Origin of the sequence: Pseudomonas sp. KD5, from assembly GCF_012932895.1 — a bacterium.
Lineage (GTDB): Bacteria > Pseudomonadota > Gammaproteobacteria > Pseudomonadales > Pseudomonadaceae > Aquipseudomonas.
This window is the reverse complement of sequence record NZ_JDWJ01000004.1, coordinates 373,195-485,680: the sequence shown is the minus strand read 5'-3', so window position 1 is coordinate 485,680 and position 112,486 is coordinate 373,195. Positions and strand designations below refer to the sequence as shown.

The 112,486-nt window shown below is 58.3% G+C and carries 113 protein-coding genes and 9 pseudogenes (1 of these 122 cut by a window edge); 47 read left to right on the top strand and 75 right to left on the bottom strand.

Annotated elements, in window-relative coordinates; translation table 11 throughout:
* Positions 1-349: 349 nt before the first annotated feature.
* On the top strand, positions 350-511 hold the full coding sequence (locus AF70_RS12065) for a hypothetical protein (protein WP_019578443.1): 162 nt from the start codon (positions 350-352) through the stop codon (positions 509-511).
* A gap of 184 nt (positions 512-695) precedes the next feature.
* On the opposite strand, the gene AF70_RS12060 is transcribed toward AF70_RS12065, so the two are convergent.
* On the bottom strand, positions 696-1,910 hold the full coding sequence (locus AF70_RS12060) for an MFS transporter (protein ID WP_028940979.1): 1,215 nt from the start codon (positions 1,908-1,910) through the stop codon (positions 696-698).
* Between the two features lie 98 nt (positions 1,911-2,008).
* Between AF70_RS12060 and AF70_RS12055 the strand changes: the two genes are divergently transcribed.
* Entirely contained in the window at positions 2,009-2,950 is a 942-nt protein-coding gene (locus AF70_RS12055) for a LysR family transcriptional regulator (RefSeq protein ID WP_028940980.1), read from the top strand.
* A gap of 394 nt (positions 2,951-3,344) precedes the next feature.
* Here AF70_RS12055 and AF70_RS12050 read toward each other — a convergent pair whose 3' ends face one another.
* From AF70_RS12050 to AF70_RS12040, 3 genes are all read right to left on the bottom strand, one after another.
* The gene (locus AF70_RS12050; protein WP_019578440.1) at positions 3,345-3,914 is read right to left on the bottom strand and encodes a DJ-1/PfpI family protein; all 570 of its coding nucleotides are present in this window, start codon (positions 3,912-3,914) and stop codon (positions 3,345-3,347) included.
* A 153-nt stretch (positions 3,915-4,067) separates the two neighbouring features.
* Complete coding sequence (locus tag AF70_RS12045; RefSeq protein WP_019578439.1) at positions 4,068-4,724, bottom strand: HAD hydrolase-like protein; 657 nt, start codon at positions 4,722-4,724, stop codon at positions 4,068-4,070.
* 130 nt (positions 4,725-4,854) lie between these two features.
* A complete protein-coding gene (locus AF70_RS12040) occupies positions 4,855-5,079 on the bottom strand; it encodes a hypothetical protein (protein WP_032831163.1) in 225 nt (74 codons plus the stop codon).
* A 2-nt stretch (positions 5,080-5,081) separates the two neighbouring features.
* Here AF70_RS12040 and AF70_RS12035 point away from each other — a divergent pair, with 2 nt between their 5' ends.
* On the top strand, positions 5,082-5,981 hold the full coding sequence (locus tag AF70_RS12035; protein ID WP_018930051.1) for a DMT family transporter: 900 nt from the start codon (positions 5,082-5,084) through the stop codon (positions 5,979-5,981).
* Positions 5,982-6,240: 259 nt separating this feature from the next.
* On the opposite strand, the gene AF70_RS12030 is transcribed toward AF70_RS12035, so the two are convergent.
* The 5 genes from AF70_RS12030 to AF70_RS12010 form a co-directional block, all read right to left on the bottom strand.
* Positions 6,241-7,851 carry a gamma-glutamyltransferase family protein gene (locus AF70_RS12030; RefSeq protein WP_028940981.1) on the bottom strand — a complete coding sequence of 537 codons (1,611 nt, stop codon included), beginning with the start codon at positions 7,849-7,851 and terminating at the stop codon, positions 6,241-6,243.
* An 81-nt stretch (positions 7,852-7,932) separates the two neighbouring features.
* A complete protein-coding gene (locus AF70_RS12025; RefSeq protein WP_028940982.1) occupies positions 7,933-8,712 on the bottom strand; it encodes an amino acid ABC transporter ATP-binding protein in 780 nt (259 codons plus the stop codon).
* Between the two features lie 2 nt (positions 8,713-8,714).
* A complete protein-coding gene (locus tag AF70_RS12020) occupies positions 8,715-9,488 on the bottom strand; it encodes an amino acid ABC transporter permease (RefSeq protein ID WP_007941905.1) in 774 nt (257 codons plus the stop codon).
* Positions 9,489-9,500: 12 nt separating this feature from the next.
* Positions 9,501-10,307, bottom strand: coding sequence for an ABC transporter substrate-binding protein (locus AF70_RS12015; protein WP_007941906.1), 807 nt, complete (start codon positions 10,305-10,307; stop codon positions 9,501-9,503).
* 72 nt (positions 10,308-10,379) lie between these two features.
* Positions 10,380-11,048 carry a GntR family transcriptional regulator gene (locus tag AF70_RS12010; protein ID WP_019578433.1) on the bottom strand — a complete coding sequence of 223 codons (669 nt, stop codon included), beginning with the start codon at positions 11,046-11,048 and terminating at the stop codon, positions 10,380-10,382.
* 574 nt (positions 11,049-11,622) lie between these two features.
* On the opposite strand from AF70_RS12010, the gene AF70_RS12005 reads away from it, so the two are divergent.
* The 4 genes and pseudogenes from AF70_RS12005 to AF70_RS11990 form a co-directional block, all read left to right on the top strand.
* Positions 11,623-12,336 carry a class I SAM-dependent methyltransferase gene (locus AF70_RS12005; RefSeq protein ID WP_028940983.1) on the top strand — a complete coding sequence of 238 codons (714 nt, stop codon included), beginning with the start codon at positions 11,623-11,625 and terminating at the stop codon, positions 12,334-12,336.
* A gap of 125 nt (positions 12,337-12,461) precedes the next feature.
* Positions 12,462-12,791 carry a DHCW motif cupin fold protein gene (locus tag AF70_RS12000; protein WP_026331589.1) on the top strand — a complete coding sequence of 110 codons (330 nt, stop codon included), beginning with the start codon at positions 12,462-12,464 and terminating at the stop codon, positions 12,789-12,791.
* Between the two features lie 133 nt (positions 12,792-12,924).
* Positions 12,925-13,725, top strand: a complete 801-nt coding sequence (locus AF70_RS11995; protein ID WP_019578430.1) for a GNAT family N-acetyltransferase — start codon at positions 12,925-12,927, stop codon at positions 13,723-13,725.
* 531 nt (positions 13,726-14,256) lie between these two features.
* A pseudogene (locus AF70_RS11990) lies at positions 14,257-14,595 on the top strand (hypothetical protein); the annotation flags it as partial.
* 33 nt (positions 14,596-14,628) lie between these two features.
* On the opposite strand, the gene AF70_RS11985 reads toward AF70_RS11990, so the two are convergent.
* Positions 14,629-16,128 (bottom strand): PLP-dependent aminotransferase family protein, encoded by a 1,500-nt coding sequence (locus AF70_RS11985; RefSeq protein WP_019582756.1) that lies wholly within the window; start codon positions 16,126-16,128, stop codon positions 14,629-14,631.
* 222 nt (positions 16,129-16,350) lie between these two features.
* Between AF70_RS11985 and AF70_RS11980 the strand changes: the two are divergent.
* Positions 16,351-17,544 (top strand): annotated as a pseudogene (locus AF70_RS11980) (benzoate/H(+) symporter BenE family transporter); the annotation flags it as partial.
* Positions 17,537-17,705 (top strand): annotated as a pseudogene (locus AF70_RS29815) (IS5/IS1182 family transposase); the annotation flags it as partial. The pseudogenes AF70_RS11980 and AF70_RS29815, both read left to right, overlap by 8 nt.
* A gap of 238 nt (positions 17,706-17,943) precedes the next feature.
* On the opposite strand, the gene AF70_RS11975 reads toward AF70_RS29815, so the two are convergent.
* Positions 17,944-18,900: a threonine dehydratase gene (locus AF70_RS11975; protein ID WP_028940985.1), complete on the bottom strand. Its 957-nt coding sequence runs from the start codon at positions 18,898-18,900 to the stop codon at positions 17,944-17,946.
* A gap of 105 nt (positions 18,901-19,005) precedes the next feature.
* Between AF70_RS11975 and AF70_RS11970 the strand changes: the two genes are divergently transcribed.
* From AF70_RS11970 to AF70_RS11960, 3 genes are all read left to right on the top strand, one after another.
* Positions 19,006-19,803, top strand: coding sequence for a helix-turn-helix transcriptional regulator (locus AF70_RS11970; RefSeq protein WP_371929197.1), 798 nt, complete (start codon positions 19,006-19,008; stop codon positions 19,801-19,803).
* 328 nt (positions 19,804-20,131) lie between these two features.
* Positions 20,132-20,275 carry a hypothetical protein gene (locus AF70_RS11965; RefSeq protein ID WP_019582758.1) on the top strand — a complete coding sequence of 48 codons (144 nt, stop codon included), beginning with the start codon at positions 20,132-20,134 and terminating at the stop codon, positions 20,273-20,275.
* 2 nt (positions 20,276-20,277) lie between these two features.
* Positions 20,278-21,105 (top strand): formyl transferase, encoded by an 828-nt coding sequence (locus AF70_RS11960; protein WP_028940987.1) that lies wholly within the window; start codon positions 20,278-20,280, stop codon positions 21,103-21,105.
* 138 nt (positions 21,106-21,243) lie between these two features.
* On the opposite strand, the gene AF70_RS11955 is transcribed toward AF70_RS11960, so the two are convergent.
* A complete protein-coding gene (locus AF70_RS11955; protein WP_026331971.1) occupies positions 21,244-22,344 on the bottom strand; it encodes a GlxA family transcriptional regulator in 1,101 nt (366 codons plus the stop codon).
* Between the two features lie 99 nt (positions 22,345-22,443).
* On the opposite strand from AF70_RS11955, the gene AF70_RS11950 reads away from it, so the two are divergent.
* The 6 genes and pseudogenes from AF70_RS11950 to AF70_RS11925 all read left to right on the top strand — a co-directional run.
* Positions 22,444-23,316: an ABC transporter substrate-binding protein gene (locus tag AF70_RS11950; protein ID WP_019582762.1), complete on the top strand. Its 873-nt coding sequence runs from the start codon at positions 22,444-22,446 to the stop codon at positions 23,314-23,316.
* A gap of 77 nt (positions 23,317-23,393) precedes the next feature.
* The gene (locus AF70_RS11945; RefSeq protein ID WP_028940988.1) at positions 23,394-24,182 is read left to right on the top strand and encodes an amino acid ABC transporter ATP-binding protein; all 789 of its coding nucleotides are present in this window, start codon (positions 23,394-23,396) and stop codon (positions 24,180-24,182) included.
* Positions 24,182-24,838: an amino acid ABC transporter permease gene (locus tag AF70_RS11940; RefSeq protein ID WP_019582764.1), complete on the top strand. Its 657-nt coding sequence runs from the start codon at positions 24,182-24,184 to the stop codon at positions 24,836-24,838. Before AF70_RS11945 ends, AF70_RS11940 begins: the two co-directional genes overlap by 1 nt.
* Positions 24,835-25,518: an amino acid ABC transporter permease gene (locus AF70_RS11935; protein ID WP_028940989.1), complete on the top strand. Its 684-nt coding sequence runs from the start codon at positions 24,835-24,837 to the stop codon at positions 25,516-25,518. Before AF70_RS11940 ends, AF70_RS11935 begins: the two co-directional genes overlap by 4 nt.
* Positions 25,519-25,522: 4 nt before the next feature.
* Positions 25,523-26,950, top strand: coding sequence for an amidase (locus AF70_RS11930; RefSeq protein ID WP_028940990.1), 1,428 nt, complete (start codon positions 25,523-25,525; stop codon positions 26,948-26,950).
* An 89-nt stretch (positions 26,951-27,039) separates the two neighbouring features.
* A pseudogene (locus AF70_RS11925) lies at positions 27,040-27,444 on the top strand (alanine racemase C-terminal domain-containing protein); the annotation flags it as partial.
* Between the two features lie 220 nt (positions 27,445-27,664).
* Here the strand turns inward: AF70_RS11925 and AF70_RS11920 are convergent.
* From AF70_RS11920 to AF70_RS11910, 3 genes and pseudogenes are all read right to left on the bottom strand, one after another.
* Positions 27,665-28,567: pseudogene (locus AF70_RS11920) on the bottom strand (transporter substrate-binding domain-containing protein).
* Positions 28,568-28,597: 30 nt separating this feature from the next.
* Complete coding sequence (locus tag AF70_RS11915; protein WP_028940992.1) at positions 28,598-28,948, bottom strand: RidA family protein; 351 nt, start codon at positions 28,946-28,948, stop codon at positions 28,598-28,600.
* Positions 28,949-28,975: 27 nt separating this feature from the next.
* Positions 28,976-30,217, bottom strand: a complete 1,242-nt coding sequence (locus AF70_RS11910; RefSeq protein WP_028940993.1) for a D-amino acid dehydrogenase — start codon at positions 30,215-30,217, stop codon at positions 28,976-28,978.
* A gap of 107 nt (positions 30,218-30,324) precedes the next feature.
* Here AF70_RS11910 and AF70_RS11905 point away from each other — a divergent pair, with 107 nt between their 5' ends.
* Positions 30,325-31,230, top strand: coding sequence for a LysR family transcriptional regulator (locus tag AF70_RS11905; RefSeq protein WP_019582771.1), 906 nt, complete (start codon positions 30,325-30,327; stop codon positions 31,228-31,230).
* Positions 31,231-31,657: 427 nt separating this feature from the next.
* On the opposite strand, the gene AF70_RS11900 is transcribed toward AF70_RS11905, so the two are convergent.
* Positions 31,658-32,035 (bottom strand): c-type cytochrome, encoded by a 378-nt coding sequence (locus AF70_RS11900; RefSeq protein ID WP_081791081.1) that lies wholly within the window; start codon positions 32,033-32,035, stop codon positions 31,658-31,660.
* On the opposite strand from AF70_RS11900, the gene AF70_RS11895 reads away from it, so the two are divergent.
* From AF70_RS11895 to AF70_RS11880, 4 genes are all read left to right on the top strand, one after another.
* Complete coding sequence (locus AF70_RS11895; protein ID WP_230172049.1) at positions 32,019-32,915, top strand: HD domain-containing protein; 897 nt, start codon at positions 32,019-32,021, stop codon at positions 32,913-32,915. The two genes, AF70_RS11900 and AF70_RS11895, sit on opposite strands and share 17 nt — an antisense overlap.
* A gap of 152 nt (positions 32,916-33,067) precedes the next feature.
* Complete coding sequence (locus tag AF70_RS11890) at positions 33,068-33,796, top strand: helix-turn-helix transcriptional regulator (RefSeq protein ID WP_019582773.1); 729 nt, start codon at positions 33,068-33,070, stop codon at positions 33,794-33,796.
* Between the two features lie 16 nt (positions 33,797-33,812).
* The gene (locus AF70_RS11885) at positions 33,813-34,151 is read left to right on the top strand and encodes a hypothetical protein (protein WP_019582774.1); all 339 of its coding nucleotides are present in this window, start codon (positions 33,813-33,815) and stop codon (positions 34,149-34,151) included.
* 295 nt (positions 34,152-34,446) lie between these two features.
* Entirely contained in the window at positions 34,447-35,121 is a 675-nt protein-coding gene (locus AF70_RS11880; protein WP_026286569.1) for a polysaccharide lyase family 7 protein, read from the top strand.
* Between the two features lie 299 nt (positions 35,122-35,420).
* On the opposite strand, the gene AF70_RS11875 is transcribed toward AF70_RS11880, so the two are convergent.
* Entirely contained in the window at positions 35,421-36,437 is a 1,017-nt protein-coding gene (locus AF70_RS11875) for an AraC family transcriptional regulator (protein ID WP_019582775.1), read from the bottom strand.
* 132 nt (positions 36,438-36,569) lie between these two features.
* Between AF70_RS11875 and AF70_RS11870 the strand changes: the two genes are divergently transcribed.
* Genes AF70_RS11870 through AF70_RS11860 form a run of 3 tightly spaced genes read left to right on the top strand, consistent with a single transcriptional unit; the run spans position 36,570 to position 39,253 of the window.
* The gene (locus tag AF70_RS11870) at positions 36,570-37,754 is read left to right on the top strand and encodes an acetyl-CoA C-acyltransferase family protein (RefSeq protein WP_028940994.1); all 1,185 of its coding nucleotides are present in this window, start codon (positions 36,570-36,572) and stop codon (positions 37,752-37,754) included.
* Between the two features lie 16 nt (positions 37,755-37,770).
* A complete protein-coding gene (locus tag AF70_RS11865; protein ID WP_028940995.1) occupies positions 37,771-38,622 on the top strand; it encodes a 3-hydroxybutyryl-CoA dehydrogenase in 852 nt (283 codons plus the stop codon).
* On the top strand, positions 38,609-39,253 hold the full coding sequence (locus AF70_RS11860) for a TetR/AcrR family transcriptional regulator (RefSeq protein WP_050438322.1): 645 nt from the start codon (positions 38,609-38,611) through the stop codon (positions 39,251-39,253). The genes AF70_RS11865 and AF70_RS11860 overlap by 14 nt, the downstream gene beginning before the upstream one ends.
* Before the next feature lie 154 nt (positions 39,254-39,407).
* On the opposite strand, the gene AF70_RS11855 is transcribed toward AF70_RS11860, so the two are convergent.
* Together AF70_RS11855 and AF70_RS11850 are read right to left on the bottom strand one after the other, a co-directional pair.
* Positions 39,408-39,716, bottom strand: a complete 309-nt coding sequence (locus tag AF70_RS11855; RefSeq protein ID WP_007941931.1) for a cupredoxin family copper-binding protein — start codon at positions 39,714-39,716, stop codon at positions 39,408-39,410.
* A 14-nt stretch (positions 39,717-39,730) separates the two neighbouring features.
* The gene (locus tag AF70_RS11850) at positions 39,731-40,699 is read right to left on the bottom strand and encodes a metallophosphoesterase (protein WP_028940996.1); all 969 of its coding nucleotides are present in this window, start codon (positions 40,697-40,699) and stop codon (positions 39,731-39,733) included.
* Between the two features lie 153 nt (positions 40,700-40,852).
* On the opposite strand from AF70_RS11850, the gene AF70_RS11845 reads away from it, so the two are divergent.
* Positions 40,853-41,365, top strand: a complete 513-nt coding sequence (locus tag AF70_RS11845; protein ID WP_007941935.1) for a sigma-70 family RNA polymerase sigma factor — start codon at positions 40,853-40,855, stop codon at positions 41,363-41,365.
* Positions 41,358-42,101, top strand: a complete 744-nt coding sequence (locus tag AF70_RS11840; protein ID WP_028940997.1) for an anti-sigma factor — start codon at positions 41,358-41,360, stop codon at positions 42,099-42,101. Before AF70_RS11845 ends, AF70_RS11840 begins: the two co-directional genes overlap by 8 nt.
* 204 nt (positions 42,102-42,305) lie before the next feature.
* Here AF70_RS11840 and AF70_RS11835 read toward each other — a convergent pair whose 3' ends face one another.
* From AF70_RS11835 to AF70_RS11825, 3 genes are all read right to left on the bottom strand, one after another.
* On the bottom strand, positions 42,306-42,881 hold the full coding sequence (locus AF70_RS11835; protein ID WP_019582781.1) for a hypothetical protein: 576 nt from the start codon (positions 42,879-42,881) through the stop codon (positions 42,306-42,308).
* A 237-nt stretch (positions 42,882-43,118) separates the two neighbouring features.
* Positions 43,119-43,304, bottom strand: coding sequence for a hypothetical protein (locus AF70_RS11830; RefSeq protein ID WP_169342478.1), 186 nt, complete (start codon positions 43,302-43,304; stop codon positions 43,119-43,121).
* Between the two features lie 288 nt (positions 43,305-43,592).
* Complete coding sequence (locus AF70_RS11825; protein WP_028940998.1) at positions 43,593-43,787, bottom strand: hypothetical protein; 195 nt, start codon at positions 43,785-43,787, stop codon at positions 43,593-43,595.
* 178 nt (positions 43,788-43,965) lie between these two features.
* Here AF70_RS11825 and AF70_RS29810 point away from each other — a divergent pair, with 178 nt between their 5' ends.
* Positions 43,966-44,160 (top strand): hypothetical protein, encoded by a 195-nt coding sequence (locus tag AF70_RS29810; RefSeq protein ID WP_081625797.1) that lies wholly within the window; start codon positions 43,966-43,968, stop codon positions 44,158-44,160.
* Positions 44,161-44,442: 282 nt separating this feature from the next.
* On the opposite strand, the gene AF70_RS11820 is transcribed toward AF70_RS29810, so the two are convergent.
* From AF70_RS11820 to AF70_RS11810, 3 genes are all read right to left on the bottom strand, one after another.
* On the bottom strand, positions 44,443-44,778 hold the full coding sequence (locus AF70_RS11820) for a hypothetical protein (RefSeq protein ID WP_018927983.1): 336 nt from the start codon (positions 44,776-44,778) through the stop codon (positions 44,443-44,445).
* 107 nt (positions 44,779-44,885) lie between these two features.
* Positions 44,886-45,122 (bottom strand): hypothetical protein, encoded by a 237-nt coding sequence (locus AF70_RS11815; RefSeq protein WP_028940999.1) that lies wholly within the window; start codon positions 45,120-45,122, stop codon positions 44,886-44,888.
* Positions 45,123-45,221: 99 nt separating this feature from the next.
* The gene (locus AF70_RS11810) at positions 45,222-46,448 is read right to left on the bottom strand and encodes an RtcB family protein (RefSeq protein ID WP_028941000.1); all 1,227 of its coding nucleotides are present in this window, start codon (positions 46,446-46,448) and stop codon (positions 45,222-45,224) included.
* Positions 46,449-46,539: 91 nt separating this feature from the next.
* Between AF70_RS11810 and AF70_RS11805 the strand changes: the two genes are divergently transcribed.
* Together AF70_RS11805 and osmE are read left to right on the top strand one after the other, a co-directional pair.
* Positions 46,540-46,779 carry a hypothetical protein gene (locus AF70_RS11805; RefSeq protein WP_019582784.1) on the top strand — a complete coding sequence of 80 codons (240 nt, stop codon included), beginning with the start codon at positions 46,540-46,542 and terminating at the stop codon, positions 46,777-46,779.
* An 11-nt stretch (positions 46,780-46,790) separates the two neighbouring features.
* The gene (gene osmE / locus AF70_RS11800; protein ID WP_019582785.1) at positions 46,791-47,150 is read left to right on the top strand and encodes an osmotically-inducible lipoprotein OsmE; all 360 of its coding nucleotides are present in this window, start codon (positions 46,791-46,793) and stop codon (positions 47,148-47,150) included.
* Between the two features lie 202 nt (positions 47,151-47,352).
* Here the strand turns inward: osmE and AF70_RS29805 are convergent, their stop codons facing one another.
* The gene (locus AF70_RS29805) at positions 47,353-47,556 is read right to left on the bottom strand and encodes a hypothetical protein (RefSeq protein ID WP_007941550.1); all 204 of its coding nucleotides are present in this window, start codon (positions 47,554-47,556) and stop codon (positions 47,353-47,355) included.
* Between the two features lie 221 nt (positions 47,557-47,777).
* Here AF70_RS29805 and AF70_RS11790 point away from each other — a divergent pair, with 221 nt between their 5' ends.
* Positions 47,778-48,140, top strand: coding sequence for an NUDIX hydrolase (locus AF70_RS11790; protein ID WP_019582786.1), 363 nt, complete (start codon positions 47,778-47,780; stop codon positions 48,138-48,140).
* A 30-nt stretch (positions 48,141-48,170) separates the two neighbouring features.
* Here the strand turns inward: AF70_RS11790 and AF70_RS11785 are convergent, their stop codons facing one another.
* From AF70_RS11785 to AF70_RS11750, 8 genes are all read right to left on the bottom strand, one after another.
* A complete protein-coding gene (locus AF70_RS11785) occupies positions 48,171-48,944 on the bottom strand; it encodes a 1,6-dihydroxycyclohexa-2,4-diene-1-carboxylate dehydrogenase (protein ID WP_028941001.1) in 774 nt (257 codons plus the stop codon).
* Between the two features lie 24 nt (positions 48,945-48,968).
* The gene (gene benC / locus AF70_RS11780) at positions 48,969-49,982 is read right to left on the bottom strand and encodes a benzoate 1,2-dioxygenase electron transfer component BenC (protein ID WP_028941002.1); all 1,014 of its coding nucleotides are present in this window, start codon (positions 49,980-49,982) and stop codon (positions 48,969-48,971) included.
* A gap of 10 nt (positions 49,983-49,992) precedes the next feature.
* Entirely contained in the window at positions 49,993-50,481 is a 489-nt protein-coding gene (gene benB, locus AF70_RS11775) for a benzoate 1,2-dioxygenase small subunit (RefSeq protein ID WP_028941003.1), read from the bottom strand.
* Positions 50,478-51,842, bottom strand: a complete 1,365-nt coding sequence (gene benA / locus AF70_RS11770; RefSeq protein WP_028941004.1) for a benzoate 1,2-dioxygenase large subunit — start codon at positions 51,840-51,842, stop codon at positions 50,478-50,480. Before benA ends, benB begins: the two co-directional genes overlap by 4 nt.
* Before the next feature lie 275 nt (positions 51,843-52,117).
* Positions 52,118-53,077 (bottom strand): AraC family transcriptional regulator, encoded by a 960-nt coding sequence (locus AF70_RS11765; RefSeq protein ID WP_028941005.1) that lies wholly within the window; start codon positions 53,075-53,077, stop codon positions 52,118-52,120.
* 119 nt (positions 53,078-53,196) lie between these two features.
* A complete protein-coding gene (catA, locus tag AF70_RS11760) occupies positions 53,197-54,126 on the bottom strand; it encodes a catechol 1,2-dioxygenase (RefSeq protein WP_018927994.1) in 930 nt (309 codons plus the stop codon).
* 51 nt (positions 54,127-54,177) lie between these two features.
* Positions 54,178-54,468: a muconolactone Delta-isomerase gene (catC, locus tag AF70_RS11755; protein ID WP_028941006.1), complete on the bottom strand. Its 291-nt coding sequence runs from the start codon at positions 54,466-54,468 to the stop codon at positions 54,178-54,180.
* Positions 54,469-54,478: 10 nt separating this feature from the next.
* Positions 54,479-55,627 (bottom strand): muconate cycloisomerase family protein, encoded by a 1,149-nt coding sequence (locus AF70_RS11750; protein ID WP_028941007.1) that lies wholly within the window; start codon positions 55,625-55,627, stop codon positions 54,479-54,481.
* A gap of 129 nt (positions 55,628-55,756) precedes the next feature.
* Here AF70_RS11750 and AF70_RS11745 point away from each other — a divergent pair, with 129 nt between their 5' ends.
* Entirely contained in the window at positions 55,757-56,653 is an 897-nt protein-coding gene (locus AF70_RS11745) for a LysR family transcriptional regulator (protein ID WP_028941008.1), read from the top strand.
* Here AF70_RS11745 and AF70_RS11740 read toward each other — a convergent pair.
* The 5 genes from AF70_RS11740 to AF70_RS11720 all read right to left on the bottom strand — a co-directional run bounded on the left by AF70_RS11740 (position 56,650) and on the right by AF70_RS11720 (position 59,327).
* Positions 56,650-56,901 carry a DUF1652 domain-containing protein gene (locus AF70_RS11740; protein ID WP_028941009.1) on the bottom strand — a complete coding sequence of 84 codons (252 nt, stop codon included), beginning with the start codon at positions 56,899-56,901 and terminating at the stop codon, positions 56,650-56,652. The genes AF70_RS11745 and AF70_RS11740 overlap by 4 nt on opposite strands.
* A 77-nt stretch (positions 56,902-56,978) precedes the next feature.
* A complete protein-coding gene (locus AF70_RS11735) occupies positions 56,979-57,878 on the bottom strand; it encodes a polysaccharide deacetylase family protein (protein WP_019582796.1) in 900 nt (299 codons plus the stop codon).
* 219 nt (positions 57,879-58,097) lie between these two features.
* Entirely contained in the window at positions 58,098-58,256 is a 159-nt protein-coding gene (locus tag AF70_RS11730; RefSeq protein ID WP_019582797.1) for a hypothetical protein, read from the bottom strand.
* Positions 58,257-58,317: 61 nt separating this feature from the next.
* Positions 58,318-58,629 (bottom strand): AzlD domain-containing protein, encoded by a 312-nt coding sequence (locus AF70_RS11725; protein ID WP_162830927.1) that lies wholly within the window; start codon positions 58,627-58,629, stop codon positions 58,318-58,320.
* The gene (locus AF70_RS11720) at positions 58,629-59,327 is read right to left on the bottom strand and encodes an AzlC family ABC transporter permease (RefSeq protein ID WP_018928001.1); all 699 of its coding nucleotides are present in this window, start codon (positions 59,325-59,327) and stop codon (positions 58,629-58,631) included. Before AF70_RS11720 ends, AF70_RS11725 begins: the two co-directional genes overlap by 1 nt.
* 379 nt (positions 59,328-59,706) lie before the next feature.
* Here AF70_RS11720 and dapA point away from each other — a divergent pair, with 379 nt between their 5' ends.
* Positions 59,707-60,582, top strand: a complete 876-nt coding sequence (gene dapA, locus AF70_RS11715) for a 4-hydroxy-tetrahydrodipicolinate synthase (protein ID WP_028941010.1) — start codon at positions 59,707-59,709, stop codon at positions 60,580-60,582.
* Between the two features lie 60 nt (positions 60,583-60,642).
* Positions 60,643-61,038: a DUF2784 domain-containing protein gene (locus AF70_RS11710; protein ID WP_028941011.1), complete on the top strand. Its 396-nt coding sequence runs from the start codon at positions 60,643-60,645 to the stop codon at positions 61,036-61,038.
* Between the two features lie 2 nt (positions 61,039-61,040).
* On the opposite strand, the gene AF70_RS11705 is transcribed toward AF70_RS11710, so the two are convergent.
* From AF70_RS11705 to AF70_RS11690, 4 genes and pseudogenes are all read right to left on the bottom strand, one after another.
* Positions 61,041-62,618 (bottom strand): sensor domain-containing diguanylate cyclase, encoded by a 1,578-nt coding sequence (locus AF70_RS11705; RefSeq protein WP_028941012.1) that lies wholly within the window; start codon positions 62,616-62,618, stop codon positions 61,041-61,043.
* Between the two features lie 165 nt (positions 62,619-62,783).
* A pseudogene (locus tag AF70_RS11700) lies at positions 62,784-62,879 on the bottom strand (histidine/lysine/arginine/ornithine ABC transporter ATP-binding protein); the annotation flags it as partial.
* 135 nt (positions 62,880-63,014) lie between these two features.
* Positions 63,015-63,794 carry an ABC transporter substrate-binding protein gene (locus tag AF70_RS11695; RefSeq protein WP_371929202.1) on the bottom strand — a complete coding sequence of 260 codons (780 nt, stop codon included), beginning with the start codon at positions 63,792-63,794 and terminating at the stop codon, positions 63,015-63,017.
* 90 nt (positions 63,795-63,884) lie between these two features.
* Complete coding sequence (locus AF70_RS11690; RefSeq protein WP_028941014.1) at positions 63,885-65,054, bottom strand: M20 aminoacylase family protein; 1,170 nt, start codon at positions 65,052-65,054, stop codon at positions 63,885-63,887.
* 84 nt (positions 65,055-65,138) lie between these two features.
* On the opposite strand from AF70_RS11690, the gene AF70_RS11685 reads away from it, so the two are divergent.
* Positions 65,139-66,128: a LysR family transcriptional regulator gene (locus AF70_RS11685; protein ID WP_169342477.1), complete on the top strand. Its 990-nt coding sequence runs from the start codon at positions 65,139-65,141 to the stop codon at positions 66,126-66,128.
* Positions 66,129-66,134: 6 nt separating this feature from the next.
* Here AF70_RS11685 and AF70_RS11680 read toward each other — a convergent pair whose 3' ends face one another.
* Positions 66,135-66,662, bottom strand: a complete 528-nt coding sequence (locus tag AF70_RS11680; protein WP_028941016.1) for a DUF3087 domain-containing protein — start codon at positions 66,660-66,662, stop codon at positions 66,135-66,137.
* Between the two features lie 228 nt (positions 66,663-66,890).
* Between AF70_RS11680 and ppnN the strand changes: the two genes are divergently transcribed.
* Positions 66,891-68,264, top strand: coding sequence for a nucleotide 5'-monophosphate nucleosidase PpnN (ppnN, locus tag AF70_RS11675; RefSeq protein ID WP_018928007.1), 1,374 nt, complete (start codon positions 66,891-66,893; stop codon positions 68,262-68,264).
* A 271-nt stretch (positions 68,265-68,535) separates the two neighbouring features.
* Here the strand turns inward: ppnN and AF70_RS11670 are convergent, their stop codons facing one another.
* The 15 genes and pseudogenes from AF70_RS11670 to AF70_RS11600 form a co-directional block, all read right to left on the bottom strand.
* On the bottom strand, positions 68,536-68,895 hold the full coding sequence (locus tag AF70_RS11670; protein ID WP_028941017.1) for a DUF6124 family protein: 360 nt from the start codon (positions 68,893-68,895) through the stop codon (positions 68,536-68,538).
* 611 nt (positions 68,896-69,506) lie between these two features.
* A complete protein-coding gene (comJ, locus tag AF70_RS11665; RefSeq protein WP_019582807.1) occupies positions 69,507-69,980 on the bottom strand; it encodes a competence protein ComJ in 474 nt (157 codons plus the stop codon).
* 357 nt (positions 69,981-70,337) lie between these two features.
* A complete protein-coding gene (locus tag AF70_RS11660) occupies positions 70,338-70,802 on the bottom strand; it encodes a hypothetical protein (protein WP_019582808.1) in 465 nt (154 codons plus the stop codon).
* A gap of 152 nt (positions 70,803-70,954) precedes the next feature.
* Complete coding sequence (locus AF70_RS11655; protein WP_019582809.1) at positions 70,955-71,137, bottom strand: hypothetical protein; 183 nt, start codon at positions 71,135-71,137, stop codon at positions 70,955-70,957.
* Between the two features lie 148 nt (positions 71,138-71,285).
* Positions 71,286-71,522, bottom strand: coding sequence for a hypothetical protein (locus tag AF70_RS11650; RefSeq protein ID WP_019582810.1), 237 nt, complete (start codon positions 71,520-71,522; stop codon positions 71,286-71,288).
* A 566-nt stretch (positions 71,523-72,088) separates the two neighbouring features.
* Positions 72,089-72,436: a hypothetical protein gene (locus tag AF70_RS11645; RefSeq protein ID WP_155954664.1), complete on the bottom strand. Its 348-nt coding sequence runs from the start codon at positions 72,434-72,436 to the stop codon at positions 72,089-72,091.
* On the bottom strand, positions 72,433-80,703 hold the full coding sequence (locus AF70_RS11640; protein WP_028941018.1) for a DUF637 domain-containing protein: 8,271 nt from the start codon (positions 80,701-80,703) through the stop codon (positions 72,433-72,435). Before AF70_RS11640 ends, AF70_RS11645 begins: the two co-directional genes overlap by 4 nt.
* 31 nt (positions 80,704-80,734) lie before the next feature.
* Complete coding sequence (locus AF70_RS11635; RefSeq protein WP_371929196.1) at positions 80,735-82,462, bottom strand: ShlB/FhaC/HecB family hemolysin secretion/activation protein; 1,728 nt, start codon at positions 82,460-82,462, stop codon at positions 80,735-80,737.
* A 382-nt stretch (positions 82,463-82,844) separates the two neighbouring features.
* Positions 82,845-84,257 (bottom strand): FAD/NAD(P)-binding protein, encoded by a 1,413-nt coding sequence (locus AF70_RS11630; RefSeq protein ID WP_019582671.1) that lies wholly within the window; start codon positions 84,255-84,257, stop codon positions 82,845-82,847.
* Positions 84,258-84,271: 14 nt separating this feature from the next.
* Positions 84,272-84,826 (bottom strand): annotated as a pseudogene (locus AF70_RS11625) (ABC transporter ATP-binding protein); the annotation flags it as partial.
* Between the two features lie 11 nt (positions 84,827-84,837).
* A pseudogene (locus tag AF70_RS11620) lies at positions 84,838-84,960 on the bottom strand (SfnB family sulfur acquisition oxidoreductase); the annotation flags it as partial.
* 299 nt (positions 84,961-85,259) lie between these two features.
* The gene (locus AF70_RS11615; protein ID WP_155954665.1) at positions 85,260-85,610 is read right to left on the bottom strand and encodes a hypothetical protein; all 351 of its coding nucleotides are present in this window, start codon (positions 85,608-85,610) and stop codon (positions 85,260-85,262) included.
* Between the two features lie 159 nt (positions 85,611-85,769).
* Positions 85,770-85,919 (bottom strand): annotated as a pseudogene (locus AF70_RS11610) (Cro/Cl family transcriptional regulator); the annotation flags it as partial.
* Between the two features lie 465 nt (positions 85,920-86,384).
* Positions 86,385-86,618 carry a hypothetical protein gene (locus AF70_RS11605; RefSeq protein WP_028941021.1) on the bottom strand — a complete coding sequence of 78 codons (234 nt, stop codon included), beginning with the start codon at positions 86,616-86,618 and terminating at the stop codon, positions 86,385-86,387.
* A gap of 283 nt (positions 86,619-86,901) precedes the next feature.
* Positions 86,902-87,465 carry a helix-turn-helix domain-containing protein gene (locus tag AF70_RS11600; protein WP_018928010.1) on the bottom strand — a complete coding sequence of 188 codons (564 nt, stop codon included), beginning with the start codon at positions 87,463-87,465 and terminating at the stop codon, positions 86,902-86,904.
* Here AF70_RS11600 and AF70_RS11595 point away from each other — a divergent pair.
* The 7 genes from AF70_RS11595 (at position 87,460) to AF70_RS11565 (ending at position 94,725) form a co-directional block, all read left to right on the top strand.
* Positions 87,460-88,488, top strand: coding sequence for a DMT family transporter (locus AF70_RS11595; RefSeq protein WP_019582676.1), 1,029 nt, complete (start codon positions 87,460-87,462; stop codon positions 88,486-88,488). The two genes, AF70_RS11600 and AF70_RS11595, sit on opposite strands and share 6 nt — an antisense overlap.
* Positions 88,489-88,649: 161 nt before the next feature.
* Positions 88,650-91,580 carry a monovalent cation/H+ antiporter subunit A gene (locus AF70_RS11590; RefSeq protein ID WP_028941022.1) on the top strand — a complete coding sequence of 977 codons (2,931 nt, stop codon included), beginning with the start codon at positions 88,650-88,652 and terminating at the stop codon, positions 91,578-91,580.
* Positions 91,580-91,924: a Na+/H+ antiporter subunit C gene (locus AF70_RS11585; protein ID WP_007935994.1), complete on the top strand. Its 345-nt coding sequence runs from the start codon at positions 91,580-91,582 to the stop codon at positions 91,922-91,924. The genes AF70_RS11590 and AF70_RS11585 overlap by 1 nt, the downstream gene beginning before the upstream one ends.
* Complete coding sequence (locus AF70_RS11580) at positions 91,921-93,606, top strand: monovalent cation/H+ antiporter subunit D (protein ID WP_028941023.1); 1,686 nt, start codon at positions 91,921-91,923, stop codon at positions 93,604-93,606. Before AF70_RS11585 ends, AF70_RS11580 begins: the two co-directional genes overlap by 4 nt.
* Positions 93,603-94,091 carry a Na+/H+ antiporter subunit E gene (locus AF70_RS11575; RefSeq protein WP_028941024.1) on the top strand — a complete coding sequence of 163 codons (489 nt, stop codon included), beginning with the start codon at positions 93,603-93,605 and terminating at the stop codon, positions 94,089-94,091. The genes AF70_RS11580 and AF70_RS11575 overlap by 4 nt, the downstream gene beginning before the upstream one ends.
* On the top strand, positions 94,088-94,366 hold the full coding sequence (locus AF70_RS11570; RefSeq protein ID WP_007935991.1) for a K+/H+ antiporter subunit F: 279 nt from the start codon (positions 94,088-94,090) through the stop codon (positions 94,364-94,366). Before AF70_RS11575 ends, AF70_RS11570 begins: the two co-directional genes overlap by 4 nt.
* Positions 94,363-94,725 carry a Na+/H+ antiporter subunit G gene (locus tag AF70_RS11565; RefSeq protein ID WP_028941025.1) on the top strand — a complete coding sequence of 121 codons (363 nt, stop codon included), beginning with the start codon at positions 94,363-94,365 and terminating at the stop codon, positions 94,723-94,725. The genes AF70_RS11570 and AF70_RS11565 overlap by 4 nt, the downstream gene beginning before the upstream one ends.
* 71 nt (positions 94,726-94,796) lie before the next feature.
* On the opposite strand, the gene AF70_RS11560 is transcribed toward AF70_RS11565, so the two are convergent.
* The 4 genes from AF70_RS11560 to AF70_RS11545 form a co-directional block, all read right to left on the bottom strand.
* Positions 94,797-95,234, bottom strand: a complete 438-nt coding sequence (locus AF70_RS11560; protein ID WP_028941026.1) for a DUF3995 domain-containing protein — start codon at positions 95,232-95,234, stop codon at positions 94,797-94,799.
* Between the two features lie 163 nt (positions 95,235-95,397).
* Positions 95,398-96,414 (bottom strand): ABC transporter substrate-binding protein, encoded by a 1,017-nt coding sequence (locus tag AF70_RS11555; RefSeq protein ID WP_019582682.1) that lies wholly within the window; start codon positions 96,412-96,414, stop codon positions 95,398-95,400.
* 119 nt (positions 96,415-96,533) lie between these two features.
* Entirely contained in the window at positions 96,534-96,737 is a 204-nt protein-coding gene (locus AF70_RS11550; RefSeq protein WP_007935975.1) for a hypothetical protein, read from the bottom strand.
* A complete protein-coding gene (locus AF70_RS11545) occupies positions 96,737-97,207 on the bottom strand; it encodes a hypothetical protein (protein WP_026286571.1) in 471 nt (156 codons plus the stop codon). Before AF70_RS11545 ends, AF70_RS11550 begins: the two co-directional genes overlap by 1 nt.
* Positions 97,208-97,617: 410 nt before the next feature.
* On the opposite strand from AF70_RS11545, the gene AF70_RS29800 reads away from it, so the two are divergent.
* The 3 genes from AF70_RS29800 to AF70_RS11530 all read left to right on the top strand — a co-directional run bounded on the left by AF70_RS29800 (position 97,618) and on the right by AF70_RS11530 (position 98,635).
* Entirely contained in the window at positions 97,618-97,866 is a 249-nt protein-coding gene (locus AF70_RS29800; protein ID WP_081625793.1) for a hypothetical protein, read from the top strand.
* A gap of 159 nt (positions 97,867-98,025) precedes the next feature.
* Positions 98,026-98,256: a hypothetical protein gene (locus AF70_RS11535; protein ID WP_018928020.1), complete on the top strand. Its 231-nt coding sequence runs from the start codon at positions 98,026-98,028 to the stop codon at positions 98,254-98,256.
* Positions 98,257-98,395: 139 nt separating this feature from the next.
* Entirely contained in the window at positions 98,396-98,635 is a 240-nt protein-coding gene (locus AF70_RS11530) for a DUF2789 domain-containing protein (protein WP_028941027.1), read from the top strand.
* A 9-nt stretch (positions 98,636-98,644) separates the two neighbouring features.
* Here the strand turns inward: AF70_RS11530 and AF70_RS11525 are convergent, their stop codons facing one another.
* From AF70_RS11525 to AF70_RS11470, 12 genes are all read right to left on the bottom strand, one after another.
* Complete coding sequence (locus tag AF70_RS11525; protein ID WP_018928022.1) at positions 98,645-98,848, bottom strand: hypothetical protein; 204 nt, start codon at positions 98,846-98,848, stop codon at positions 98,645-98,647.
* A gap of 121 nt (positions 98,849-98,969) precedes the next feature.
* On the bottom strand, positions 98,970-100,193 hold the full coding sequence (locus tag AF70_RS11520) for a methyl-accepting chemotaxis protein (protein ID WP_371929201.1): 1,224 nt from the start codon (positions 100,191-100,193) through the stop codon (positions 98,970-98,972).
* Positions 100,194-100,792: 599 nt separating this feature from the next.
* Positions 100,793-101,197 (bottom strand): TraR/DksA C4-type zinc finger protein, encoded by a 405-nt coding sequence (locus AF70_RS11515; RefSeq protein WP_007935965.1) that lies wholly within the window; start codon positions 101,195-101,197, stop codon positions 100,793-100,795.
* Between the two features lie 326 nt (positions 101,198-101,523).
* Positions 101,524-102,546, bottom strand: coding sequence for an ABC transporter permease (locus tag AF70_RS11510; RefSeq protein ID WP_028941029.1), 1,023 nt, complete (start codon positions 102,544-102,546; stop codon positions 101,524-101,526).
* 57 nt (positions 102,547-102,603) lie between these two features.
* Entirely contained in the window at positions 102,604-104,169 is a 1,566-nt protein-coding gene (locus tag AF70_RS11505) for a sugar ABC transporter ATP-binding protein (RefSeq protein ID WP_028941030.1), read from the bottom strand.
* A gap of 69 nt (positions 104,170-104,238) precedes the next feature.
* Positions 104,239-105,165, bottom strand: a complete 927-nt coding sequence (locus tag AF70_RS11500; RefSeq protein ID WP_019582686.1) for a sugar ABC transporter substrate-binding protein — start codon at positions 105,163-105,165, stop codon at positions 104,239-104,241.
* 366 nt (positions 105,166-105,531) lie between these two features.
* On the bottom strand, positions 105,532-106,584 hold the full coding sequence (locus tag AF70_RS11495) for a Gfo/Idh/MocA family oxidoreductase (protein ID WP_019582687.1): 1,053 nt from the start codon (positions 106,582-106,584) through the stop codon (positions 105,532-105,534).
* Positions 106,585-106,798: 214 nt separating this feature from the next.
* Positions 106,799-107,659 (bottom strand): sugar phosphate isomerase/epimerase family protein, encoded by an 861-nt coding sequence (locus AF70_RS11490; RefSeq protein ID WP_007939382.1) that lies wholly within the window; start codon positions 107,657-107,659, stop codon positions 106,799-106,801.
* Positions 107,660-107,793: 134 nt separating this feature from the next.
* A complete protein-coding gene (locus AF70_RS11485; protein WP_028941031.1) occupies positions 107,794-108,819 on the bottom strand; it encodes a Gfo/Idh/MocA family protein in 1,026 nt (341 codons plus the stop codon).
* A gap of 31 nt (positions 108,820-108,850) precedes the next feature.
* Positions 108,851-110,782: a 3D-(3,5/4)-trihydroxycyclohexane-1,2-dione acylhydrolase (decyclizing) gene (iolD, locus tag AF70_RS11480; RefSeq protein ID WP_028941032.1), complete on the bottom strand. Its 1,932-nt coding sequence runs from the start codon at positions 110,780-110,782 to the stop codon at positions 108,851-108,853.
* A 31-nt stretch (positions 110,783-110,813) separates the two neighbouring features.
* The gene (locus AF70_RS11475) at positions 110,814-111,635 is read right to left on the bottom strand and encodes a TIM barrel protein (protein WP_019582691.1); all 822 of its coding nucleotides are present in this window, start codon (positions 111,633-111,635) and stop codon (positions 110,814-110,816) included.
* 26 nt (positions 111,636-111,661) lie between these two features.
* Positions 111,662-112,486, bottom strand: the 3' portion of a protein-coding gene (locus AF70_RS11470) for a CoA-acylating methylmalonate-semialdehyde dehydrogenase (protein WP_019582692.1). The gene runs 678 nt beyond the window's last position; only the last 825 of its 1,503 coding nucleotides appear in the window; its start codon lies beyond the right edge, outside the window — the gene reads right to left on this strand; its stop codon occupies positions 111,662-111,664.

Genomic DNA, 112,486 nt, shown 5'->3' with positions numbered 1-112,486 from the left:
CTACGCCACCTATCGATGAGTCGACCGAAGAGCTCGAGCAACTTTTAGCACGCCAGCATTCTTCATCCGGGCTGAGCGAGTTGACGACACTAGAGTTGCCGAAACAGGAAGCGCAGCAAACGGACGTCGTGCCTGTTGCACCAACTGTGATCCTATGGCGCAGTTTGATGCTTAAGCAGTAGATCTCGGCCTCGCCACAGCCACCGTACAAAGCACATTCATAATCAGTTTGGCGACTCTCTCCGTAGCACAATTGACGCACCCGAGGATGAATATACGTTCATCAAAAACATTGTTCTATGCGTCTAGCCTGTGGGTTCCGACATAGTGAATACAGGAGTAACCCACCATGTTCTCGCACGAAAGCATCCCGCTGATCATCATTTTCATCATCCTGCTGCTTGGCGTGCTTACCGCCGTCCTCCATCCGGTACATGCGTTCTATAGCTGGCTTCAGAGACGCAGGGAAAAATCATCCGCCGAGATCGCGAAAGAGGTGGATTCGCGCTGAACTTTTTTTAACGAGCCCGGCTAAGTCCGGGCTTTTTTTGAAGCTTTCGGGCCAGAAGCAGCCACTCAACGCGACTCGATAATTCCCACCCGACCGTGCATCATCATGCTCGCCACGATCCCGTCGTGGCATCACCTCTGCCCACCCTCTTAGGGTTGATAAATCCTCAACGCCTCGGCAGTAGTTAACGCCTGAAAGCATGCCCCTTGGCTATCGAAACAATCAACAACGCTGGTAACAACAATGCCAGCGCTACCCAGGGAATAGCACCTGCCCCCCATGTTTCCAGGAAAATGCCGCCGATCACACCACTGCCTGCAAACGCCAGATTGAAGACGGTCACCAACATTGATTGCGCAATATCGGCGCCGTCACTGGCAACATCAGCCAAGGAGGTTTGCAATAAGGTTGGCGCACCACCGAAGCTCATCCCCCACAGGACGATGCCGATATAGATCGCACTGACGGGCAGGTCACCCAAGCCCAGGGCAAACGAAACCAGGATGAATGCTGTCAGGCTGAGCAGTACCAGACTCCGAAGCCTGTCATCAATCAGCGTGCCAATCATCCATAGACCGAACAAGGCCGCAATACCGAATGAAAGGAGGCCCCGATCTATCTGATCGGCCAATCCAACAGAAGCCAGGAACGCAGCAATATAGGTATAGAGGGTGTAGTGGGCCAGGATCCAGAGCATGACCACCGCCAGCACGGGCCGCACGCCTGGGGTTTGCAGGACCCTGCGTAGCGGCAAGCGTCGATCGGAGCGTTGTCCGGGATAATCAGGCACTTTCAGATATATCCAGGCCATCAGCAAAAGGCTGAGTCCTGAGAGAGTCCCGAACACACAACGCCATCCCAGCAGCTTGCCGAGCCAGGCACCTAGCGGTACGCCTAGGGCTAGTGCCAAAGGGATGCCGAGCATGGCCAGCGCCATTGCGCGACCGTGCTGCTGTGGGGCGACCAATCGTCTGGCATAGCCGGCCAGCAGGCTCCAGGCCAGACCGGTTGCGATACCCACCATGAAGCGGGCAGCCAGCGTCAATGAAAACCAGGGCGACAGAGCGGTCACCGCATTACAGGCGCAAAACACCCCGACAGCCAGTAATAGCACCAAGCGCCGACGCCAGCCCTGCAACGCGAGAGTCAATGGAATAGCCGCTAACCCTGAGCCCAGTGCACATAGGGTCACCATCTGACCAGCCCACGCTTGCGACACACCAAATGCCTCGGCGATTTGCGGCAAAAGTCCTGCTGGCACCGTTTCGTTGGCGGTGGCGATAAAGCTCCCCATTGTCAGCGCCAACAGGGCCGCCAATGGGAGACGCCCAGTAGTGAGGTATTTGGTATTGCCCGATGTCGTGAAAGAGCCATTTTCAAATTGCGATTTGCCGGTCATGACCTGTGCTCAGAGGAATGGGAGACGTGAGTGTGATGAATTGCTACGGATTTGATAATTGGTCTACCATTTGATGAACCATCAAATTTGAATTGAATATGGCTACTGACCGATTGGGCGACATGCGTTTGTTTGTCGAAGCGGCAGCACTCGGCAGCTTGTCTGCCGCAGGGCGCAAACTGGCGCTGTCGCCGGCCGCGGCCAGCGCGCGACTTATCAAGCTTGAGGCGGCGCTGCGCACCAAGTTGTTTGATCGCACAACGCGTCAGTTGCGCCTCACGGAAGAAGGTCGGTTTTATTTGCAGCAATGCTGGGTCGCATTGCGGGCTATCGATGAGGCGGAAGCGGGGCTTCAAGCCAGTCAAACAGAGGTGCGTGGCAAGGTACGGATATCCGCATCTGCCGATTTTGGCCGCAAGCTTTTAAATGACTGGCTTGAGACATTCAGTACATTGCACCCGGAACTGTACGTCGCGCTGACGTTGTCGGACTCGGTGTCAAATCTGGTGCAGGACGATGTCGATCTGGCAATCCGGTTTGGACAGCCGCATGACAGCTCGATGATCGCCAGGCAGTTGGCTCCCAACTGGCGAGTACTGTGCGCTTCGCCTGATTATCTGGCGCGATACGGTGAACCCCAAACCCCTACTGACTTGCCTAGCCACAAGTTCATCGTGCTGGTGACGTCTGCAGGTCCATTGAACACCTTTCACTTTGTGGTGGATGGTCAGGAATGGAACCACACCGTTCCCATGAGCCAGGCATGGGAAACCAACGACGGCGCCCTCGCGCGCGCATGGGCGTTGGCTGGACATGGCATCGCACGCAAGACCATTTGGGATGCGGCAGCCGATATCCGTGCTGGACGACTGAAGGTGCTGTTACCTGACTTTTGTGCCCGAGAGGCCGGCGTCTACGCGGTATTACACGGCAATCGTTACCGGATTCCCCGCGTGCGTGTATTGCTGGATTTCCTTACCGACCATTTTGATCGCGCAACCGATGAGCTGTTGTTCGACCTTAAAGTACCTAATGCCTGATGTTAGGAGGTTGTAAGCCACGCCATACCGGATAAGAGTTGCCGTCAAGTGCGCAATGAGGTTGCCTAGGTCGGGGGCAGACAATTTCCAGTAAGTTGAATAGCCCTCTGGTCTCGTAGACACATCTGACTGGCTGCTGGAGCGTCCGCTATGGGTCGATTCTGTTGAAAAAGTCGGTTCTTCCAGACGGCCTGCATACTGACCGCTGAAAACGCCTATTTTGCGCGCTGCTACGCGAAATCCGAGTCCTGAACCTTCTGCCCAAAACACAGACTTCAATCTCAGGCGCGTACTTTTCTGCCGTGGAAACCGAAGCCGACTTTTTCAACAGAATCGGCCAAGAGCGGACACTCGAGCACATCACCTGGTTGGCTGTTTTTTCAGGACGAAGCGGTCACCGATGTTCCGCTGCCAACATTGACCTGAACTGAGAAATGATCTCTGAAGTTAACCCGGCAGCTTCGAACACTGCGCAGGTAAAGCTAACGGGAGCAGGACCTGGCGCAGTTATGATGCGGTCAGCAACCACAGCTACTGGACTGCTTCGATAAAGCGAGGACCCTTCATAACCTGCGGCATTCTGTTGTAAAAAGTCAGCGCTGTTCGAGGTATGAGAAACCGTGTCGAGAAGCCCGGCTCTCGCAAGTGCCAGCGTTCCCCCACAGATACCGGCAATTGTCGCGCCACTTGAACGACTAGTATGAAGAAAGTCCCGAATATCCGGTGCATCTGCACGTTCCCAGATCATTCCACCGATGACGACAACAACGTCCGGTTTCCAGTCCAGGCATTGTTGCAAGCTGCAATTCACAGTTACTGCCAATCCACCCTGCGAGCGGAACTGCCCCGTAGTAGAGGCGAAAAACCTAACGTCGATCCCGTAGAACGGGGATGCGGTGCCTGCAATGAAAGCATATTCCCAGTCCGCAAAACCGGGTGTCAGTATCAATCCCACGCGTGCCATCAGTCAGAATCCTCCATGAAAACGAATAACATAAAGCGACAACACATAGATCTCAATGGCTGCCTTGGGTCGAAAGTTTCCCCTCACCGCTGACAGCTCTCGGCCAGAGGCTGATTGTTGGAATCGGCTGAAATCGCCACTCAATGGTCAAGCCTATAAACTTGCGGATGACTCAAGGTGCGTATCACTTCCTGCCAGTCGCCGTAATTCGCTCACATCGGCGAACCACTCATGGGACTGAAGACTGTGGAATGCATCATATGCTCCATATCCCCAGGCGACCGCACCAAAGGCGATACCGGCAGTCGCTGCTGCTTCACCATCCGTAGGTTGGTCGCCGATGTAGATAACGTCTTCTGGCGCCACGTCGAATTTGCGCATGACACGGCGCAAGCGAGACGCCTTGCCGAAAATGGAGACGCCGCACTCGAAGGCCCGGATATGTCGACAGCTGGAGCCCAAAATTTGCGTGATATTTTCTTGGGAATTAGAAGATACCACCGCCAGAATCAGTCCTCTCTCGTCAAGATGGGCAAGGGTATTTGCAATGTTATTGAACAGTGGGATCGAGCTTCGATGTTTCCTCATCAAGCTCATGAAGGTTCGCGCCACCAGAGGCAGCTTCCAGCGAGGCATTCCGATATGAGCCATGATCTCCCGAGCCCCCTGCTTGCGCAGACAGTCCAACTCTTGCGGGTGAATTCGACTGAATGCGTGTCTGTCAGCAACCTGGTTGAACACTGAAACAAAGAACGGAAAGGAATCAGCGAGCGTGCCGTCAAAGTCGAAAATGGCAAGCCGGTATGACATGTAAAAGCTCCTTCCTGTAGTGGTGGCAGCCGAGTCCAGGCGGCTGCTTGTGCTGGGCGATTAATTCACCCGATTGGTGGGAAAGGCGCATTATCCCTGCTCCGGAATCTGCCCGGAAGGAGTAAGTGGCTTAACGCTGTTGCCGTATCTGACTACCTTCAAGGCCTTGACTTGATTTATCGAACTCGCCGAGCATATTCCGATGATTGCCAAGGCCAGAGTCGTTTTTCTCGCCACCCGCAATCACCTCAACCATCCGCTTCAGCACTCCTTCACGGCGATGCATGGGAGTAAACGTCCCATCGATGTGGGGCGGCATTCTATCGAACGACAAATCAGCGACAGGGATCGTCATCAATGCAATCGACTTTCAGCAAAGGCATCATATTTGCCCTCTCCGCCGCGGCACTGAACGCAACGATCGGTGTACTCAGCAAAGTACTCATGAGTAATGGCTTCACCGCCAGCAGTGTCGCTGTCATCAAGACCGTACTGGGTTGCATGCTTCTCTCGATCTTACTGCTTTTCCTCAAGCGCCCGGCGTCGACGACCAAATGGACTCAGGCGGCTATCTGCGCATTCCTTGGCATCTTTGTGCTGTTCCACTTCGAAACGTCCGCCTATCGACATTACGCTGCAGCAGGTGTGGTGGTTGTGCTGATGGCCAGTGCCTCAATTTCCTCGATCATTCTCGGGCGAATTTTTCTCAAGGATGCCATCACCGCGAACGCTACCGTGGGCGCCGCACTGGCTATCGCTGGGATCGCGGTGATCTTCGGCGCCGACCTGCAGCAGGGCTTTACCTTACAAGGTGCTGCGCTAGCCTCCATGGCCGGCTGCGGCTATGGGGCCTTTTCGGTTGCCATGAAGCGGATGGGTGTGTCGGGGGGGCTGCACTTCACGCGGCAATTGTTGTTCTTTGGCAGCCTGTACCTGCTGATGCCGGCAGCGGCCGATGGTTTCGCGATCGGCGAGCTGTCGCCGCTGGCGATCGCCGCACTGCTGGCGCTGGCCGCGCTGCCGACAATCCTGGGCTTCTTCTGCACCACCAAGGCCATCGAATATCTCAAGCCATCCCAAGTGCAGGCGCTGGAGCTGACCGAGCCGTTGTTCGCCGCGCTGCTGGCGTTTGTGGTGCTCAATGAAGTACCGCGCGAAAGCCTGTACGCAGGGGCAGTACTGATCATCGTCGGCCTGTGTTTTTCCAATGAGCTGATCCGCTTAGGCAGCAAAGCATCCGTCCCTTCGACCGAGTGAGCTACTTTCGGATCCTGATTGCTTTAGCAATCAGTGGTTTTGAAGTGTTTTCAGGGCTTTGTCGTTTCTGGGGATGCGAGCGAGCAGCCCCTCTAAGCCCCAGCAATCTCCACTGAACCTACCGCGCCCCAACCACGTCCAGTCGAACAAAGCCGGACCACACGCGAGGCCACGCTGTGCATCAGTTCCGCGCACGGATGCACAGCGTATTTTTCACGCAGAAGAGACCGAGTCGTCTTCGTTTGTTTTCAGCTACCTGTTACCACACAGCAATATGGGAATCGGCCCGCGGCTCGGTGCCGCCGCACAACACACCGGTGTCCGGGTCGCGGATGATGATCTGCCCTCGGCCATAGTTGATCAGGTCGCAATCGACCTGAACCTTATGTCCGCGCCGGGCCAGCGAAGCGGCCAAGTCCCTCGACGCCCCCTGCTCGATGCCGACTTTCATGCCTCCCAGCCATTGCCATCGCGGTGCGTCCAGCGCAGCTTGAGGATTGAGACCAAAATCCACTAGGTTCAAGACCATCTGCACATGGCCTTGGGGCTGCATGTAGCCACCCATGACGCCGAACGGTCCCACCGGCGCGTCACCTTTACTGATGAAACCAGGAATGATGGTGTGGAAGGTCTTTTTGCCCGGTGCCAGGCAGTTGGCGTGGTCAGGGTCGAGACTGAATTCCTGCCCACGGTTCTGCAAGGCGATGCCGCTGTCTGGCAGCACCACGCCGGAACCGAAGCCGTGGTAGTTACTCTGGATGAAGGACACCATATTGCCCTGCGCATCTGCCGTGGCCAGGTACACCGTACCGCTGGCGTGAGGATCGCCGGGATCAGGTTGCTGAGCCTGATCAACGATCTGTTCACGGCGTTGGCTGCTATAGGTGTCGCTGAGAAGATCAGCCACCGCCACACGCATGTGCAGCGGATCGGTGATGTAATGCAGGCCATCGCTGTAGGCCAGCTTCATGGCTTCCAATTGACGATGCCAGGTCTGCTGGCTGTCTCGGTGATCGAAGTCGAAACCCTGAAGGATTTTCAGGGTCATCAGGGCCACCAATCCTTGTCCGCTTGGAGGGATTTCCCACACATCGTAGCCGCGGTAATTGATGCTGATCGGGTCCACCCATTGGGCGCGATAGTCCTGCAAGTCGCTGGCTCGCAGGTAGCCGCCGGTGGCGCGGGAATGGGCATCCAGCCGCTGAGCCAGAGCGCCGCGATAGAGGCTTTCGCAAGCACTGTTCGCCAGTTCTTCCAGCGTTCGGGCTTGCGCCGGGTTGCGGAATAATTCACCGGCCTTTGGCGCACGGCCATCAATCAGGAACGTGTCGAACCAGGCGTCGAGCACCGGGTCTCGATGGGGACTGAATTCATCCAGAGCAGTCTGCCATTGTCGGGCGACCACCGGCGACACTGGGAAGCCCTCCCGGGCCAAACTGATCGCGGGCTGCAGCAACTCGGCAAAGGGCAGCTTGCCGAACCGTCTGGACAACTCCGCCCAGGCCGAAGGACAACCGGGCACCGTGACCGGCGTCCAGCCATAAAGCGGCATCTGCTCGTGACCACACGCCTTGACTGCATCGATCGTCAGTGCCGCCGGCGCTTGGCCGTTGCCGTTCAGTCCGTGCAATTGGCCTTTGCTCCAGACCAGAGCAAAAGCGTCGCCGCCCAAGCCGCAGCCGGTGGGTTCAACTACCGTTAGCGCCGCCGCTGTAGCAATCGCGGCATCAATGGCATTGCCGCCGTTGCGCATGATTTCGATGCCGGCCTCGGCGGCCAGTGGCTGTGAAGCCGCGACCATGCCACGGCGGGCAAACACACTCTGACGTTGCGACGGATAGGGATATTCGTGGGCAGAAAATTTCAACATGGCAAAAGCTCTTCCAAACAAAGATTCATTGGCCGCAGGTATCCGGTTCCATTGCCGGGTAAAAAACCCTGACTGAGAAGGTCACAGCACGCGGCTGAGAAAGGCCCGAGTTCGCGGGTGTGTCGGTCGACTGAAGATCTGTTCCGGCGGCCCCTGCTCAATCAATTCGCCCTGATCGAGGACCACCACGCGATCAGCGACTTCTCTGGCAAAACCCATTTCATGGGTGACCACTACCATGGTCATGCCGTCATCGGCCAACTGCTTCATCACCTGCAGGACCTCGCCGACGGTTTCCGGATCCAGGGCGCTGGTAGGCTCGTCGAACAGCATGGCTAGAGGTTTCATCGCCAGCGCCCGGGCGATCGCCACGCGCTGCTGCTGTCCACCGGACAACATCGACGGGTAATGCATGGCCTTGTCCGCCAGACCGACCCGGGCGAGCAAGGCCCGGGCCTGTTCCAACGCTTCGGCGCGTGGCACACCGAGCACCTGGATCGGTGCCTCAATGATGTTTTCCAGCGCGGTCATGTGGGGGAACAGATTGAAACGTTGAAAGACCATGCCGATGTCCCGACGCTGGCGAGCGATATTGCGCTCGGAGTCGCGCACCAGGCTGCCGTCGGCGCGCTCGCGGTAGCCCATGGAGCGGCCGTTGACGCGTATGCGCCCTCCTTGAATGTCTTCCAGCAGATTGATGCAGCGAATGAAGGTGGTCTTGCCTGAACCCGATGCACCGATCAACACCACCACTTCACCGCGCCGCACCTGCAAGGAAATTCCCTTGAGAATCTCCAGGTCGCCGAAGGACTTATGAACGTCCAGGGCCTCGATTATCAGTTCTTCACTTTTGTGCGCCATGCTTAACGCCCCCTCAGCAATTTGAGCGTGCCGCGGCCAAACATGCGACTGCCGGCCGCTGGCGGTGCGGGTCGATCGGACTGTCCGAAACGCGCTTCCAGCCAACGCTGGAAGAAGCCCCAGAGGGTGGTCAGCAGCAGGAAATAAATCGCCACCACCAGGTACAGTTCAAATACCCGGAATGTCGCCGACGTGACCATTTGCGTACTCAGCAGCAACTCCTGCACGCCAATCACGCTGACCAGCGTCGTATTCTTGAGCATCACGTTGAATTCGTTGCCCAACGGCGGAACGATGACCCGGAACGCCTGAGGCAAAACGATACGCCGCATCAGTTTGGCGAAGGTCATGCCCAGCGAACGCCCAGCCTCATACTGCCCCTTGTCGACGGCACCGATCCCGGCACGAATGATCTCGGCCATGTAGGCACCTTCGTTCAGGCCCAGGGCGATGATCGCTGCCTGAATATTGCCCGGCACCACCAAACCAAACAGTTCCACGTCCTCGAAACGGAAGATGCCGCCGGCCGCCAATGCGGTATAGAGAAAAACGATTTGCACCAACAGCGGCGTGCCGCGCATCAGCCACACATAAAACCGTACCGGCAGGTTGAGCAACGGGTTGCGCGACAGACGCATCAGCGCCGCTGCCAGCCCAAGCACGCAGCCCAACGCCATTGCCAGCACACTGATCAGGCAGGTCAACCAGAGCCCAGTGAGGTACACCCCGCTGGGCTGCAAAAGGTATTGCCAGAACACATCCCAATTGAAATTCATCGAGCGCTCGCCTCAGTCGAGTGTGTCGCTGGAAACATGCCATTTGCTCAACAACTGCACGTAACTGCCGTCACTGCGCATGTCACTGATGATCTGCTGTACTGCGGTGGTGAGCTGGGAATCATCCTTGCGGGTCCCTAAACCCGTAAGAATCCGGCTGAAGGCTGGCACCCCCTCCTCGAATAAATCGGGCGCCATTGCGGCGTAGTAACCTGCTGTTTCTACGGTGGTGCCGTAAGCGTCCACCTGACTGATACGCAGCGCCTGGAAGGCGTCAGTGTCACTGTTGTAAACCACCAGTTTCATCGGTGTCTTGCCGGCCTTGGTGAGCTTTTCATTCTCGGCGTCCAACAAGGTTTTGATCGTGGAGCCATTGAGCACTGCCACTTTGTGCCCAGACAGTCCATCCAGGGTTTTGATGCCCTTGGGATTGCCTTTGGGAACGACCACTGACTGGCTGGAATACATGTAGTTGACGATGTCGATCACCTCCCGGCGTTCGGGCTTGTCGAACAGCTGATCAACGATCATGTCGCACTGCTGGGCGAGCAATGCCGGCAGCAACCCGGAGAATGGAATGACCCGCCACTGCACCGGTTTGTCTCCCAGCCGTTTGGCGATTTCCAGCCCCAGATCGACAGTCAGGCCCCTGGGTTTTTGCGCCTCATCGAAAGACACCAAGGGTGGCGAGTCCATGCCCGAGCAATACGTGAGTTTTTCGGCCTTTTGCAGTCGTTCCGGCACTTGGGGCGTGGCGAACGCCCACTGTGCGCAGAGTCCCAGGGATACAGCAGCAAGCAACACACGGCGTTTATGCATGACCAGACACTCCAGTTGTTTAGTAACGGGGCAGTACTCAAAGTCATCACACGGTCGGGCTCGAGCCCGATTCTATTTTTCCGATTGCAGGAACTGAATCAGCGCCGGCACTGTGCCTTCGATGTGCTGACGCACCACCGACTCGGCCTGGTCGGCATCGCCTGAGCGAATGGCATCAAGGATCACCGCGTGTTCCTGGCGGGCACTCAAGGGCTTTTCACCGTGTTGCAGCCACAGGCGCATGGGCGCCTCGATCAGCGAGTACAGGGCCGAGATTTGCTTCATCAAACGCGGACGGCCGCTGAGGCTGCACAGGTATTCATGGAAAGCCCGATGACGGCTGACCCACTCCGCGCTTTCGTCGCGGTAGTCATCCATCTCGTCCAGCATGCGTTCCAGAGTCGCCAGCTGACGCTCACCGATCTTGGCCACGGCGACGCGGATGGCCAGGCCTTCAAGGGCACTGCGCATCTCGAAGACTTCGTGCAGTTCGTCGATGTTCAGACCGCTGACTATCGCCCCGCGGTTAGGCCGCAAGGTCACCAGGCCTTGAGCATCGAGGCGTCGGAAGGCTTCGCGCACCGGCATGCGGCTCATGCCGATCTCAGTGGCGATGTCCTCGGCTATCAACCGGTCGCCTTTGCGGTAACGGCCGCCACAGATCGCTTCCAGCAGAAAGTTGTAAGCCTCCTCCTCGGCGGTCAGGGGCTGACGTTCAACGTAAGCGGGAGCGAATTGCATAAAGTCACCTTTTGCAGTTTTGTATCCAATTATCCATAGATTCAAAACAGCAGAAACCGTGCCAGGCTGCGTAGCACTGCTTCAAGCGCTTAATTGGAAAGGATTTTCGACTCAAGAGACGCTGATCTATAGATCAGCGTGGTACTCACCGTGCGCTACGAAATGGCCCAGCGCGCCCCAAATGGGTGAAAAATGGTACCCAGGTAACAAATCATTTCGCCGAATGCCCTCCGAAGTCTTTCGTTCCGTCACTTCAAGCGAATCCGCTTTTTTCAGCTCGGACACGCAAAGTGCAGCTCACGGCTCGGTGCATGGGAGAAATCGTCCTGGCTCAGGCTGGTGCAGGCGATCGGTTCTCAATCGGGGATTTGCAACGGATTTGACCAGCACGTTTCGTGGACATGACCGGCAGAGAACGACCCAAAGTTGACTGTCGACAAGAGGCTGAATCAGCTCAAGCAAACAGCAACTTTTTGAGCCATGCATTCCTTTCAGGAATGCGCCACATAAAATTAATGAATTTTTATTATTGCTGTGTCTGGCGTAGCTTGATTTCAGGACATGGAGAACCGCCTTGAAATCATCCCCTCTAAACTCAGAAAAATTTGATACCTCACGAGCCAATGAGTACGGACGACAGAGCCGTATTGCGCTAGCAGGATATGACGCCTGCCAAGACTTGGCTGCGTGCATGCTGGCGGCAAGCCTGGGCACTACAAGTTCGGCAAAAATACTTGTAGTTGGCGCTGGCGGTACGGCGCAGGAAATTGTTGCTATGGCCAAGCTTGAGCCGGGTTGGCGCTTCACCGCCGTTGATCCGTCCGAGCCGATGTTGGAGGCTGCAAAGCAGCAATTAGAGGCAAACAACTTGCTTGAAAGAACGGCCATGCATCTTGGGTATGTTGAAGACCTGGCAGCAGACTTGTCATACGACGCAGCGACCTTGATCGGAGTACTCCATCATCTCGATGGAGATGAAACCAAGCGACAAATTTTACGATCCATTCGGGCTCATCTAAAACCGGGTGCGCCGCTGATTGTCGCGGGGAATCAATACGCTTATGCCAGCCAGCCGCTACTGCTTGCGGCTTGGGGGCAGCGGTGGCGGCAGCATGGAGCCAGCCCGGATGAAGTGAAGGTCAAGCTTGGGAAAATCCTTCAAGGCGCTGATCCTCCACATTCCGAGGCGGCGGTTCAAAAACTCCTGCATGACGCCGGATTTGGAGACGCTACCCGTTTCTTCAGCAGCCTTTTCTGGGGGGCGTGGTTGACGTGCAAAGTGGTCTGAACATGGCCTCTGGCTTCCACGCTTGAGCGAGCGCCTGTATCTCATAAATGCGGGGCATCTGTGTCTATCGAAAAGATCACTGGATGGGTACGGTCCACAGATACCCTTTCATTGATGAGGCAACCATGTACCTAACCGTTGTTCCCTTTAGTACTACCGATTGGTCGACTGTCGAACCTCTGGAGTATGTTGGACAAACGGGTACCGCCTATTGGCGAACCTGCCAGTTTGGTTCGACGCGTGTGCGGATGGTTGAATACAGTCCTGGCTATCTGGCCGATCACTGGTGCTGGAGAGGTCATATCCTGTTGTGCCTGGAAGGCGAGTTGCACACGGAGTTGGAGGATGGTCGTCAGTTCACACTCACCGCGGGGATGAGCTATCAGGTGGGCAGCAACGCTGAGGGGCATCGATCTTCCAGCACGACGGGTGCCAAGTTGTTCATAGTGGATTAACGCTGGAATTCACTGCTATCCACAACCCTAAGCAGACAGTGAAGCAGAGCCAGCTACTGGTACGTACTTGAACGCAAACGTATTGTTCGATGCGCTTTACCTTCCTTGGAAATCTTCAAAAAGGACGACGTACATGGATGTTGAACTGGCTCATAAGATTGAGGCCGCAGAAAGCGAGTATTTACGTTCGCGTGTTGAGAGCTTGGCAGGGGTAAGTGGAAATCCTTATGGCGCACGTGTTTTTTACAACGGAGACTATCCGTGTTTTCAAGTGAACGCATCGCCTAGCCCAATGTTCAATCGCATCTACGGTGACATTGCCCGCGGTCCCCAAGCAGTGTTGAAATTGCTCAAAGATTCAGCGGAGCATTCGACCGTAATCCCTCTTATCGGAAAACCTTCAGCGTTGGAGCAATACGCTTTTGTGGGCGACGCACGGCTTGAGCGCTTGAGGGGGTGGACTCACTGGCAATTCGCTTGTGCCATCGAAAAGGTGGATTTGAGTCGCCACTCATTCGAAATTGAAGAAGTCACGTCAAAGACTCTTGCTCTATTCGCAGATGTGCACGCGGGTGGTTTTCATACCAAACCAGAGCACCGACTGTTGAATCAAGCTTCCTTCGCAGGGCAGACGTCAAACGGGCGTCTGAAAATCTACGTCCTGAACGCTGATGGGAAAGTAGTGGCAGGGGCTTCGATGTACTTGGCCAGCAATGGCATTGCCTACCTTGGAACGGCTGCAACCCGAAAGGATGCCCGGGGCTATGGCTACCATGGAGCATTGATATCTCACCGAATAGAGCAAGCAAAGAAGCATGGCTGCCACTTGGTCGCCGCGACCGCGCTGGCCAGCTCCCAAAGTTGCCGAAATCTGCAACGTGCCGGGTTAACGGCATCCCATGCCCAAGCACTATACCGCCTGGTAGATAACTGAGATAAACGGCTGAATATGACCGTCCTCTTCTGGCCCAGAGTGTGTAAAAACTCCAAAGCCAGCTCGGATGATTAAAAATCGCGTTCCATGTGAAATTCAGATCTGTCGATCTAGCCACAGGTTTTCAGAGTTGACGTAGGAGTACGCACTTCCATTTTTTTGGCGGTGTTTTCAAACCGCCTGGACCCAAAGCGGTCGGTCACGAATGCAGCAACGACTGCCTCGGCAAAACGCGCATTGCTGCGTCTGTCCGGCGTCAGTAGGATTCGGTCATCGCTGACATAAATGGATGTGTATATGGAAAGCATGCCAAGACTGGAAATTGAGCGCGTTGCGTATCAAGAGTTTTTAACTCTTTGGGAACGCGGAACATTCGATAATCAGCGCTTAGGACAAGCGTTCTATAACCATTTTCGGCTCAGCCTTGGGTCAATAGTCGCCTCTCATAAGAGATTGCATTGACTCAGTGTGTGTAAACGCTTTTGCGAACCCTTGCTATGATTTCTGAGGATTTCATCGCAGGGATCGCCCATGAAGCGCTTTATCCAAGGTGAACATCGAGGCCAAGGCACCTTACTTCCCGAGAGTCACTACGACTACGTCAGCGATACCAATCCGGTGCGCGTAGTCGACGTCTTTGTCGACGAACTCGACCTGGTCAGCCGTTACCTGGCGGTACTCGATGCTGCCGATCGGCAAGAACCCACAGCTACCGAGCCCAGCACCGTGCGGTTGGAAGAGAAAATCGCCAAGCTCAAAACTCAAATGAAGGAGCTTCAAGCGATTGAAATCCAACTCAACGAATCGCTGGATAAACAGGTCTCACTGACCCTTCCCGATGCCCGCTCCATGATGACGCGTGGCACGGGAAACCGTCATGAATGGACTCACAATGCCGTTGCCCTATTTGATTTTCAGCGCATTGGTCAGACGCACCATAGCCGCTTCGATTTCATAAGCGGTCAAGGACGAATAGCCCAACAGCCACCCTTGTTTCTTCTCATCGCCGGCGTACAACCGGCTGAGGCCGGGCAGTCGCACGCCCGCGCTGGCAGCTTGGTGGATGGTCTTTTCCTCCGACCAGCCATCGGCCAGTAAACAGGGAATCTGCAGCCCTCCTTGGGGGCGTAATGCTGTGGCAATGCCGTCCAGGTGCTTGCCGATTGCATCGAGCATAACTGCACGGCGTCCGGCGTAGAGTTTGCGCATAGCCCGGACGTGGGAGTTGTAGTGGCCGTCTTCCATGAAGCGCGCCAGGGTCAGTTGAAGGATCTGTGGCGTGTGGCCGTCCATGATGCTGCGCGCGTAGGTGAAAGCTTTGACCAGCTCGAAAGGCAGCACCATGTAGCCCATCCGCAACCCCGGATAGAGCGTCTTGCTGAAGGTACCGAGGTAGATCGTGCGCTGGTATTTGTCCAGGCCCTGCACGCACGCGGTCGGCAGCCCGTCGTAGTGGAACTCGCTATCGTAGTCGTCCTCGATAATCCACTTACCACACTCGGCCGCCCAACGGATTAGCTCAAGTCGACGCTCCAGCGGTAAGGTCGCCCCGGTGGGGTATTGATGAGAAGGCGTGACATAGACGCAATTGGCGCCGCTGCGGTCTGCCTGCAGCAGGTCCGTGCGTATGCCCTGTGCATCGACGTCAATGGGCACGACCTTGGTCTCGGCCGTTTCAAAGGCTTTCCTGGCACCGAAGTAGCCTGGGTTTTCCAGCAGGATCGGTTTGCCGGCGTCCACTAGCATCTGGGCACACAGGAACAGAGCTTGGCGAGTACTGCTCAGCACCAGGATCTGGTCGGGGGAGCACTTGGCACCGCGCTCAAGGTTCAAATAGGTGGCGATGGCCTTGCGCAGCGGCTCAGCGCCTTGCGGGTTGCCATGCAGCAGGACATTGCCCCGGTAGTCCTTCATGACCTGGCGTTGCAAGCGTTCCCAGACATCGGTGGGGAAGGTGCGGGTTTCCGGCAGACCAGTGGCAAACGCCTTGATCACCTGTTGATCGGTAACCCCACCACTGTCGAAAATCATCCGCCCACGCTGGCTCAAGCCAGGTTCTGGCGCCACCTCGCTGCGTTGGGTGTCTTTCGCTTTAATGCGCCGGCGCGCGGCTCCGAGCAATTCGGTGCCAACCGCATCGGATACATAGCTGCCAGAGCCCTCGCGCCGCACGATGAAACCATCACGGTGCAATTGCACATAGGCATTCTCGACCGTGTCGCGGGCAACGCCGAGCGTCTTGGCCAGAACCCTGGTCGCCGGTAGCTTCAGGCCAGAGTCAAGAACACCATCGAGGATCAAGGCACGCAGGGCGCGCTGAATCCGCTGGTGCAGATCCAACAGCTGAAACTCGGCATCGTTGAGTCGCATCTTCAGCGTTTCGAGTTCGAAGGCTTTCGCCATGTGGTCTGCCTAAGACTAACAAATTGGTCTACAAAGGCAGGCCAGTCTATCCGTAGACTTTGTTCATCGCTACTGCCTCTGTGCTCGGCGATCTATCGCCTGGGGGACAACTTTGAACGCCGCCGCGCAAAAAGTGCAGGGGCTAAACAGACCATTGCCGCCCTATAAATCACTTTCCAGTCGAGGCCAAGCACCTCGCTTTGCAAGGAGCAAAATAAAGCCATGTCTTCTTCAGCATCCAAGCCACCTATTCGCCTCATCGATCTCATCCATCCGATTGTCGCCGGTCTGATCTCGGTCATCGTCAACTATGGCGGCACCTTCATTCTGGTCTTCCAGGCCGCCAAGGTAGCCGGACTGAGCCCGGAGTTGACGGCTTCGTGGGTGTGGTCCGTGTCGATTGGCGTGGGCGTTACCGGGCTGTTCCTCAGTTGGGTTTCCCGTGAGCCGATCATCACCGCCTGGTCGACACCCGCAGCGGCATTCCTGGTCGTCGCCCTAGCCACCACGCCCTATGCTGAGGCGGTGGGCGCTTACATGCTCTCGGCTGCGGCCTTCGTGCTGCTGGGCCTGTCCGGTTACTTCGAAAAAGTCATCCGACTGATCCCGCCGGGTGTGGCCGCAGGACTACTGGCCGGTATCCTGCTGCAGTTCGGCATCGGTGCTTTTGGCGGTATGAGCATTGACCCTATGCTGGTCGGGTTGCTGATTGTCGCCTACGTCGTGCTCAAGCGCTTTACCGCACGCTACGCAGTGGTGGGCATTTTGGCACTGGGGCTGGCCTTCTTGTTGATTCAGGGACGTGTGGATTTGTCGGGGCTGGAACCGCAACTCGCGGCGCCGGTATTCACCCTGCCTGAGTTCTCGCTCAATGCCTTGCTCAGTGTCGCGATGCCGCTGTTTCTGATCACCCTGACCGGTCAGTACATGCCTGGCATGCTGGTGCTGCGCAATGATGGATTCAGCACCAGTGCCAATCCGATCGTGACCATCACCGGGTTGGGTTCCCTGCTCATGGCGCCCTATGGTTCCCACGCATTCAATATCGCGGCGATTACAGCAGCCATCTGCACCGGCAAGGGCGCCCACGAAGAGCCCTCCAAGCGCTGGATCGCCGGCATTGCTGCGGGCGTCTTCTACATCCTCGTCGGGGTCTTCGGCGTGACCCTCGCTGCGGTGTTCATGGCCTTCCCGGCAACCTTCATCACTACTCTGGCCGGGCTCGCCCTGCTGGGCACCATCGGCGCCAGCCTGGCCAGTGCCATGGCCGAAGCCAAATCCCGCGAAGCCTCGCTGATTACCTTCCTGGCAGCCGCCGCCAACATTACCTTGTTCGGGGTTGGCGGAGCGTTCTGGGGGCTACTGATTGGTCTGGTCGCGTACGCCGTGCTAAACGGCCGTTTGCCGCGCCATGGCCGCTACCAACCTCGGCTCCGACCAAGATCAACTCAGCTCGATGGCCAAGCAGGCCCGCAAGGCGATGATGCTGGAAACACTATTGGTAGTAGCTGACCGAGGTCACTTCAAAAAGCAAAGAAATCCTGACTTATCACCATGTAGGCATCACCGCCTACATGGCATTCGTGACAGGCAGGAGTCGGCCGATTCTGTTGAAAAAGTCGACTTCGATTTCCACGGTAGAAAAAGACGTGTCCGAGATTGAAATCCGTATTTTGCGCAGAAGGTTCAGTACTCAGATTTGACGTAGTAGCGTGCAAAAAAGGCGTTTTCACTGCTCAGTGCACGGCTATCTGAGCCGCGTCGACTTCTTCACCAGAATCGGCCAACAGCGGTCATTTACTCCATCGACTTACTTCACTCAATCACTCTCGCATACACCAATCGGTCCACATTCCCTCCGGACAGAATCACCCCCACCCTTCTTCCAGCCATTGCTTCACGCTCCTGAATGAGCGCCGCGAGGGCCGCCGCAGCCGCCCCTTCAGCAAGATTGTGGGTATCGGTGTAATACACGCACATGGCCTCGGCAATCTGCGCCTCACTGACTGATACGATTCGCTGCGCACCTTGCGCGTAGATGGCAAAGGCTTCTGGAATTGGCTTACGCACGGCAAGGCCGTCAGCAAAGGTATTCGCCGAGGCGGTTTCGCATATTGCTCCTGCATCAAACGACAACTTTGCAGCCTCAGCCTTAGTGGAAACCACACCCACTACCCGGGTGTTCAGGCCAAGTGCGTCGCGGGCGGCGATCACCCCACAAATCCCCGACCCACAGCCAATCGGCACGTAAACCGTATCAAGATCCGGTGCAGCCTTGAACAGCTCCAGCGCATAAGTGGCCACGCCCTTGACCAACTCGGCATGGAACGGCGGCACCAGATAGAGGTCATGCGCTTGCGCCAGGCGCCCGGCCTCTTCACAGGCTTCATCAAAATCGCGGCCACACTCGACCACTTCACCGCCAAAGGCGCGCATGGCATTGTTCTTTTCTACCGAGTTACCCTCCGGCACTACAATCAACGCCCTCAAACCCAGCGCGCCGGCTGCCAGCGCCAGGCTCTGCCCATGGTTGCCGCGGGTGGCGGTGACAATACCCTTGATGCCCGGGTGCTCACGCTTTAGCCAGTGCATGAAGGTAATGCCACCACGCACCTTGAAAGCACCTGTAGGTGTGTGGTTTTCGTGCTTGACCCAAACGGTGCAACCCAACCGCTCGGCCAACAAGGGCCAAGGGTATTGAGCTGTAGCGGGCATGACTTGGTACACGTGGTGAGCAGCTTGCTCGATATCGTCGCGAGTCAGTCTGTGCATGAGTCGTCTCCCTGAGGTTTTGCCCAGTCTAGACACGGGCGCATCACGCAGGCTTTCAAAAAACTGACCTGACTTTTGTGCCCCCGCTTCACTACTATGGCGTTCATGAGCCGTCGAAGCCGCCTTCAGCCAACGCCCCGCCCCGAACCGGTCCGTCGAGTCGAGGCAGGGCCATGGACGATTGAATTGCTACCCGGCGCCGCCTACGCGACCCGGTATGTAGCGCCTCAGGCAGCGATTGGCTTTGCCTTCGACAGCCAGCGAGGCCTTCACGCCATTGGCAGCGACCGAGTGCTGCCCTTCGATGCCATGCCCAACAGTCTGGCGTTCGTCCCCATTGGCTGTGACGTGCTGTCCGAGTCACTCTCGGGCGGTGAATACCTGCGGGTAATGCGCACCAACGGGAATATGTTGGTCGGGGATAGTGCATTCAACAATCGCATTGATCAGCAGGCCATTACCCTCGCCCTGCGAATGCGCCGCGCGTTGTTGCACGCCTCTGTGGAGGACGATTGGGAGGCCTGGGCACTCGCATTGGCTGAACGGGCGACGAGCGATCAAACATTTTCGGCTCCACCCCAAGGCTCTATCACCGGCAGCCGAATGCGTCTGCTCGATGAGTTCATTGACGCTGGCCTCGACGGGCCGCTGGGCATACCGGCATTGGCGGGCTTACTTGGATTGTCCGAAGGTTATTTCATGCGAGCGTTCAAGAGCGCGACGGGCAAGAGCCCGCACAGTTACCTGATCGACCGACGCCTTGCCAAGGCCCGCGCGCTAATGCGCGATTCGACAGCAAGCCTGGCAGAGATCGCCCACACCTGCGGCTTTAACTCCCAGGCGCACATGGCAACCACTTTCAGGCAACGCCTTGGATTAAGTCCGGTACAGCTGCGTGGATAATAGTAGTCAGGGAAAAGTAGAAGAACACTTTGATCAGCTGTATCGCCGTTTTCTTGAGTTGAACGACACGCTGCTCAATAGGTTTTCCACCTTAGACCGTAAATTGGACTGGAAGGAAAATTTGTCGGACGATTTTGGCCGATTGCTGCCCCTGACTAGATGCGCAATTGCACTCCACTTGACCACCCGTTTGCATTCGACCTGACCAGTCATTTGCATTCGTTCTGACCACCGATTGCATCGGATTTCACCAGCACGCTTTGTAACCATGATCGGCAGAGAACGGCCAGGAGCTGCTGGGGGACATAGCAATGACGAAAGAGCAACTATGCTAGGTCTGATGCCGGAATTGATCGAGCAGATCGGGCCTTCCGTCCATACGTCGTGGCAAAACAATGGGAATGGGATCGATCCGCTTGTGTTGAATTGGCCGTTGCTGCATCTCAAGGCAGGTCTGCTGAAGGAGGTCTGAAGTTGCGAATCGCTTTTCTGGTGAACCGGGACGTGGAGAGCAATCTCACTCTCAATTTCCTGTTGCCCGAAATTCACGAGAGCACAGTGGGAATATTCCTCTCGGAGAAAGTGGGATCGGGCAGGAAGGTGCCACGCATGCTCGGACAACTAGCATTGATCGAGCAGGACCTCTTCAATGCCTTGGCCCCTGGGTTAATCGGATCGAGCGACCAGGTCAGTAGCGGGCATCGATTCGGTTTTGCAGAACTGCAGCAACGCTTTGGGGTTCCTGTGCGCGTATTGCCCAGCTTGAGGGATCCTGCGGGCCTGCAAATGCTGCAGGATGCGGGAGCGGATCTGTTCATCTCAATCCGCTTTGGTCAAATCCTGAAGAATGAAGCGTTGGCAATTCCGCCACGCGGCGTCCTCAATCTTCACTCTGGCCTCTTGCCTCAATATCGAGGTGTTCTCGCGACCTTCCGGGCGTTGCTGAACGGGGACCCGGAGATCGGTTGTACTCTCCATTGGATCGACAGTCCCGGCATTGATGTTGGTCGCATCATTGAGACTGCGCGTGTGGCAGTCGAAAAGGAGCGCTCCTTGCTGTGGCACATCCTTTCACTTTATCAACCAGGCGCGCGTCTCATCATGAACGCAATCAGGCGCTTGGAGCGCGATGAGCCCATGACGGGGACGTCTCAAGATCCATCTGCCGGAGCCTACTACTCCTTTCCCGGCGAGGATGACCTGATGCGGTTCACGACACAGGGGTGGCGGCTCTTCGATCGCGAGGACGTTTGGGATCTTTTCGAATCGTACGGATTCCCGTTGCGGATAAGCGCTCCTTGAGAGCTGAACGGCGGCAAGGCCTACTGAGGCCTTGTTGCTGGAGCATTGAAAAGCTCAAAACAACGCCGCAAAAGGTTGGCGTCGCTCAACGTCCGTGTTGGGTCGCTCTCTGCCGGCCATGTCCACGAATCGTGCTGGTCAAATCCGATGCAAATGACTCGCTTTTTGCATCAACTCTTTGCGCAATTTTCCGGGGGACATGCCAAACATGTTCTGAAAATGTCGAATGAAATGGGGCGCATCGGCGAACCCGCATTCGAAAGCGATTTCCCCGATATGTCGATCCGAGCTGATGAGAAGCCATCGGCCAAACCTGAGTCGAACGTGGCGATAGAATTGGGCCGGAGTGTTACTGGTTTCAGCGACAAACAGCCGCTCCAGTTGCCGTTTACTGGTACCGACAAGGTTCGCGATTGTGTCGATATCCAAGGGCTCGGTCATGTGCTTTTCCATCAACATCACGGCTTCGTGCAGGCGCCTGTTCGAAGAGCTGGCGTAGCCAAGTGCCTTGCGCCGGTCGACGAAACTACCGGAGCTGCGTTTTGCGACCGTCATCTGATGAACCACTTTGCCGGCCCGATCCGGGCCGCAATGCACCCCAATAAGATGGATGGCCAACTCAATCACCGAGATACCGCCTGCGCAGGTGATCCGATCCTTGTCGATGAGGAAGTCACTGTTGCTGACAAAGCGCAATCTGGGGAACAGACGTTTCCAGTCGTCGCAATGGTAGGCATGCACGCAAGCAGTACGTCCCTCCATCAGGCCATGTCGAGCGAGCACGAAGCTGCCCGTGCATAGACCGATCAATGGCACGTCAGCGGCTGCCGCCTGATGCAGAAATGCCGGATAAGTCTTTGGTGCTGCCTCAAGGGAATCAAGCAGTCCACCAATCACCACGATGTAATCAAATTGATGAGGATGGGTGAGTTCACTGTCGATAGGTACATCCAGTCCGCAACTGGAAATGACTCTTTGCCCAGGGGTACCGAGTACTTTCCATTGGCATCGTATCGGGCGGCTCTGATCACCCGTATCGGCAGCATGTCGCAACGCATCGGTCAGCCCTGAGAGTGACAGCAAGGGGAAGCGCGGCCACAACACAATACCAATAGACAACTCGGTGGCGCCGCGTCGGCTTGGCGGATGTCGTGCCTGACCATTATCAAGCCCCTCCACGAGGCTGTCGCTGGAGGCCCTGGGCAGTACATCTCCGAAATGTCGCAAATGTTCAATCATTCATGCAAACCATCCAACAAGTTATGCCGCTGATCACCATACGATGAGCTCCTGCCTAACACCATGCTGTTCATAAAAAAAGCAATCGAGGAGCACGTGATGAAGAAGCCCAACGTTCAACGTTTTTCCGGTATTTATGCGGGTCTGCTGGTATCCATGCTGGCCTCGGCACCGGCACTCGCACTGGAAACAGTAGAGCCGGGAAGCCTGACTATCGCGTTCACTGGCGATATGCCGGGGACCGGTTATCAAGACAGCCGGATGGTCGGCTACGACGGTGAAATCCTTCAACAAATATCTGAGAAGCTGGGGTTGAAGGTTAAACCTGCCTTGATGGACTGGGCCGGCACCATCGCCTCAGTACAAGCTAAACGCGTGGATGTGATGGCCGGCACCATGGGCTGGACCGAGCAGCGCGCGAAGATCATGACCGTGAGCGACCCGATTCACTATTTCAAGAACGGGATCACCCAGACCGACAAGACCAACTGGAGCAGCCTCAAAGATTTGCAGGGCAAGAAGGTCGGCACCATCACGGGTTTTTCGTTCATCCCTGAGATGCGCAAGATCGAAGGGCTGCAAGTAGCGTTGTACGACACCTCCGATGCCGCGGTGCGCGATCTCCTCGCCGGGCGCATCGATGCAGTGATTGGCGATCCTCCGGTCATGCAATACGCCATTTTTCGCAACGAGCAGTGGCACCTGCACTTCAACGCTTTCACCGACAACGATCCGAATTTCCCACTGCTGACGGGTCTGGGTCAGGTGGTGTACGGCTTTAATAAAGGGGCCAGTCCACAGCTGGTGGCTGCCGTGAACGAGCAGATCCAGACCCTCTGGAAAAGCTGTGAAATGCGCAAGATCGGTGCCCGCTACGGTCTGACTCAGGATGTCTGGTATGTGCCGGAAGGCAAGGACCTGAGGCTGGGTGTCGACCGCCCGGCGGACTGGAAACTGCCCGGCTGCAAATAAGCGCTTGAGCGGATGAATCGGCCTGATGGCCCGTGCCGATTCATCGCCATGTCTATAACAAAAAGAGGTTAGCCAAGATGTCGACCCCGTCCGAACCTGCATTGCTGCGAGTGCATGACCTACACAAAAGTTATGGTGATCTGGAGGTGCTAAAGGGTATCAACCTGGAGTTGAAAGCCGGTGAAACCCTGTCATTGATCGGCCCCAGCGGGTCGGGAAAGTCCACTTGCCTGCGTTGCATCAATTACCTGGAAAAACCCACTCGAGGCGATATCTGGCTGGGTGACGAGTTGATCGGGCAGATCAAGGACGGTAAACGCATACGTCTGATGAGTGATCGGGAAATGGCTCCGCAGCGACGCGAGATCGCGATGGTGTTCCAGCTCTTCTACCTCTGGCCACATTTGAGCGTACGCGACAACGTCGCACTGGGGCCGATCAAGGCACAGGGTATGCCGCGCGAGCAGGCCTATGAGCTGGCTGATGCCATGTTGGAAAAAGTCCATCTGCGGCACAAGGCCGAGGTCTATCCCGAGCAGTTGTCCGGCGGACAGCAACAGCGGGTCGCTATCGCCCGCGCGTTGGCCCAACAACCTAAAGTCATCCTGTTCGACGAGCCGACCTCGGCGCTGGACCCCGAACTGGTGGGTGAAGTACTGGCCGTGATTCGTGAGCTGGCGCAAGAGGGCCGCACGATGATCATGGTGACCCATGAAGTGCGCTTCGCTCGGGATGTGGCGGATCGGGTGATCTTCATGGACGGCGGACACATTGTCGAGCAAGGGCCTTCGGCGCAGGTAATCGACAACCCAAGCCATGAGCGCACCCGCAGTTTTCTTGGGCGCATGACCATGGAGGGCGCTTGATGGCGAACTTCGAGGTCTTTCTCGGGCTACTGCCTCTGTTGTTGAAAGGCGCGCTCACCGCCCTGGAAATCGCGCTGTGTACCTTGCTGCTGGCGAGTGCCGGAGGGGTAGTACTGGCGGTGTTGCTGACGTTCAGTCGGTCACGGGTGTTGCATGGGGTGATCGGCTGTTTCATTGAGTGGATGCGCAATGTTCCCGCGCTGGCGCATCTGTTCCTGATCTATTTCGGTCTCTCCTACCTTGGCATCAACTTGCCCGCGTGGCTGGCCGCCATCGTTGGCTTGAGTCTGGTGGGCAGCGCGGTGTTGGCCGATATTTTCCGTAGCGGCCTGCAGTCGCTGCATGTCGGTCAGCATGAAGCCGGGTTGGCTGTCGGTTTGAGCCGGATGCAGATTTTGCACTGCATTCTCTTGCCCCAGGCCCTGCGCGTGACGTTGCCTGCGTTCGCCAACTACGTCACGCAATTGGTCAAGGACACGTCCATCGCCTCGGCCATCGCTGTGCCGGAAATAATGTTCCTGGCGCGCAATCTGGTGACCTCCACCTTCCAGACTTCACTGATCTATTTGGCTGTGATGTGCATCTATGCTGCGATGATTTTACCGATCGGAGTGGGATTCATTCGGCTCGAACGTCATTTTGGGAGCGCGCGATGATCAGTTTTTTTCAGCAATACCCGGTGTACTGGAGCGACTGGATCGCTCGCCTATTGCTCGGTGCACGGATCACTGCCGAATTGTCCCTGATGGGGTTCGCTCTGGCGGTCGTGCTGGGGGCGTTATTGGTCTGCGCGATGAGAAGTCCAAGTGTCATCCTAAAACGGTTGGCAACGTTCTTTATTCAGAGCATGCGCGCTGTACCTCTTCTGGCGTTGCTGCTGGCTCTGTATTTCGCGTTGCCCAGCCTGGGGTTGACGTTGTCCGGCTATTGGGCCGGGGCCATCGGTCTGGGTTTGCAGGGTGCCGCTTACGTTGCGGAAATCCTCCGTGGCGGCCTGGATTCGCTGCATCGCGGCCAGCGCGAAGCCGCCATCGCCATCGGACTGACACCACTGAAAGCGTTTACCACCGTCATCCTGCCGCAAGCGATTCGTGGCATGTTGCCGCCACTGCTTAACGCCTACGTGTCGATCCTCAAGGACAGCTCGTTGTGCGCTCTGATCGCCACCGATGAGTTGATGCTGGCGGCGCGAGCCATCGCTTCGGAAACCTTCCTGCCAATGCATGTCTTCCTGCTGGTAGGGCTGTTCTATTTTGTTATCGCTTTCCCTCTTTCAATGCTGTCGCGTGTGCTTGAAAAGCACTTTTCACGCGGGCGCAAAACCGTGCGAGGTTGAACATATGAGCACCATAGATCAAGCTACTTCCCACAGCATTGCCCAGTTGCAGCAGGCGCTGCAGGCTGGATCGCTGACTAGCGAGGCGTTGGTTCGTGCGCAACTGGCGCGCATCGAGCGCTTTGACGAGCAGCTCAATGCCTATGTCGAGGCCTATCCCTCGCGTGCTTTGAACGCGGCCATCGCCGCTGATTGCCAGCGTGCGTCCGGCATACACCTGGGACCGCTACATGGCATTCCTCTGGCGATCAAGGACTTGTTCGAGATCGATGGCCAGGCCATCACGGGTGGATCATTGGCACAGGCACCGCGTGTTTCGAGGTTGACCGCCACTGCAGTGCAACGCCTGGAGCGTGCCGGTGCAATCATTCTTGGCAAGACCCATACCGTCGAATTCGCTTTCGGTGGCTGGGGCACTAACGCGGTGATGGGCACGCCGTGGAACCCGTGGGACCGTAACGTGCATCACGCTCCGGGTGGCTCAAGCAGCGGCTCGGCAGTGGCCGTGGCCAGCGGGTTGGCGAGCGCTGCGTTGGGCACCGATACCGGCGGCTCGGTGCGGATTCCGGCGGGCATGTGCGGCTTGGTCGGGCTGAAAACCACGCGTGGGCTTATCAGTCGCCATGGCTTGATCGAACTGTGTCCTTCGCTGGATTCGGTAGGGCCTATCACCCACACCGTTGAAGATGCGGCGTGGATGTTGGATGCACTGCTGGGCCCGGACCCGCTGGATCCGGTTTCGGCCCAGGCACCTGTATTCAGCGCCGCTGCCGGTCTCAATCAGCCGGTAGCCGGTTTGCGCATCTGGGTGTTGCCACAGGCCGAACGAGCGCATGTCGCTCCCGGGGTGCTGAAGGCTTACGATTTGGGGCTCAAGCAGTTGGCCGCGTTGGGCATGCAACTGATCGAACAACCGCTACCCACGTCGTTGGAGCAGTGCATGCGCATCGCTGGTGGGCTGATGAGCGCAGAAGGTTATGCCAGCCTGGGTAGCTTGTTCGAGCGCGACGATCTGCGTTTCGACCCCCATGTTCAACGTCGCGTACTCAGTGGTCGCGACATCGACGCAGCGTCGTATATCCAGTTGCACAATCAGCGCCGCGCCGCTCGGCACGCCATGCAGGAGGCCATGACCAACATAGACGCATGCGCTTTCCCGACCAACGCTATTGGCAGTGTGCCGTTGGATGAGGTCGATGAATATGGCACGCCACTGGCCTTGTTGGGGCGGTTCGCCAACTTGCTGAACCTATGTTCGGTGGCGCTGCCCATCGGGCTCGATGAAAAGTGCATGCCGGTCTCGATGCAGATTGTGGGTCGGGCATTCGACGAACCGCTGATTCTGCGCATCGGCCATGCCTATCAACAGGTCAGCGATTGGCACACGCTACGGCCTGAGGGCTGGGAGCTGGCGGACAACGCGGTTGCATGATGGATACAACTGCTTGATATGTCCTTGGGTATCACCCTGCCAACGCTCCAAGTTAAAGTAGGATTAGAAAGTGTCAGCTATAAATCTTCATGCAGGTCAAGTCATATGTGGCGTCTGTTAATCAATACCCTAAAGGCAATACAGTGGGGTATGACCGAACAGTGACACTGAGTCGTGATTCAAAGCTTGCGAATATTCCAGTGGGCTACTCTGATGGCGATCGTCGAGCGTTTACCAATAAAGGCGTTGTCCTTATAGATGGGCAGCGTGCTCCAGTGGTAGGAAAGGTCTCCATGAATACACTCATGGTGGACGTGACAGATATCCCTGCTGCGCGCGCTGGCGATCAAGTGGTGCTCTTCGGTAAACAAGGCGACAGTGAGATTACCCAGAGTGAACTTGAAGAACTCTGTGGAACATTGCTGGTGGACCTTGCTACCGTTTGGGGGAGTAGCAATCCCAAAGCCCTGGTGGCGGATAAAGCCTGCGACTAACCAGTGAGGGTGCTAGTCGCTACTGCGGTGGTAACGCTCACACAGTAACGACTTTTGGCAGTGACGCTCGCTGGTCACTGCCGACCCGTGACGACTAAAACGGTGCTGACGTTCAAGGCTGTTTTATTCTCCAGAGCCTTGAAGCAGCCAAGGCGACCAAACAGGTCAATTTGATAGGGCTGCTCAACCCGACTTTACGGGGATGGACGCTCAGCTGAAGCTACTGCACCGGATCACTCACCGGCTTGGCAATAATGGCCTTGAGTTCGCTGGTCATCGGGAACTCCAGGTTCAAGCCTTTAGGCGGAATCGGCTGTTCGAACCAGCGCTGGTAGATCCCGTTGATTTCCCCGGAGCTGTACAGCTCGCCCAGCGACGAGTTCACCAGCGCGAGGAACTGCGGATCATCTTTGCGTACCATGCAGCTGTAGATTTCCCGCGACTACTCTTCCCCGACCACCACCCACTTGTGCGGATCGCGGGCCTTGGCGCGTTCGCCGTAGAGCAGCGCATCGTCCATGTAGAACGCCACCGCCCGACCGGACTGCAACATCTGGAAGGCTTCACCGTGGTCCTTGGCGCTGATCACGAACATGTCGATCTTGTGATCGACGTTGTAGCTTTTCAGATAGCGTTCGTTGGTGGTGCCGGCGGTGGTTACCACATTCTTGCCGCGCAGATCGGCGAAACTCTTGATCCCGCTGTCATTGGCCGTCAGCAATTGACCTTTGACATAGATAAACCCATAGGAAAACGCCACCTGCTTTTGTCGCTCTGCGGTAACGCCGGTCGAGCCGCACTCCAGGTCAACGGTACCGTTCTGCACCAGCGGAATGCGGGTTTGCGATGTCACCAGGTTGTACTTCACCTTGAGGTTTGGCAACGCCAGCTTCTGCTGCACCCGCTCGACGATCTTGCTCGCCAGGTCTACCGAGTAGCCCATGGGTTGTCCCGAGTGATCGCCCACGTAGGAGAACGGCACTGAAGCATCGCGATAGCCCAGGGTGATGCTATTGGCGCTGGCAATCTTGCTCAAGGTAGGACCCAGCGATGCTTCGTCAGCATGAGCCTGAGTACCTAGCAACAGGCCCAAGGTGCAGCCGATCAACGTGATTTTTTGCATTGTTATTCTCCGTTGTGGGTGAGGGTTGGTTTAGCGCCGTGCCGCGATAACGGTTATTTCCACCCGCACCTGCGGACGCGCCAGTTCGGCCTGCAAGGTGGTGCGACTTGGTGCCTGGCCGGGCGACAACCAGGCAGACCAGACGTCATTCATTGCTGCGAAATCTTCGCCGATGTCCTTCAGGTAAATGGTCGCGCTGAGCAGATGATTCTTGTCGCTGCCCGCCTCGGCCAACAATGCGTCGATTTTTTCCAGTACTTGGCTAGTTTGGCCGCCGACATCGGTGGCGTCGCCCGGCACCTGGCCGGAGAGAAACACCAGGTCGCCAAAGGTCACGGCACCGGACAAGCGTGGATTGGGCTGGATACGGTTAATGGTCATCGGGTGGTCCTTTTAAGGAGTAAGCGTTCAAGCCGCACGGGGCGTAAAACCCTGCAGGTCGATGGAGGGGCGGCGCTGGCCGATCAGTTCACTGAGCAATCGAGCACTGGCGCAGGCCAGGGTGAAGCCCAGCGCGCCATGGCCGAGGTTCAGCCACAAGTTGCGATACGCCGTTACGCCCAGCAGCGGCACGCCGCTGGGGGTCGCCGGACGCATGCCGGCCCATTCAATGGCCTGGTCGTAGTCGCCGGCATTGGCGAAAGTATCGCGCGCCTGGCGTTTGATCAGGGCCAGGCGCTTGGGGTCCAGCGACGGATCGAAACCGACAATGTCGACCATCGCCGCCACCCGCAACTGCTCACCGATCCGGGCGTAGACGATCTTGCGGTCGTAGTCGGTGATGCTCAGGTCCGGTGCCCGATGCTGGGCGCCGATCGGTACCGTCAGGCTATAACCCTTGAGGGGATACAGCGGCAGGTTGACTCCGGGCAGTGCCAACAACGGACTGCGATGGCCGGCCGCAATGACCAACTGCTCCACCGGCAGCACTTCGTCGCCCAGTTCAATCGCACTCACCGCGCCATGGGCATGGCGAATTCCGGTTACGGCCTGGCCCAGACGGAACTCGCAACGTCCCGACGCCTGCAAGCGCGCCGCCAGTTGCTGGCAAAAGCCGTGGCAATCACCGACTTCTTCATCCGGGGTATAAATGGCGCCGACAAAGGGCGCCTCCGCCAGCGCCGGGTCCAGACGGGCGCAGTCGGCGTGCGACAGCACCTGTTGCTGCCGGGGGGCGGCAAGGCTGTTGCGGGCATGTTCGAAGCTGCTGGCCTGGCGAAAGGTCACCAGCTTGCCGTTGCGCCGCCAGTGGAATCCGCCCAAGGCATCCTCTTCACGCCAGGTTTGCAAAGTGGACTGGCTCAACAGCGCGAGGCGCAATAGATGGGCCGCGTTGGCGCGGTTGACCGAGGAGCGGCAAGCACCAAGGAAAGATGCCATCCACCGCCACTGTGCAGGATCGAAGCGCGGGCGCAGTTTCAGCGGGGAGTCACCGCGCAGCATCCAGCCAATGGCCTGCAATGGCACACCGGCGTCGGCCAGGGGCGCTACGTAGCGATAGGACAACTGGCCGCCGTTGGCGAAGCTGGTTTCACTGCCCAGCGACTCGCGAGCCTCGACCAGCGTCACGTCAACGCCATCGCGCACCAGTGCGTAAGCCGTCGCCAGGCCAATGACGCCACCGCCGATGATGCATACATGCTGAGCCATGTCAGTCCTTAATCGTTGTAGAGACGAACCCGAGGTTAGAGCCAGGTGACAGGCGTCGAACAATGAATAAAGATGGCTAACCCATAAACAAAGGTTATGGACTTGCCATGCGCCTTCGCCATATCGAGATTTTCCAGGCCATCCGCCAGACCGGCTCGGTCAGCGGTGCCGCGCAGCTGCTGCACGTTTCCCAGCCTGCCGTGACCAAGGTGCTGCAACACGCCGAGCAGCAATTGGGCTTCCCGTTGTTTCTGCGGGTGCGCGGTAAACTGCAGGCCACGCCCGAAGCGCTGGAGCTGGAGCGCGAGGTCGACAAGGTCACGGAGAGCCTGCAAGGGGTGCGACGCCTGGCGCAAAGCCTGCGCCGTGAGCCGGGCCATAGCCTGCGGATCGGTGCGACCCCGGCACTGGCCCTGTCGCTGCTGCCGCCGACCATTCATGAGTGGACCCAGCGTTATCCGGACATCGCTTGCGAGCTGTCCAGCGCCCACAGTCGCGAACTGGTGCAGAACCTGCTGATGCGTGAAATTGATGTCGCCCTGACTCTGCAACAGCCTGATCACCCCGCGCTCAAGGCCCAGGCGCTGGCCAGCGGGGTGTTGGTGGCGTTGGCACCGGCAGGTTATTGGCCGCAGGAAGATGAAGGCAAGCCGCTGCCGTTGATGGCCCTGGCCGATGCGCCCTTGATCGGGCTGTCCAGCACCGACCCGCTTTCGGCCCGCCTCGACAGCTACCTCAAGGCGGTAGAGCCGCCGCCACGGGTGAGCATCGCGGTGCAAACCTATTCACTGGCCAGGGCGATGGTCGAATCCGGTGCAGGGCTGGCGGTGATCGACCCCTTCACCGCCCTTGGCGCGTCGCCTGGGGCTACCGCCATTCGTCCCCTGGCCCCAGCGCTGCCGATCACCCTGTACGCAGTGACCCGCACTGCCGAACCGCCGCCGCATACACTGAGCGAGCTGCTGATGATCTTCAGCAGTCGTGCGCAAGGACAATTGGATTGTTGGCGCTGATTGAGAACTGACCCAGAAACGGGTGAATCAAGCCTTCAGTGACGCTCCGTATCACAGGGTGGACGACGCTGCGACCGAGAGCTCGGCAGAGTGGCGGGCGAAGCCCCGGGAAGTCAGCGGAGGGTTCGGGGCAGGAGCGGGTGAGCACGCTGTACGCGATTTGGCCAGGGGGCCTAACTGCCTGAGTCTTTGAGGAAAAGGGCGTTTGGTAAAACGACAGGACGCTCGATCTCCCCTCTTGCAAATCGCGGGGGAATGTCGAGCGTTCGACGGGATACAAGCATCGCTGGAGGTTAGCTTGTATTAATCGGAGATTGTTCATTAGCGATGTGCCCGCGCGAGGCCGACTGGCTCACCGGCATTGCCCCACAAACCCTCAAACCTGAAATGGTTTTTAAATTTCTGTGCCTGCCTCTCATCTCTAAAATCATCGTTTTTTTGAAATCACACCACCCATGTATTCATTTAAATCGCGTAGATCTTTAATCCTCCAAGCGTACGGCGATAGCTTTACGCCATTCTCTCGCAAAGTTCTTGGAATCAAGTCTCCATTTGGACGAAGTATTATCGATGACACAATTACGCCCGGATAATCATTTAATCGTTTTTTGAAAGCGGATGTTGTTAGATCAGGTGTAGGAGGATTGCTTTTATTAGCCAATGGCCCTGTTGCTTTGAGATCTACTCCGTGGCACATGGTGCATCGCTGTAAATAGAGATTTTTTCCATTAACATTATCCGCGAAGGATAGTGATGTTTGAATCAGCGATACAATTCCTAGCGAAGCGATGAATAACACTTTCATTGTTTCTATCTTCCTTGATCGGATCAGCGTCGACTGGACGCGATTTGGTGCGCAGGAAAGATATCAGCCATCGTGTCCGCACGCACCGTCATTTCTGATGCCCATTGAATCAACTCGTCTTCCAGGCGCATCCGCTGACCGCTTCTGGCCGTTTTCTGCCGAACATGGTTGCAAAGCGTGCTGCTCAAATCCGATGCAATCGGTGGTCAGAACGAATGCAAATGACTGGTCAGGTCGATGCAAACGGGTGTTCAAGTGGAGTGCAATTTCGCATTCTCCACTGGGCGCCTTTATGCAAGGCATCCAAGCCTATAAAGTAGCCCCTCCAAACAAGGAGGATGGAACAGTGCTCACCAACATTGAGCTGCTGGACGAACTGCTTCAGCGCTATGCCGGACACCTCGGCAATGACTTCACCGGATACCGAAATCATGTGTACCGAGTCATCAACTTTTGTTGCTCGCTTAGTACGCTGGACGCTGTGAATCTAGAAAAGATAGTTTTGGCCGGGGTATTTCATGATCTTGGTATATGGACGGCCAAGACGTTTGATTATTTGCCCCCGTCAGAGCAATTGGCAGAAGATTTCCTTCAGGAAATCGACAAGCTGGATTGGGCGCAAGAAATTATCTTGATCATTCGCAACCACCATAAAATAACTCGGTCCCATAGCGATCCACAGAACCTTGCAGAGGTATTTCGCAAAGCCGATTGGATCGACGTCTCCCGCGGTGCGGTTGCTTTTGGACTCTCACGACAGAAGCGACGTGAGATATTCTCGGCCTTTCCAGATGCAGGATTTCACATTCGCTTAGTTCAGCTTTCGCTCAAACGACTGCTAACAAACCCACTGAGCCCACTGCCAATGATACGGCTCTGAATTTAGTGAGCCCACCCAGGCTGTGGTGATCACAATGCTTCCAGACATTGAGCGCTTTTTTTGGGGGGGCCGCCCATACAGGAGCACCCATACCACATAAATATAGGAATACCGACTTGCAAGAGTATGGGAGCGCCCGTAATACTTCGCGGATGGAATTTAAAGAAAGACTCAAAATCGCCCGTCGCCATGCCGGTCTGAACCAGACCGAGCTTGCCGAGCGCGCCGGCCTCACGCAGACATCAATATCCGACCTTGAGCGCGGCAAATCGAAGGCGACGGCCTTTGCTGCTCAGATTGCTTCGGTCTGTGGTGTCTCCCCTATGTGGCTCGCTGAAGGCAGTGGCGACATGCTTAAAGGTGTTGCAGTAGCCGCTGAGCGCACTCAACCAAACGTGGCAATGTCAGACATTGAGGCATGGGATGACGAAACCCCGCTCGATGACGACGAGGTTTACGTGCCATTTCTCCAGGAAGTGGAGTTAGCAGCGGGCTCCGGCCGATTCGCGATTGCCGAAAGCGCCAGCGCCAGGCTGCGCTTCTTTAAGAAAGACCTTCGCCACAACAACGTTCAGTTCAGCAATGCGAAGTGCGTGGCGGTGAGTGGCAATAGCATGCTGCCGGTGCTGCGCGACGGCGCCACGGTTGGCGTCAACGTCGGCAAGAACACGTTGAGCGATATCGTCGACGGCGAGATGTACGCGATCAACCACCACGGCCAGCTAAGGGTCAAACAGGTATACCGCACACCCACCGGAATTCGCCTGCGAAGCTTTAACCGAGACGAGCATCCGGACGAGGACTACACGTTCCAGCAAATCCAGGAGCAGCAGATTTCGATTCTGGGGCATGTGTTCTGGTGGGCGATGTATTCGCGTTGAAGGAATGGTATTTCAAATGGAAGTGAAGGTACGCCTGCCACAGATTGCCGGCCTTTTGCTGGCAGCACTCCTTTCGGGCTGCAGCAGCGCACCGAAGGAAAAAACGGAATTCGAGAAGCAAATTGACTCGGCGCCGATGCCCACCACTGAGGCTGATCGGCTGGAGCAATGCGAATATCTCAGCGACCTGCTTTATTTTGAAATGCAGGATATTGCCGGCTTGAACGGGTTTTCTGCTGCTTTCAAGCCTTTTGACCCTTCGAAATCCCAAGCACTTATCCGGCGCATGGATTCGATACGCTGCACCAAAGCAGAAAGTCGGAATTGGCTCCAACGTGCAGTCTTAGCAAAATAGATCAAATACACGCGCTGCTGAACGCCGTTCCTCGATGCCTGGGCGAGCTTGAGGCGTTCGTCGTACTGCGCGTGGCTGCACTCCCAAGAAGAATTTCAGCGCATCCAATCTCACCAAATACAGACCCCCTCTCACCATAAGAATGTGGGGGCGGCGGAATTATGGGAATACCCATTGACACGAATTACGGGAATACCTATATTTCAATTCAAGCCAACGCATCACTGGCCTAGCAGCACCAAACGTAAGGCTCAACTGAGCAAAGGGTGACATCAAATGAAATAGGGAAATGACCATGACCGTAGACATCAGCAACTACACAATCGCTACACCGCTTCCAATCTCCGACACCAACCCGATCGCGCTTGAATTGATCGGCTGGCGGGCACTGCTTGAATGCCCGGAAGTTGTTTCGATGCTTCCAGATGGCTCGCTGCAAATGACGGCGCCGACGCTCGGTGCTTCGAGCAAGAGCACCCTGCGGACGCGCTGCGAGTGGAAAGAGCCAGGCTATTGGTTGTTCGCCAGCGCTGCTGACCACTGGAACCGACAAGAAATGCGAGTCACGAAGGTCAACTCGCTGCAGAAGGTTGTGATCAGCCAGATTCATGTTCAGGGTTCGGAAAGGCCACCTGTAAAAGTGTTTTGGAACAAAGGCCGAATCACGATGGGATTTCGATCGAGCTATCTCCAGGAAGACCCGGTGAACACGACGATTCTGGAAGACGTGCCACTCGGTGCACTTTTCAAAATCAACATTCACGCCAATTCGAGCGGCGCTGTATCCGTCTCGGCGAGCTGTAATGGCGTCAAATCCACCTCTGCAATCATGCGCCTCGACAACACCTGGGACACGAAAACTCTCGCCTTCCACGGCGGTGTGTACAACCAGATCGATTACTCCGACACCACTGACCCGCAAGACGGTTCGGTCTGCATCATCAGCGACCTTTCCATCACCCACCTCTGAAATCGCGTATTTCGTGCGAGCATGACAACCAGCGTCACGTCAGCCTGACGATAACTGCCCGCCCCTCTCAATGAGAGCGCATCGGAGTGTGATCTGTAGCAAAGCAGGCACCTGACCGGTAATCAGGCCAGCCACTGAGTACGCCGGGCAGAGACCGGCGCAGGCAGAGCCAGAGGTGACGACCTCGCGCAGATCACCCCGATGCGTACGGCACGGATGAGTGCAGCCGAGTAGATATCCGAGCGAAATGCTCAACACGTCTCGAACTAAACAGACCACAAAAAGACTGCCCGGATGGGTCAATCATCACGACCTTGAAACCGCAAACGGTATTGCCCCGGGCTCTCCCCCGTCCATTTTTTGAAGGCGCGGTGAAACGCACTCGGCTCCTGAAACCCCAACTGTTCGGCAATATCGCTGATGTTCGCCTTAGTCTGGCGCAACCGTTCAAACGCCACCCCGCGCCGCACTTCATCCTTGATTTCCTGATACGAACAGCCTTCACGTCCCAGTTTCCGGCGAAAGGTACTGGGGCTCAGATGCTGTTCCAGGGCGAAGTCCTGCAAGGTCGGCCATTCGCTGTAATGGCTATGGCGCAGGCGCTGATGAACCTGCGATGCCAGCCCATGCTGGTTGCGGAAGCGGATCACCAGCCATTGCGGTGCGGTGCGCAAAAACACTTTCAGCGAAGCAAGGTCCTGAACCACCGGCAGCCGCAAGTAGTGACTGGCGAACTCGATTTCGGTGTGTTCGGTGCCAAAGGTCAGGTTGGGGCCCCAGAGCAAGGCGTCATCACGCAGCGACAAACGCTGATGACGAAAGTCCGCACGATCGATGGGAATTCGCCGCCCGCCCAGCCAACACAGCAGACTGATCATCAACACCAGAAACGTTTCTTCGCCCAGCCGGCTGACCTCGCTGTTCTGCGAGCGGGTCTGCAAGCTGATGACCGCACGCTTGCCACGCACACTCAACGTGCCGCGAAAATCACGCAGGAACAAGGCGAAATTGGCCAGGCACTGACGCATGGCTTTTTCCAGCGTCGGCTCCTGAATCAATGCCCGACAGATCAAGGCAAAACTGCCCGGCGGCATACCATGGGAGTCCAACTGGAAAAATTCATCGTTCAACTCACGAATCTGCGCCAGCCACAACGCGGCGAAAGCCGTGGCCGGCACCCGTGCTGTCGGCTGATCCATCAGTGCCGGATCAATTCCCACCTGTTCAAGGAGTGACCGCAGACGCTGCGGCTTCTCACGCAACGCATGGATCATGGGATACATGAAGTAAACCGCCACCGAATCCGTTTCCCGCATTTGAATGCCTCTCTCGTTACATCTGAACATGGCAAAAAACGCCATCACCCTTGAACAGTTTTGGCATAGGCCAGCGGCGCTGCTGATTCTAGACTCGTGCTCAACAAAAAAGACCTGTTCAAGAGAGCCAACATGAACCATTCCGATATTTTTGTAGTGAGCGCTGTCCGCTCTGCCATCGGCAGCTTTGGCGGTTCACTCAAGGATGTACCGCCTATTCAGTTGGCAACCGATGTTTGCCGCGCAGCTATCGAACGATCTGGCCTGGCGCCCGAGCACATCGGTCATGCGGTGATGGGACATGTGATCCCGACCGAGGCACGCGATGCCTACATCTCCCGGGTCGTAGCGATGAATGCCGGTCTGCCGAAAGAGACCCCGGCCTTCAACGTCAACCGCCTTTGCGGCTCGGGTTTACAAGCGATTGTCAGTGCCGCGCAAAGTTTGATGCTGGGGGATGCGGGCGCTGCGCTGGCGGGTGGCGTCGAGTCCATGAGCCGAGGCGCATACCTGTTGCCGCAGGCGCGCTGGGGCGCACGAATGGGCGACATGCAGGCCGTCGACTACATGCTTGGGGCACTGCAAGATCCGTTTGCCGGTTTCCACATGGGGATCACCGCTGAAAATATCGCCGAGCACTATGGCATCACACGTCAGGTCCAGGATGAGTTGGCGCTTCTCAGCCAACAGCGTGCTGCCCGGGCGATTGCCGAGGGGCGTTTTTCCGGGCAGATCGTGCCGATTGAAGTCGCGACCCGCAAAGGGACGGTTTCGTTTGCGACGGATGAGCATGTACGGGCTGAGGTCAACGTCGAGCAATTGAGCCGCATGAAACCGGCGTTCAAAAAGGACGGTACCGTCACCGCCGGCAACGCGTCTGGTCTCAATGATGGTGCCGGCGCACTGATCATGGCCACCGGCCAAACTGTTCAGGATCAGGGCCTCAAGCCCATGGCTCGATTGGTGGGTTATGCCCACGCAGGCGTTGAGCCCTCAATGATGGGGCTGGGACCGATTCCCGCCACCCGTTTGGTGCTCAAGCGTGCCGGCCTGACCGTTGCCGACCTTGACGTGATCGAGTCCAACGAAGCCTTCGCCGCCCAGGCCTGTGCCGTAGCGCAAGAGCTGGGCTTCGATCCGCAGAAGGTCAACCCCAACGGTTCGGGCATCTCGCTGGGCCATCCGGTGGGCGCCACTGGCGCGATCATCGCCACCAAAGCCATTCATGAACTGCACCGCTGTCAGGGCCGTTATGCCCTGGCGACCATGTGCATCGGTGGCGGCCAAGGCATCGCCGTGTTGTTCGAACGGGTTTGATCACAGGGACATACGCATGAACCTACAGAATATTGGCGTTATCGGCGCCGGCACCATGGGCAATGGCATCGCGCAAGTCTGCGCCTTGGCCGGCTTCAACGTAACCTTGATCGACATTTCCGAGAGTGCTCTGCAAAAGGCAATCGCGACCGTCGATAAAAATCTCGATCGCCAGATCGCCAAAGACACGCTCACGCTTGAGCAAAAGCTCGCTGCCCTCGACAAGATTCGCACCAGCACTGATTACGGCAGCCTGCTGAACGCGCAACTGGTGATCGAAGCCGCCACCGAAAACCTCGATCTGAAACTGCGCGTGTTGCAACAGATCGCCGCGCAGGTCAGCGCCGAGTGCGTGATCGCTTCCAACACGTCGTCGCTGTCCATTACCCAACTGGCAGCCAGCGTGAGCCAGCCTGAGCGTTTCATCGGCCTGCACTTTTTCAACCCGGTGCCGGTGATGGGCCTGATCGAAGTGATTCGTGGCCTGCAAACCAGCGATGCTACTCACGCCCTGGCGTTGGACATGGCAAAGACCCTCGGCAAGACCGCGATCACCGCGGGCAACCGTCCGGGATTCGTGGTCAACCGGATTCTGGTGCCGATGATCAATGAAGCGATCCTGGTGTTTCAGGAAGGCCTGGCCAGCGCCGAAGACATCGACGCCGGCATGCGCCTGGGTTGCAACCAGCCGATCGGGCCACTGGCTCTGGCGGATCTGATCGGTCTGGACACGGTGCTGGCCATTCTTGAAGCGTTTTACGACGGCTTCAATGACAGCAAATATCGCCCTGCACCGCTGCTCAAGGAAATGGTCGCCGCTGGTTACCTGGGGCGCAAAACGGGACGTGGCTTCCATGCCTATGCCTGAGCGTTGCTCACGGTTTGCCGAGTACCGGGGCAAGGTGCTGGAGCTGTTTGCCAGCAAGGGTTTCGGTCAGGTCGGCATGCGTGAGCTGGCGACGAGCCTGGGGCTCACTCCAGGCTCGTTGTATCACCATTACCCCAGCAAACAGCACTTGCTGCTCGACTTGATCGAGGAGTTCTACGAGGAGCTATTGGCAACCTTGGGGCGCCTTGAGCAACAGGCGCCGGCAAAACGCGACAGGCTCAACAGCCTGATCCGCGCCCACCAAAATCTGCACCAGGAAATGCCCTGGCATTTTCGACTGGCGGAGCGCGACAGTGGCTGCCTCAACGAGGAGCAGCAGGAACAGGTTCGCCACTTGCGCGAGCAATACGAACGCAAATTGCTGCTGATGCTCGGAGCCAAACCCCGCGTGAGCGAACCGGCGCAACGGGCCGCAGGTCGAGCCATTGCAGCCTTGCTCAACAGCGCGCCCAGTTGGCTGATGCACTATTCGCTGGATGAACAAGAGCGCGATAATTTGATGGAAAACATGGTGAGTGGCGCCATCGAGCGATTATTGGCGCCAAAGACGCGTAATTGGGTGACGACTGCCAACGCGGGCGACAGTACGAAGCAGCCCACTACGAAATAAGCGGCTCTTCCTTGAACTGTACCGCCAGCCGATTCCGTACGACAAAGCCCCGATTATTCGGGGCTTTGTCATTTCTGGGGATACCTGCTGAGTGAGCCGGCAGACGTCGGAACAGTCGAGGGCTGCGGTCTTTTAACCCTCCAGCGCCCTTTGTTTACTGGGTGACTACAATCTTCCCGATCATCTGCGGGTGCAGCGCACAAAAATACTCGAACTCTCCCGGCGTATTGAACACCCAGGAAAAACTGTCATTCGTATCCAGCGCCCCCGAGCGAAACACCTTGTGGGTTTCTGCCACCGTGTGCGGAATCTGGTCGTCATTCACCCACGTCACTTTGGTGCCCACGGCCACGGTCAAATCCTTGGGTGCAAACATGAACTCCTTGATATCGATCTTCACCTCCTGAGCCCACGCCGGCATCGACAGCATCAGGCACACCACCGCCAACAGTCGCGTTTTCATCTGACCGCCCTCCCCTAGACCAGTGTCGAATCAATCAGCGCCAGCGGATGATCGCCCTGTGTCGCTCGCACATCGGTGATCCCCAGATAATTGCGCAATTGATCGGCGGCCACCGTCATCGGCCCCGGTGCCGGCGCCGCACCCGGTGCAGGTTGTGGGTAAGCCGTGCCACGGGCGGTGTGGAAGGTGATGTTGCCTTCGACTTTCTGGATAACCTGATGGATGTGCCCGTTCAATACCGTCACTGAACCGTACTTGCGCAGCATCGCAATCGCCTGATCACCATCCTCGGTGCCCCAGCCCCACGGCTGATAAATCGTCCACAGCGGAATGTGGGTAAACACGACGATGGGTGTACTGGTCTTCACTGCCCGCAAATCATCGGCCAGCCAGGCCAGTTGATCGGCCCCAAGGGTGGCTTCGTGACCGGCCTGGAAGTTGAAGACGTTTACCAGTGCGATGAAATGCACCCCGTGGTCATCGAAGCTGTACCAGCCGTTGCCTTTGGTGCCCTTGCCGTATCGCTCCAGGTAAAGCTTGCCGCCGCCCTCATCGAGGGTGTCGTGTTCACCTGGCACGTAATGCACGGTGGAAGGCAGGCCCTTGAGCAACTGTGCCGCCGTGTCGAACTCCTCAGGCTTGGACAGGTGCGTAATGTCGCCGGTATGCAGAATCAGCGACGGCGGTTTTGGCAGCTTGATGACCTTGTCGATCGCCACCTGCAATGTCTTTGCCGGCTCCGGGTTGGCTTCCTTGTTGAAGCCGATGTGCGAGTCGCTGATCTGCACGAAGTGAAACGTGCTGGCCAGTGCCTTGGGGTCGGCGACGTTGCCTGCCTCATCCAGCGCAAAGGCCCGGGGAATGCCGCCGCTCAGGGCCCAGATGACCCCTGCCCCGGCCCACGCCGAGCACTTGAGCAGCGTTCGGCGGTCAGGGTTCAGCAAGTCGTCGGTGTGCACTGGGGGGGGTGATTGAATGTCCATCGGTATGTCCTCGCAAGCGGACTACAGTGATGTAGCTGACACGAGGTAAACCTTGCGGGACGAGTGTTTATTCCGCGTTGGAAAACAAATTCTTTTCAGGGAATAAAAGACCACGCATCACGGTTATAGGGGTGTGACAGTGCGGAAGCCACTATGAAGCGATTTGAGGACCTGATTGCGCCCCATCTGGACGCCGCTTACAACCTCGCGCGCTGGCTCACTGGCAACGACGCCGCGGCACGCGATGTCGTGCAGGAAAGCGCCCTGCGCGCCTTCAGGTTTTTGCAGCGTTTCGCCGATGGCAACGCCAAGGCCTGGTTTCTGACCATCGTGCGCAATGAAAGCTACACCTGGCTCAAAGCCTCGGCCGGGCGCCATTGGGTTGCTTTCGATGACGACATTGGCGATGACGAAGGGGCGCTGAGCCACAGCCAGACCCCGGAATTGCTGGCTATTCACACGGAAAACGCGGCGCTGATCCAGCAAGCGCTGTGCGCCCTGCCGCCGGTGTTTCGTGAGGTGATTGTGCTGAAAGAACTCGAAGACATGCCTTACAAGGACATCGCTTTGGTGGTCGATATCCCCATCGGCACCGTCATGTCGAGACTGGCCCGGGGGCGCGCGATGCTCAAGCTCGAATTACTGAAGTTGCACGATCATGAATGAACTCGACTGCACGGTTTGCCAGACACGGCTGCATGGTTATCTGGATCAGGAACTCGATCCTGCGACGGCTGCGGATGTGGCTGCGCATCTGGCCGCATGCGCCGAGTGCGCGCGGCTGCATGATGAAGTGAAACTGCTGAAGGTCAGTGTGAAGCGCCAGGCGCCGTATTACCCGGCGCCGGCATCGTTAGCGGCCGGCGTGTTTGCCACGGGTGCTCCCGCGACTCGCGCCGTCGAGCGCTGGCGGAAATGGTTCGCTCCGACGTTTTCTACGGCGGCGCTGGCCTTGGCAGCGGTGCTTTATGTGATTACGCCGGGCAGCGAGCAACCGCTGATGGACGAGGCTGTCTCCAGCCATGTCCGCTCGTTGATGGGCGAGCATCTGAACGATGTGGTGTCCTCCGACCGCCACACCGTGAAGCCCTGGTTCACCGGCAAACTCGACTTCTCGCCGCCGGTATTCGATTACTCGGCGCAGGGGTTTCCATTACTGGGCGGGCGGCTGGATTATCTGCAACACCAGACCACGGCAGCCCTGAGTTACGGGAGGGCCAAACACATCATCAATGTGTTTATCCTGCCTGTGCCGGAGGCAGACAAGCCGCGGCAGACCCAGACGATTCGTGGCTTTAACGTGGTGTCCTGGCAAACCAATCACATGCGCTTCGTGCTGGTTTCCGATGTGGAAAAAAGTGAGCTGGAGGCGTTCAGCCAGTTGCTCAGGGACGGTGCCTGAAGGGAGCACGGTTTCGCGTGAGCCGTCATTCTCTCTGTCGAGAACAATCAAAAATGGGTGCTCGCCCAACCAAGGCCTAGCACTCCGTGCTTGGTAAAGAGCCGAAGCTGGGTGAGCGGTGAGAACTCTATCCAGAGTTGCGCCCTGTGTCCCGAACACAATTCTGAATAAACCTGAACAGCCTGCGTCCGGCATAATCAGGTTTTACTCACTGCCAGTGCGCGACCACTCATCATCCATAGCGCCTGCTGTGCTGGCGACTATCCACGCCACTGCACAAGCCACTAGCGAAAACGCGGCAAAAGCCCCCATCACATGCAAGTAAGGCAGCACGTGATTCCACGCTCGAGCCACCCCCAGGAATGCGGCAAATAACCAGCCACTCATGGAGAGCGCACCCAACAGTGCAAGGCGATTACGGGCGCAGCTGTGTAACAAGACAAAGGGCGCCTTCTGCAGCAGTGGGAAACCGATCCGATGCAACAAAGCGCCGTTGAGGCTAAGCAGTGCGACGACACTCACCTTGGCCCAGAGCTTTTGATTGAGCAGATACGTGGTCCCCTCATAGAGGTAACCCTGGAGCACCAGCAGCAAGCCACTTCCCCAAAGAGCCAATAGCGCGAGCGTGACGATTTTTTGAGTCTCGTCGAGATACTCACGTTGCACCTGGCTCAACACATCCCTGCGCCAGCTCCATAGCTTTTGATCTGCCTGTAGCACCCTCCCCAGAGCAATACAGGTGGCAATCAGATGACCGTACACGAGTAGCATTTTGAGCATTACCTGAACCTTATTTTTATGTGGGCAATGCACTCCCTCGCACCCTTGATTTGAAACTAAATGATACAGATTCATATTTGTATCGAGCAAGTTACAAACTCAACCATCCATCCGAAGCCGCCTGCCCTCTCGCACGTTTGCGGTGTTGCGCTGTTCCTTGAGCAACGCCCGAATACGAAAACGCCGCTCAATGAGCGGCGCTGGAGAATCCCGGTTCGCAACAATGACGAGCGGAATCTAATCCGACGTCAGCGGTTGCCTGGAGCGACTCGGCGCGATGGCCGACTTCTCCCCGGTGTCGCGATGCAACAAGGCAACGTTGTAGTCATAGCGGGATATCAACGGCACCGGCTCGTCGTTGCGGGACATCTTGAGCCATTGTCTTGTGCGCTCGATGTCAAAGGATTCGTTCCTGCCCTTCATGCTTTTAATCAGGTTGGCCGAGACCCTGAAGCGTCCACATCCAGCCGAGCATGCAACTTCTGACCAGTCTTCAGCCACATGAACAGTGTTAGAGACAGCGTGACAAATTAAGCACTTCATGTTCGATCTCCGTATCCATGAATTACCAACTGTAGACGATCCACGAACAAAGAACTCAGCGCCCAAAAAAACCGGATCAGTCCATCGCGCCGCCAAGTGACAGCCTGGCCAGGTGACCTGTCAAAGGGGCGATAAGTGAAGAGCCCGGCGCAATGGCCGGGCTCCGTTTTATCTTCTGTTTTCAAGCATCTTGTCGGCAAGCGCTCTGGCCCTTTGAATCAGCATGTTTTGCCTGTCTTCGTGGGTGGTTTCTCCTACCACCGGTGCCGTCAGATGGCTTTCGGCAATCAGCGCAGCACAGAAATATTGGTCCCAAACAGTGCTTTGCTCCGACGCCTGTCTAATCGTTTGGTCGGCGATCATATGCGGCTCCTTTTGATGAGGTAGCCTTTTCAGTTTACGCCCGAATCACCAACAACCTACGTTGCGCAGGACAGTCGGCACTGCCAATCGCTGGCGACAAATCGTTTCCTCGACTAGGATTTTTATCGCACAGGACTTCGCCCACTGTGTTGTCGGGCGACTCACAAGGGAGAGATAGATGACGCCTACTCGTATTACCGAGCAAACCTATCGTGGCTGGTCCAGCCCCATCTTGCTTGAACTCAAGGAGAGAGAACATCAACTGGATCCTTCGGCACGCCAGGCCCTGCGAAATGTCCTGGTCGAGAGAAGGCTTATAAACACTGGCAATCCTTCTGGCAGTGATCGGCGCAAGGCTGATCCGGCCGGGTAACAACTGGTTTTAGCAATAGCGCTTACCCACCTCATCACCGACGCTGCTGGCGCTCTGCCGGCAGCGTGCTTGTAAGCCATCCCTAAATGCCAGACAAAAAAAAGCCCAGGCAGCTGATGGACGCCTGGGCTTTAAAAATGCATAAACCGTGGTGGTGAACGCGGGGCAATATTACCCAATCAATTGATCTGTAACAAGATATTTTAATTCACTATCCAGTTACTAAATCTCGTAACTCATTAAATATCCACACTATTTTTGAGTCATCTACTGAAGAAGCCGTTACAGACAATCCCGAACAGCCTGGCGCAACGCTCCTGACTTGGCCCATGGCGGCCCTTGGTAAAGCGATACCCGGCTGCCATCCTTCGACTTCACGATATCCAGAATTTCGTCAGCTGTGATGACGCTCGGTGCAGTAATCCGATAGCCATTGGAAATCGCGGTTTGCGTCGTTCCCGCAATCTCCTGACGCCACAATGGCAATACACACCCGGCATATTCCTTGGGCGCCTTATCGCTGTATTTGCTGACATTGGGCTCACCGGGCACCAGGGATGCGGGCAATGAACAGCCCGCCAACGCAGCCACCGCTACTCCCGCTATCAACATCCGCATGATGCTTCTCTATCCTGAAAAACGGGAAATGTAGCCTGTACTTGGGCAGACATCCAGCAAACGCTGGGGTTACGCCGCTATAAAGGAGCTTTCTTATACAGAGGCTTCTATACAGAGGCCTCGCCCTGCCCCGGATCGACCCCCGAGCCAGAATCGGTATACGAACTCGCATTCAGATACTTCATCCACCGCTCGTACGCTTCATGCTGCCATTTCGTGACCCGTTCCCATTCCGGCCCACTGAACTGATGGGCTGAAATCAACTTCATCATTTCCGTGGTGGCCGCATCCAGGTCCGCGATCAGTTCATGCGCATGGTGTCTGAAATCATCAGTCGCCGTCATTTGAGATACCTCGCCCCAGCGAATAGATCACTACCTCCATACGACAGCAGAGTTGTCCACTCCCGTTGATTTTCCCGACCAGCGGAATACCTCCCATCCCTACCCCTTCACGCACACCACCTGTCGCAACGTGTGCAGCACTTCCACCAGATCACGCTGGGCGTGCATGACTTTGTCGATGTCCTTGTAGGCCATCGGGATCTCATCGATGACCGCCGCGTCCTTGCGGCATTCCACATGGGCGGTCGCGCGGATCTGGTCGGCGACGGTGAAGGTGTTCTTGGCTTTGGTGCGGCTCATGGTGCGACCGGCGCCGTGGCTGCAGGAACAGAACGATTGCTCGTTGCCGAGGCCGCGAACGATGAAGCTTTTGGCCCCCATGGAACCGGGAATGATCCCCAGCTCGCCCTTCTTCGCCGACACCGCGCCTTTGCGGGTGACCAGGATGTCTTCGCCGAAATGCCGCTCTTTCTGCACGTAATTGTGGTGGCAGTTCACAGCCTCCAGCGCAACTTCGAAAGGTTTGCGGATCACCTGCCGCACCGCATGAATCACCGCTTGCATCATCAAGGCACGGTTCTGCCGGGCGAAGTCCTGAGCCCAGCCCACCGCTTCGACGTAGTCATCGAAGTGCCGGCTGCCTTCCTTGAAGTAGGCCAGGTCACGGTCCGGCAGGTTGGCGATGTGCTGGCGCATGTCCGCCTGGGCCAATTGAATGAACAGCGTACCGATGGCATTGCCAACGCCGCGAGAACCGCTGTGCAGCATGAACCAGACGCGATTGGCCTCGTCCAGGCAGACCTCGATGAAGTGGTTGCCGGTACCGAGGGTACCCAGGTGATGGCGGTTGTTGGTGCTGGCGAGTTTCGGGTACTTGTCGGTGATCGCCTTGAACCGTGGGTTCAGCGCTGCCCAGGCCTGATCGGCCTGCTGTGGAACACGCTCCCAGGCGCCTTCATCACGGCGGCCATGGCTCAACGTGCGGCCATGGGGCACGGCCTTTTCAATGGCAGTGCGCAGGCCGTGCAGGTTGTCCGGCAAGTCGGCAGCGGTCAGCGAGGTGCGCGAGGCGATCATGCCGCAGCCGATGTCCACGCCCACGGCCGCCGGAATGATCGCGCCCACGGTGGGGATCACGCTGCCGATGGTGGAGCCTTTGCCCAGGTGCACGTCCGGCATCACCGCCAGGTGCTTGAAGATGAACGGCATCTTCGCGGTATTGATCAGTTGCTGCCGGGCTTCGCTTTCAACCGGCACGCCTTCGGTCCAGAGTTTGATTGGCTTGCCGTTGGCGACTTCCAGCAGTTGGTAGGCAGGTTGTTGCATGATGTCGACTCTCTTTGGATCAGACGAACATAACGCTCCATCGAGGTAAATGGGATTACTATTTCGTAGCGGGGGATTGCAGGAGGTCATCATGTGGCTTAACGAATATGAACAGCAACTACGGCGCGACCTGCAAGGTGTGGCGTCGGACCTGAGGTGGTCGGCGGTAGAACTTTTGCGCATCGCAGAGCAGTTGCGCCTGGCCGGCAATGATGTGGACGCAGAGGCGACGCTCAGGCTGTGCTCCTTGTTCCAGGGCGATGAAGAGCGTCTGGCGGGCTATGCTGAAGAGGTGAAAGCAAAAACCATCACTCGAACGAAAGCTCACTAGAGAGCGCTGCCATGAACAAGCCTCTATGCGCGCTGATCGCCGTGCTGGCGGCGACAGGTGGCTGCAACACCGAATCACAAATTTACCGGGACCAGCCGCTGGTGGCCAAGGTCGAAGCCGGCATGACCAAGGATCAGGTCGAGCAGATTGGCGGCAAGCCGCTATCGATCACCGATCGCACGGTGGAGCCAGGCACTTGCTTCGATTACAAACTGACCCAGGCCGGCAATCAGCAGCCGTATAGCGTCAGTTTTGATGGCAGGGGCCAGGTCGACCATAAAGCCTTCATGACCTGCGCCGAGTGGAGTCGTGTCCAACGAAAAGCCAGAGAGTATTCCCCGTCCACGGGCGGGATGGGTGGTGGTTACTGACCTGTAGCAGCTGCCGAGCTTGCGAGGCTGCGTTCGGTGTGGGCCGCATTCGGACGAAGCCGTCGCAAATCCTGCAAATGAGGTGTACCTGATACACCGCGCCGTATGATTTCACGACTGCTTCGCAGCCGAACGCAGCCTCGCGGGCTCGGCAGCTGCTACAAGCGGGTACAAGCCCCGGCGTACCGGGGCTTCAGGCGCACTATTTGTCTGATTTGTGGCTACGCGATGATCTGCCCGACCGGGCTCTGTAGGCGGGAAGCGCAGCCGCATAGGCCAGTGCTTCTTCTCGGCTGCCAAAGGATCCAAGCCGGTCACCTTTGGTGCACACCCGCCACGGGCCACTGTTCACGCTGAGTACGTCATAGCCGTTCATGTGCATTTTGGTCAGCATCGGAACGCTCATAATTCACCTCCATTTCGGCAGTGATAGTCCAGAGTCCACTTATTACCTTACACCCGACCTTCACTGAAGTGCCGACCAGACGTCGCGTCAGGATTCCGGCATCCCATTGCACTTTCAACCGCCCTTTCGACTCTAACCCTTGAAGCAGACACGTCTGCGGATTGCGGTCTGAATATTGCATTTTTATGACTGTTTTATGACAACCGGCAGTCAGGTAATCCATGAAAGTACGCGCAACCGTCATTTGCGAGCAGGATCGGCACATTCTCCTGGTGCGCAAACCCAGGGGGCGCTGGACCTTGCCGGGCGGAAAAATCGAGCCTGGCGAAACCATCGCGGGCGCGGCCACAAGAGAACTTTATGAAGAAACCGGGCTAGGGGTCGATGGCCTCCTGTATCTGATGGAGCTGGAAACGATCAGCACCCGGCATCATGTCTACGAGGCATCAGTCATAAACGTGGCCGAGGCGCGGCCGCAGAATGAAATCATCGATTGCATCTGGTACCCGCTGGACGCCGTCCAGAACCTGAACACAAGCGACGCCACACTCAGAATCGTCAGAGCGTTTCAGCGTCGCTTGTAGCTCATCGCAGCCGACGCCTCCTTCGAAAGGTCAGCCCAGATCGCCGCCACCAACCGGCATGACCATGCCGGTGATGTAGGAGGCTTCGTCGCTGGCCAGAAACAGGATAGCGCTTGCCTGTTCATCCAGCGTGCCGTAACGCTTCATCAAACTGCTGTCGAGGGTCTGGTCGACGATCTGCTGATACCACAGCTTTTCCTGAGCGCTTTGTTCCGCGGTGTTGCGCGGAATCAGCCGCGGCGGCGCTTCGGTGCCACCGGGGGCGGTTGCGTTGACCCGCACCCCACGGCCGGCGGTTTCGAACGCCAGGCATGCGGTCAGCGCATTGACCCCACCCTTCGCCGCACCGTAAGGCACGCGATTGACGCTGCGGGTCGCAATCGATGAAACGTTGACGATGGCGCCGCTGCCTTGCTCAAGCATGAACGGCAGCGCGGCATGGCAACACCACAGCGTCGGGAACAATGAACGGCGCACTTCGGCTTCGATCTGCGACTCTTCATAGTGCTCGAAAGGCTTGGCCCAGATCGTGCCGCCGACATTGTTGACCAACACATCGAGGCACCCGAAGCGCTCGACGGCGGTGCGCATCACGCGGCTGCATTCGCTGTATTGCTCAAGGTCGGCGGTCAGGGCGAGCACCTGGCTGTCCCGCCCCAGTTCTTTCTGCAACTCGAACACCAGATCGGAGCGGTCGACCAGAATCAACCGCGCACCTTCGGCGGCCATGCGTTCCGCCACACGCCGGCCGATGCCTTGGGCTGCACCGGTAATCAGCGCGATTTTTTCGTGGAATCTGTTCATGTATCTCTCCCACAACAGCGCGGCTCAGGCCGCGCTGGCGGCAAATTTCTCGTAGTAGAAGTTCGCAGGCGCGATGCCTTGATCGCGAATGAACTGGCTGACCGCTTCGACCATCGGCGGCGGGCCGCACAGGTAGACATCGACGTCGCCATCGTTCAGATGCCGTGGCTCGATGTGCTGGGTCACGTAGCCCTTGAGCGGGTGCCGACTGTCGGGGTTGGCCACGCAGGCGCTGAAGCTGAAGTTCGGGATTCGTGCGGCAAAGGCTTCCAGTCGATCGATTTCCACCAGGTCGAAATCGTTGGTCACGCCGTAGATCAAATGCAGCGGATGCTCGCTGCCCTGCTCGGCGATTTTTTCCAGCATCGCGGTAAACGGCGCCAGACCGGTGCCACCGGCCAACAGCAATAACGGCCGACGGATATCGCGCAGATAGAAACTGCCCAACGGTCCGGCCAGGCTCATGCTGTCGCCGGCCTTGGCCATGCCGGTCAGGAAACTGCTCATCAAGCCGCCGGGCACGTTGCGAATCAGGAAACTGACTTCTCCGTCACGCTGCAACGAGCTGAATGAATACGCGCGGGTCTGCTCGCTGCCGGGAACCCCGAGGTTCACATATTGCCCCGGCAGAAACGCCAGTTTGCTCAGGGACTCGCCTTTGATCGACAGCGCGATGGTGCTGTCAGACAACTGCCGTACGGCGCTGATGGTCGCGTCGTAATTGGCCTGACGAGTACGGCAGACATCCGATGAAACCGGCACGCGCACCACGCAATCGCTCTGCGCACGCATCTGGCAGGTCAGGACAAAACCCTGCTGCGCTTCGTCGGCGCTGAGGGCGTCTTCGATGTAGTCCTCGCCCAGGTCGTAGCGCCCGGCTTCGGCGAAACACTTACAGGTGCCGCAAGCGCCGTCGCGGCAGTCCAGCGGAATATTGATGCCCTGGCGGTACGCAGCATCGGCCACGGTTTCGCCGGCGTTGGCGTCGATGAACCGGGTGACGCCATCTTCGAAATTGAACGCAATGGAATGAGTCATGACGGCCGCCTCAGAGGTGGTAAACATCGATGACCTGGCGAACGTAGTCGTTCTTCAGGATCACTTTCTTGGCCAAGATCAGCGGGTTCTCGCCGCGCACATCCAGGGTGTAGAAACTGCTGCCGAAATAGCTGTCGACGGTCTTGTAGCGAAAGCTCAGGGTGTGCCAGTTGAAGCGCACCTTGCACAGGCCGTCGGTCTGTTCGATCAGCTCGATGTTGCTGAGGTTGTGCGAGGTGCGGGTGTCCGGCACGCTGGCACTGGAACGCTCGGTCTTGATGCGGAAGATGCGATCTTCCAGGCCCGTGCGGTTGCCGTACCAGATCAGCGAGATTTCCCGCTGCGGATCGATGGTCAGCTCGTCGTTGTCATCCCAGGACGGCATCCAGAAAGTGGCGTCCGGCGCGTATAACTCCAGCCAGTCATCCCATTGCTTGTCGTCGAGGTAGCGCGCTTCGCGGTAGAGAAAATCGCGCACCGCGTCATAGGTCATGGTCATTGCACGGCCTCCACTGCAATCAGTTCGGACTGTTCGGCGGCCAGGGCCTTGAGCATGGTCTGCTGCCAATATTTGTGTTGCAGCACGAACAGGCCTTCGTCTTCGGTACGCACCCCGCTGAGCAACGGGTGCAGGTCGATTTCCTTGGCCGCGTCATCGGCGCCTTCAATCCAGTGTTCGGCACCACGGGACATGTCGTTCCAGGTGGTAACGCTGCCCTGGTAACCGGTCTGGCAGGAGCGAAACTCTTCCAGATCGTCTGGAGTGGCCATGCCGCTGACGTTGAAAAAGTCCTCGTACTGCCGAATGCGGCTCGAACGGGCGTGGTCGCTTTCACCTTTGGGCGCGATGCAGTAAATGGTGATTTCGGTGCGGTTGACCGAGATCGGCCGAGCGATGCGAATCTGCGAGCTGAACTGGTCCATCAGGTACACGTTCGGGTACAGGCACAGGTTGCGCGAGTTCTCGATCATCCAGTTGGCGCGGGCCTGGCCGAAGTCCCGGGCCAACTCGTCGCGACGTTCGTACAGCGGACGGTCTTCGGGGTTGGACCAACGGGTCCAGAGCAGCATGTGGCCCTTGTCGAAGGAATAGAAACCACCGCCCTGCTTGGCCCAGGTGCCGGCGCTCATGGTCGGATTGCAATCGCCGGCTTCGCGCTGTTTGCGCTGGTTCTGGGTGGCGGCGTAGTTCCAGTGTACGGAGCTGACGTGATAGCCGTCGGCACCGTTTTCAGCGGTGAGTTTCCAATTGCCTTCGTAAATGTAACTGGAGGAACCGCGCAGCACTTCCAGGCCATCGGCGGACTGGTCGACGATCATGTCGATGATCTTCGCCGACTCGCCCAGGTGCTCCGCCAACGGCACCACGTCGGCCTTGAGGCTGCCGAACAGGAAACCGCGATAGGACTCGAAACGCGCGACTTTGGTCAGGTCGTGGGAGCCTTCGCAATTGAAGCTCGCCGGGTAGCCGGCCGCCGCCGGGTCCTTGACCTTGAGCAGCTTGCCGGAGTTGTTGAAGGTCCAGCCGTGGAACGGGCAGGTGTACGAACTCTTGTTGCCGGTCTTGTGCCGGCAGAGCATCGCCCCGCGGTGGCTGCACGCATTGATAAAGGCGTTCAACACGCCATCCTTGTTGCGCGCGATGAAGATCGACTGGCGCCCCATGGTGGTGGTGTAGAAATCGTTGTTGTTGGGGATCTGGCTTTCGTGCGCCAGGTACAGCCAGTTGCCTTCAAAGATGTGTTCCATCTCGAGGTCGAACAGCCGCGGGTCAGTGAACATCTCGCGCTTGCAGCGATAGATACCCTGTTCAGGGTTTTCTTCAAGCAGGGAGTGAAGGTATTCGGGTCGCAGGGACATGGCCGCCGCCTCCATTGTTTTTATTCAGGCAGGGCCATGCTAGGACGTGGGGATGGGGTGGACTATCCGCGGGGTGCAGACCTGTATCCGTTTTGTGCAAGGGGCGGTCGGTGGTTGATGATTGCCAATGTGGCGAGGGAGCTTGCTCCCGCTGGGCTGCGAAGCGGCCCCCGGCATTCTGTCAGGCACACCGCGTCGGCAGGATTTACGACTGCTGCGCAGCCGAACGGGGGCAAGCCCCCTCGCCACAGGTTATTCGTCAAACGTCTTGGCAATCAATGACGGCGCTTGAGGGTGTCGGAAGGCAACTCGCCGAACTGTTTGCGGTAGCTGTCGGAGAACCGGCCCAGGTGCAGGAAGCCGTAATCCATGGCCACTTCCGTGACGTTGCGCACGTTGCAGGTCGGGTCGCTCAGGTTGGCGTGAATGCGCTCGAGCTTCTTCTGCCGGATGTAGTTTTTCGGCGTGTCCCCCGCATTGCGTTCGAACAGCCCATACAGCGAACGCAGGCTCATCCGCGCCTGGCGCGCCAGTTCTTCGCTGTCGATGTCTTGCTTGAGGTTGCGGGCGATGTAATCGACCAGCGCCTCGAACGTGGCCGAGGCTGAGCCAGGGTCGGTGCGCATGACGTTAGTCTTCATCAGGCCGAGCATCTTGCTGACCACGATTTGCGCATAGTGCTCCTGCACGCGAGGAATCGGCTCGGATGCCTCGGCTTCCTGGCAAATCATCGCCAGCAGGCCGACGAAACCTTCCAGTTCATTGAGCTGATAACGGTTCTCCAGAAACCGCACGCCCTGCCCCGGATACCGCCAGCGCTGCTCCTCGCACACCGACTCCAACAGCCGGGTGGGGACTTTCAGGATGAATTTTTCGCAATCACTGGAATAGGTCAGATCCACCGGATCGTCCGGGTTGATCAGCAGCAACTCACCGGGCGCGAAGTAATGTTCCTGACCGTGGCCACGCCACAGGCAGTTGCCGCGCAGCAACACCTGCAAGTGATAGATGCTGTCCAGCGCGCCAGAGGTAACCCGCACGCTGGCGCCGTAACTGATGCGGCACAGGTCGAGGCTGGCGAACTTGCGATGATCGAGGCTGGCCAGCGGTCGGCCGGCCCTGGGCATCTGCAGGCAATGGTTGCCGACATGCTGATTGACGTAGCCCGACACCGCATACGGGTCGGCATGGTCGAAGATTCTGCTGCGATGACTCAACAATTGCGCTTGCATCATCGGTTCACTCTCATTGTTGTTATCAGTGGCGCCGCCATTCTAGTGTCCTGCCCGAAACACAGAAGGCCACGAGATAAACGGTCGGTTATCTCGTGGCCCGGTTCGGCTGGTCGAGGGTATCAGTCCTCGAGTGCGCGGACCCGTTCGTGGCGTTGCTGCTCCTCAGGCTGGGCGGACGACTGCAGGGTGAAGTCGAAATCGATTTCAGCAAAGCGACCGCTGACGCCATGGGCCGCCGCACGCTGCGGATCGTCGCTGAAGGTGATCTTGGCGATCAGTTCGTCACGGGTGGCGTAGGCGAAATCGTCATGCAGGTACTGATCGCCATCGAGGTTGATCTGGGTGGTCAGGTGACGATGATCCGGTGCCGAAATGAAGAAGTGAATGTGCGCCGGCCGCTGGCCATGACGGCCCAGTTGATTGAGCAGTTGCTGGGTCGGACCATCCGGCGGGCAGCCGTAGCCCGACGGCACGATGCTACGGAAGCGATAACGGCCCTCGGCATCGGTGACGATCCGGCGACGCAGGTTGAACTCGGACTGGGTGGTGTCGAAGTACGAATAGGTGCCGCCGGTGTTGGCGTGCCAGACATCCACCACCGCCCCGGCCAGCGGTTCGCCGGCGGTGTTGAACACCCGGCCCTGCATGAACAGAGTCACACCCGGATCGACGCCGTCATCGAGACGCGCTTCGCCTTGCGACAGCGGCGCACCCGCCACATACAGCGGCCCTTCGATGGTCCGCGGGGTACCGCCGGATTTGCCGGCCTGCTCGTCTTCGGCATCCATCAGCAGGTCGAGGTAATGCTCAAGACCAAGCCCGGCTACCAATAGACCAGCCTCCTGCCGCGCGCCCAGCACGTTGAGGTAATTGACGGCTTTCCAGAATTCTTCCGGGGTCACGGCCAGGTCTTCGATGATGTTCACCGAATCACGCAGGATGCGGTAAACCAGCGCTTTGACCCGCGGATCACCGGCTTCATTGAGCAGGCCGCTGGCTTCTTCGAGAAACTTCTGGACACTGGCGGTGTGGGAAATCTTGACGTTCATGGTGGATCCTCATCTTGTAATTATTAGCGTAGCGAACTGAACAGGCTGGGTTCAGCGGTCATCCTCGCGAATGGAAGAAGGATGCCGGCACAGCGCGTTGACCTCGATGGCCATGTACGGGTACAGCGGCAATTGCATCAGTAGGTCGTGCAGCTCCTGAACGCTGTCGACATCGAACACGCTGTAATTGGCATAGAGCCCGGCAATGCGCCACAGATGACGCCACTTGCCTTGCGCTTGCAGGCGCTGGGCCAGGGCTTTCTCGTCGGCCTTTAGCTGAGCGGCGCGCTCCGGGTTCATGTCGACCGGTAGATTCACGGTCATTTTTACGTGAAACAGCATGATGCCCTCCTCAGGCTTGATGAACGACAGTGGAACTTTTGTCCCGACGGAAAAACGCCAGGCGCTCTTCATCCAGAACCAGGCCCAGCCCCGGTGTTGACGGGACGTGCAGTTGGAAATCGCGGTAGACCAATGGCTCGCTGAGGATGTCTTCGGTCAGCAGCAGCGGGCCGAACAATTCGGTATCCCAGCTCAATGTATTCAGGGTGACGAAGGCATGGGCCGAGGCCAGCGTGCCGATACCGCCTTCGAGCATGGTGCCACCGTACAGGCCGATACCGGCCGCCTCGGCAATCGCGGCGGTTCGCAGCACGGCGCGCGGGCCGCCGTTCTTGGCGATTTTCAGAGCGAACACCGAAGCGGCGCCTTCCCGTGCCAGGTTAAAGGCATCTTCCACGCATTCGATGGATTCATCGGCCATGATCGGCGCCGGGCTCATGGCATTCAGGCGCACCATGCCGGCGCGGTTATTGCGCGAGATAGGTTGTTCGATCAGGTCGATGCCGTTGGTGCCGAGGATCCGGCAGGCCCGCAGAGCGACTGCTTCGTCCCAAGCCTGATTGACATCGACCCGCACGCTGGCGCGATCGCCCAAGGCCTTTTTGATCGCAATAACGTGAGCCAGGTCGCGGTTGACCTCGCCGGCGCCGATTTTCAGCTTGAAGATCCGGTGGCGGCGCAGGTCGAGCATTTTTTCCGCTTCGGCAATGTCCTTGGCGGTGTCGCCGCTGGCCAGGGTCCAGGCCACCGGCAATGCATCGCGAACCCGTCCACCCAACAGTTCGCTGACCGGCAGGCCAAGGCGCTTGCCCTGGGCGTCGAGCAAGGCGCTTTCGATACCCGATTTGGCGAAGGTGTTGCCACGAATGCTGCGCTCCAGGCGCAACATCACGGCATTCACATTGCCGCTGTCCTGGCTGATCAGCAGTGGCGCGAAGTGTTTGTCGATGTTGGTCTTGATGCTGTCCGGGCTTTCGTTGCCGTAGGCCAGGCCGCCAATGGTGGTCGACTCACCGATACCCTCAACGCCATCGGCACAGCGCACCCGAATGATCACCAGAGTCTGGTTCTGCATGGTGTGCATCGCCAGTTTGTGTGGGCGAATGGTCGGCAGATCGACGATGATCGTCTCGATCGATTCAATGGCTGTTGCAAGCATGTCGCGATACCCGTCAGGTTCTTAAAGTTCTGGAACCGATTCTGGTACGGCTTTTTTCGGGAAGCCAATATAGAATTGGTCTGACTCGATACCTTAAAGGTATTTAACAGATCGACGTCCGGAGGCCCCATGGAACTGCGTCACCTGCGATATTTTCAGGTGCTGGCTCAAACCCTCAACTTCACCCGCGCCGCCGAACTGCTGCACATCGCCCAACCGCCGCTGAGCCGGCAGATCCAGCAGCTGGAAGACGAACTCGGGGTGTTGCTGCTGGAACGCGGCCGACCGCTGAAGCTGACCGACGCCGGGCGGTTTTTCCATGAACACTCCACCGCCCTGCTCGAACAACTGGGCAAGGTCTGCGACAACACGCGGCGGATCGGCCTGGGCGAAAAGACCTGGCTGGGCATCGGCTTTGCGCCCTCGACCCTCTATGGCGTGCTGCCGGAACTGATTCGCCGGTTGCGCAGCGGCGAGCCTCTGGCGCTGGAATTGGGGCTCTCGGAAATGACCACGTTGCAACAGGTGCAGGCGCTCAAGGCCGGGCGTATCGATATCGGCTTCGGGCGCATCCGCATCGACGACCCGGCCATCCTGCAGACCGTGCTCACCGAAGACCGACTGGTGGCCGCCCTGCCCGCCGGCCATCCGCTCCTCGCCAGGCCCATCAGCCTTCGGGAACTGGCCAAGGAACCCTTTGTGCTCTATCCCGGCAACCCGCGTCCGAGTTACGCCGACCACGTGATCGCATTGTTCGAAGCCAGTGGCGTGCACATCAAGGTGGCGCAATGGACCAACGAGCTGCAAACGGCGATTGGTCTGGTGGGGGCGGGAATCGGGGTAACGCTGGTACCGGCCTCGGTGCAGTTGCTTCACCGCGACGACATTGGCTTTACCCCGGTGCTGGAAGACAACGCGACCTCGCCGATCATCCTCAGCAGGCGCGTGGGCGATGTGTCGCCGGGGTTGAATCATTGCTTGCAGATGATCGATGAACTGCTGCCGCGCGACAGACCTGAAAACTAGGCCACGACACCGGCGAACGCTCGACGACCGGCACGCATTTCTGTGCGAAGTTCGCCAATCAGGTTGGAAATATCGCGAACACTGATCAGTTTGTCGGGGGATACGCCGGTGATCAACAACTCAATCCGTCCGGTATCGCGATCGAAGACCTTGATCCGCAAGGTTTCATCGCGGTTCACGGTGCATTCGCAGGAGAGCGGCTTGAAACCGGACTCGACAATCTGGCAAAGCTGCTCAATTGAAACCATGACAGACGCCCCTCCATGGACGGTTTTCCGATTGGATCCACTGAGATTAGTTCAGCTTGCGCAATGCGCCAGTGAGCTCAGTGAGCATCCCCATCCCATATCCAATTCCAGATCCCCGGCAAACGAACAGGCTCGGAACTCTGCTTGACGGTGCGCGCCATGGCCGCCCGCTGTAGCGCTGTCGTGTCGTCGTAAAACGGTTTCTGCGCCGTGGCCAGACCGGTGGCGTTGGCACTGTCGAGGAGGATTTGCAGGTATTCGCGGGCATGCCGGGCGGTGTAGCGGTTGAGGTCGTGAAAGGTCACCACCACCGGAATCACCCCATCCACCGTCGGCAACTCGCCAAGGGCGATGCGCTCGCGCACTTCGGACAGCTGCCGCAGCATATTGGCCCGCCGCCGAGGGCTGGCGTTGAAGCCCCAGATCTTGCCGTCATTGGCGCTCAGGTCGGTCAGCAGTACGTGCATGCCATGCTGTTGGTAGGCGGCGAAGGTGCGTTTGTCGTAGTTCCAGAACGGCGGACGCACCAGGTTCGGTGGAGTGCCAGTGATCGCGGCGATGTCTGCGCTGCCGTTGGTCAGCGATTGCTCCAGTTGTTCCGGCTCCAGGGAGCGATGGTTGGTGTGATGGGGAGTGGCCGTGTGGAAGCCCAGCAGATGCCCTTCGGCCTGTTCGCGCCGCATGAGCTGGCGGCCCACGTCACTGCCGCCGGCGCCCGAGGCGCGGGTCTGCACGAAGAACACGGCTTTGATGTCCGGTTGCAGCGGATTGCGCGCCAGGCTGTCGAGTACAGTGGCGGTCGGGTTGTAAAAACCGGACGCGCTGGGCCCGTCGTCGAAGGTCAGCAGAAAGCGGATCGGCGCCTGCGCTTGCAGACGCTGTTGCGTCTGCGGCGTCATTTCAATGGGCGCGGCGATGCAGCCAAACAGGCCGACGGCGATGGCGAATACGGATAGAACCTTGATCAACTGCTTCATGTTTTGCCTTGGGCCAGACCTTGCGACCGTCACGTTTAATGGCAAAAGCCCCTCGCCCATTTATCCTTCGACCGGCCCGCCAATCGCTGCGAGCCGAGGTTGGATAAGGGTACACAGTGTTTGGTTCCAGCGCCTGCTCCCCGGGTGATTGCATTTCAAACTACAAAAACTAAAAAGCCCCGCCATCAATTGGCGGGGCTTTGGGGATGTGCAAACCGATCAGGGCTTCAGCGGGCGTTCCTGGTCGCGGTCCGACAGCTCTTTACCGTCGTCGGGGTGCTTCCAGTCCGGCATCGAACGCTTCTGCCGCTCGATTTCTTCCTCCGTCGGTTCATCGGTCTCATCATCCAGGTCCGGATGCTTTGGTTCAGTGGCCATGCCCACCTCCCGTCCTCAAGGGATCATCCGTTAAGCGTAGAACAGTTTCGCGCCGGACGACTCAGAGCCACCAGCGCAGCAAAAAGAAAAAGCCCATGCTCAACAACATGCTGAGCAGAGTATTGCGGGTGTAAAGCACCAGGCCCACGGCCACCAGCGAACTGATCAGGTAGGGGTTGTCCCACTGCAGGTTCAACTGTTTGTCGGGCATGAACACAATCGGCCCGCAGATCGCGGTGAGCATGCCCGGCACCGCGAAACCGAGGAACTGCCGGGCATTGCTGCTCAGGCGTACCGGCAACCGAGGCTCAAGAAATACGTAGCGGTTCAGGAATACCAGCAGGCCCATCCCGATAATCACAGCCCAGACCATCATGTGCGCCCCACGTAGAGTTTGTTGCAGATAAAGCCCGCCGTCATGCCCGCCAACCCCGACAGCACCAGCGCCGAACCCCATTGCCAATAGCTGAACAGTACCGAACAGAACAGCGAGACCGCCACGCAGACCACCGTCGGAACGTTGCGCACCACCGGCGTGATCAAGGCGATAAACGTCGCGGCGATGGAGAAATCCAGCCCCAGGTGTTCGAGGCCCGGAATGCTGCTGCCCAGCACAATGCCCGCCAGGGTGAAGAGGTTCCATGCGATGTAAAACGTCAGGCCCACGCCGAGGGCGTACCAGCGGTTGAACTGCTGTTTGTCGTGCTGGCTGGTCAGGGCGAACAACTCGTCGGTGAGCAAAAAGCCCAGCCCGATACGCCAGCGGCCCGGCAGCGGGGAAATCACCGAGCGCATGCTCATCCCGTACAGCAAATGCTGGGAGGTCAGCAGCAACGTGGTCAACAGAATCGAAAAGACCCCAGCGCCGCCCTTGAGCATGCCGATGGCGACCAATTGCGCCGCGCCGGCAAACACGATGCTCGACAGCCCCTGGCCTTGCAGGGGCGTGAGGTTGGCCTCGATGGCCATGGAACCGGCCAGCAATCCCCAGGGCGCGGTCGCCAGGGACAACGGCATGATGGCCGCGGCGCCACGAAGGAATGCAGTACGCGGCATGAATGAGTTGGACATAACGCTCTACAACCAGGGAAAGACGTCAGACTGTGCCAGCAGTCATGGCCGATGGCTTGAACAATCTTGCGCACTTGCAACGACTTCACGATTGACAAATACCCCGTCGGCTTTTAAAACTGGGCGCCTCATTCAGGGTGTAAGCAACCATGTCCGCAACCTTCAACCTCAACACTGTCGTCATTGGCTTGATTGCCAAGGCGCAAGGTTGCGTTGCGCACGCCCCTAAATCGAAGAAACAGTCGCTCATGTGACCGGGGCGCGCTGTCCCGTCAGATGAGCTGACAGGACATTGAGCGCGACGGACACCCCTCCTCTTGCTGACTTCCTTCTACGCTTCTGACGGTGACGAAATCGGTCAACCTTCAGGAGAAAGTGCATGTCATCGTTTCAAGGTATCTGGGTTCCCATCGTTACGCCGTTTCACAATGGCGCGATCGACTTCGCCGGATTGCGGCGGCTGGTCAGTCGTCTGCTGGAAAAAGGCGTCGATGGCATAGTGGTCTGCGGCACCACCGGGGAAGCCGCGGCGCTGGCCAAACATGAACAACTGGCGGTGCTCGATGCGGTGCTGGAACAGGTTCCGCCAGAACGCGTGGTCATGGGCCTGGCCGGCAACAACCTCACCGAGTTGCTGCAATTTCAAAGCGAAATCCTGAAGCGTCCCCTGGCGGGCTTGCTGGTTCCGCCGCCGTACTACATCCGCCCTTCCCAGGCCGGCCTCGAAGCCTTTTTCAAGACCGTCGCCGACGCATCCAGCGTCCCGATTATTCTCTACGACATCCCCTATCGCACCGGCATAGCCTTCGAGCAGGCAACGCTGCTCCGGATCGTCGCCCACGAGCGGATCGTCGCGATCAAGGACTGCGGCGGCAACCCGGCCAACACCTTCGCGCTGCTCTCCAGCGGCAACGTCGACGTGCTGTGCGGCGAAGATAATCAGATCTTCGGCACGCTATGCCTGGGTGCCAAAGGCGCGATTGCCGCCTCAGCCCATGTTCATCCCGAACTGTTCGTGACGCTGTATCAACAGCTTCGCGACAACCGTTTAGCCGCCGGCCGAACGACCTTCTTCCAGTTACTGCCACTGATTCACAGCCTGTTCATCGAGCCCAATCCCGCCCCGGTAAAAACCGCCCTGGCCCTTGAAGGATTGATCCACGACGAACTGCGAGCGCCGATGCAACGCAGCAGCGAAAGCACGGCGGTGCGTTTGAAAGAAGTACTGGCAGCGCTTGAAGGCGGCAATCGATAGAGCACAAGCGTCCAGCCCGAGTACCATGGAGCGATTCACCCAACACGTCAGGGAATCGACATGCTTTACCGAATCGCCGCCGACGGGCTGGTGCTGTCTCACTTGCTGTTCATTCTGTTCGTGCTGTTCGGCGGGCTGCTGGTGCTCAAATGGCGCCACCTGATCTGGTGGCACCTGCCCGCCGCCGCATGGGGAGTAATCGTGGAAGTCTTCCACCTGGCATGCCCACTCACCGAATGGGAAAACCGCATGCGCCACGCGGCCGGGCAAACCGGTTACGGCGGCGGCTTCATCGAACATTACGTGTGGCCGATTATTTACCCGGCCGGGCTGACGCCCACGATTCAACTGGCACTGGGCAGCGTGGTGTTGGCGCTCAACATGCTGATCTATGTGCGGCTGTTCCGGCAATGGAAGCATCCGACCCGTTCAGGCAGTAATCACCGGTCCGGTTGAACTCAGTTGGCGATAACACTCATGTTCCGGCCACTGGCCTTGGCCACATACAGCGCCTTGTCCGCGGCGCCGACAATGTCGTCGGGCTGGGCTTGCGAGGCCGGGTCGTAGGCGCAGACACCCACGCTGACTGTGACCACGCCTTCCACGCCCCCAACGTGTTCGATGCCGGCCTGCTGAACCGCACGGCGGATGTTTTCCGCTACCAGAAACGCCCCCACGTAGTCGGTACCGGGCAGCACCACCGTAAACTCCTCACCACCGAAGCGAGCCGCGAGATCGCCGGGGCGCTTGATGTTTTCGGTGATGATCGTGCTGATTTTGCGCAAACACTCATCGCCCGCCAAATGACCGTAGTGATCATTGAAGCTCTTGAAGTGGTCGACATCGATCATCAACAGCGCAAGATGGGTCTGGCTACGCCTGGCACGGCCCATTTCCGCGAGAATGAACAGGTCGAATTGACGCCGGTTGGAAAGCCCGGTCAGTGCATCCTCCAGCGCCAGCAACTCCAGGCTGCGGTTGACCTCAATGAGTTTGTCCTGAGTCTCCAACAGATTGTTCTGAATATGATTCTGCTGCTTCATGAGGCGGATCAGGCGATAACCGAGAGCCCCCAGAAACCCCAGCAGCAACAGGACGATGCCCGCACTGAATATTGATTCCTGCCGCCAACTGGCCAGGACTTCATCCTTGTCGAGCCCGGCAAAGACGACAAGCGGATACCCCTCGACCCGTCGAAACCCCACGACCCGCATCACCCCGTCGACAAAGGACCTGACCGTTGCCGTACCGGAATCGCCCTTGGGCAACAGCTGGGTAAACAGCGGCCCTTTGGCAACACTGGTGCCGATATCGGCTTCGTTGAACGGGCGCCGAACGACGATGGTGGCGTCATCGGAGATCAGGTTGATCACGCCGTTATTGCCCATGTCGATGCTGTTGTACAAATCCAGGAAATGCTTGAGGTAGATCGAAGCCACCACCACGCCGGCAAACCGGCCATCAGGGTGATTGATCCGGCGTGACACGGTCATGATCCACTCACCGGTCGAGCGACTTTTTATCGACGGACCGATATGAGGGCCGCGGTCGGGATGATCACGGTGGTAGATGAAATATTCACGGTCGGAATTATTGGCATTGGGCGGTATGACGTTAATGGCGTTGGCGAGCCAGCGTCCTTCTTCATCGAACACGAACAGCCCATGGATCTGTACCAACTCACTGCGCTGAGCCTGGAGCAAACGTTGCAGTCGGGGAAATTTTTCCGGTTGCATGCCATCGATTTCGAGGCGGTCCACCAGGGAGAACAGTAGCGTGTCGGCTTGCTTGATCGATGCGTGCGCCTGCGATGCCAGGGTTTGCGCCAGGTTGGACATTGCCACTTCGCTGTCACGCAGATGGTACTGACGCGAGTTCCAGCTTTCCCCGATCACAATGGCCATCAAGGACAGGCACACCGCAATCAGCAGAGAAACCGCGTATCGAACCTTGAGCGTTGTCTCAACCGGCTCGGGCACCCAAGGCGTGGCGAACCGGGTGTGTTCAATACGATCTTTGACGGACGGATGCCCCATGACGCTCCCTGAATCCCTTATGACATGGCGAATTTTCCCGTTCGCCCTTTTAGCGCCAGCCAGCCGTGACCGGCGCTCAAACCTTTACAACCCGATACGATGGGTGATTTGCACGAAAAGGCTCATCGAAATCATCCGCCGGATCAGCGAGGATGATAGCACCCGTTACTTAAGGCTTCCCGCCAGAAACTGCTTCAACCGCTCGCTCCGAGGCTGCTCCAGCACACGGCTCGGTGCTCCCTGTTCCTCCACCCGTCCCTTGGCGGCCAGGGTGCCCAGCAGGATTTTCGGGCCAAAGCCTTCCAGAAGCATTTCGCTCTCCGTGTTTTTATTAATGAAGAGGATGGTCAAACTGAGCAGCCCGGACGGCCGCCCTGTTTCAGGTATCGAGAGGCGTCATTTCGCGCCGTAGACGTCGAAATCGAAGTACTTTTTGTTGATCCGTTCGTAAGTGCCGTTGGCCAGAATCGTCGCCAGCGCTTTGTTCAAGTCTTCGCGCAGCTCGACATCACTCTTGCGCAAGCCGATGCCATCACCGACGCCGAAAAAACCGGGGTCATCCAGGGTGGCACCCGCAAATTCATAGTCCTTGCCCCGCGCAGTGTTCAGAAACCCGTAACTGGCCTGGATCTCGCCCTGCAGCGAGGCATCGAGTCGCCCCACTACCAGGTCGGCGTACACCTGGTCCTGATTCTGATAGGAGAGAATATCTACGCCCTTCGAACCCCAGACAGCTTTGGCATAAGCCTCCTGGGTCGACCCCTGCTCCACGCCAATACGCTTGCCCTTGAGCGACTCCAGGGAGGGCAGCAAGCCCGATCCACGCCTGACCACCAAACGCGCCGGCGCATTGGACACCTTGTCGGTAAACGCAATCTGCTCCAGGCGCTTGGGCGTAATGGTCATCGACGAAGCCACCGCGTCGAACTTGCGCGCCAGCAGGGCCGGGATCATGCCGTCCCAGCTGCTTTCAACCCAGACGCAGCGAGCATGCAACTCGGCGCAAAGCGCCTCGGCGATGTCGACCCCGAAGCCGGTCAGCGTGCCATCCTGGTTCTTGTATTCCAGCGGTGGGTAGGTCGGGTCGACGCCCAGCCTCAACACTTTGCCGGACCAGTCGGCCGCTCCGGCCAGGCCGGATGCCGTGAACAACACCAGTGATACAGCCGCGATCATTTTATTCATTGTTATTTTTCCTCTAGGGGCTCGCCGAGCCAGGTTACCGACAGCTTTTTGTACAGCCGCAGCGCTTGAAAACTCCGCCGCTCAACGCAGAAAACCCTCGACCAGCTTCACCCAATAACTCGCCCCGATCGGCAGGCAGGCATCATTGAAGTCATAGCCGGGGTTGTGCAGCAGACAGCCGTTGTCGCCCTGGCCATTGCCGATCACCAGATAGCTGCCCGGGCACTTTTCCAGGATGAAAGCGAAGTCCTCACTGGCGGTGAAGGGGCGCAGATCGTCAATCATTTGTCCTTCGCCCAGCCAGTCCTGCGCGACCTGACGGGCGAACGCTGTCTGCTCGGGATCATTGATCAACACCGGATGACAATGCTGATAGTCGATATGGGCCTGTGCGCCGAAACTGGCGGCCTGGCCCTCGACCAGCTCGGTAATTCTGAGCTCGAGTAGCCGGCGAACTTCAGGGGTCAACGCTCGCACGCTCAGACTCATTTCGGCGAACACGGGAATGACATTCGAAGCGCTTCCGGCATGTATGGAACCCACCGTGATAATTGCCATGTCCTGCGGATTGACGTTGCGCGACACGATGCTTTGCAAGGCAATCACGATCGAGGCGCACACCACCACCGGGTCGATGGCCTTGTGCGGCACCGCGCCGTGGCCGCCGTGGCCGATGATTTTGATCGTCACCGTATCGGCAGACGCCATGAACGGGCCGCTGTAAAACCCCAGATGCCCGACGGGATAACCCGGTACGTTGTGCATGGCAAACACCGCATCACACGGGAACCGTTCGAGCAGGCCGTCTTCAAGCATTTTCCTGGCACCGCCCAGCCCTTCTTCGGCCGGCTGGAAAATCAGATGCAATGTGCCGTTGAACGCCCGGGTTTGTGCCAGGTATCGAGCGGCCGCCAACAGGGTTGCGGTATGCCCATCGTGGCCGCAGGCATGCATCACACCGTCAATCCGGCTGGCATACGGCAGGCCGGTGGTTTCCTGAATCGGCAGTGCATCCATGTCGGCGCGCAAGCCAACGGAGCGCCCCTCACCATTTTTCAGGGTGGCGACAACTCCGGTCCGGCCCACACCGGTGCTGACCTCAAACCCCCACTGCGTCAAACACTGAGCAACCCGCTCACTGGTGGCGAATTCCTCGAAGCCCAACTCGGGGTGCGCGTGAATGCTGTGCCGCAAAGCGATCATTTCATCCTGGATCGCTGCAATACCAGGCAAGACAGGGCCGGCGTTCATTGTTGTATTCCCTCGATAGGTCTGGGCGGCTGTTGGGGTCGATCTTAGGGAACGGAATCCGGGCTGGGGAGACGCAGTTTGGTTATGATGACAACCATTGGTTGTCGTCATGGTGAGCATATGAAACTGCATCAACTACAAGCACTGATCGCCAGCGCCGAAACCGGCAGCATCCGCGCGGCCGCTCGCTCGCTGGATATGTCCCAGGCCGCGGTAACCAAAGCACTTCGCGAACTGGAAACCAGCCAGCAGTTGCCGCTGTTCACCCGAACGCCCAACGGTCTGAACTTCACCGAGTACGGCAAAGTGTTGCTGACTCACGCCCGGCTCGTGATCAAGCAACTCGAACATGCGCAGACAGAGCTCGATCACCTGCGAGGCAAGGCTCAGGGGCGGCTCTGTGTCGGGATCACGCCATGGATTGCCTTGACCTTCTTGCCCGAAGTGGTACTGGCCTTTCGGGAGCGAATGCCGGAAATCCGGCTGGAATTGTTCGAAAGCCTGATGGCCGTGGCCCAGCCGCTGCTGCGCGATGGCAGCATGGATTTTGCGATCGGCCAGCTTCACCCGACGCAATCAACCCAGGAATTTGCCTGCCAAACCCTGCTCGATTACCAAACGTCGGTGTTGGTCCGCCAGGGCCATGCACAACAGAATGCTCGATCGATCCATGAGCTGCTGGAGCAGAACTGGACCTTGAACTATGCACCGGACGGTCACGATGGGCTGATGCAGGAGTTGTTCTGGAAACACGGAGCACAAATTGATGAGAGCCGAATCGTCCGCGCCCATTCACTGGCGATCCTGCAGATGATGGTCGAGCGGGCCGACATGTGCACCTGGGGCCCCTCCATTGTGAGTATCGCCCCGCCCTTTCTCGGCCGAGTGGTTTCCCTGGGGCTGACCGAACAATTCGAACCCAGGCAGTTGGGCATCGTGACACGCCGCAATGGTGCGCTGAGCAATCCGGCACTGTGCTTTACCGATTGCCTGTTGCAGGTCATTCGGCGTCATGCCCGCTCGGCCAAAAAGGAAGACCGACAACTCTTTGAAACGCTGCACCTGCGGGTTTGAGAGGGATCAGGCGCGCGTCTGTTTCAATGCCTCAAGCCAGGCCGGATTCAATTGCGTCTGCTCAGTATCGATGCCCAGTGCTTGCATCCGCGCCGCGTGTTGATCCATCTCTCGGGTCAGCTGACTTTGGTCGCTGGAGTTGCCGTCCAACTGGTGCATCTGGCTCAGCCCCAAGTGATAAAAGCGCAGCAGCTTCATGGCGGCAGGGTCGCCCTGCTCCACCGCCGCCGTCACCTGGTGCATGACGTTGGTGACGCTCATCAGGCTGCGCTTGAGCTGCCAACCATAGACCGCTGGCGCCATCCACTCCTGGCTCCAGAACTTGCCGCGAATCAGCGCCACCGTCAGCAACAACGCGGCAAACACACCGCCCACGTTGAACCGCAGATTATCGCCGCCGGGTTCACCGAACAACGTCACCGCCGCCGTCGACAGCACCATCGCCAGCGCCAGGAACATCAGGGCGATGATCACCGTGCTGCGCCGCGTCTGGCGTCGATAGGTTTCGGCATTCATTGGCTGGATTTCGAACATCGCGACGGGGTTCCTTGCATCGATGGTAAAAGGCGCTGTGACAAAAAGACTGCGAGGCATTATCGCCTCCCCGAAGGATTTAGCTATGCTGGAGCTCCTTTTCATCTTTTCATCGTCAAACGGGAGCATGGCGATACAGCGCAGTTCGTGCCATCTTCATCATGGATACACACTATTCGGATGCCATGCGCCGTTGCTGGCGGGTGACATCGTTTTAAGGATCATTGAATGACCCAACGACATGTAATCAACGCCTCGGTCAGCCCTAAAGGCAGCCTGGAAACGCTCTCCCAGCGTGAAGTACAGCAACTGAGCGAAGCCTCATCCGGCATCACCTATACCCTCTTCCGCCAGTGCGCCCTGGCCATCCTCAATACCGGCGCCCATGTCGATAACGCCAAGACCATTCTGGAAGCCTATAAAGACTTCGAAATCCGCATTCACCAGCAAGACCGTGGCGTACGCCTGGAACTGCTGAATGCCCCCGCCGACGCTTTCGTCGATGGCGAAATGATTGCCAGCACCCGTGAAATGCTCTTTAGCGCCCTGCGCGACATCGTCTACACCGAAAACGAACTCGACGCCTTGAGCATCGACCTGAGCACCTCCCAGGGCATCAGCGACTACGTCTTTCACCTGCTGCGCAACGCCCGCACCCTGCGCCCCGGCGTCGAGCCGAAAATCGTGGTGTGCTGGGGCGGCCACTCGATCAACACCGAAGAATACAAATACACCAAGAAAGTCGGCCACGAACTCGGCCTGCGCAGCCTGGACATCTGCACCGGTTGTGGCCCTGGCGTGATGAAAGGCCCGATGAAAGGCGCGACCATCGCCCATGCCAAGCAACGCATCCACGGCGGCCGTTACCTCGGCTTGACCGAGCCGGGGATCATCGCCGCCGAAGCACCGAACCCGATCGTCAACGAACTGGTGATCCTGCCGGACATCGAGAAACGCCTGGAAGCGTTCGTGCGGGTTGGCCACGGCATCATCATTTTCCCGGGTGGCGCGGGCACGGCCGAGGAATTCCTGTACCTGCTCGGCATCCTGATGCACCCGGACAACCAGGACCTGCCGTTCCCGGTGGTCCTTACCGGGCCGAAAAGCGCCGCGCCGTATCTGGAGCAACTGCACGCCTTCGTCGGCGCAACCCTCGGTGAAGAAGCGCAGCAGCACTACGAGATCATCATCGACGACCCGGCCGAAGTAGCGCGGCAGATGACTCAGGGCCTCAAAGCGGTCAAACAGTTCCGCCGTGAGCGCAACGACGCGTTCCATTTCAACTGGCTACTGAAGATCGACGAAGGCTTCCAGCGCCCGTTCGACCCGACCCACGCCAACATGGCCAACCTGCAACTGAGCCGCAACCTGCCGCCCCACGAACTGGCCGCCAACCTGCGCCGCGCGTTCTCCGGCATCGTCGCCGGCAACGTCAAGGACAAGGGCATCCGCCTTATCGAAGAACACGGGCCGTACCAGATTCGCGGTGATGCCGAGGTCTTGCAGCCGCTGGACCACTTGCTCAAAGCCTTCGTCGCCCAGCACCGGATGAAACTGCCGGGCGGCGCGGCGTATGTGCCGTGTTACCAAGTAGTGGCTTGATACGCAAAACCCTGTGGAAGCGGGCTTGAGTTGCCGTTTAAACCACCGGAAACAAGAAACCCCGCGTGATGCGGGGTTTCTTGCATTTAAGGGGCTCAGTCAGGAACCCATTGTGGCGAGGGGGCTTGCCCCCGTTGGGTTGCGAAGCGCCCCCAAAACCTGCAGCTGCATGTTTTCAGATACACCGCATATACCGGTTTTGCGACGGCTGCGCCGCCGAACGGGGGCAAGCCCCCTCGCCACAACAAGCCCCTTTTGCCAAAGATCCTAGCTAGTCTTGTGGATCGAAATTATCCAGCACCCGGTTCACCGCCAACTCCCCAAGCATGACCACCGATTGAATCCCCAACATCACATTGCGATGTGGCATGTCCATCAGTCCGGCGAACTCACTGAGCATCATGCTCGCTGACGCCAGGGACTCGCAGGCGTTGACCAGCAGGGTTTCGTTATCGACCTTCGTACCCACATGGTAAATGGTGCTGGGTTTGCGCTTGGTGGCTTTGGGGATGGGTGGTTTGAGGTAGTGGTCGAGGGCGCGGTCGGCGGCTTCGTGGAGTTTTTTGGAATCGAGGGATTCGTAGGGGGATGTTGGATCGGTTTCTGGTGGATTCGGTGTTGGTTTGAACATGTGAAGCTCCTTGATGAGTGAAGCTACCGCCGTTCGCGGTCAAACGAACAAGGTGGCAGCTGTACGCGGGTTGACCGACCGGACATCAAGGAATCCGGCACACCGAAGTGTCCCACGCACAGCCACCGCGACACGATATTTCAGGCAATGCCTGAAAAGGTCTTGGACGCTGGCGCGCCTTGATTTGTTCGGACGGTCAAATCCGATCGCTGATTGGTCAGCGACCCGGAAACGATAGAGCCCGGCCTCAAGGCGCACAAGCCGGCGGATTCTGGCGTAGTCGTAGGCAGCGGCGCAAGGCTGTGTAGCCTGAGTGAGTATCTGGAAGTGTCGTTTAAACAATGCTTGTTTAGCGGTCTGATACCCAGCCTTGTGATGGCTGTACCGGCCTCATCGCGGGCAAGCCCGCTCCCACAGGTGTCTGCTTTGACCAAAGGATTTGTGAACGACAGCGATCACTGTGGGAGCAGAAAACAAAGGAAAACAAAGGGGACAGATTTATTTTCTGACCACTACGCCCGAAGCAAACATCTGGCCGGCGTCCCCTTTCCCACGTTTTTGCTCACCCATCAAAAAAGAATCGTGGTCTACCCCCTATGTCCCATCAAGTCTCATGACGCGGGCGTAGCGTTAATATCAAAATCACCTTGCTCATTTATTTCCGCATCCGCCTTCAATATCTCAAAGTCACAACGACCTTTATTCAATCGAATTTTTATCTCATATAGCCCATTTGCATGAGGACTAACGAACTCAACCTGAAGAGCGTAATCTCCGTCGACCAACTCCAAAGACAAAACATCCGAGATACTACCGACTTCAATATTGCGATTATTTACCGTGAATGGCACTTTGAAAGCCCGCACCACATCTGCACTCAGCTTTGGCACTTCCTCATTAATAAAGAGATCAATCTTATGATCACCCTCATCAACCAACGCTCTAAAAGAAGCACTACCTACTCTCCAAGAAAATCCTTGCGTATAGCTTCGATCGCTCCAATCGTTATACGGCTGATCAAGCGAGCTTAGGAATACGCAAAATTGTGAGTACGATAAATATACATTCACTTCAAACTTAGCCATCAGTCCACCACCTTAATCCTGACTTTCTCTCCATCAGACAACCCGCGACATGCACTCCCTATGCATGCACCAGCCCCATATTATCCTTCGGACTTATAGGTCTAACACTCGCTCCCGCCCCACCTTCCTTAAACATAAGCATTAGGGGACAGACCACGCTTTTGCTTACCATCAAAAAAATCGTGGTCTGTCCCCTATTCCCACGTATTCCGACACCTGATTTTATAGTAAACTCAACCTTATACAAACTCCAGAAACAAAGGGAGAAACAAAGGGGACAGATTTATTTTCTGACCACTACGCCCGAAGCAAACAAATAAACCCGCCCCCTTTTCCCGCCCTAGAACACTAAAACACTCACACTACACCAGATCTCATCAAAGCAACTTTCCACAACCCACCAAAACCATCAAACTCTAAACTTAAATCATAACCATTGTAGCTATATTTCACCCAAGGACTTATATAACCAATTAGCGGATCCTTTTTCCCTTCCACTCTCTTCGTTGCCGGGCCTAGCTCATCCGAAATTCTTCTATCGGTCCATTTTTGTGCCGACTGGCTAAGTATTTCACCCCTGTAAGCGGAATAACCCTCATGCTTTTGCACAAAAAAATGAACATGATTCAACTTCTCAGCGCGAAAGCCAAACTCCAATCCTAGCTTCATAAATTTATAGAATCGAGTCTTCCCTAAGGGATCGTTATAAGCATCTGGAGCTTCCAAAATAATTGGAGTCTCCGAAAACCTACTGAAAAACTGACGAACACACTCACTTTCACTCTTGCCGAGAGCATCGATAAATTCAGCCCACGTCACCATTAGTCAATTACTCCAATCTAGAAACAAGGTGAGAGATTTATTTTCTGACCACTACGCCCGAAGCAAACAAACAAATCCGTCCCCTTTCCCGTCTGTCCCCTTTCCCGAAAACTACAACTCAATAAAACCAAAAGCCTGACGAAACTCTTGCTCTATAGTAGGGCTGCATCTAACTTCTCCAGCGCCTCATCTACCGACAAAGGCATATCGTAAGGCTTCATCCCGCGACGAACAGCTATGCCATACAGTGCATACTCCTCATCATCACTATGTTCCCAATAAGGTACGCTTCCGATGATTTGGTAGATTTTAAAAATCTCACCATCAAACTCCATGAGATCATACAAAAAATATGGCGCGCGGATTTCAACAAACTGCGCCCCACCATTAAGCGTAAAGTTCTGCTCGTTAAATGGAGTACGATCAGGGGTTAAGCCTTTTGCACCAACTAACTAGGGCACCGACCAGATCAAAATATTGCCACTACCCCTCGATTGACCTCTTCGCCAAAATCATTGACTCCAAGAAACCAGCCAGCGGAATCTTTAGAACTGAGTTATTCAAGTCAGCAAACACCTCAAGCTCTAACTTATCCACTCCTTGGTCCTGATTAATTTGAGCCACCGACTCTCCCTTATATTGAATTTCAATAGTCAACTTCTCATAGCGACTATCGCTGAATCCCAAAATCTCAAAGTCAGGATTGCTGTCAAGTTTCATAGCTGCACCTTCGGATCTAAGAAGCCAGAGAATGTGCCATCACTGTTGAACCGTAGCCCTCTACCATCCGGCGCTCTCACCTCTAGCCCACCCCGACTAAAATTTTTATAGGTTGCGTCAGGATGTTTGAGAATTTCATTAACAATTCCTTGAGCGGTAGCGTTTTGCTTTTCAATCCCACCTGAAAGCTTAGGGAATGTTCCGGTTGAGCGCTGCCCAGATGCATGTTTTGTCAGGGCTCTAGCGGACTCTGTCAGACCCTCCTTATTAAAAGCATTAGGGGACAGACCACGCTTTTGCTTACCATCAAAAAAATCGTGGTCTGTCCCCTATTCCCCTTCCGTGGCAAACGATGCGCCACGAGTAGTGCCTTCAGTTCGAGCAGGTACTTCCTGTGTGTAATAACGAATTCGCCCATCAGGGAGTGTCCTCGTGACAGCGGCTGTCTGTTGTGCTTTCTGCAACCCTGAAAGCTTTGCCCTTAAAGCAGCTTGAGCATTAACATTTGCTGCCTCACTTGTTGCAGTGGTTCCTTTTGCACCAACTGAACTTTAAATATTTTACAGCTAACAATTTTCTATTATTTTTGGATTTTTAGGTCCACCCCATACTATCTTTCGATAAAACCCAGTCAGCATTTTTTGATCTCTTAAAAACTCAAACACGTCGGCGGGACACCAATCTGGACCACCGGAAAAGCAAACTCCCTCATCTCGTAATTTTGCGAATAGCCTTATCTTAAAGTCTTGATCGGGAGCAATTAATGATAGTGTTTTTTGTTCTTTGTCTGGCACTACGACAAACCCAAGGCCTACTAGTAGCTCAACCACACTATCATCTATTACCTTTACTACTATTTCCGATAACGCTCCTTCAGAAACAAAGGCTTTCGTAATAGATTTCACAGAACTCATTTCACTATCACCGTAGTAATGGTTTTCACTTTCGCTGAATCAATCGTCGGAATTGATTCAATAACCATCTCCGGGCCACCTCCTGGAAGATGCTGACCTGCACCTTGAAAGTATTCATTTCCCTGCAGAGGGCTATTCGGAGACATTTCTGTAATTCCATCCACTTGGCGCACCTTGAATCCATTACCCATAGAACCCGGTTGCAACCCCATTGCCTGCTCAAGCTGAGTTGCCTGCGACCTAGTTATCACCGTCTCTCCTCCTATATTCAGCGGCCCGGTAATACTAGAAATTGCCTCTCTATCAGTTATATAAGTTCCGTTACGACCAATGGTCGGATAGCTATCCCAACCAATGGGGCTCGCATTGAAACCTTGATTTTCTTCAAGCATAGCAGCCTGACGTTGGCGTGCTGCTTGGACAGGGTCTAGAGCGCCAACTATTTCCCCTTTTGCTCCCGCAATCTTCGCCTCAGCCGCCACCAACTCCGCCAGATTACCCCCAGCCTTCGGCCTCAGTCCACCCTCGGCGGTTTCGTAATAAAAGACACCATCAGAGCCGACGACTTCAGTATTACCGGTCCTGGTATTAACGACCCGACGATAGCCATCCGGCAGAACCCCCGTCTCGTTAAATGCCGCTCCTGCTGAACTACCCTCACGATAACCCGCTGGAAGTACAACATTGTCAGCGGCTTTAACGACCGCACTCTCCGCCCCCAACTTGGCCAGCGTCTTAACCCGGTTCACCGGAAGGAAGTTCAATGCAAATTCAACATCGCTTTGCGCACGGATCGCGGCGCTGGCGGCGGTGTTGCCCTGCATGTCGTACAGGCTTGCCAACGCCGCTTTGGTTTGGCTCGCCTCGACGCTGCTCATCAACGAGTCCAGCGGATGTTTGGTCAGCCCGACCAGGCCATTGGCGATTTGTTCGCTGCCTTGCACCGGGTTGCTCAGCAAGGCCCACGCCGAACCCGCCGCCTCGGACAATGCCTTTCCCGTGCCTTGGGCGCTGCCGGTTACCGTGCCCCAATCTGTCAGGCCCGGGCTGACAGCCAGGTTCTTGCGGTAGAAGTTGGCGTATTCACCACTGAGATCACCCGCGTAGAAGCCCTGCAGGTTGACGACGTTGATAGAGTTGTCCGCGTACTGCGCCGCATGGGTGCTGCTGTAGTTGGCGATTAACGCGGCGGTTTCGGTGGGGGTGTAGGTTTTCTCGGGACCGGTTGCCGGAATATCCGTCGCTGCTGCGGGTGCGTACGTGGCGCCCAGCGGTGCCAGCGCGATGCCCAAATGCTTCACCGTCAGGGCATCGGGCGCGGCACCTTGGCCACTCAGCACGCCGTTCCAATCTTTGTCGGTGTAATAAACCAGCGCTTTGGCCAGGCGTCTTTCCGCTTCTGCAGGGCTGAGTCCGGCTTCCTTCGCCAGACTGTCAGCCTGTTTCTTCAGAAGCGGAATTTCGTCTGGATGAAGTTGGCGGTTGTACTGATCGGCCATCAGCGAAACCCAGGCCGCTTTCTCAACGTCTTTACCAGCAAGACCGGCGGCGGTCAGGCCGACGATTTGTGCGGCGGCCTCGCGATATTCCGGCTGCTTGCTGAAGACATCATTCAAGGCGCCAGCCATGGCCTGGCTGGCACCGGCGGCCACCGCACCGGTCGCGAAGTCGCCGCCCGTGGCTGAGGACATCGCGCCACCCATCATGGCGTGCAGCGCGGTTCTTCCGGCGCCACCCTCGGCCCACAGTGCCATGCCGACCGAGTCTTTATTGGCCGCAGCTTTGAGGTACTCTTTTTGGGCGAAGCTGCCGACCTGGCTGAACCCCACCGCCGCGGCAACGGTCCCGGCCTGGGTCACAAGTTCATCGACCAGGTTGTCGCCCAGGCTGCCACCGTTGACCGCGGTTTTGACCACGCCCGAGGTAACGCCTTGTGCGCCGGCATGCACGGCGAAACCACCTATGCCCTCAAGGGTGGATAAGTCGAAACCCTTGGTGATGCTGTTGTAAGGCTTGGTTGTCCCGCCCAATTTCGGGTCGATCACGCCGGTGGTAAACCCTGCGACCATCCCGGAAATGGCAGCATTTTTCAGGCTGTCGCTGCTGAACGTATCTTTAACAGCCGCGCCCAGATTGCCCTTGTTGTTGATTACGCTGACAGCACCCGTACTGGCCATGGACGTCATCGCCGCCGTCGCAATGACGTTACCCCAGCCTGCCCCAACATAGGTCGCCCCGGCGGCCACGGCCTCGGCCGTCGTCGCCGCCGCCATCGCGGAGGCAGTGCCAGCCTGAGCCCCCGCCGCCGCGCCCGCCAGGCCACTGGCCGCACCTGCGGTGAGGATCGTCACGACGATGATGATCGCCAGCATCGCGCCCTGGCCCAGGCTGGAGTGGCTGTACTTGAAGGAGTCATGCACCTCCTTCACCTGGCGCCAGTCCACGTCGCCGCGTTTTTCCGCTTCCTTGATCCAGGCCAGTTGCGGGTCAGCCTTGACCATCGCATCGATGGTCTGGCTGACGGTGTTTTGATTGATCTGTTTGATGTCGATTTTCAGCCCATCGACAGCCCGAACGGCCAAGGCACCCTGGGCAACCAGCGTGCTCTGACGCAACGTTTCATCGGTATTGCCCTTGCCCTTGGAGCTGGTCCAGGCCAGGTCGCTCTTGCTCTTGGTGTGGCTTTCGTCGTGGTAGTCCTTGACCCCCTCAAACGTGATGGCGCCGCCACTTTCAAGGATCAGGTCTTTGCCACTGTTGAGCTTGGCAACCTGGTAGCGCTGATCACCGGCACTGGCGAGGGTGAGATTGCCGCCGGTGTTGATTTCGGTACCCACATGGGTGATCTGCGTCACCTCATCGCGCTGAGCCTTCTTCGCCCCCCAGTTCCCCTTCTCCTTCATGTCATACAGCGTGTGCGTGCTGTTCTGCGCCGCCAGCAGGTTCAGCTTGTTGCCGCTGTACAGATACGCTTCGTTGCCGGCGATGATCTTGCTGGCGATGAGGTTGGTGTCGCGAGCCGCCTGGGCGTTGAAGTTATTGCCCGCGCTTAGGATGCTGGCGACCTGGGTGGTGCGGTCGTTTTCTTCGGTGATGCGTTTTTTGCCGTCCTTGGTTTTGCTCTCGACGTTGTGAATGTCGTCAGCAGAGGTCACGTTGAAGTCTTGGCCGGCCTTGATGTTCAGGTTGTTCCCGGCCTTGACTTGGCTGGCAATGACATTGACGTCGCGGCCCGCATCCACGGTCAGGTTGCCGCCGACAGTAACGGTCGCGGCGAGGTTCTTCACGTCGGTGGTGATGCTCGATTTGTGGCCGCCGTCGCTGAATTCATGCTTCTCGCTGGTATCGGTTTTAGCCGCCAGGTTGATGTCCCGGCCCGCCGTCAGGGTCGCGTTGCCGCCACTGCTTATTGCGCCGTGGCTGGTCAGGTCGCGGCCGGCCACAACGGCCAGGTTTTCCCGGGCGCTGATGCTGCTGCCCGCGTCGGTCAGGGTGCGCATGCCGGCGCCGTCGCGAACCCGGATCGCGGTGCGGTCGTTGATGATGTCGCCCCTGAGCGCAACAAGGCTGACCTGGCTGGCGCGGATCTCGCCGGCCATGGCGTTGCGAATGCTGTCTTGCGCCAGCATTTGCAGGTCGTTGCCGGCCTCGACCAGCCCGCCCTGATAGACGCTGCCGGCGCTTTGGATGTTGAGGTTGTTGCTGGCGCGCAGTGTGCCGACGTTGATCAGATCGCCGCCGGTGAACAGGTTCAGGTCACGGCCCTGGACCAGGCTGCTGCCACGTACGTTGCGGGTGGAGGTCTGGGCCAGGTACAGCACTGGCACGAGGACTTTTTGCCCGTCGACGATGCGATTTTCCATCCAGACGATGTCATGGGTCAGCGCGCTGACTTGCTCGCCCGTCAACGAGACGCCAAGGCTTAGACGCAGCGCGTCCTTGCTGGCGAGGGCGTTGTCCATCAAGTAACGGTATTGCTCATAATCGCTGGTCAAGCCGCTGGCGAGAAAACGCTGGCCAGTCTGCGCCAGCACCGCGTCGCGAATCAGGCGCTGCTCGTACAGGCCATCACCGAGTCGGCGCCAATTGCCGTCGGCGTTGACGTTCAACTGTTTGAGCAGGTAGTCCGAACCAAAGAACCGCGACAGGTTCGTGAGGTTCGGGTTGGTTTCGATCATGTAGTGACTGGTCGGATCGGGGTTCTTGATGAACATCCCGTACTCGCCGTTGGGCAGCTGGAAGGTGGGCCCGGACGTAGGGTCCACGGAGATGAACGGGATGCCGCTGTAATCCACCGGTTTAAAGACGCTCTGTACGCTGCTGTCCGTCGCGATACGCTTGCTGGTCACAGCGCCGGCATCGCTCACCTGCGGGTTGAGGTTGATATCGATCCCGCCGACCCCGACGCCGGTCTGGTCATCGCCCAGCGTGCCGGTCAGTTGTTCAAGCGTGTTCTGGTGCAGCGTTCCGTTTTGCACGGTACGCGTGACGTTCAGGTTGACGGTGCCGCCGGCCTGAATCGTCGCGGCGTAGGTCGGCTGAAGATTGTCGGTCCAGACGGTGACGTTGCTTTGCTCCTGGAAGCGGCTGTCACTGGAGCGAGATTTCAGCAGCTCGAAGCGGGCGTCGTCGTAGTTGCCGGCGGCCACGGCCGCGTTGAAGGCCGGGATGTCGACGTACTCCATCTGGTCCCAGTAGCCGGTGGAAATGCGCCCCGGCGTACCGATCTTGATGGTGCTCTGCCCGGTGCGGGTGGACGCGCCCTGATTGAGCAGGTCATCGGCAATGATGGTCAGGTTGTTGTTGGCGGCCAGCAGGCTGTAGCGGTTCTGCACGCTTGAGGCCTGGATGTTGAGGTCTTTGCCGGCAACCAGACGCGCCGAAGCAGAGTCCTTGGTGGCGCGCTCGATGAACGTTTGGCCGATGGTGATCTGGCCGCGTTTGAAGGAGTCATGACCGCCGCAGTGTTGGCCGCACACCCAGTTCAAGGTGCCGCTCACCCGCTCCTGGCTCAGTTCGAATTCGGCCTTGGCGTTTTCCAGCGAGGCGGCATAAAGGCTGATGTTGCCTTCGCTTTCAATCGTCCCGGAGAGGTTGCGCAAGCTTTGCGCCTGACTGTCACCGATACCGGCGAAGCTCAGGTTGCCGACGCTGTAGAGGTCGCCATACCGGTTGAGCAGGCTACTGGCGCGCAGGGTCATGTCACCACCGCTGAACAGCAATGCATCGGCACCGTTGGTGATGCCGCCGGTGGCGGTGAGGTTGACCTTGCCTTGGGCACCCAGTGTGCCGCGGTTGTCGATTTGCGCCGCGTCGATGCGCAGGTTCTGGCGTGCAGTCAGGTAACCGAGGTTATCCAGCGTACCGCTCAGGTTGAGGCGTATGTCGGTGCCCGCGCCCATGCGTCCGCCGTCCTGGCTGATGTCATGGGCGGTGATGCCGAGTTTCTTTTGTGCGGATAACCGACCGCTGTTGAACAGATCGCCCGTAAGGTTCAGCGTGAGGTCGCCGTCGCTGAGCAACTCGCCGCCGTTGTTCAGGCTTTCAAGGTTGAGCACCAGAGCGGTGCTGCTGGCCAGGCGATCGCCGGACCGCAGCGTCAGCGAATCGCTGGTGTACGTCAGCGCCTCGTCGAGCTGTGCACGACCCAGCCCATCCACCGCGCCAAAGTTCCAGTCGCCACTGCCCAGGCCGATGATCTTGCCACCGGCCCCGGTCAGGCTATCGAGGTGCAGGGTAAACAACCCGGAGTTGGCGTGTTCGAGGGTCCCGCCTCGGTTATCCAGCGAGCGAGATTCGAAACTGAACGACGTATTACCCACCTCAATGGTGCCGTTGCGGTTATTGACGGCGCCGTTGAAGTCGACGGTGCTGATGTCGTCTGGCGAGGCGCGAAGCGTACTGGCCTTGTTGCCCAGCGCACGGATCCGCCCCGAAGCGCTGTTATCCAGCGTATCGCCCTGAAGTGTCAGCCAGCTATTGGATTCGATCAGGCCACCCTGGTTGATCAGCGAATCGACGGTCAGCTTCAGTTCGCCCTTCAGGCTGGCGATCATGCCGGCCTTGGTGCCGTCGCGGCGGTTATCGAGATTGCCGGCGGTCACCTCGACGGTGTTGCCCTGGATCGCACCGCCAAGGTTGTCGATGCTGCCCTTGCCGAGCTTCAGGCTGGCAAGCCCTGCGTCGGCGAGGAGCATGCCGCCGTTGTTGACCAGGCGTTGAGCATCAACCTCGATGGTTTTACCGAGCACCGTGCCGGCGCTGTTGTCCAGCCAGCCACCTTGCAGCAAAAGGCCGCCGTCGCTCTGAATGCGCCCTTTGTTATTGAGCAGCTGCGCCTTGATGGCCGCCGGATCGAAAATCAGGCTCATGCCCTGGGCGCCTGCCGCCAGCAGCCCTGCGTTGCGGTTGTCGAGCCCCGAGGCGTTCAGATCAATGCGCTCGCCGACGATTTTCCCGCCGCGGTTGTCAACCTGGCCACCCGGCGCGCGAATGCTGACCTTGGACCCCAGCACGCTGCCGAGCTGGTTATTGAGGCTCGAAGCTTTCAGATCGAGGTCACCTTTGACCGCCAGTAGCCTGCCGCCCTGGTTGATGACCTCCTGGCCCGTGACTGACAGTTTGTTTTGCGCCTGAAGAGTGCCCGAAGTGTTGTCGAACCTGCCGCGGATGTTCACCTGCGCATTGCCGGCGCTGGCAGACAGCAGGCCAGAGCGATTATCCAGCGTGGCGGTATCGACAATGAGGTCGCCAGCGTCGATTTGCCCATTACGGTTATCCAGCTGGCGAGCGGTGATTGTCAGGCTTCCGCCCAGCACCTGGATCAAGCCTTCGCGGTTGTCCAGGCTGTCGAGTTGCAAGGACGCCGCCTGCCCCGCGCCAAAACCGATCACCCCTGCCAGGTTGACGATGGCCGGCGCATTGAGCACCAGCGAGCGGTCACCGACGATTCGCGCGGCGGTGCCCTGGTTGGTCACCCGGGCGCTGGTCAGATCGACCGCCGCGCCCTGAACCACGCCCTGATTGGTCAGGTCTTTGCTCGCACGGATACTCAACGAGCGACTGGCTTCGAGGCTGCCGCTGTTGGTCACCGAGGGGCTGGTGATGCTCAGGTCACCCGTGGTGTTGCGGCTGTTATCGGCTTCAATGCCCGCGGCAATCACGCCGGAGTTACTGAGTTTGTCGGCATTGATGTCGATGCGGTTGCGTGCGGCCAGGCTCTGCCGGTTGACCAGCTCGCCGGGCGTGCGCACATCGACACTGTCGGCGTAAGCCTTGCCGGTCATCTCGACACTTTGCGCGTTGACCCGCAAGGCACCTTGGGCCGATGTCTGCGCCATGCTCAGATGGCCGCCGGCATCGATTTGAATATCGCCGGCACTGGCAGCCATGTTGCCCGCCAGCTTGACCCCGACACCCTGCTCGGTACCCACCAGCTTGATGGTATTGGCATACATCCCGCCCAGCGCCGCCGCATCGATTGCCAGTTGAGGCTTGTCGGCATCACGGGCCGCGCGAGGCGTGGTGGCCAGGCTGTCGGCGTTGACGTTGTTGGCACCGGTGATGACATTCAATTGCCGGGCATGGATGTCTGCGTTGATCTTCGCCGAACGGGTAATCAGGTCGAATTGATCAATGTTGGCCGCATCAAGCCCCATGCCATCGATGGTGATGCTGCCGCCATCCACCTCGAAGTGATCAAGCTTGCCGCTGCCGTCGAGTACAGGCTTGCCGGTGCTGAGGGTCACGCGCGGCGTGTTGATAAAGCCGCAACCGTTACAGCTCACGCCGTAAGGGTTGGCAATGATGACCCGCGCTGACTGGCCTGCCACTTCGGTATAGCCGTTGAGCTGGCTGGGACTACCGCCGTTGACTTCGTTGAGGATGGTGCCGGCTGCCCGTCCACCGAGCTGGCTGTTGCCCAGAATGTGGCCACCCAACTGGGTGTTCTGCACCGCGTTTGTCGCGTTGTTGAGGATCACGCCCTGTTGACCGACGTTGTAATCCTTGAACTGGTTGTGCGAAAGCCCGGCGCCGTTGGGCGCGGCAATGTTGATCACCGGTACGCCGTTGCCGGCCTGCCCCAGGCTGGTCTGAGTACCGCCGCTGACGGCGATGCCCTCGGCTTGGGCCCAGATCGGCTGCCAGAACATGACGTTCGCCAGCAGCAATGCCAGCCAGCGTTTGGGCATGCCCAGGAAGTGCGTGCGAGGGGCCACGGCAGCCGAAGGCTGGCGGGACAGAAAGGCAAACTGGTGAACGTCCATATTCAAAAATCCCGACGCAACGACAAATTAGTTAGAGAAACAGGTCGACCTGGAAATAGATCGGCGCCTCGCGCTCGGTGAGCACGGTGGGGCGTTCCAGCGAGTGGGCGAAGGTCACGCGAGTGGCGAGGTACTTGCCACGGGCGAAGATCTCCAGAGAGTTGCTGGACATTCGGCCATGCACTTCGCCGTTGTATCGGTCATTGCTGATCACGCCTTGGTCATAGCCGACACTGGTGCCGTACTCGCTCAGGACCGGGCGTAGCCAATCGACGGTCACCGGGCGGGTCCAGCGCAGTTCGTTGCGCCAGTAGCCGCCGCTGTCCCCGGATAAAAACTGGTCTTTGTAGCCACGCACCGATGAGCTGCCACCCAGGCTGATGCGTTGCGGGCTGAACAGCACGTCTTCACTGCGCTGGCCCGTGGCGAGGCTGCTGAACGTGAAGGACTCGCCCAGCCAGTTGAACGGCAACAGGTAACTGGCCGTGGCGGTGTACTTTCGATAGCGTGCGTTGGCGGTAAGGTTGCCGGCCGCATCACGACGCTGGTCGTTGCCTTGCGCATCCAGCGCGCCGATGCCCTGCTGCATGCCCAGGTCCAGGTTGACGAACGAATGGCCGATACGCCGACCGTGGTTGATACCCAGCTGGGCTTCGGTAATCCGCTGGCTGCTGTTATCCAGGCGGCTGTCTTCGATGTAGTTGTTGGTGCGCAGGTGGGAGAAGCCGGCATTGATCGAGGTTTTGCTCACCGCATCGCGATGGACGAGGCGCTCGGCGCGCAATTGATGACTCTCGCTGTCGCCGCTCTGGCTGAAGTTGAAACCATTGCCTTGGGCCTGGGAGCGGTATTCGCTCTGGCTGTAGGTATAACTGAAGTTCCACCAGCCCCAAGGCACGTTGTAATAGAGCATGGCGTTTTTCGAGGTTTTCTGGTGATCGCTCACCGCGTCATGGCCGCCGCGCAACATCAACTGGTCGGCCAGCCCCAGCGGGCTGTCCCACTCCAGGCCTGCTCCCCACTGCTGTTCACCGGTGCTTTTCTGACCGTCGTTGTTACGCGACAGGCTGGCACGCCAAGGCTTCTGTGGGGTGTTCTTGACCAGCACGCTACTGCCGCCGACCTGAACGCCGGGGGTCAGTTCCATTTGCGCCTGATTGGAGGGCAAGCGGTTCAACTGATCCACCAGTTGTTCTATTTCACGCAGATTGAGCAATTCACCCGTTTTACCGGGGAAGGTCATGGACAGTTCCCGATCGGAGATATGGCTGTCGTCAGCCCCCTTCAAACCCTCGAGTTTGCCCTCGACTACAAACACACTTAAGTGGCCGCTGGAGAGGTCTTGCTGCGGCAAGTAAGCGCGGCTGGTGATCATGCCCTTGCCGATGTAATGGTCGGTGATGACCTTCAGCAATTCGTTGAGTTGCGAGACGCCCAGGCATTGACCGATATAAGGCTTGAGCAAGCGCTCGCGGTCGGCAGCGGACAGACTGTCGGCGCCCTTGAGTTCGATGTCTTTGATCGGAAAGCAACGTGTATCCACCGGGGCGGCCGGTGTTGCGGGCACTGTTGGCTTGCCCGGCAGTTCCTTGAGTTCTTCCAGTCGACGCTGCTGTTCTTCAATCAGGCGGTTCTGGCGATCGCGGATCAAGTCCTGGTCGCCCGGCGTTGGCAGGCTGGCGCCATAGGCATTGCTCTGCGTACCGATGCCAAACAATAGCGCGCACAGCACCGGCCACATCCGTGGGGAGATAAACATAACGCTCCATGTCATAAGTGCTGAGGGCGCAGATTGATGCCCGCAGAGGAAGGGTCGTAGTCACCCTGAAATTGATGTCAGAAATACTGGCCAAGTGACAACAGCCATCATTGGCGTGAAACAGACCGCACACATTTTGAAAGATTCAGCCGACAGGAAAATTATTATCAGCTGCGTCAGAGCCACTGAACGACGCGACGGGCTCGATGGCGTCTTCGGTGCAGTCATTCAAGATTGGACGGGATAAGCACCAAAGCCCTTGCATTGCACATGGGTGGCGAGGGGGCTGCTGTGAACCGATTTTTTACGAACATCGCAGATCAAACAGGTGCAAGCGAACCTGCTCGCGACAAGGCCCAAAAGCCCCCCCTCCAACTCTCGATCAATCCGCCAACCGCGCCGCAAGAGATTTGGCCTGGCTCGCCACGTCAGTCACCGCCGTGCTCTCCCACCACATGCCGCGCAACGGCGGCCCCATGGCGAACAAACGGCTGGCGACCTGCCCGTCGGCACCCAGTACCGCGCCATCCACCGCCGCGGCAATGCCCAGCGCCAATGGCCCCGGCCGTACCAGCCCGCGAGCGAGCAATTGCTGGGGCAACGGCCGCGCCACCCGGCGCCAGTCGTATTCGATGCCGCTGGAGTTGATCAGCGCCGCGCCATGCACCACGCAGGTTTGCGCCTCACCACGACGACGAATGCGGATGCTGACCTCACCGTCCGACGCAGGCTCGAGCCCCTTGAACGATGCGGCATGAATCCGCAACCGCCCTTCCCCATGCAGCCGCGCCACCAACTCGGCACTCAACGGCGGCGAGCGATGGTGATGGCTTTCCCACCATGGCCGTACATGCCGCACAAATTGCCGGCGTTGCCGATCCGTCGCCTGACTCCACAACCGCCCGATGTGCGCTCGCACCGTGTCCAGCGGTGCTTGCCAGTCGATGCCTTGAGCAATGGCATCGCGGCAATGCCGGCGCAGTTCGCGCACCAACTGACGTGGTGTGCGAATACTGTGGTCCTCGGCGAGAAAATCCACCCACGCCGGCGGTTGTCGGCGCACATGTGGTAGCAAACCATGACGGGAGAACACTTCGATCGGCCCGCGATGCCCGGCCTGCTCCAGCGACACCACGGCATCGACCATGGTCAGCCCCGAGCCGATGATCAGCACCGTCGACTGCGGGTCGAGCTGACGCATGGCGGCTACATCCCACGGGTCGAGTGCAGCCGCATTCAAACCGCTGGACTCGGTCTGCGGCGTGCGTGCTGCCGGGAACATGCCGGTAGCGAGCACCGCGAATGCGCCTTGCAGATGCTGGCCATCGTTCAAGGTCAGTTGCACAGAGTCGGCAGAGGTCTGCAGGTCCACCACTTCGGCCCGCACATGCTCGACACTCGAACCCTTCAACACGCCCACCGCCTGCGCTTCGGCCAGGCGCTGTTGCACATAAACGCCGAACAGCCCGCGCGGCGGAAACAGTTCACTGACCGGCACATGCTGCTGATCCGACTCCGGCCAGCCACCGGCGGCGATGTGTTCGGTCAGCCATTGGGTCAGGTCATCGGCGTTGTCCGGGTCGACGCTCATACGCGCCGCGTTACCGTTGAGCGTATGGCCCAGCTCCACCGCGCTATAGGCTTCGCCACGGCCCAGTTCTGCTCGCGGCTCGATCACCAGAATCCGGCGCTGACCGGGCAACCGCAACAACTGCGCCGCCAGCATCGCGCCGCTCAAGCCGCCGCCAATGATCAGGATGTCAGCGTGACGGATGGCGTTTGGGGTGTCAGTCATGGCGTTCTCACTGGTCACTGTTTACCTAGATAGAAGTCGTGCAGATCGCCCCGTGCCAGTAACTCATCGGTGGCACCGGACAGCACCACGCGACCGGTATCGAGGACGTAGGCCTGTGAGGCGTACTTGAGTGCCACATTAATATTTTGCTCGGCAATCGGGAAGCTCACCTGCTCGTCTCGATTGAGTTGCGCGACGATGTCGAAAATTTCCTGGACGATAATAGGCGCCAAACCCATGGAAGGCTCATCGAGCAGTACCAAAGTAGGACGAGTCATCAACGCGTGGCCGATGGCGACCATTTGCTGTTCGCCACCGGAAGTCAGCCCGGCCTGGGTTTTGCATTTGGTTTTCAGGCGTGGAAACCAGGCGTAGATGCGCTCCAGATCCGCCGCCAGGTCCTTGCGGCTCAGACCGCGAACGAAGCCACCACTGCGCAGGATGTCCTCCACCGTCAGTTGCGCGAATACGTACAGGTCCTCCAGGACATGCACCATGCCCTGGCGCACGCGAACACTCGGATCGCCCCCCACAGTATCGCGGCCGAGAAACTTGATCGTTCGGCGATTGGCAGGCGTCACTCGCGGTCGCGGAGGCTGGCCTCGATGGCAAAGTGTGCGGCGAGCTTGTGACCGACGGCGATGGCTTCGGCGTCCGAGTGGATGACGTGGGCGGTGCGAGGGGATTGGGCAGAGGCTGTCATGGGCCGACTCCGTGGTTCCGGGTGAGTACCCAGAGCCTGTTGCAGAAGTCATGCCTGAAAAGGAATTGCGTAATTTCAACAGGTTACCGAACTGCCCTGAGAGGTTTCCCCTACAGAAAGACAGCAAACTGTTTGATAGCTGTTGATAGGCGGACAGTAGTGCCTGGCAATATTCAATCTACGAAAAGCCGATCCAGATGACGCAATAACAAATCGACACTCGCCAGACAGAACCTGCCACCAGGCCCACTGTTAAGTGCTGGATCGGCGAAGGGTGCAGCCAATCGCCTAAGGGGCGATCAGTCTTTCAATTCATAAATCGTCTCTGGTGAAAAAAACCTGTTCGCACCTCGCGTCAACGAATAACTGGCAACTGCTGAATCCCCCTGAGAAAACGATCGGTACTGCACGTTGAAATTCAGTGGCAGACCCAGGTTATCCTCGTCAAGTACCAAATCAGTAGACCATGTGCCGTAAGCCATTAGCTTAACGTTTAGTGTGTCGCCGGCCTTGGCCTGCGGAATAACAGGCACTTGGAGCGTGCCGCCATTCACTACCGCTTCTCTGTAAATAACCGCCCCTTTTGCCTGAAGGATAGTGGAAGCCGGCAATTCCGGATCAATTAGGATTTCTTTCAGTTCATAAGTCATATCTAAACTCTCCCTAGTTTGGGTAGCATCATCGCCGCGATTGGCAATGACCATTACGAGCACATCAGTGCGCTTCTATTGGGCGCCCGCCCACAGGACTTGTCTACTGTCAGAACTAGCAGGTCTGTACAACTTATAGAGATCGCATCAGGCCTGAAATCAAATCACCACATTACGCACAAACTGTGCTGCCACATCTCTATCATTACGATAGGAATGCGGTTGATGACTGGCAAACATGAAGAACTCACCCGTGATAATTCCATGCGGCTAATCGCCCAACATCAACGTCAGGCAGCCTGCGAACAGGTGGCGGCCGTAACTGTGACTGAGCTGAAGACCAAGGTAAGGTTGCGGCACCTGCGGAAGAGTTGGAGCGGGAGACACCGTGTCAGGACACAACATTTGTAGCGCGCCAGCTCAATTGCCTTCGCGGGCTTGTCCGCGATGGCGTCTAGGCAGACACCATTCTCCTGGTGCGATAACCCCGCCAAAACTCGATAACCACTCCTCGGATGAATCTCCGGCAATCGCAGGTTTTGGCCGCCTCCGGGACTTTGATGAATACAGGGCTTTTGCAGGAGTTGTGCCAAAAGTACACGTTTCGATATTTTAATAGTTTACGAGCAAACTCTTACAACACTCGCCTGCAAGAACAGGACAAATGATTCTTTCACTGTTGATGAGCGAACAGCAAACAATAAAAAAGCCAATCCAAAAGACTCAAACTCTGAATCAGGCATCGGATCGGCAAACAACGCTTTAACGGTTGAGTCAATCTTTCAGCTCATATTCTGCCGGAGGAGAAAAGTGTTCATTCCCCCCCTGTACAAAAATATAGTCCGCGACAATCGTATGACCTTCCGAAAAAACCTCATACAAAATACTGAACTCAAGAGGCTTACCGAGATTCACATCATTGTATGTCGCAGATGCAAAAAACTTCCCGTTTCCAGCGACGAAAACGTACAAATTGTCACCAACTTTAGCCTCTTCAATCGCTGGCACACGGAGGGTTCCTCCATTCTTTACATCAGTTCTCGAAATCACCCCATCCTTCGCTTGGAGGATGGAGGATGGAGGCTGGTGACAGGTTCGCTTTAGGAACTACTCGTTTTAATTCATACGCCATATCCAACTCTCCCTAGTTCGAATCAACGTCATCGCCTTACGCGACAATGATTGTTGCAGCACCTAACAGCGCTGTTCCGATTTGGCCTTCGAACGAGGTGAATGTCTACTGTCAGAAACAACAGGTATGGGCTCATTTCCGATGAGCGGTGATTAACGGTCAGATCACCACATTACGCACAAACCGCGCCGCCACGTCCCCATCATTGCGATAAGAATGCGGTTGATGACTGGCAAACATAAAGAACTCGCCAGCCGCAATTTTCTGCGGCTGACCGCCAAGCATCAGGGTCAGGCAACCTTCGAACACATAAAGCTGTTCGCTGTAGCCTTCGGCATCCGGCTCCGAGGGGTAATGCTCGCCCGGTTCCAGGCGCCATTCCCACAGCTCTACTTCGCGGGTGGCGGTGGCTTTGGCCAACAGCACCGCTTTACTGCCCGGGATCGTACCGGCCCAGGCCAATTCGTTGATGCGGCTCGGGTCGCGGGCGTCGGGGGCCTGGATCAGGTCGCTGAAGGCCACGTCCAGCGCTTCGGCCACGCGGTCGAGCGTGGTCAGGCTGACGTTCTTCTCGCCAGCCTCGATGGCCACCAGCATCCGGCGGCTGACCCCGGACTTTTCGGCCAGGGCGCTCTGGCTCATGTCGGCGGCGTGGCGCAGACGTCGCACGTTCAGGCTGACGTGCTGGAGGACCGAAGCCCGTTGGGTGGAATCTTTGTGCACTATATTGCTCACTGGGTGGCGTTGCGCAGTATACTGCCCAACTTCGGGCGCATTGTGCGTCTCCCTCAGATGGCGCGCAAGGTCATGACGTCAATGAACGCTTCTCATACTTCCCCCCGTTTCTCCCGGTTCAGCAAGGCCGAGTGCGTGCTGGTGCTGATTACCATGGTTTGGGGCGGGACCTTTTTGCTGGTGCAGCATGCGATGACCGTCAGCGGGCCGATGTTCTTCGTCGGGCTGCGTTTTGCCGCCGCGGCGAGCCTTGTGGCGCTGTTCTCCTGGCGCCATCTGCGTGAACTGACGCTGTTCGAACTCAAGGCCGGGGCATTTATCGGCGTGGCGATTATGCTTGGTTACGGCTTGCAGACCGTGGGTTTGCAGAGCATTCCCAGCAGTCAGTCGGCGTTTATTACCGCGCTGTATGTGCCGTTCGTGCCATTGCTGCAATGGCTGGTATTGGGGCGTCGTCCGGGGTTGATGCCGAGCATCGGGATCATGCTGGCCTTCACCGGTCTGATGTTGCTGTCGGGGCCTTCCGGTGCTTCGTTCAATTTCAGCCCCGGTGAAATCGCCACATTGATCAGTGCCGTGGCGATTGCCGCGGAAATCATTCTGATCAGCACCTATGCCGGCCAGGTCGACGTGCGCCGGGTGACGGTGGTGCAATTGGCAACCACGTCGGTGCTGTCGTTCCTGATGGTGGTGCCGACCCAGGAAGTGATTCCCGACTTCTCGTGGTTGCTGTTGTGCAGCGCTTTGGGATTAGGCGCGGCGAGTGCGGCGATTCAGGTGGCGATGAATTGGGCGCAGAAGAGTGTTTCGCCGACTCGGGCAACGTTGATCTATGCCGGGGAGCCGGTGTGGGCCGGGATTGTCGGGCGGATTGCCGGGGAACGCTTGCCGGCGATTGCGCTGGTTGGAGCCGGGTTGATTGTGGCGGCGGTGATTGTCAGTGAGTTGAAGACCAAGGGTAAGGCGGCTGCCGAGGTTGATGAAGCCTTGGAGAGCGAAGCCGAGCACTGATCATTCCCACGCAGAGTGTGGGAATGATCGAACCGGCTCTCCGAAACAATGTGAATCAGGGTTTCTGCGTCTATCTTGTAGGATTCTGCGACAGCTTGACGTTTGGTGATCGGGGAGCTGGCACGTATGATGCTTCATAAACTTCCGCAGATTAGAAGCCTATGTCCCTGATAGTTCTACTGCTTCTGCCTTTTATCGGCAGCTGTCTGGCAGCCTTGCTGCCGCACAACGCGCGTAATACCGAATCGCTGTTGGCTGGCCTGGTTGCCTTGATCGGCACCGTCCAGGTCGCCCTCTTGTACCCGCAAATCGCCCATGGCGGCGTGATCCGTGAAGAGTTCTTCTGGCTCCCCAGCCTGGGCCTGAACTTCGTGCTGCGTATGGACGGTTTCGCCTGGCTGTTCTCGATGCTGGTGCTGGGCATCGGTACGCTGGTTTCGTTGTACGCCCGTTATTACATGTCACCGGACGATCCGGTGCCGCGCTTCTTTGCGTTTTTCCTGGCGTTCATGGGCGCCATGCTGGGGTTGGTGATCTCCGGCAACCTGATCCAGATTGTGTTTTTCTGGGAGCTGACCAGCCTCTTCTCGTTCCTGTTGATCGGCTACTGGCACCACCGCGCCGATGCGCGACGGGGTGCCTACATGGCGTTGATGGTCACCGGCGCGGGCGGTTTGTGTTTGCTGGCGGGGGTGATGCTGCTCGGCCATGTGGTCGGCAGCTATGACCTGGACAAGGTCCTGGCCGCCGGCGATCTGATTCGCGCGCATGCCCTCTACCCTATTCTGCTGCCCCTGATCCTGATCGGCGCCCTGAGCAAAAGTGCGCAATTTCCCTTCCACTTCTGGTTGCCCCACGCGATGGCGGCACCGACCCCGGTCTCGGCGTATCTGCACTCGGCGACCATGGTCAAGGCCGGGGTGTTCCTGCTCGCGCGCCTGTGGCCGTCGCTGTCCGGCAGTGAAGAATGGTTCTACATCGTCAGCGGGGCCGGCGCCTGCACCCTGTTGCTCGGCGCGTATTGCGCGATGTTCCAGAATGACCTCAAGGGCCTGCTGGCCTACTCGACCATCAGCCACCTGGGCCTGATCACCCTGCTGCTGGGCCTGAACAGTCCGCTGGCCGCCGTGGCCGCGGTGTTCCACATTCTCAACCACGCCACGTTCAAGGCCTCGCTGTTCATGGCCGCCGGGATCATCGACCACGAAAGCGGCACCCGGGACATTCGCAAACTCAGCGGCCTGGTCAAACTGATCCCGTTCACCGCCACCCTGGCCATGGTCGCCAGCGCCTCCATGGCCGGCGTGCCGCTGCTCAACGGTTTCCTGTCGAAAGAGATGTTCTTCGCCGAAACAGTGTTCATCAACGCCACGGCCTGGATCGAGATGACCCTGCCGATCGTCGCGACCATAGCCGGGACGTTCAGCGTCGCTTACTCCCTGCGTTTCACCGTCGACGTGTTCTTCGGCCCTACCGCCACCGACCTGCCGCACACTCCACACGAGCCGCCGCGCTGGATGCGCGCGCCGGTGGAGTTGCTGGTGTTTACCTGCCTTGTGGTGGGGATTTTCCCAGCGCAAGTGGTCGGCCCGCTGCTCGCGGCGGCGGCGTTACCGGTGGTGGGCGGCACGCTGCCCGAATACAGCCTGGCAATCTGGCACGGCTGGAACGCACCGATGATCATGAGCCTGATCGCCATGTCCAGCGGCATCGTGCTCTACCTGTTGCTGCGCAATCAGCTCAAGCACGGGCGTTTCATGCACCCGCCGGTGATCAACCGCTTCAACGGCAAGCGCCTGTTCGAGCGCAGCCTGGTGGTCATGATGCGTCTGGCCCGTCGTCTGGAGCGGCGGATCAGCACCCGGCGCCTGCAAACCCAACTGTTTCTGGTGGTGCTCGCCGCCGTACTGGCCGGGGTCATCCCGATGCTGCACAGCAGCCTGAGCTGGGGTGACCGGGCGAAAATTCCGGGCTCGATCGTGTTCGTGATCCTCTGGCTGCTGGCGATTGCCTGTGCACTCGGCGCGGCGTGGCAAGCCAAGTATCACCGGCTCGCGGCCCTGACCATGGTCAGTGTCTGCGGCCTGATGACCTGCGTGACCTTCGTCTGGTTCTCGGCGCCGGACCTCGCCCTGACGCAACTGGTGGTCGAAGTGGTGACCATGGTGCTGATCCTGCTCGGCCTGCGCTGGCTGCCGCGACGGATCGAAGAGGTGTCACCGTTGCCGAGCAGCCTGCGCAAGGCGCGGGTACGGCGGGTTCGCGACTTGCTGCTATCGACAGCGGTCGGTGGCGGCATGGCGCTGTTGTCCTACGCGATGCTGACCCGCCAGACGCCCAACGACATTTCCTCGTTCTACCTCAGTCGCGCCCTGCCCGAAGGCGGCGGCAGCAACGTGGTCAACGTAATGTTGGTGGATTTCCGTGGCTTCGACACCCTCGGTGAAATCACCGTGCTGGTGGCAGTGGCCCTGGCGGTATTCGCCCTGCTGCGACGCTTCCGCCCTCCGAAAGAAAGCCTGCAACTGCCGGCCCAACAGCGTCTGCTGGCACCCGATGTGGTCACCGATCTGGTCAACCCGCGTCATGCCAGCGACACCGCGCTCGGGTTCATGATGGTGCCGGCGGTGCTGGTGCGCCTGCTGTTGCCGATCGCCCTGGTGATCTCCTTCTATCTGTTCCTGCGCGGGCACAACCAGCCGGGTGGCGGTTTCGTCGCCGGACTGGTGATGTCGGTGGCGTTCATCCTGCAATACATGGTCGCCGGCACCCAGTGGGTCGAGGCGCAAATGAGCCTGCGGCCGCTGCGCTGGATGGGCACCGGGCTGTTGTTCGCCACCGTTACCGGGCTCGGGGCGATGGCGGTCGGGTATCCGTTCCTGACCACCCACACCTGGCATTTCGAGCTGCCGCTGCTGGGTGACATTCATATCGCCAGCGCGCTGTTCTTCGACATTGGCGTGTACGCCGTGGTGGTCGGTTCGACGCTGTTGATCCTCACCGCCCTCGCCCACCAATCGGTACGCGGTCATAAAACCAGCGCGCAAATCAGGCCCGCGGCCAAAGCCGTTGTCACCCAAGGAGCCATCTGATGGAAGAAGTCATCGCAATCGCCATCGGTGTGCTGGCTGCGTCTGGCGTATGGCTGATACTGCGGCCACGGACGTTCCAGGTGGTCATGGGCCTGTGCCTGCTGTCCTACGGCGTCAACCTGTTCATCTTCAGCATGGGCAGCCTGTTCATCGGCAAGGAGCCGAACATCAAAGACGGCGTGCCTCAGGATTTGCTGCACTACACCGACCCGCTGCCGCAAGCGCTGGTGCTGACCGCGATCGTCATCAGTTTCGCCATGACCGCACTGTTCCTGGTGGTGCTGCTCGCCTCCCGGGGCCTGACCGGCACCGACCATGTAGATGGCCGGGAGCCTAAAGAATGATGGCGATGACTCACTTGATCGTCGCACCGATCCTGCTGCCGCTGCTGACTGCCGCCGTGATGCTGATGCTGGGCGAAAAACACCGCCCACTGAAGGCCAAGATCAATCTGTTCTCCAGCCTGTTGGGGCTGGGCATTGCCGTGATGTTGCTGCAATGGACACAAACCACCGGCGTGCCCGGCTCCATTGGCGTGTACCTGCCGGGCAACTGGCAGGCGCCGTTCGGTATCGTGCTGGTGGTCGATCGCCTGTCGGCGTTGATGCTGGTGCTGACCGGGATCATCGGCGTCAGCGCCCTGCTGTTCGCCATGGCCCGCTGGGACGGCGCCGGTTCGAGTTTCCACGCACTGTTCCAGATTCAGCTGATGGGCCTGTACGGCGCCTTCCTCACGGCGGACCTGTTCAACCTGTTCGTGTTTTTCGAAGTACTGCTCGCCGCCTCTTACGGGCTGATGCTGCACGGTTCGGGTCGGGCGCGGGTGTCGTCGGGGCTGCATTACATCTCGATCAACCTGCTGGCCTCGTCGCTGTTCCTGATTGGCGCGGCGCTGATCTACGGCGTTACCGGCACACTGAACATGGCCGACCTGGCGCTGAAAATCCCGCTGGTGCCGGAAGCCGATCGCGGCCTGCTGCATGCCGGCGCGGCGATTCTGGCAGTGGCGTTCCTGGCCAAGGCTGGCATGTGGCCGCTGAACTTCTGGCTGGTGCCGGCCTATTCCGCGGCCAGCGCGCCGGTAGCGGCGATGTTCGCGATCATGACCAAGGTCGGCGTCTACACCCTGCTACGCCTGTGGACGCTGCTGTTCTCCGGCCAGGCCGGGGCCTCCGCGTACTTCGGTGGCGACTGGCTGATCTACGGCGGCATGGCGACCATCGTCTGCGCCGCCGTGGCGATCCTCGCCGCGCAACGCCTGGAGCGCATGGCCAGCCTGAGCATTCTGGTGTCGGCAGGTATTTTGTTGTCGGCCATCGGTTTCGCCCAGCCGAACCTGATCGGCGCGGCGCTGTTTTATCTGGTCAGCTCGACCCTGGCCTTGAGCGCGCTGTTCCTGCTGGCGGAGTTGATCGAGCGTTCGCGTTCGGCCAACGAAATGCCACTGGACGATGACGGCGAGCTGCTGCCACGGCCCCTGGAATCCTTGCAGCCGCCCAAAGGCTTCAACCTCGATGACGACCAGAAAGCCGTGGTCGGCCAGGTGATTCCCTGGACCATGGCTTTCCTTGGCCTGAGCTTCATCGCTTGCGCCTTGCTGATCATCGGCATGCCGCCGCTCTCCGGATTCATCGGCAAACTCAGCCTGCTCAGCGCCCTGCTCAACCCGCTGGGCCTGGGTCATGGCAGCGACGAGCCGGTATCGAACGGCGCGTGGGGGTTGCTGGCGTTGTTGATCCTGTCCGGATTGGCCTCGTTGATCGCTTTCTCGCGTTTGGGCATCCAGCGTTTCTGGACCCCGCAAGAGCGACCGTCGCCCTTGCTGCGCCGCCTGGAATGCGTGCCGATCATGGTGCTGCTGGGGCTGAGCATCGCGCTGACGTTCAAGGCTGAACCGCTGCTGCGCTACACCCAGGCCGCCGCTCAAGCATTGAATAACCCTCAGCAATACGTGATGGCGGTGCTCGGCACCCGTGCGGTGCCGAGCCCTGAAGCCAGGGCAGCACTGGTGGAGGTGCAACCATGAAGCGTCTGTTTCCTGCGCCGTGGTTGTCGCTGTCCTTGTGGCTGCTGTGGCTGCTGTTGAACCTGTCGATGAGCCCCGGCAATGTGCTGTTGGGCGCGGTATTGGGCCTCTGTGCCCCACTGATGATGCGCAAGTTGCGGCCGTTGCCGATCCGCATTCGTCGCCCTGGGGTAATCCTGCATTTGTTCTTGCTGGTCGGGCGCGATGTGCTGGTGTCCAACCTCGCCGTGGCCTGGGGCGTGCTCAATGCCGGGCGGCGTGCGCCTCGCTCGCGGTTCATCAAGGTGCCGCTGGACTTGCGCGATGCCAACGGTCTGGCGGCGCTGTCGATCATCTGCACGGTGATTCCCGGCACGGTCTGGTCGGAACTGGCGCTGGATCGCAGCATTCTGTTGCTACACGTCTTCGATCTGGATGACGAAAACCAATTCATCCAGCACTTCAAGGCGACCTACGAGCGCCCCTTGATGGAGATCTTCGAATGAGCGAATTGCTGTCGAACGCGATCCTGCTGAGTCTGTTCATCTTTTCGCTGGCGATGATTCTGACCCTGATCCGCCTGTTCAAGGGCCCGTCGGCCCAGGACCGGGTTCTGGCCCTGGATTACCTGTACATCATCGCCATGCTGATGATGCTCGCGCTGGGCATTCGTTATGCCAGTGACACTTACTTCGAGGCGGCGCTGCTGATCGCGCTGTTCGGCTTCGTCGGCTCGTTTGCCCTGGCTAAATTTCTGTTGCGCGGCGAGGTGATCGAATGAGCGCTGAACTGTCTTTGTGGGTGGAAATACCGGTGGCGATTCTGCTGGTGTTTGGCAGTCTGTTTGCGCTGATCGGCGCAGTCGGGCTGCTGCGGATGAAGGATTACTTCCAGCGCATGCACCCGCCGGCGCTGGCCTCGACATTGGGTGCGTGGTGCGTGGCACTGGCTTCGATCATTTACTTTTCGGCGCTCAAGTCGGGGCCGGTGTTGCACGCCTGGCTGATTCCGATTCTGTTATCGATCACGATGCCGGTGACCACGCTGCTGCTCGCCCGGGCGGCGCTGTTCCGCAAGCGCATGGCGGGGGATAATGTGCCGGCGGAAGTGAGTAGTCGGCGCACGGAAACCGGGAGTTAGTTCGAGGATTTGTGTTGATTGGCAGGGCCTATATCGCGGGCTTGCTCGCGAAGGCGATTACCCGGTCACCCTCAGATCCAGGCCACTGCCAGCAACCCGGCCCCCAACACCAAGCACAACGGCGAATACGCCCAAGTGTCGAGCCGGGCAAACTTCGAATCCTTGACCTGCTTGAAGAACCCCACCAGATTCGAATCGCCGATCGCCCGAGCGAACATCAGCAGCGCAATCGCGCTAATCACCCATTGCAACGACCAGTGATGCACCGTGGGCAGATACAGCCCGACCCGCAGGCACACCAGCATCGCAATCAGCAGCAAACCCACCGCCACCAGCAGCGTGCCAAAGCCCGATGGCTTGAACGCCGGCCTTGATGCCTCACCGCCCTCCCCGGGTACTCTCGGTATCACCGCCTCGCTACCCCACTTGCCACCCGCCGCCCAATACAGGTGGATCAGGCTGATGACTAGAAAGATTGCAGCAATCCATTGCGCGACCAAAAGGCTCATATTCAGACGTCCCGTGTGAAATGTTGCAGAAGAATGAACTCCCTTGCGCGATTTTAAAAGCGCCAGGCACAAGCTGGCGAAGCCTGCAATCTTTTGACTTTGCTTCCAACGGCAAAATCAAAAGATCGCAGGCTTCTACGGGATTTATGTACACCCGAGCAGTTTATTTCAGCTGGGCAGCGACTTTATCCGCCACATCCTTGGGTACCCAGGCCTGCCACATCTGCGGGTTCGCCTTCATGAACGCCTCGGCCGCTTGACGTGGCGGGGTGTGTTTTTCACTCATGTCCGCCAGGGCCTTGTTCAACGCTTCGATCGGTAAATCGACCTTGCTGAAGAACTCGGTGAGCTGCGGGTACTGTTTCTGGAACGGCGCGGACACACCGATGGACAGCTTCGAGGGCAGTGAGCGAGTCGGCTTCGGATTAGGGTTGTCGGCCTCGGTCAGGGTTTTCCAGGCTTCGGCGTCGAATGGCGGCTCTTGCAGTTGAATCAGCTTGAAACGGCCGAGCAATGGCGTCGGTGACCAGTAATAGAACAGGACTGGTTTGCCGCGACGAATCGACGAACTGATCTCTGCGTCCAGCGCCGCCCCCGAACCACTGCGAAAGTTCACGTAGCTGTCGTTCAGCCCATAGGCCTTGAGCTTCTGCTTGTTGACCACCTCCGACGTCCAGCCGATCGGGCTGTTCAGGAAGCGCCCCTTGCTCGGGGTTTCCGGGTCTTTGAACACATCCTTGTAGCGCGGCAGATCACTGACACTGCGCAGCCCCGGCGCCAGCGGCTTGATGCCCTTGGCCGGGTCGCCCTTGATCACGTATTCCGGCACCCACCAGCCCTCGGTGGCGCCCTTGACCGTATCGCCCAGGCTCGCGACTTTGCCCTCGGCCTCAGCCTTGACCCAGACCGGACTGCGGCCCGCCCACTCTTCGCCAATGACCTGAATGTCATTGTTGGCCAAGGCGGTTTCCAGGGTGATGGTCGTCCCCGGCAAGGTATCGGTCGGCAAGCCGTAGCCCTGCTCGACGATGATCCGCAGAATCTCGGTGATCAGGCTGCCACTTTCCCAATTCAGGTCGGCAAAGTGAATCGGCGCCTGGGCAGCGAATACCGGAACGGGTGAAACCAACAAGCCGAACGTGGCCAGGGTAGCGGCCAGTAACCGTCGTAATCCCTTCATGCTCTTGCACCTCGTGCTGTTCACAGCAATAGCAGGATGGCCTGACAAAGAAGACCGCAAGCCTCTGAATACTCAGTCAACTGACTGTAGTAGAGGTTTCTGCTTTCGAGGGGCGAGGATTATTTTTCGGAAGGTTCCTGCAAGCGCGCAAGCTCTCTTCTGACCATGCTGGCGTACGCCGCCGGGCGCAACATATAAATCTGTGACGCTACCCAACTCAGCCAGGCTCCCTGCAGAACGGCCTTTTCAGCCAACAGGCGCTGGGCCTCGGCGTGTGCACTGGCCTGGTTCTGTTCATGGAAATCGGCGCGGGTCTGGGTCATTACTCGCTGGCCTTGAAGGTCACCAGTTCGCCTTTGCGCCACTTGGCGGCCTTGGCAGTCACGGCTTTCAGTGTCTTGGTCAGGCCTTCCTGCAATTGTTGGTGGGCCGCAAACACCATCACCACACTATGACCTTCCTTGAACACGATACCGTGGCCGTCCGCGGTGGTCACGAACGCGTAATCCCCCAGTCCGTATACCGTCAATTTGATTTCGCGGAACTTGATGTCCAGCTTGCCGCCTTCGCGGCTGGGCAATACGGAAGCGCTGAAATGATCGCCGACCTTGAGTTTCAGCCCGGGCTTGTCGTCTACCACCAGCGCGGCTTCGGTGTCGATCTCGGCAATGTAAATGCCTTCAGCGTTCTGTTCGGTGATGTAGACGAAACGTGACTGAAACTGTTTAACCAGCTTTGCGCGCAAATCACCCAGTACGAACAAAGCATGCATATCGAGATTACTTACTGCCAAGGAAACATCCCCACATCTGAAAATGATGCCGCACGCAGGAAACGCGCACAGCAGAAAAAAGCGGCAATGCCGAGGTTTAGCCAAATGACCCGGGTCGTAATCCTGGAACGAGCAGAGGGCTCATTCATCGCGAGGTTTGGGAAGATTACTGGAACATCCCCCGCGTCGTCTTGCCTGGCGGTCGTCAGAGGTTGAAGGAAAACGCCCTTCTGACGGCCAGAAAAACCTGACTACCAACTTTAGGGAAAAATCTCTTTAAAAAAAGCACTTTTCCGACATATCGCCAGAAAAAAATTGCTTTAGATGGGCAGCAATCGCCAACCAGTGACGGCGATTCTAGAGCAGCCATGCTCACCGAGACTACCCAAAACAACGTACACACGTCGGTAAAACCACGAAAAGGACTTCATATGTGCACACTGACTCACTTCGCCCAGCCTCACACACACCACACAAACAGTTCGTCACTTCTGCAATCGATAGTACTCCGCCAGCAGGATTTCCTCCCTGAGGCGCATCTGCTCCCGCGTTTTCAGGTGGTATTGGCCGGCAACGCCTTTTTCCACATCAGGGAAATATCCACCGGACGTGTCAGAGGTTTCCGCGCCGACCATAACGAAGCCTGCGCCCTTGCCCGCTCGCTCGAGTCTCGCAACTGACTCATCTTGCGGCATTCACATTTATAGACGTTTCGTCACGCCGGCGACTTAACTCAGCCGCCGGCAGGCAACTACTGCCATACTGCCCGCCCCATGAAACCCGTCTCCAGGGTGGACGGCGCTCAATACAACATAATATTTCAAAGGGAAGACTGCTACGTGACGGAATTTGATATCGGTGAATTTTTTATCCGGGGCGAAGCCAGAGAGGTCGACGGTGAATTCCAGGCAGTCATTATCATGCGCGCCAAACCACCGTTGACCACGGTGTCGTATCACCAGGTCGAAAAGGATCGCTGGTTCAAGACCGCGGAAGTCGCGACGATTGCCGCCCAAGAGTCCGCCAAAGCCCTGAAGCTTGCCGTCGATGAGGGCGCGTTGAAGGGCTGACCATCGGGTTTACAGTCTATGCTCATCCCTGCTTTGAACATCGTTATCGAACTCCCTGGTGCGCGGCCCCCTCAGATGCAATGAAGCCGCACCTCAGACCTCACGCCCGAGGCGATTGATTATCTGCAAGGAGATGAAGATGGATTCACCCACACATGACTTGAAAGGCTTGTTCGACCAGCTCGGCCTGGACTCCAGCGAAAAGGCCATCGACGATTTCATTGCCCTGCATTCACCGTTGCCCGATGACAAGAAACTCATCGATGCCGAATTCTGGACTCCGCAACAAGCCCGCTTCCTCAAGGAACAACTGCGTGAAGACGCCGATTGGGCGCACGTGGTCGACGACCTGAACCTGCGCATGCACCAGATCCACTAGCCAAGAGGCTCAATGCAGGCTGTCGGGCATTTCGGCGTTCAATTGTGCCAACCAGGCAGCCCTGCACTCCTCGGCTTCATTACGACTGGAGAACACCGTCCCCCGGCGCTCACCGTTGAGCAGCACCACCCAACAGACGCTCTGCCCCATCGCTCGCAAACTGGCGGGCACGCCGCTGCCGATCATGACCGCGACATCGACTTTGCTTTGCATGCTGACCTCTCGAGTTTCATTAGCGACCTAACTATGCAGGCATGTTAATGAGTTCATCCTCGAGGAAACAGCAACAGCGCTGCACAGCTTCGTTGCATATGCGGTAACAATTGCCAGGCTATCAGCGAGGCTTTTCCGGTTTGTAGCCCAACCGCAATCCACCCCAATGACGACCCTTGAGCATGATCGGCACCGAGAGGTCGTGCATCAGTTCACCGGTGTCGCGGGTGTAGGTCTGCAACAGTACGGCCTGCTGGTGGCTGCCACAGCGAATCCCGGTGCGGTCGGCGAACTTGCGCTTGGTGCGGTTTTGCAGGGTATCGACTTGCACGTCGCCGGTCAGTGGCTGGCTGAACACGGTGTTGTGGGTCGGCACATACCCCTGCTGCGTGCAGGCAATGGCGAACACCAGGCCTTCGTGACGCGGCAGCAACGGTTCCTGAATCGCCGGCAAGACCTGATCGGTGTAACGGTCGAAGCGGGTCTGGTATTTGGTCGGGCTGGTGTTGGGGATCGCCTGGTAATTGCGATCGAACAGGTCGTCGAGGCTGACCCGCCCCTGGTCTATATCCGCCTCGAAACGCGCTGCAATCTGACTTGCCCCTTCGCGGGCCAGGTCGTAAATCCGCTGGTGATAGTCATCCAGCCCGACTTCGGCAAGGCGTTCGCTGATGGTTTCGGCCTGCCCTTCCATTTGCACCGCCGCCTGGGCCAGGCGCTGGGTTTGCTGGTCACTGATCGCCAGGTCGCTGCGCATTTGTTCGATGGCGTGGAACAGGCTGTCGAGTTGTTCGCGATTAGTGTCCGCGCCCAGAGCGATTTCCCCGACCTGCCTTTCAACACCGGCGGCCAGGCGCGCGATGTTTTCCAGGTGCTGCCCCGTGTGCTCGACCTGCGCAACGCCGGTATTCAGGTCGCTGGCCAACTGACGAATCTGCTCTACAACTTGCGCCGTGCGTTGTTGAATGTCAGCGACCATCTCCCCGACTTCGCCGGTCGCCGTCGCCGTGCGCGCGGCCAGGCCACGAACCTCATCGGCCACCACCGCAAACCCGCGACCATGTTCCCCGGCCCGCGCCGCTTCGATGGCCGCATTCAGCGCCAACAGGTTGGTCTGGCTGGCGATGGACTGGATCACCAGCGTGACCCGCTGGATATCGTCACTGCGCAGGCTCAGGGCTTCGATCAACTCGCGGCTGCTGCTGGCACGCTGACTGAGTTGATGCATGCGCGCGATGGACTCGATCAGTTCCGTACGCCCTGCCGCGCTGCTCTGATGGGCTTCGCTCGCCGCGCTCAAGGCTTCCCGGCTGAGTGTCGAGGTAACCTGTTCGGTGGCGATCATCACTTCAGCGCTGCTGACAATCTGTGCTGCGGCGCCGAGTTGCGATTGCAGCTTGTCGGCCAGTTGCTTGACCGAAAAGGCCACGCCGGCAGCCGACAAGGCGTTATGACTGGTGGTGTAGGAAAGATCGCGAGTCAAACCGGCGATGGCGCTGGCGCTGTCCTCTGGGGTTGCCTCGGGGAGCGCGCGCGAACGCAGGCGCGGCAGCCAGATGATCAGCACGGCCAATGGCAGGCCAAGGTAAAGCGACCAGCCAGCCAATGCCATGCCACACAGCAAGAGCATCAGGGCGATGCTTTGCAGGGTCGGCGTGAGCCACTGGTTTTTCGGCAAAAGTACGGCTGCAGGCACTGCCCCAGCCAGAGACCCGTCTCGCGTCATCGTTTGTCACCCCAGGCATCTTCTAATTGTTGTATCCGCATTAAACGCCACCACAAGGCCATTATCTATGGTCCGTTAGTAGTGGGGGGTTGCAGCAGATCAATAGAAGTGCGTCGGCTTTTCGCAGACGTCGAAAAGCATCGCGGGCAAGCCTGCTCCCACAAAGTCCGTGCTGAACCTGTGGGAGCGGGCTTGCCCGCGATGGGGGCGCTACGAAATCAGGCCTGACGCTGGTGCTTGTCGATCTGCTCGTGACGTTCTTGAGCTTCGATGCAGTACTTGGTGGTCGGGCTGATCAGCAGGCGCTTGAGGCCAATTGGCTCGCCGCTGTCATCGCACCAGCCGAAGCTGTCTTCCTTGATGCGTTCCAGGGCCTGTTCCAACTGAGGCAGCATGCGCTGGTCGCGATCGATCGCGTTCACCAGCCAGGTGCGCTCTTCTTCGACAGAAGCTGCGTCAGCCGGATCGGCCGGGGTGTCCAGGCTCTCGATGGCGATGCGATTCTGTTCGATGCGCTCATGGGTTTCGACTTTCATGTTCTGCAACAGCTCAGAGAAAAAAGCATGTTGCTCGGCATTCATGTAGTCATCCGCCGGCATGGCCAGCAACTTGTCCTTTGTCATTGATATCTCTATAAAAAAACGTGCATTAAGGCGAATTAGGGAGCGTTCCGTTGAGCCTTGTGCGGTCATTGGAACGGCGCCGTTTATTCCAAGCGCCACCCGGCACTCAATTTACGAGGGGCGGCAGTCTAAGGCCGACTTGAGGCCTCAGCAACTGAAAAGACAGCAAATCTGTCCGACAAAGCCTTGAAAGTGCTCTATGGCGAGCTTTGAGGCGCTTATCGGAGTGCGTTTATAGCAAGAAATTCAGTCCAACGGCTGTATATAGAAGACAAACGGCTGCGCCACGCGGGTCAGGCGTGGCGCAGTTTCGTCTTTCGTGTGGCTTAGCGCTTGAGTTTGCGCTTGTTGCGGTACTGGTCGATGACCACCGCCACCACAATAATCAGCCCCTTGATAATGTCTTGAATATAAGCGTCAACACCGACAAAGGTAAAGCCGCTGGCCATAACCCCGAGAATCAATGCGCCAATCACGGTGCCGGTGATGCGCCCAACGCCACCGGCCAGGCTGGTGCCGCCGATGACCGCCGCGGCGATCGCGTCCAGCTCATAAGACATGCCCATCCCGGCCTGCCCGGTCGTAGCCCGTGCCGACGCCACCACCCCGGCCAGGCCGGCAAGCAACCCGGCGATGCTGTAGACAATCACCAGATGCCGCTTGACGTTGATCCCGGAGGTGCGCGCCGCCTGCATGTTGCCGCCGATGGCGTAGGTGTACTTGCCGTACTTGGTGTAGCGCAGGGCAATGTGAAAGATCACCGCCACCACCAGAAAGATGATCACCGGCATCGCGCCATGTCCAATGGCCGTGTAGGAATCCGAGAGCATGCTCACCGGCTGACCTTCGGTGTAGTAGCGCGCCAGACCGCGCGCCGAGACCATCATGCCGAGGGTGGCAATGAACGGTGGAATCCCGGTGATTGCAATGATGCTGCCGTTGATCGCCCCCGCCAGCAATCCCACCCCCAGCCCGGTGATCACCGGAATCCACACCGGCAAGTCAGTCAGGGACGGAAACACCGCCCGGGCAAAGTCCGAGGTCTGGGCCAGGCTGGCGGCAATCATCGCCGACAGCGCCAGCACCGAACCGGAGGACAGATCGATACCGGTGGTGATGATGACCTGGGTTACCCCGATTGCCAGCAGGCCGATGATCGACACTTGCAGAATCATCAGCACCAGGCGCTGAGAGTTCATCAGAAAGCTCTGATCCCGCACGATCCAGCCGAACAACTCGAAGACCAGGCCAATGCCGATCAGCACCAGGAAGATACTCAACTCGGTCGGAAAGCGCCGGCGACTCTTGACCGGTGCCATTGCAGGCTTGTTTTCCAGTATCGCGTTCATAACCACTCACCCTTCTATTGCGTCATCGACGGCAGCCATGGCCACCGCCGGCATCCATTAGTGAACCGCGGACATGCCCGAGGCCAGTTGCATCACTCGTTCCTGGGTCGCTTCGCTGCGGTCGAGGGTGCCCATCAGGTCGCCCTCGTGCATGACCATGACCCGGTCGCTCATGCCCAGCACTTCCGGCAGTTCCGAGGAGATCATGATCACCGCCATGCCTTCGCTGGCCAGGTACGAGATCAGCCGGTAGATCTCGGCCTTGGCGCCAACATCGATGCCCCGGGTTGGCTCGTCGAGAATCAGGATTCGCGGGTTGGTCATCAGCCAGCGCGCCAGCAACGCCTTCTGCTGATTACCGCCGGACAAGGTATCGATGCACTGCTCCAGCGACGGCGTTTTCACCCGCAGCTTCTTGCACATGTCTTCACACAACGCGCGCAGGGCTTTCTGCTGGATGAAGCCGTTACCGACGTAATGGGGCAATACCGCCATTTCCATGTTTTCCAGCACCGACAGGCACGGGAACAGGCCGCTGAGCTTGCGATCTTCGGTCAACAACGCGAAGCCCTTCTCGATGGCCATGTGCGGATCAGTGATGCGCACCACCTCGCCGTCGAGCCGGATCTCGCCACCGTCACTCGGAGTGATGCCGAAAATCGCCTCGGCGACATTGGTCCGCCCCGAGCCCATCAATCCGGCGATGCCCAGGATCTCCCCGGCATGCAGGTCGAAGGAGACGTCTTTGAAAATGCCGTCCAGCTTGAGGTCGCGTACCGACAGCAACAGACCGCCGATCGGCTTCTCGCGCACCGGGAACAACTGGCTCAGTTCGCGACCGACCATCATCGAAATCAGGCTGTCGCCGTCCATGCTGTCGGCCCGCTGCAGGCCGATGTAGGCGCCGTCGCGGAATACCGCCACTTCATCGGCGATGCTGAACACTTCGTTCATTTTGTGAGTGATGTAGATGATGCCTTTGCCCTGGCTCTTGAGGTCGGCAATGATCGAGAACAGGTGAGCGACTTCCTTATCGGTAATGGCCGAAGTCGGTTCGTCCATGATCAGGATGTCGGAGTCGTAGGACACCGCCTTGGCGATCTCGACCATCTGCCGTTCGGCGATGCTCAGGTTGCCCACCTGCTCTTCCGGATCGAGATTGATCCGCAGACGCTCCAGCAGTTTGGCGGTGCAGCGGTGCATTTCGCGGTGATCGATCATGTGCAGGCCGTTGAGCTGCTCGCGGCCGATCCAGATGTTCTCGGCGATGCTCATGTGCGGCATCAGGTTGAGTTCCTGGTGGATCATCGCAATCCCGGCCTGGAGCGCGGCCAGTGGCGTTTCGAAGACCACCGGCTTGCCCCGCAGGCGCAACTCGCCAGCGTCCGGCTGGTAGATGCCGGCAATGATTTTCATCAGGGTGGATTTGCCAGCACCGTTTTCGCCCATCAGCGCCAGCACGGAACCGGGACGCACCCGCAGCTGTACGTCGGACAAGGCCACCACACCGGGAAAACCCTTGCTGACGTTGATGATCTCCAGCAGGTACGGCTCATCGACAGGTGTTGCGGTTGGCTGGATACCCACCAACGGGGGGCTCGAAGCAGTCGCTGAAGCGAACATGATCAGGTACTCCATCAGCAAGGTCGCGTCGCAACCTTGCGTGCTTATTGTTGTTATCGAACGGACGGACTATTTGAACTGGTCAACGTTTTGCAAAGTGATCAAGCGATACGGCACCCACACGGCCTGTTCGACCGGCTCGTTCCTGGCCATTTTCACCGCCGTGTCGACCGAACCGTCGGCCTGCCCCTTGGCGTCCTGGAACACCGAAACCAGCAGAGAGCCCTTCTTCACCGCGTTCAAACCGTCGGGCGTACCGTCGACACCGGCGATCAGCACGCTGCCTTTGGCGACACCCGCCTGCTGCAGGGCCATAGCCGCGCCAATCGCCATCTCGTCGTTGTTGGAGACGACCGCGTCGAACTTGCGGCCCTGGGTCAGCCAGTCGTTGACCAGGGTCATGCCCTTGTCCCGCGACCAGATGCCGCTCTGCTCTTGCTCGATCTTGATGTTCGGGTACTTGGCCAGCACCTCTTTTACGCCCTTGGTACGGTTGGTGGTGGAGTTGTTGGCCAAATCACCGAGCAGAATCACGATGTCGCCCTTGCCGCCCATTTTTTCCGCCAGGTACTGCATCTGCATCTGACCGGCCTCCAGATCGTTGGAGGCGACAGTGACCACGCCTTTGGGCAGGTTCAAGTCATCGGGGCGGCGATTGACGTACACCAGCGGAATGCCGGCCTTGACCGCCGCTTCGGTAATTTTCTTGGTGGCGGCGGTATCCACCGGGTTGACCACAATGGCATCGACTTTCTGGCTGATGAAGCTTTCTACCTGGCTCAACTGCCTGACCACGTCGCTGCGCGCATCTTCGAACTGCAGCTTGACGCCATCAGGATAGGACTTGGCTTTGGTGTCCATGGATTCGCGCAGATAGGTCAGCCAGGTGTCATCGAACTGCGCCATGCTGACGCCGATCTTCATGTCAGCGAGTGCGGCACCGCTGGCGAGCATCAGGGACAAGGCGAGTGAGGCGAAACGGGTCTTGGTCTTCATGAAAGGTCTTTCTCCACATTCTTGTTGGTTTTATGGATAAGGCGTGACGATTTCAGTAAGCGGGCAAGCGGACTATCGGCGCTCCCGGAATGCAGCAGACCAGGGCGCCCTTGCGTTCGACGCAAAGCAAGCGAGAGACGGAATGAAACGAGACGCGAGGCAGGTCGCGAGAGAGGTGCAGCGCGGAACGTAAAGCATGCAGAGCAGAGTTGAAGGTTTTCATCGACGGTACCTGGCTTTGTTTCTTGTTTTTGGTGCGTCCTTCACTCGTTCAAGGCCTGCTTGAGCGTGATCGGACGTTGATAGTCGGCAACCTGGAAACGACTTTATTAGAAAATAATTTCTATATCAACTCATTTTAGAATTTTATTCTGATTTTGTTCCATGGCTTTCAAATGCGCTCAACGCCACCACTTGATGGCGCTCGAAACTGAGCCGCGCAGCGTCTAGCACGCGGGTGGTCGCCAGTGCATCACGGGCCTCGACCGGCAGTGGGCCACCGCTCTGTAACGCGGTTTGTAGCTGCAAATAGAACTGGTTCCAGCAGCCTCGCTCGGACGGCACCCGCTCGCGCACCTCGCCCTGTTCGAACCAGCCCCAGCGACGATGCTCTTCGACGCCCCAGCGCTCGCCCTCGGATTTGGGCGTGAGCCCGGCCAGGGTCGACGCCTCTTGCCCGTCCAGACCATCGACGCTGTAGCAGCCCTGGGTGCCGGTCACGCGAAAACGCGGGCCCGGGGTGTTTTGCAGGCAACTGCCACTCAGGTGCGAGATCACGCCACTGGCATGGGTCAGGGACATAAAGAAGCCGTTGTCGAAGGTCTGGCCTTTTTCGAGGTAATCCAGTTCGGCGTAAACCCGGGTGACGGGGCCGAACAACAGCAACGCCTGATCCACCAGATGGCTGCCCAGATCACGCAGGAAACCACCGCCGCTGCCGTTGTTCACCGACTGTGGCGAGTAGCGTTCGATCCGCGACTCGAAACGGGTGACCTGGCCCAGGGCACCGGACTCGATGAGTTTGCGTACGGTGAGGAAATCCGAGTCCCAGCGCCGGTTCTGGTAAACGCTCAAATGCACGCCCTGACGCTCGGCCATGGTGATCAGGGTTTGCGCCTGCTGCGTATCGGCGGCGAACGGCTTGTCGCTGACCACCGCCACCCCGTGTTCGATGGCGTCGAGCACCAACGCCGGACGACCTTTGAGCGGCGTGGACACCACCAGCACATCAATCCCGGCTTCGACCAGTTGGCCAATGCTGTCGAAGGCCGGCACACCGGGATGTTCCGTGGCCAGCAGTTGTCGGCGCTCGGCGGAACGGGTGACCACGCCCACGAACGTCGCCGCCGGCAAACTGCTGATCAGCGGAGCATGGAAAAACCGGCCGCCATGGCCGTAACCGACAAGTCCGATACGCATGAAAGTATTCTCCTTATAGAACGCGGCCCCTGTGGGAGCGAGCTTGTGTGGCGAGGGGCTTGCCCCCGTTGGGGCGCGAAGCACCCCTAAAACCAATCACCGCGTTATTGAATTTAGAAAGCAGTGACTGGTTTACGACTGCTTCGCAGTCGAACGGGGGCAAGCCCCCTCGCCACACAAGCCCTCTCCCACAGGTTTTTTGTGTATGCCGCGGTTATTGGCAGAGTTCGCGGGTCACGCGTTCGAGCATCATCCGGTTGGACTCGTCCGGCCGGTCTTCCCAGGCGAACACAGAGACGGTGGCGATGCCATCGAACTTGATCTCGCGCAAGGTGCCGAAAAACGCTTCCCAGTCGACCTCGCCCTGGCCGATGTCCAGGTGCTGATGCACGGTGGCGGTGACGCCCGGCGGGTTGACGATGTAGCGCAAGCCCGAGGACGCCTTGTGGTTGTAGGTGTCGGCGATGATCAAGTGACTCAGCTTCGAACCGGCGTACTTGAGCATCGAGGCGATGTCACCCACGCCATCGTCATAGAAAAACGTGTGTGGCGCGGCGTAGAGGTAGTTGATCCAGTCGCGGTCCAGACCGCGAATGATGTCCACCGACTCGTTGTTGCGCTCGCAGAAATCATAAGGATGGGCCTGGATATCGAGCTTGATGCCTTCGCGTTCGAACTCGGGGATCAGTTCGTCCATGGAGCGCATGAACTGGTTCTCGCAGACCAATGGGTTGTCCGACTGACCGGTGAACTCGGTGTTGACCAGTTCACAGTCCATCTCCACGGCAATCTGGATCGCCCGCTTCCAGTTGCGCACGGCAGCTACGCGCAAACCTTCATCGGCGGCGGCCCAGTGGTACATGGGTAATAAGGAAGAGAGTTTGACCCCGGTGTCGCTCAGGGCTTTGCGAAATTCCTTGATCCGCGCCTTGTCGACTCGCGGGGCTTTATAGAACGGCAGGAAATCTTCCCGGGGCGACAGCTCGATGTGTTCGTAACCAAGCTCGGCGACCTTGTCGACCATCTTGCCCAGGGACAGGTTGCGGTACATGTAGGGGTCTAGTGCGATGCGCATTTTTTTGTTCTCCATCACCTTACGCTGATCGTTCCCACGCTCTGCGTGGGAACGCCGCCATGGACGCTCTGCGTCCGTTTTGTGACGCGGAGCGTCACGGGATGCATTCCCACGCAGAGCGTGGGAACGATCGGTTAGCCGTAGAAGTGTGGGCGATCAGGGAGTGCGACTTTGACAATCTGGCCGCTGTTCTGCGCCTCGATGCAGGCATCCGCAGCGACGGCGGCGGCGAAACCGTCCCACGCCGATGGCCCGCCGACCTGCCCGGCGCGCACGCCATCGATGAACGCCTGCAACTCGACGTCGTACGCGGCGATGAACCGATCCTTCCAGTCCATCAGAATCGCATTGGACAGTTTCGCTCCGCTGCGCAGCTGAACCTGCGACGGCTCCGGCAGTTTGGCGATGCCCGTCTCCCCTACCACTTCGCACTGGATGTCGTAGCCGTACTGGCAGTTGACGAACACTTCCACGTCGATGCGCGTGCCCTTGGCGGTTTCCAGCAACACGATCTGCGGGTCTTTCAAATGGGCGTGGGCCTTGCTGGTCTTGCGCGGGAACACCACTTGCACCGACACATAGTCGTCGTCGAGCAACCAGCGCAACACGTCCAGCTCATGGATCAGCGTGTCGGTGATCGCCATGTCGGTCTTGTAGTTTTCACCCACGGTCGGGTTGCGGTGTGCGCAGTGCAGCATCAGCGGCTCGCCGATCTGGCCACTGTCGATCACCGATTTCAATGCCCGATAACCTTCATCGTACGGGCGCATGAAACCAACCTGCACCAGTCGCTTGCCGTGGGCCACTTCGGCCTCGACGATCTTGCGGCAGCCTTCGGCGGTGACCGCCAGCGGTTTCTCGCAGAACACCGGTTTGCCCGCCGCAATGGCCGCCAGTACGAACTCTTCGTGGCTCGGGCCCCAGGAGGTGACGAGGACTGCGTCGACGTCCGGCGCCTTGATCAGCGCGTGGCCATCGGGATAAACCTCGGCGGTCAGCTTCAGATCGGAGACGACCTTGGCTGCTTGCTGCAAATTGATGTCAGTGACCGCGACGACCTGACTGTTGAGCAAGGTCTGGCTGCAACGACGGATATGGTCCTGGCCGATGGCCCCGGTGCCGATGACGCCAATGCGCAACGAATTGGAAAGCGAAGACATATAAACACTCCTGTTGTTCGTTTCAGGGCAATCAGTATTGACGGGCCTTGGCCAATCGTTCGTTGAGGGTCTTGGCCACCGCATCGGTGCGCGCGCTGGTGGAGACTTGCGCCACGCCGACCCGCCACCATGACAGGTATTTGTGAATCATGGTTTTGGGCAGGACCTTGATGTCGATCAGCGTCGACACCGTCTGCAACCGCGCATCCGCCAACGCAGCTCGCAGCTCTTCAACCGTGTTCACCTTGTAGGTCTTGCAGCCGTAAGCCGCCGCGCTCATGGCGAAATCCACCGGCACGAAACCGCCATCGAGCTTGCCGGTTTCAGGATCGCGGAAACGGAACTCGGTACCGAAGCTGTCCATGCCGTGTTCCATTTGCAGGTTGTTGATGCAGCCGAAGGTCATGTTGTCCAGCAACACCACGTTGATCTTGCGGCGCTCCTGGATCGAGGTTGCCAGCTCCGAGTGCAGCATCATGTAGGAGCCGTCGCCCACCAGCGCATAGACCTCGCGCTCAGGCTCGGCGAGCTTCACCCCCAGTGCGGCGTTCACCTCATAACCCATGCACGAATAACCGTATTCGACGTGGTAGGTGTTCACGCCCTTGCTGCGCCAGCTGCGCTGCAAGTCGCCGGGCAGACTGCCGGCGGCGGCGACGATCACCGCATCATCGGCCAGGGTTTCATTGAGCACACCGAGCACCCGGCTCTGGGTCAGGCAGGAACCGGTCAGCTCGATGAATTCGCGCAGCACCGCCGGGTCCAGGTGATCGTTGATTTCCGGGACGAAGTCTTGAGTCTGGTATTCGACCTGATAGATTCGGTCGACTTCCTCGTCCAGCTGCGCCCGGGCCTGTCGGGGTTGATCGCCCCAGCCGGAGCGATAGTCGCCCAACACAGCGGCCAAGGCGTTCAAGCCGGTTCTGGCGTCCGCCAGCAGTTGCACGCCATCGAGTTTCAGGGCGTCGCAAGGGCTGATGTTGAGGTTGAGAAATTGCACATCCGGGTGTTTGAACAAGGATTTCGACGCGGTGGTGAAATCGCTGTAGCGGGTGCCGACGCCTATGATCAAATCAGCGTCCTTGGCCAACAGGTTCGCCGCCAGGCAACCGGTTTCGCCGATCCCCCCGACGTTCAGTGGATGGCTCGACACCACCGCGCTCTTGCCGGCCTGGGTTTCGGCGAAAGGAATATCGAAGCGCTCGGCAAAGGCCTGCAACGCTGCATTGGCACCGGAATACTTGACCCCGCCGCCGCAGATGATCAGCGGTTTGCGCTTGCCTTTGAACAGCGCCACGGCATCGCCGAGCATCGCTTCGGTGGCCGGACGGCGCTCGATGCGGTGCACGCGTTTTTGCAGGAAGTAATCAGGGTAGTCGTACGCCTCGGCCTGCACGTCTTGCGGCAAGGCCAGGGTGACGGCGCCGGTTTCGGCGGGGTCGGTGAGCACGCGCATGGCGTGGATCGCCGCGGTCATCAGTTGCTCGGGACGGTTGATCCGGTCCCAGTATTTGCTCACGGCCTTGAACGCATCGTTGGTGCTGATGCTCAGGTCGTGGAACTGCTCGATCTGTTGCAGCACCGGGTCTGGTTGGCGGCAGGCGTAGACGTCGCCGGGCAACAGCAGCAAGGGAATACGGTTGGCGGTGGCCGTCGCGGCAGCAGTCAGCATGTTCGCCGCGCCCGGGCCCACCGATGAAGAACAGGCGTAGATCTTGCGCCGCAGGTGTTGCTTGGCAAAACCAATGGCCGCGTGGGCCATGCCTTGTTCGTTGCGGCCCTGATGGACGATCAGGTCGCCGCTGTCCTGTTCCAGGGCTTGCCCCAGCCCCAGCACATTGCCGTGGCCAAAAATGGTAAAGATCCCAGCGACGAATTTGCTCTGAACCCCATCGACCTCGATGTACTGGTTATCGAGGAATTTCACCAGGGCCTGGGCCATGGTCAGTCTTGTTGTGGTCATGCTTGCACCTTTTCCGTATGCGAATCCGATGTCAGCTCAGGGATTTCTGCAGGTGATCCATGCTCGCGCCGATCGCCGTCTGGATATCCGCCAGGTCATGGACGCTGTCGGCAAACGGTTCGAACGACAGGTAGCCGCTATAGCCGCTACTGAGCAAGGTGTCGATCTGCGCCGCATTGCCGAGGATGTCGCCCTCGCCCACCAGCACCCGATGGCCGTCACGAATGGTCGCCAGTGGCGCCTCGGCATCTTCGACGCCGGAGATGTGCACCAACCCGGTCAGTTCAGGGAAGAATTCATGCTCGCTGGCCAGGTGATGGTGGAAGGTGTCATGCACCAGACGAAACACATCCAGCCCTCCGATGGCCTTGATCGCATCGACTGCCGTGCGTTTGCGCCGCAGCGAGCATTCTTCGAAACCCAGCGGTTCGATGAAGCCGAGAATGCCGTGATCGCGCAGGATCGGTGCCAGTTCACTCAGCGCCGTGCGCAGGCCAGACGCACGCTGCGCTTCGGTTCGTGGATCGGCGCGGTCGTTCAATGGGCACATCACCAAGCCCCGTGCGCCACAGTCACGGGCATAAGCGGCAAGCTTCAGGGCGTGTGCGCGGCGCTCGTCATTCCAGACATCGAACGGATACAGCGCGTTGATCGACAGCACAGTGATGCCTTTGGCCGCGCACAGCTCACGGACGTGTTCGGGTGCGGTGCCATCCTCGATCTCGACGCCTTTGAGGTCGTTGCGAATCTCGATGGCCTCGGCCTTGAGGGTCACCGCCAACTCGATGAACGCCGGCAGGGACAGACGTGGGGCGACCATACGGTTCAAGGCGAAACGCAGGGGTTTGCTCATTTTTTGTTGTTCTCCGCACACGTGAATTATTTGGCTGTCGGCATGCTGAATTCAGGGCCTTTGGCAATGCTGTCGGGCCAACGCTGCATCACGCTTTTGTAGCGGCTGTAGAAGCGAATGCCTTCTTCGCCATACGCGTGGTGATCACCGAACAGCGAGCGCTTCCAGCCACCGAACGAGTGCCAGGCCATGGGCACCGGAATCGGTACGTTGATGCCGACCATGCCGACCTTGATGCTGCGGGCAAACGAACGGGCAATGCCGCCATCGCTGGTGAAGCAGGACACGCCGTTGCCGAATTCATGGGCGTTGATCAGCGCCACGGCGCTGGCGAAATCCGGTACGCGCACGATGCCCAGCACCGGGCCGAAGATCTCTTGCTGGTAAATGCTCATCTCGGTCGTGACCTTGTCGAACAGCGTCGCGCCGACGAAGAAGCCGTTCTCGGCGCCTGGCACCTTAAAGTTGCGCCCGTCGACAATCAGTTGTGCGCCCTGGGCCACGCCTTCGCCAATAAAGCCCTCGACCTTGGCCTTGTGTTCGGCGGTCACCAGCGGCCCCATGTCGCTGTCGCCCTGCATGCCATTGCCGACCTTCAGTTGATCGATACGCGGCAACAGTTTGGCAATCAACTGGTCACCGACATCACCGACGGCCACGGCAATCGAAATCGCCATGCAGCGCTCACCGGCCGAGCCGTACGCCGCGCCGATCAGCGCGTCCGCCGCCTGATCCAGATCGGCATCGGGCATGACGATCATGTGGTTCTTCGCACCGCCCAGCGCCTGTACGCGTTTGCCGCGCGAGGTGGCTTGCTGGTGGATGTACTCGGCAATCGGCGTCGAGCCAAC

Coding starts and splice junctions, on each gene's coding strand:
- AF70_RS12065 (WP_019578443.1), top strand. CDS start 350: ATGTTCTCGCACGAAAGCATCCCGCTGATCATCATTTTCATCATCCTG.
- AF70_RS12060 (WP_028940979.1), bottom strand. CDS start 1,910: ATGACCGGCAAATCGCAATTTGAAAATGGCTCTTTCACGACATCGGGC.
- AF70_RS12055 (WP_028940980.1), top strand. CDS start 2,009: ATGGCTACTGACCGATTGGGCGACATGCGTTTGTTTGTCGAAGCGGCA.
- AF70_RS12050 (WP_019578440.1), bottom strand. CDS start 3,914: ATGGCACGCGTGGGATTGATACTGACACCCGGTTTTGCGGACTGGGAA.
- AF70_RS12045 (WP_019578439.1), bottom strand. CDS start 4,724: ATGTCATACCGGCTTGCCATTTTCGACTTTGACGGCACGCTCGCTGAT.
- AF70_RS12040 (WP_032831163.1), bottom strand. CDS start 5,079: ATGACGATCCCTGTCGCTGATTTGTCGTTCGATAGAATGCCGCCCCAC.
- AF70_RS12035 (WP_018930051.1), top strand. CDS start 5,082: ATGCAATCGACTTTCAGCAAAGGCATCATATTTGCCCTCTCCGCCGCG.
- AF70_RS12030 (WP_028940981.1), bottom strand. CDS start 7,851: ATGTTGAAATTTTCTGCCCACGAATATCCCTATCCGTCGCAACGTCAG.
- AF70_RS12025 (WP_028940982.1), bottom strand. CDS start 8,712: ATGGCGCACAAAAGTGAAGAACTGATAATCGAGGCCCTGGACGTTCAT.
- AF70_RS12020 (WP_007941905.1), bottom strand. CDS start 9,488: ATGAATTTCAATTGGGATGTGTTCTGGCAATACCTTTTGCAGCCCAGC.
- AF70_RS12015 (WP_007941906.1), bottom strand. CDS start 10,307: ATGCATAAACGCCGTGTGTTGCTTGCTGCTGTATCCCTGGGACTCTGC.
- AF70_RS12010 (WP_019578433.1), bottom strand. CDS start 11,048: ATGCAATTCGCTCCCGCTTACGTTGAACGTCAGCCCCTGACCGCCGAG.
- AF70_RS12000 (WP_026331589.1), top strand. CDS start 12,462: ATGTACCTAACCGTTGTTCCCTTTAGTACTACCGATTGGTCGACTGTC.
- AF70_RS11995 (WP_019578430.1), top strand. CDS start 12,925: ATGGATGTTGAACTGGCTCATAAGATTGAGGCCGCAGAAAGCGAGTAT.
- AF70_RS11985 (WP_019582756.1), bottom strand. CDS start 16,128: ATGGCGAAAGCCTTCGAACTCGAAACGCTGAAGATGCGACTCAACGAT.
- AF70_RS11975 (WP_028940985.1), bottom strand. CDS start 18,900: ATGCACAGACTGACTCGCGACGATATCGAGCAAGCTGCTCACCACGTG.
- AF70_RS11970 (WP_371929197.1), top strand. CDS start 19,006: ATGAGCCGTCGAAGCCGCCTTCAGCCAACGCCCCGCCCCGAACCGGTC.
- AF70_RS11965 (WP_019582758.1), top strand. CDS start 20,132: ATGCTAGGTCTGATGCCGGAATTGATCGAGCAGATCGGGCCTTCCGTC.
- AF70_RS11955 (WP_026331971.1), bottom strand. CDS start 22,344: ATGATTGAACATTTGCGACATTTCGGAGATGTACTGCCCAGGGCCTCC.
- AF70_RS11950 (WP_019582762.1), top strand. CDS start 22,444: ATGAAGAAGCCCAACGTTCAACGTTTTTCCGGTATTTATGCGGGTCTG.
- AF70_RS11945 (WP_028940988.1), top strand. CDS start 23,394: ATGTCGACCCCGTCCGAACCTGCATTGCTGCGAGTGCATGACCTACAC.
- AF70_RS11940 (WP_019582764.1), top strand. CDS start 24,182: ATGGCGAACTTCGAGGTCTTTCTCGGGCTACTGCCTCTGTTGTTGAAA.
- AF70_RS11935 (WP_028940989.1), top strand. CDS start 24,835: ATGATCAGTTTTTTTCAGCAATACCCGGTGTACTGGAGCGACTGGATC.
- AF70_RS11930 (WP_028940990.1), top strand. CDS start 25,523: ATGAGCACCATAGATCAAGCTACTTCCCACAGCATTGCCCAGTTGCAG.
- AF70_RS11915 (WP_028940992.1), bottom strand. CDS start 28,948: ATGACCATTAACCGTATCCAGCCCAATCCACGCTTGTCCGGTGCCGTG.
- AF70_RS11910 (WP_028940993.1), bottom strand. CDS start 30,217: ATGGCTCAGCATGTATGCATCATCGGCGGTGGCGTCATTGGCCTGGCG.
- AF70_RS11905 (WP_019582771.1), top strand. CDS start 30,325: ATGCGCCTTCGCCATATCGAGATTTTCCAGGCCATCCGCCAGACCGGC.
- AF70_RS11895 (WP_230172049.1), top strand. CDS start 32,019: ATGAATAACACTTTCATTGTTTCTATCTTCCTTGATCGGATCAGCGTC.
- AF70_RS11900 (WP_081791081.1), bottom strand. CDS start 32,035: ATGAAAGTGTTATTCATCGCTTCGCTAGGAATTGTATCGCTGATTCAA.
- AF70_RS11890 (WP_019582773.1), top strand. CDS start 33,068: ATGGAATTTAAAGAAAGACTCAAAATCGCCCGTCGCCATGCCGGTCTG.
- AF70_RS11885 (WP_019582774.1), top strand. CDS start 33,813: ATGGAAGTGAAGGTACGCCTGCCACAGATTGCCGGCCTTTTGCTGGCA.
- AF70_RS11880 (WP_026286569.1), top strand. CDS start 34,447: ATGACCGTAGACATCAGCAACTACACAATCGCTACACCGCTTCCAATC.
- AF70_RS11875 (WP_019582775.1), bottom strand. CDS start 36,437: ATGCGGGAAACGGATTCGGTGGCGGTTTACTTCATGTATCCCATGATC.
- AF70_RS11870 (WP_028940994.1), top strand. CDS start 36,570: ATGAACCATTCCGATATTTTTGTAGTGAGCGCTGTCCGCTCTGCCATC.
- AF70_RS11865 (WP_028940995.1), top strand. CDS start 37,771: ATGAACCTACAGAATATTGGCGTTATCGGCGCCGGCACCATGGGCAAT.
- AF70_RS11860 (WP_050438322.1), top strand. CDS start 38,609: ATGCCTATGCCTGAGCGTTGCTCACGGTTTGCCGAGTACCGGGGCAAG.
- AF70_RS11855 (WP_007941931.1), bottom strand. CDS start 39,716: ATGAAAACGCGACTGTTGGCGGTGGTGTGCCTGATGCTGTCGATGCCG.
- AF70_RS11850 (WP_028940996.1), bottom strand. CDS start 40,699: ATGGACATTCAATCACCCCCCCCAGTGCACACCGACGACTTGCTGAAC.
- AF70_RS11845 (WP_007941935.1), top strand. CDS start 40,853: ATGAAGCGATTTGAGGACCTGATTGCGCCCCATCTGGACGCCGCTTAC.
- AF70_RS11840 (WP_028940997.1), top strand. CDS start 41,358: ATGAATGAACTCGACTGCACGGTTTGCCAGACACGGCTGCATGGTTAT.
- AF70_RS11835 (WP_019582781.1), bottom strand. CDS start 42,881: ATGCTCAAAATGCTACTCGTGTACGGTCATCTGATTGCCACCTGTATT.
- AF70_RS11830 (WP_169342478.1), bottom strand. CDS start 43,304: ATGAAGGGCAGGAACGAATCCTTTGACATCGAGCGCACAAGACAATGG.
- AF70_RS11825 (WP_028940998.1), bottom strand. CDS start 43,787: ATGATCGCCGACCAAACGATTAGACAGGCGTCGGAGCAAAGCACTGTT.
- AF70_RS29810 (WP_081625797.1), top strand. CDS start 43,966: ATGACGCCTACTCGTATTACCGAGCAAACCTATCGTGGCTGGTCCAGC.
- AF70_RS11820 (WP_018927983.1), bottom strand. CDS start 44,778: ATGCGGATGTTGATAGCGGGAGTAGCGGTGGCTGCGTTGGCGGGCTGT.
- AF70_RS11815 (WP_028940999.1), bottom strand. CDS start 45,122: ATGACGGCGACTGATGATTTCAGACACCATGCGCATGAACTGATCGCG.
- AF70_RS11810 (WP_028941000.1), bottom strand. CDS start 46,448: ATGCAACAACCTGCCTACCAACTGCTGGAAGTCGCCAACGGCAAGCCA.
- AF70_RS11805 (WP_019582784.1), top strand. CDS start 46,540: ATGTGGCTTAACGAATATGAACAGCAACTACGGCGCGACCTGCAAGGT.
- osmE (WP_019582785.1), top strand. CDS start 46,791: ATGAACAAGCCTCTATGCGCGCTGATCGCCGTGCTGGCGGCGACAGGT.
- AF70_RS29805 (WP_007941550.1), bottom strand. CDS start 47,556: ATGAGCGTTCCGATGCTGACCAAAATGCACATGAACGGCTATGACGTA.
- AF70_RS11790 (WP_019582786.1), top strand. CDS start 47,778: ATGAAAGTACGCGCAACCGTCATTTGCGAGCAGGATCGGCACATTCTC.
- AF70_RS11785 (WP_028941001.1), bottom strand. CDS start 48,944: ATGAACAGATTCCACGAAAAAATCGCGCTGATTACCGGTGCAGCCCAA.
- benC (WP_028941002.1), bottom strand. CDS start 49,982: ATGACTCATTCCATTGCGTTCAATTTCGAAGATGGCGTCACCCGGTTC.
- benB (WP_028941003.1), bottom strand. CDS start 50,481: ATGACCATGACCTATGACGCGGTGCGCGATTTTCTCTACCGCGAAGCG.
- benA (WP_028941004.1), bottom strand. CDS start 51,842: ATGTCCCTGCGACCCGAATACCTTCACTCCCTGCTTGAAGAAAACCCT.
- AF70_RS11765 (WP_028941005.1), bottom strand. CDS start 53,077: ATGATGCAAGCGCAATTGTTGAGTCATCGCAGCAGAATCTTCGACCAT.
- catA (WP_018927994.1), bottom strand. CDS start 54,126: ATGAACGTCAAGATTTCCCACACCGCCAGTGTCCAGAAGTTTCTCGAA.
- catC (WP_028941006.1), bottom strand. CDS start 54,468: ATGCTGTTTCACGTAAAAATGACCGTGAATCTACCGGTCGACATGAAC.
- AF70_RS11750 (WP_028941007.1), bottom strand. CDS start 55,627: ATGCTTGCAACAGCCATTGAATCGATCGAGACGATCATCGTCGATCTG.
- AF70_RS11745 (WP_028941008.1), top strand. CDS start 55,757: ATGGAACTGCGTCACCTGCGATATTTTCAGGTGCTGGCTCAAACCCTC.
- AF70_RS11740 (WP_028941009.1), bottom strand. CDS start 56,901: ATGGTTTCAATTGAGCAGCTTTGCCAGATTGTCGAGTCCGGTTTCAAG.
- AF70_RS11735 (WP_019582796.1), bottom strand. CDS start 57,878: ATGAAGCAGTTGATCAAGGTTCTATCCGTATTCGCCATCGCCGTCGGC.
- AF70_RS11730 (WP_019582797.1), bottom strand. CDS start 58,256: ATGGCCACTGAACCAAAGCATCCGGACCTGGATGATGAGACCGATGAA.
- AF70_RS11725 (WP_162830927.1), bottom strand. CDS start 58,629: ATGGTCTGGGCTGTGATTATCGGGATGGGCCTGCTGGTATTCCTGAAC.
- AF70_RS11720 (WP_018928001.1), bottom strand. CDS start 59,327: ATGTCCAACTCATTCATGCCGCGTACTGCATTCCTTCGTGGCGCCGCG.
- dapA (WP_028941010.1), top strand. CDS start 59,707: ATGTCATCGTTTCAAGGTATCTGGGTTCCCATCGTTACGCCGTTTCAC.
- AF70_RS11710 (WP_028941011.1), top strand. CDS start 60,643: ATGCTTTACCGAATCGCCGCCGACGGGCTGGTGCTGTCTCACTTGCTG.
- AF70_RS11705 (WP_028941012.1), bottom strand. CDS start 62,618: ATGGGGCATCCGTCCGTCAAAGATCGTATTGAACACACCCGGTTCGCC.
- AF70_RS11695 (WP_371929202.1), bottom strand. CDS start 63,794: ATGATCGCGGCTGTATCACTGGTGTTGTTCACGGCATCCGGCCTGGCC.
- AF70_RS11690 (WP_028941014.1), bottom strand. CDS start 65,054: ATGAACGCCGGCCCTGTCTTGCCTGGTATTGCAGCGATCCAGGATGAA.
- AF70_RS11685 (WP_169342477.1), top strand. CDS start 65,139: ATGATGACAACCATTGGTTGTCGTCATGGTGAGCATATGAAACTGCAT.
- AF70_RS11680 (WP_028941016.1), bottom strand. CDS start 66,662: ATGTTCGAAATCCAGCCAATGAATGCCGAAACCTATCGACGCCAGACG.
- ppnN (WP_018928007.1), top strand. CDS start 66,891: ATGACCCAACGACATGTAATCAACGCCTCGGTCAGCCCTAAAGGCAGC.
- AF70_RS11670 (WP_028941017.1), bottom strand. CDS start 68,895: ATGTTCAAACCAACACCGAATCCACCAGAAACCGATCCAACATCCCCC.
- comJ (WP_019582807.1), bottom strand. CDS start 69,980: ATGGCTAAGTTTGAAGTGAATGTATATTTATCGTACTCACAATTTTGC.
- AF70_RS11660 (WP_019582808.1), bottom strand. CDS start 70,802: ATGGTGACGTGGGCTGAATTTATCGATGCTCTCGGCAAGAGTGAAAGT.
- AF70_RS11655 (WP_019582809.1), bottom strand. CDS start 71,137: ATGGAGTTTGATGGTGAGATTTTTAAAATCTACCAAATCATCGGAAGC.
- AF70_RS11650 (WP_019582810.1), bottom strand. CDS start 71,522: ATGAAACTTGACAGCAATCCTGACTTTGAGATTTTGGGATTCAGCGAT.
- AF70_RS11645 (WP_155954664.1), bottom strand. CDS start 72,436: ATGAGTTCTGTGAAATCTATTACGAAAGCCTTTGTTTCTGAAGGAGCG.
- AF70_RS11640 (WP_028941018.1), bottom strand. CDS start 80,703: ATGGACGTTCACCAGTTTGCCTTTCTGTCCCGCCAGCCTTCGGCTGCC.
- AF70_RS11635 (WP_371929196.1), bottom strand. CDS start 82,462: ATGTTTATCTCCCCACGGATGTGGCCGGTGCTGTGCGCGCTATTGTTT.
- AF70_RS11630 (WP_019582671.1), bottom strand. CDS start 84,257: ATGACTGACACCCCAAACGCCATCCGTCACGCTGACATCCTGATCATT.
- AF70_RS11615 (WP_155954665.1), bottom strand. CDS start 85,610: ATGACTTATGAACTGAAAGAAATCCTAATTGATCCGGAATTGCCGGCT.
- AF70_RS11590 (WP_028941022.1), top strand. CDS start 88,650: ATGTCCCTGATAGTTCTACTGCTTCTGCCTTTTATCGGCAGCTGTCTG.
- AF70_RS11585 (WP_007935994.1), top strand. CDS start 91,580: ATGGAAGAAGTCATCGCAATCGCCATCGGTGTGCTGGCTGCGTCTGGC.
- AF70_RS11580 (WP_028941023.1), top strand. CDS start 91,921: ATGATGGCGATGACTCACTTGATCGTCGCACCGATCCTGCTGCCGCTG.
- AF70_RS11575 (WP_028941024.1), top strand. CDS start 93,603: ATGAAGCGTCTGTTTCCTGCGCCGTGGTTGTCGCTGTCCTTGTGGCTG.
- AF70_RS11570 (WP_007935991.1), top strand. CDS start 94,088: ATGAGCGAATTGCTGTCGAACGCGATCCTGCTGAGTCTGTTCATCTTT.
- AF70_RS11565 (WP_028941025.1), top strand. CDS start 94,363: ATGAGCGCTGAACTGTCTTTGTGGGTGGAAATACCGGTGGCGATTCTG.
- AF70_RS11560 (WP_028941026.1), bottom strand. CDS start 95,234: ATGAGCCTTTTGGTCGCGCAATGGATTGCTGCAATCTTTCTAGTCATC.
- AF70_RS11555 (WP_019582682.1), bottom strand. CDS start 96,414: ATGAAGGGATTACGACGGTTACTGGCCGCTACCCTGGCCACGTTCGGC.
- AF70_RS11550 (WP_007935975.1), bottom strand. CDS start 96,737: ATGACCCAGACCCGCGCCGATTTCCATGAACAGAACCAGGCCAGTGCA.
- AF70_RS29800 (WP_081625793.1), top strand. CDS start 97,618: ATGTGCACACTGACTCACTTCGCCCAGCCTCACACACACCACACAAAC.
- AF70_RS11530 (WP_028941027.1), top strand. CDS start 98,396: ATGGATTCACCCACACATGACTTGAAAGGCTTGTTCGACCAGCTCGGC.
- AF70_RS11525 (WP_018928022.1), bottom strand. CDS start 98,848: ATGCAAAGCAAAGTCGATGTCGCGGTCATGATCGGCAGCGGCGTGCCC.
- AF70_RS11520 (WP_371929201.1), bottom strand. CDS start 100,193: ATGATCGCCACCGAACAGGTTACCTCGACACTCAGCCGGGAAGCCTTG.
- AF70_RS11515 (WP_007935965.1), bottom strand. CDS start 101,197: ATGACAAAGGACAAGTTGCTGGCCATGCCGGCGGATGACTACATGAAT.
- AF70_RS11510 (WP_028941029.1), bottom strand. CDS start 102,546: ATGAACGCGATACTGGAAAACAAGCCTGCAATGGCACCGGTCAAGAGT.
- AF70_RS11505 (WP_028941030.1), bottom strand. CDS start 104,169: ATGTTCGCTTCAGCGACTGCTTCGAGCCCCCCGTTGGTGGGTATCCAG.
- AF70_RS11500 (WP_019582686.1), bottom strand. CDS start 105,165: ATGAAGACCAAGACCCGTTTCGCCTCACTCGCCTTGTCCCTGATGCTC.
- AF70_RS11495 (WP_019582687.1), bottom strand. CDS start 106,584: ATGCGTATCGGACTTGTCGGTTACGGCCATGGCGGCCGGTTTTTCCAT.
- AF70_RS11490 (WP_007939382.1), bottom strand. CDS start 107,659: ATGCGCATCGCACTAGACCCCTACATGTACCGCAACCTGTCCCTGGGC.
- AF70_RS11485 (WP_028941031.1), bottom strand. CDS start 108,819: ATGTCTTCGCTTTCCAATTCGTTGCGCATTGGCGTCATCGGCACCGGG.
- iolD (WP_028941032.1), bottom strand. CDS start 110,782: ATGACCACAACAAGACTGACCATGGCCCAGGCCCTGGTGAAATTCCTC.
- AF70_RS11475 (WP_019582691.1), bottom strand. CDS start 111,635: ATGAGCAAACCCCTGCGTTTCGCCTTGAACCGTATGGTCGCCCCACGT.